Annotated in this window: 95 protein-coding genes and 3 tRNA genes (2 of these 98 cut by a window edge); 60 read left to right on the top strand and 38 right to left on the bottom strand. The window is 61.2% G+C overall.

The genetic code is table 11. The features are described 5' to 3' along the window. The 13 genes from PSAKL28_RS18380 to ccoN (PSAKL28_RS18320) form a co-directional block, all read right to left on the bottom strand. Positions 1-176: the 5' portion of a sulfite exporter TauE/SafE family protein gene (locus tag PSAKL28_RS18380; protein ID WP_038613196.1), read on the bottom strand. It extends 508 nt beyond the left edge of the window; the window shows 176 of its 684 coding nt (coding positions 1-176); it begins with the start codon at positions 174-176; the stop codon falls past the left edge of the window. After that, positions 169-381, bottom strand: a complete 213-nt coding sequence (gene ccoS, locus PSAKL28_RS18375) for a cbb3-type cytochrome oxidase assembly protein CcoS (RefSeq protein WP_038613194.1) — start codon at positions 379-381, stop codon at positions 169-171. The genes PSAKL28_RS18380 and ccoS overlap by 8 nt, the downstream gene beginning before the upstream one ends. A 12-nt stretch (positions 382-393) precedes the next feature. Continuing rightward, positions 394-2,847, bottom strand: a complete 2,454-nt coding sequence (locus PSAKL28_RS18370; protein WP_038613192.1) for a heavy metal translocating P-type ATPase — start codon at positions 2,845-2,847, stop codon at positions 394-396. 101 nt (positions 2,848-2,948) lie between these two features. Continuing rightward, positions 2,949-3,488 carry a FixH family protein gene (locus PSAKL28_RS18365; RefSeq protein ID WP_038613190.1) on the bottom strand — a complete coding sequence of 180 codons (540 nt, stop codon included), beginning with the start codon at positions 3,486-3,488 and terminating at the stop codon, positions 2,949-2,951. Positions 3,489-3,500: 12 nt separating this feature from the next. Beyond that, positions 3,501-4,916, bottom strand: a complete 1,416-nt coding sequence (gene ccoG / locus PSAKL28_RS18360) for a cytochrome c oxidase accessory protein CcoG (RefSeq protein ID WP_038613188.1) — start codon at positions 4,914-4,916, stop codon at positions 3,501-3,503. 332 nt (positions 4,917-5,248) lie between these two features. Beyond that, the gene (gene ccoP, locus PSAKL28_RS18355; RefSeq protein ID WP_038613186.1) at positions 5,249-6,229 is read right to left on the bottom strand and encodes a cytochrome-c oxidase, cbb3-type subunit III; all 981 of its coding nucleotides are present in this window, start codon (positions 6,227-6,229) and stop codon (positions 5,249-5,251) included. Beyond that, positions 6,226-6,423: a CcoQ/FixQ family Cbb3-type cytochrome c oxidase assembly chaperone gene (locus PSAKL28_RS18350; RefSeq protein ID WP_010225992.1), complete on the bottom strand. Its 198-nt coding sequence runs from the start codon at positions 6,421-6,423 to the stop codon at positions 6,226-6,228. Before PSAKL28_RS18350 ends, ccoP (PSAKL28_RS18355) begins: the two co-directional genes overlap by 4 nt. A gap of 5 nt (positions 6,424-6,428) precedes the next feature. Then, positions 6,429-7,037, bottom strand: coding sequence for a cytochrome-c oxidase, cbb3-type subunit II (gene ccoO, locus PSAKL28_RS18345; RefSeq protein WP_038613183.1), 609 nt, complete (start codon positions 7,035-7,037; stop codon positions 6,429-6,431). Beyond that, a complete protein-coding gene (gene ccoN / locus PSAKL28_RS18340; RefSeq protein WP_038613180.1) occupies positions 7,037-8,479 on the bottom strand; it encodes a cytochrome-c oxidase, cbb3-type subunit I in 1,443 nt (480 codons plus the stop codon). Before ccoN (PSAKL28_RS18340) ends, ccoO (PSAKL28_RS18345) begins: the two co-directional genes overlap by 1 nt. Before the next feature lie 486 nt (positions 8,480-8,965). Beyond that, entirely contained in the window at positions 8,966-9,913 is a 948-nt protein-coding gene (ccoP, locus tag PSAKL28_RS18335; RefSeq protein WP_038613178.1) for a cytochrome-c oxidase, cbb3-type subunit III, read from the bottom strand. Continuing rightward, positions 9,910-10,107 (bottom strand): cbb3-type cytochrome oxidase subunit 3, encoded by a 198-nt coding sequence (locus PSAKL28_RS18330; protein WP_038613176.1) that lies wholly within the window; start codon positions 10,105-10,107, stop codon positions 9,910-9,912. The genes ccoP (PSAKL28_RS18335) and PSAKL28_RS18330 overlap by 4 nt, the downstream gene beginning before the upstream one ends. Before the next feature lie 5 nt (positions 10,108-10,112). Further along, entirely contained in the window at positions 10,113-10,721 is a 609-nt protein-coding gene (gene ccoO, locus PSAKL28_RS18325; RefSeq protein WP_038613174.1) for a cytochrome-c oxidase, cbb3-type subunit II, read from the bottom strand. Positions 10,722-10,731: 10 nt separating this feature from the next. After that, a complete protein-coding gene (gene ccoN, locus PSAKL28_RS18320) occupies positions 10,732-12,156 on the bottom strand; it encodes a cytochrome-c oxidase, cbb3-type subunit I (protein ID WP_038613172.1) in 1,425 nt (474 codons plus the stop codon). A gap of 49 nt (positions 12,157-12,205) precedes the next feature. Between ccoN (PSAKL28_RS18320) and PSAKL28_RS18315 the strand changes: the two genes are divergently transcribed. Beyond that, entirely contained in the window at positions 12,206-12,895 is a 690-nt protein-coding gene (locus PSAKL28_RS18315) for an alpha/beta family hydrolase (protein WP_038613170.1), read from the top strand. Between the two features lie 99 nt (positions 12,896-12,994). On the opposite strand, the gene ppnP is transcribed toward PSAKL28_RS18315, so the two are convergent. Next, the gene (gene ppnP, locus PSAKL28_RS18310; RefSeq protein ID WP_010225980.1) at positions 12,995-13,279 is read right to left on the bottom strand and encodes a pyrimidine/purine nucleoside phosphorylase; all 285 of its coding nucleotides are present in this window, start codon (positions 13,277-13,279) and stop codon (positions 12,995-12,997) included. 70 nt (positions 13,280-13,349) lie between these two features. After that, positions 13,350-13,901 (bottom strand): 3'-5' exonuclease, encoded by a 552-nt coding sequence (locus tag PSAKL28_RS18305; RefSeq protein ID WP_038613167.1) that lies wholly within the window; start codon positions 13,899-13,901, stop codon positions 13,350-13,352. Positions 13,902-14,070: 169 nt separating this feature from the next. On the opposite strand from PSAKL28_RS18305, the gene PSAKL28_RS18300 reads away from it, so the two are divergent. Together PSAKL28_RS18300 and PSAKL28_RS18295 are read left to right on the top strand one after the other, a co-directional pair. After that, a complete protein-coding gene (locus tag PSAKL28_RS18300) occupies positions 14,071-14,874 on the top strand; it encodes a substrate-binding periplasmic protein (protein WP_038613165.1) in 804 nt (267 codons plus the stop codon). Between the two features lie 59 nt (positions 14,875-14,933). Further along, complete coding sequence (locus PSAKL28_RS18295; RefSeq protein WP_038613163.1) at positions 14,934-15,947, top strand: GNAT family N-acetyltransferase; 1,014 nt, start codon at positions 14,934-14,936, stop codon at positions 15,945-15,947. Positions 15,948-16,000: 53 nt separating this feature from the next. Here PSAKL28_RS18295 and PSAKL28_RS18290 read toward each other — a convergent pair whose 3' ends face one another. Beyond that, positions 16,001-16,531: an RNA polymerase factor sigma-70 gene (locus tag PSAKL28_RS18290; RefSeq protein WP_038613161.1), complete on the bottom strand. Its 531-nt coding sequence runs from the start codon at positions 16,529-16,531 to the stop codon at positions 16,001-16,003. 338 nt (positions 16,532-16,869) lie between these two features. On the opposite strand from PSAKL28_RS18290, the gene PSAKL28_RS18285 reads away from it, so the two are divergent. Then, positions 16,870-29,814, top strand: coding sequence for a non-ribosomal peptide synthetase (locus tag PSAKL28_RS18285; RefSeq protein WP_038613159.1), 12,945 nt, complete (start codon positions 16,870-16,872; stop codon positions 29,812-29,814). Between the two features lie 3 nt (positions 29,815-29,817). On the opposite strand, the gene PSAKL28_RS18280 is transcribed toward PSAKL28_RS18285, so the two are convergent. The 4 genes from PSAKL28_RS18280 to dsbD all read right to left on the bottom strand — a co-directional run bounded on the left by PSAKL28_RS18280 (position 29,818) and on the right by dsbD (position 33,691). Further along, complete coding sequence (locus PSAKL28_RS18280) at positions 29,818-30,297, bottom strand: YkgB family protein (protein ID WP_038613157.1); 480 nt, start codon at positions 30,295-30,297, stop codon at positions 29,818-29,820. Positions 30,298-30,372: 75 nt separating this feature from the next. Beyond that, entirely contained in the window at positions 30,373-31,137 is a 765-nt protein-coding gene (gene dsbG / locus PSAKL28_RS18275) for a thiol:disulfide interchange protein DsbG (RefSeq protein ID WP_038613155.1), read from the bottom strand. Continuing rightward, the gene (locus PSAKL28_RS18270; RefSeq protein WP_038613154.1) at positions 31,122-31,979 is read right to left on the bottom strand and encodes a TlpA disulfide reductase family protein; all 858 of its coding nucleotides are present in this window, start codon (positions 31,977-31,979) and stop codon (positions 31,122-31,124) included. The genes dsbG and PSAKL28_RS18270 overlap by 16 nt, the downstream gene beginning before the upstream one ends. After that, positions 31,979-33,691: a protein-disulfide reductase DsbD gene (gene dsbD, locus PSAKL28_RS18265; protein ID WP_038613153.1), complete on the bottom strand. Its 1,713-nt coding sequence runs from the start codon at positions 33,689-33,691 to the stop codon at positions 31,979-31,981. The genes PSAKL28_RS18270 and dsbD overlap by 1 nt, the downstream gene beginning before the upstream one ends. A 172-nt stretch (positions 33,692-33,863) precedes the next feature. Here dsbD and PSAKL28_RS18260 point away from each other — a divergent pair, with 172 nt between their 5' ends. From PSAKL28_RS18260 to PSAKL28_RS18250, 3 genes are all read left to right on the top strand, one after another. Beyond that, positions 33,864-34,547 carry a response regulator gene (locus PSAKL28_RS18260; RefSeq protein WP_038613152.1) on the top strand — a complete coding sequence of 228 codons (684 nt, stop codon included), beginning with the start codon at positions 33,864-33,866 and terminating at the stop codon, positions 34,545-34,547. Continuing rightward, positions 34,544-35,866 carry an ATP-binding protein gene (locus PSAKL28_RS18255; RefSeq protein ID WP_038613151.1) on the top strand — a complete coding sequence of 441 codons (1,323 nt, stop codon included), beginning with the start codon at positions 34,544-34,546 and terminating at the stop codon, positions 35,864-35,866. Before PSAKL28_RS18260 ends, PSAKL28_RS18255 begins: the two co-directional genes overlap by 4 nt. A gap of 190 nt (positions 35,867-36,056) precedes the next feature. Next, a complete protein-coding gene (locus PSAKL28_RS18250) occupies positions 36,057-37,469 on the top strand; it encodes an aspartate aminotransferase family protein (protein WP_038613150.1) in 1,413 nt (470 codons plus the stop codon). A gap of 95 nt (positions 37,470-37,564) precedes the next feature. Here PSAKL28_RS18250 and PSAKL28_RS18245 read toward each other — a convergent pair whose 3' ends face one another. Continuing rightward, the gene (locus tag PSAKL28_RS18245; RefSeq protein ID WP_038613149.1) at positions 37,565-38,530 is read right to left on the bottom strand and encodes a siderophore-interacting protein; all 966 of its coding nucleotides are present in this window, start codon (positions 38,528-38,530) and stop codon (positions 37,565-37,567) included. A gap of 145 nt (positions 38,531-38,675) precedes the next feature. On the opposite strand from PSAKL28_RS18245, the gene pvdP reads away from it, so the two are divergent. After that, a complete protein-coding gene (gene pvdP, locus PSAKL28_RS18240) occupies positions 38,676-40,298 on the top strand; it encodes a pyoverdine maturation tyrosinase PvdP (protein WP_038613148.1) in 1,623 nt (540 codons plus the stop codon). A gap of 80 nt (positions 40,299-40,378) precedes the next feature. Here the strand turns inward: pvdP and PSAKL28_RS18235 are convergent, their stop codons facing one another. From PSAKL28_RS18235 to PSAKL28_RS18225, 3 genes are read right to left on the bottom strand one after another with little or no spacing between them, the layout of a single operon-like run. Continuing rightward, entirely contained in the window at positions 40,379-41,785 is a 1,407-nt protein-coding gene (locus PSAKL28_RS18235; protein ID WP_038613146.1) for an efflux transporter outer membrane subunit, read from the bottom strand. Between the two features lie 3 nt (positions 41,786-41,788). Further along, on the bottom strand, positions 41,789-43,756 hold the full coding sequence (locus PSAKL28_RS18230; RefSeq protein ID WP_038613144.1) for a MacB family efflux pump subunit: 1,968 nt from the start codon (positions 43,754-43,756) through the stop codon (positions 41,789-41,791). Continuing rightward, positions 43,757-44,935, bottom strand: a complete 1,179-nt coding sequence (locus PSAKL28_RS18225; protein WP_038613142.1) for an efflux RND transporter periplasmic adaptor subunit — start codon at positions 44,933-44,935, stop codon at positions 43,757-43,759. It lies immediately after the preceding gene. 269 nt (positions 44,936-45,204) lie between these two features. On the opposite strand from PSAKL28_RS18225, the gene PSAKL28_RS18220 reads away from it, so the two are divergent. The 3 genes from PSAKL28_RS18220 to PSAKL28_RS18210 all read left to right on the top strand — a co-directional run bounded on the left by PSAKL28_RS18220 (position 45,205) and on the right by PSAKL28_RS18210 (position 47,772). After that, a complete protein-coding gene (locus tag PSAKL28_RS18220; RefSeq protein WP_038613140.1) occupies positions 45,205-45,681 on the top strand; it encodes a sigma-70 family RNA polymerase sigma factor in 477 nt (158 codons plus the stop codon). Positions 45,682-45,868: 187 nt separating this feature from the next. Continuing rightward, positions 45,869-46,354, top strand: a complete 486-nt coding sequence (locus tag PSAKL28_RS18215; RefSeq protein WP_038613138.1) for a hypothetical protein — start codon at positions 45,869-45,871, stop codon at positions 46,352-46,354. 107 nt (positions 46,355-46,461) lie between these two features. Next, positions 46,462-47,772, top strand: a complete 1,311-nt coding sequence (locus PSAKL28_RS18210; RefSeq protein WP_038613136.1) for an MFS transporter — start codon at positions 46,462-46,464, stop codon at positions 47,770-47,772. A gap of 68 nt (positions 47,773-47,840) precedes the next feature. Here the strand turns inward: PSAKL28_RS18210 and PSAKL28_RS18205 are convergent, their stop codons facing one another. Continuing rightward, entirely contained in the window at positions 47,841-49,505 is a 1,665-nt protein-coding gene (locus PSAKL28_RS18205; protein WP_038613134.1) for an electron transfer flavoprotein-ubiquinone oxidoreductase, read from the bottom strand. Positions 49,506-50,050: 545 nt separating this feature from the next. Between PSAKL28_RS18205 and PSAKL28_RS18200 the strand changes: the two genes are divergently transcribed. From PSAKL28_RS18200 to PSAKL28_RS18160, 9 genes are all read left to right on the top strand, one after another. Beyond that, positions 50,051-50,800 carry an electron transfer flavoprotein subunit beta/FixA family protein gene (locus PSAKL28_RS18200; protein WP_009396278.1) on the top strand — a complete coding sequence of 250 codons (750 nt, stop codon included), beginning with the start codon at positions 50,051-50,053 and terminating at the stop codon, positions 50,798-50,800. Next, positions 50,801-51,730 (top strand): electron transfer flavoprotein subunit alpha/FixB family protein, encoded by a 930-nt coding sequence (locus tag PSAKL28_RS18195; protein ID WP_038613131.1) that lies wholly within the window; start codon positions 50,801-50,803, stop codon positions 51,728-51,730. A 115-nt stretch (positions 51,731-51,845) separates the two neighbouring features. After that, positions 51,846-52,670, top strand: coding sequence for a substrate-binding periplasmic protein (locus tag PSAKL28_RS18190; RefSeq protein ID WP_051939474.1), 825 nt, complete (start codon positions 51,846-51,848; stop codon positions 52,668-52,670). 9 nt (positions 52,671-52,679) lie between these two features. Continuing rightward, positions 52,680-53,033: a DUF4398 domain-containing protein gene (locus tag PSAKL28_RS18185; RefSeq protein WP_038613130.1), complete on the top strand. Its 354-nt coding sequence runs from the start codon at positions 52,680-52,682 to the stop codon at positions 53,031-53,033. 14 nt (positions 53,034-53,047) lie between these two features. Then, on the top strand, positions 53,048-53,839 hold the full coding sequence (locus tag PSAKL28_RS18180) for an OmpA family protein (protein WP_038616863.1): 792 nt from the start codon (positions 53,048-53,050) through the stop codon (positions 53,837-53,839). A gap of 201 nt (positions 53,840-54,040) precedes the next feature. After that, positions 54,041-55,486 carry an aminotransferase-like domain-containing protein gene (locus tag PSAKL28_RS18175; RefSeq protein ID WP_038613128.1) on the top strand — a complete coding sequence of 482 codons (1,446 nt, stop codon included), beginning with the start codon at positions 54,041-54,043 and terminating at the stop codon, positions 55,484-55,486. A gap of 75 nt (positions 55,487-55,561) precedes the next feature. Continuing rightward, positions 55,562-56,050: a hypothetical protein gene (locus PSAKL28_RS18170; RefSeq protein WP_051939472.1), complete on the top strand. Its 489-nt coding sequence runs from the start codon at positions 55,562-55,564 to the stop codon at positions 56,048-56,050. A gap of 128 nt (positions 56,051-56,178) precedes the next feature. Further along, positions 56,179-56,433: a YkgJ family cysteine cluster protein gene (locus tag PSAKL28_RS18165; protein ID WP_038613126.1), complete on the top strand. Its 255-nt coding sequence runs from the start codon at positions 56,179-56,181 to the stop codon at positions 56,431-56,433. 32 nt (positions 56,434-56,465) lie between these two features. Continuing rightward, positions 56,466-57,071: an START domain-containing protein gene (locus tag PSAKL28_RS18160; RefSeq protein ID WP_038613124.1), complete on the top strand. Its 606-nt coding sequence runs from the start codon at positions 56,466-56,468 to the stop codon at positions 57,069-57,071. A 176-nt stretch (positions 57,072-57,247) separates the two neighbouring features. On the opposite strand, the gene gltA is transcribed toward PSAKL28_RS18160, so the two are convergent. Then, a complete protein-coding gene (gene gltA / locus PSAKL28_RS18155; protein WP_038613122.1) occupies positions 57,248-58,537 on the bottom strand; it encodes a citrate synthase in 1,290 nt (429 codons plus the stop codon). A 350-nt stretch (positions 58,538-58,887) separates the two neighbouring features. On the opposite strand from gltA, the gene sdhC reads away from it, so the two are divergent. The 11 genes from sdhC (at position 58,888) to PSAKL28_RS18100 (ending at position 72,924) form a co-directional block, all read left to right on the top strand. Next, entirely contained in the window at positions 58,888-59,274 is a 387-nt protein-coding gene (gene sdhC, locus PSAKL28_RS18150; protein WP_174446946.1) for a succinate dehydrogenase, cytochrome b556 subunit, read from the top strand. Continuing rightward, a complete protein-coding gene (gene sdhD / locus PSAKL28_RS18145) occupies positions 59,268-59,636 on the top strand; it encodes a succinate dehydrogenase, hydrophobic membrane anchor protein (protein WP_028945358.1) in 369 nt (122 codons plus the stop codon). The genes sdhC and sdhD overlap by 7 nt, the downstream gene beginning before the upstream one ends. A gap of 3 nt (positions 59,637-59,639) precedes the next feature. After that, entirely contained in the window at positions 59,640-61,412 is a 1,773-nt protein-coding gene (gene sdhA, locus PSAKL28_RS18140) for a succinate dehydrogenase flavoprotein subunit (protein ID WP_038613120.1), read from the top strand. 12 nt (positions 61,413-61,424) lie between these two features. Beyond that, positions 61,425-62,129 carry a succinate dehydrogenase iron-sulfur subunit gene (locus tag PSAKL28_RS18135; RefSeq protein ID WP_038613118.1) on the top strand — a complete coding sequence of 235 codons (705 nt, stop codon included), beginning with the start codon at positions 61,425-61,427 and terminating at the stop codon, positions 62,127-62,129. Between the two features lie 246 nt (positions 62,130-62,375). Beyond that, positions 62,376-65,207 (top strand): 2-oxoglutarate dehydrogenase E1 component, encoded by a 2,832-nt coding sequence (locus PSAKL28_RS18130; RefSeq protein ID WP_038613116.1) that lies wholly within the window; start codon positions 62,376-62,378, stop codon positions 65,205-65,207. Between the two features lie 42 nt (positions 65,208-65,249). Further along, positions 65,250-66,470, top strand: coding sequence for a 2-oxoglutarate dehydrogenase complex dihydrolipoyllysine-residue succinyltransferase (gene odhB / locus PSAKL28_RS18125; protein WP_038613114.1), 1,221 nt, complete (start codon positions 65,250-65,252; stop codon positions 66,468-66,470). A gap of 94 nt (positions 66,471-66,564) precedes the next feature. After that, on the top strand, positions 66,565-68,001 hold the full coding sequence (lpdA, locus tag PSAKL28_RS18120) for a dihydrolipoyl dehydrogenase (protein ID WP_038613112.1): 1,437 nt from the start codon (positions 66,565-66,567) through the stop codon (positions 67,999-68,001). 174 nt (positions 68,002-68,175) lie between these two features. Next, positions 68,176-69,342: an ADP-forming succinate--CoA ligase subunit beta gene (gene sucC, locus PSAKL28_RS18115; RefSeq protein ID WP_038613110.1), complete on the top strand. Its 1,167-nt coding sequence runs from the start codon at positions 68,176-68,178 to the stop codon at positions 69,340-69,342. After that, entirely contained in the window at positions 69,342-70,226 is an 885-nt protein-coding gene (gene sucD / locus PSAKL28_RS18110; RefSeq protein ID WP_038613108.1) for a succinate--CoA ligase subunit alpha, read from the top strand. The genes sucC and sucD overlap by 1 nt, the downstream gene beginning before the upstream one ends. Before the next feature lie 382 nt (positions 70,227-70,608). After that, positions 70,609-71,922, top strand: a complete 1,314-nt coding sequence (gene brnQ / locus PSAKL28_RS18105; protein WP_038613105.1) for a branched-chain amino acid transport system II carrier protein — start codon at positions 70,609-70,611, stop codon at positions 71,920-71,922. A gap of 258 nt (positions 71,923-72,180) precedes the next feature. Beyond that, positions 72,181-72,924 carry a DUF599 domain-containing protein gene (locus PSAKL28_RS18100; protein WP_038613103.1) on the top strand — a complete coding sequence of 248 codons (744 nt, stop codon included), beginning with the start codon at positions 72,181-72,183 and terminating at the stop codon, positions 72,922-72,924. 74 nt (positions 72,925-72,998) lie between these two features. Here the strand turns inward: PSAKL28_RS18100 and PSAKL28_RS18095 are convergent, their stop codons facing one another. Further along, on the bottom strand, positions 72,999-73,265 hold the full coding sequence (locus PSAKL28_RS18095; protein ID WP_038613101.1) for a hypothetical protein: 267 nt from the start codon (positions 73,263-73,265) through the stop codon (positions 72,999-73,001). A gap of 156 nt (positions 73,266-73,421) precedes the next feature. Between PSAKL28_RS18095 and PSAKL28_RS18090 the strand changes: the two genes are divergently transcribed. The 4 genes from PSAKL28_RS18090 (at position 73,422) to PSAKL28_RS18075 (ending at position 77,148) form a co-directional block, all read left to right on the top strand. Next, positions 73,422-73,898, top strand: coding sequence for a PaaI family thioesterase (locus PSAKL28_RS18090; protein ID WP_038613099.1), 477 nt, complete (start codon positions 73,422-73,424; stop codon positions 73,896-73,898). Continuing rightward, a complete protein-coding gene (locus PSAKL28_RS18085; protein WP_038613097.1) occupies positions 73,895-74,356 on the top strand; it encodes a PaaI family thioesterase in 462 nt (153 codons plus the stop codon). Before PSAKL28_RS18090 ends, PSAKL28_RS18085 begins: the two co-directional genes overlap by 4 nt. A gap of 105 nt (positions 74,357-74,461) precedes the next feature. Next, positions 74,462-76,366 carry a molecular chaperone HtpG gene (gene htpG, locus PSAKL28_RS18080; RefSeq protein ID WP_038616857.1) on the top strand — a complete coding sequence of 635 codons (1,905 nt, stop codon included), beginning with the start codon at positions 74,462-74,464 and terminating at the stop codon, positions 76,364-76,366. Positions 76,367-76,422: 56 nt separating this feature from the next. After that, a complete protein-coding gene (locus PSAKL28_RS18075) occupies positions 76,423-77,148 on the top strand; it encodes a dienelactone hydrolase family protein (protein ID WP_038613095.1) in 726 nt (241 codons plus the stop codon). Between the two features lie 75 nt (positions 77,149-77,223). Here the strand turns inward: PSAKL28_RS18075 and PSAKL28_RS18070 are convergent, their stop codons facing one another. Next, positions 77,224-78,084 carry a pirin family protein gene (locus PSAKL28_RS18070; protein WP_038616854.1) on the bottom strand — a complete coding sequence of 287 codons (861 nt, stop codon included), beginning with the start codon at positions 78,082-78,084 and terminating at the stop codon, positions 77,224-77,226. 115 nt (positions 78,085-78,199) lie between these two features. Here PSAKL28_RS18070 and PSAKL28_RS18065 point away from each other — a divergent pair, with 115 nt between their 5' ends. The 3 genes from PSAKL28_RS18065 (at position 78,200) to PSAKL28_RS18055 (ending at position 81,518) form a co-directional block, all read left to right on the top strand. After that, positions 78,200-79,204, top strand: coding sequence for an amidohydrolase family protein (locus tag PSAKL28_RS18065; protein WP_038613093.1), 1,005 nt, complete (start codon positions 78,200-78,202; stop codon positions 79,202-79,204). 85 nt (positions 79,205-79,289) lie between these two features. After that, positions 79,290-79,754 carry a DUF3859 domain-containing protein gene (locus PSAKL28_RS18060; protein ID WP_038613091.1) on the top strand — a complete coding sequence of 155 codons (465 nt, stop codon included), beginning with the start codon at positions 79,290-79,292 and terminating at the stop codon, positions 79,752-79,754. A gap of 138 nt (positions 79,755-79,892) precedes the next feature. Further along, positions 79,893-81,518 (top strand): methyl-accepting chemotaxis protein, encoded by a 1,626-nt coding sequence (locus PSAKL28_RS18055; protein ID WP_038613089.1) that lies wholly within the window; start codon positions 79,893-79,895, stop codon positions 81,516-81,518. A gap of 117 nt (positions 81,519-81,635) precedes the next feature. On the opposite strand, the gene fabB is transcribed toward PSAKL28_RS18055, so the two are convergent. The 5 genes from fabB to PSAKL28_RS18030 all read right to left on the bottom strand — a co-directional run bounded on the left by fabB (position 81,636) and on the right by PSAKL28_RS18030 (position 88,522). Further along, a complete protein-coding gene (gene fabB / locus PSAKL28_RS18050; protein WP_038613087.1) occupies positions 81,636-82,856 on the bottom strand; it encodes a beta-ketoacyl-ACP synthase I in 1,221 nt (406 codons plus the stop codon). Positions 82,857-82,867: 11 nt separating this feature from the next. Further along, entirely contained in the window at positions 82,868-83,383 is a 516-nt protein-coding gene (gene fabA, locus PSAKL28_RS18045; protein ID WP_028945338.1) for a 3-hydroxyacyl-[acyl-carrier-protein] dehydratase FabA, read from the bottom strand. 212 nt (positions 83,384-83,595) lie between these two features. Beyond that, on the bottom strand, positions 83,596-85,521 hold the full coding sequence (locus PSAKL28_RS18040) for an ATP-binding protein (protein WP_038613084.1): 1,926 nt from the start codon (positions 85,519-85,521) through the stop codon (positions 83,596-83,598). Next, positions 85,518-86,411, bottom strand: coding sequence for an ABC transporter substrate-binding protein (locus PSAKL28_RS18035; protein WP_038613082.1), 894 nt, complete (start codon positions 86,409-86,411; stop codon positions 85,518-85,520). The genes PSAKL28_RS18040 and PSAKL28_RS18035 overlap by 4 nt, the downstream gene beginning before the upstream one ends. Then, positions 86,411-88,522 carry a TonB-dependent receptor plug domain-containing protein gene (locus PSAKL28_RS18030; RefSeq protein ID WP_038613080.1) on the bottom strand — a complete coding sequence of 704 codons (2,112 nt, stop codon included), beginning with the start codon at positions 88,520-88,522 and terminating at the stop codon, positions 86,411-86,413. Before PSAKL28_RS18030 ends, PSAKL28_RS18035 begins: the two co-directional genes overlap by 1 nt. Positions 88,523-88,693: 171 nt before the next feature. On the opposite strand from PSAKL28_RS18030, the gene PSAKL28_RS18025 reads away from it, so the two are divergent. From PSAKL28_RS18025 to sixA, 3 genes are read left to right on the top strand one after another with little or no spacing between them, the layout of a single operon-like run. Continuing rightward, complete coding sequence (locus tag PSAKL28_RS18025) at positions 88,694-89,719, top strand: NAD(P)H-dependent glycerol-3-phosphate dehydrogenase (RefSeq protein ID WP_038613078.1); 1,026 nt, start codon at positions 88,694-88,696, stop codon at positions 89,717-89,719. A gap of 15 nt (positions 89,720-89,734) precedes the next feature. Continuing rightward, the gene (locus PSAKL28_RS18020) at positions 89,735-90,082 is read left to right on the top strand and encodes a DUF4389 domain-containing protein (protein ID WP_038613076.1); all 348 of its coding nucleotides are present in this window, start codon (positions 89,735-89,737) and stop codon (positions 90,080-90,082) included. Continuing rightward, positions 90,079-90,531: a phosphohistidine phosphatase SixA gene (sixA, locus tag PSAKL28_RS18015; protein ID WP_038613074.1), complete on the top strand. Its 453-nt coding sequence runs from the start codon at positions 90,079-90,081 to the stop codon at positions 90,529-90,531. The genes PSAKL28_RS18020 and sixA overlap by 4 nt, the downstream gene beginning before the upstream one ends. Positions 90,532-90,640: 109 nt before the next feature. Here the strand turns inward: sixA and PSAKL28_RS18010 are convergent, their stop codons facing one another. Beyond that, positions 90,641-93,634 carry an RHS repeat-associated core domain-containing protein gene (locus PSAKL28_RS18010; protein ID WP_051939468.1) on the bottom strand — a complete coding sequence of 998 codons (2,994 nt, stop codon included), beginning with the start codon at positions 93,632-93,634 and terminating at the stop codon, positions 90,641-90,643. 235 nt (positions 93,635-93,869) lie between these two features. Here PSAKL28_RS18010 and PSAKL28_RS18005 point away from each other — a divergent pair, with 235 nt between their 5' ends. The 5 genes from PSAKL28_RS18005 to PSAKL28_RS17985 all read left to right on the top strand — a co-directional run bounded on the left by PSAKL28_RS18005 (position 93,870) and on the right by PSAKL28_RS17985 (position 97,932). Then, positions 93,870-94,217 carry a hypothetical protein gene (locus PSAKL28_RS18005; RefSeq protein WP_038613072.1) on the top strand — a complete coding sequence of 116 codons (348 nt, stop codon included), beginning with the start codon at positions 93,870-93,872 and terminating at the stop codon, positions 94,215-94,217. 92 nt (positions 94,218-94,309) lie between these two features. Further along, positions 94,310-95,104 (top strand): alpha/beta fold hydrolase, encoded by a 795-nt coding sequence (locus PSAKL28_RS18000; RefSeq protein ID WP_038613070.1) that lies wholly within the window; start codon positions 94,310-94,312, stop codon positions 95,102-95,104. Then, the gene (locus PSAKL28_RS17995; protein ID WP_038613068.1) at positions 95,101-95,955 is read left to right on the top strand and encodes an alpha/beta hydrolase; all 855 of its coding nucleotides are present in this window, start codon (positions 95,101-95,103) and stop codon (positions 95,953-95,955) included. The genes PSAKL28_RS18000 and PSAKL28_RS17995 overlap by 4 nt, the downstream gene beginning before the upstream one ends. A 115-nt stretch (positions 95,956-96,070) precedes the next feature. Next, positions 96,071-96,868, top strand: a complete 798-nt coding sequence (locus PSAKL28_RS17990) for a DUF4892 domain-containing protein (RefSeq protein ID WP_038613066.1) — start codon at positions 96,071-96,073, stop codon at positions 96,866-96,868. Between the two features lie 11 nt (positions 96,869-96,879). Continuing rightward, on the top strand, positions 96,880-97,932 hold the full coding sequence (locus PSAKL28_RS17985) for an AI-2E family transporter (protein WP_038613064.1): 1,053 nt from the start codon (positions 96,880-96,882) through the stop codon (positions 97,930-97,932). A gap of 12 nt (positions 97,933-97,944) precedes the next feature. Here PSAKL28_RS17985 and PSAKL28_RS17980 read toward each other — a convergent pair whose 3' ends face one another. The 3 genes from PSAKL28_RS17980 to PSAKL28_RS17970 form a co-directional block, all read right to left on the bottom strand. Then, positions 97,945-98,439, bottom strand: coding sequence for an Lrp/AsnC family transcriptional regulator (locus tag PSAKL28_RS17980; RefSeq protein WP_038613062.1), 495 nt, complete (start codon positions 98,437-98,439; stop codon positions 97,945-97,947). Between the two features lie 101 nt (positions 98,440-98,540). Continuing rightward, entirely contained in the window at positions 98,541-99,587 is a 1,047-nt protein-coding gene (gene ocd / locus PSAKL28_RS17975) for an ornithine cyclodeaminase (RefSeq protein WP_038613060.1), read from the bottom strand. Positions 99,588-99,752: 165 nt separating this feature from the next. Continuing rightward, positions 99,753-101,546: a sigma-54-dependent Fis family transcriptional regulator gene (locus tag PSAKL28_RS17970; RefSeq protein WP_038613058.1), complete on the bottom strand. Its 1,794-nt coding sequence runs from the start codon at positions 101,544-101,546 to the stop codon at positions 99,753-99,755. 248 nt (positions 101,547-101,794) lie between these two features. On the opposite strand from PSAKL28_RS17970, the gene PSAKL28_RS17965 reads away from it, so the two are divergent. From PSAKL28_RS17965 to PSAKL28_RS17940, 6 genes are read left to right on the top strand one after another with little or no spacing between them, the layout of a single operon-like run. Then, positions 101,795-102,889: an ABC transporter ATP-binding protein gene (locus tag PSAKL28_RS17965; RefSeq protein ID WP_038613057.1), complete on the top strand. Its 1,095-nt coding sequence runs from the start codon at positions 101,795-101,797 to the stop codon at positions 102,887-102,889. Then, positions 102,889-103,986: an ABC transporter ATP-binding protein gene (locus PSAKL28_RS17960; RefSeq protein ID WP_038613056.1), complete on the top strand. Its 1,098-nt coding sequence runs from the start codon at positions 102,889-102,891 to the stop codon at positions 103,984-103,986. Before PSAKL28_RS17965 ends, PSAKL28_RS17960 begins: the two co-directional genes overlap by 1 nt. Then, positions 103,983-104,846, top strand: a complete 864-nt coding sequence (locus PSAKL28_RS17955) for a carbohydrate ABC transporter permease (protein ID WP_038613055.1) — start codon at positions 103,983-103,985, stop codon at positions 104,844-104,846. The genes PSAKL28_RS17960 and PSAKL28_RS17955 overlap by 4 nt, the downstream gene beginning before the upstream one ends. 10 nt (positions 104,847-104,856) lie before the next feature. Beyond that, positions 104,857-105,657 carry a carbohydrate ABC transporter permease gene (locus PSAKL28_RS17950; protein ID WP_038613054.1) on the top strand — a complete coding sequence of 267 codons (801 nt, stop codon included), beginning with the start codon at positions 104,857-104,859 and terminating at the stop codon, positions 105,655-105,657. A gap of 11 nt (positions 105,658-105,668) precedes the next feature. Further along, positions 105,669-105,941: a DUF2160 domain-containing protein gene (locus tag PSAKL28_RS17945; RefSeq protein ID WP_038613053.1), complete on the top strand. Its 273-nt coding sequence runs from the start codon at positions 105,669-105,671 to the stop codon at positions 105,939-105,941. Positions 105,942-105,991: 50 nt separating this feature from the next. Further along, positions 105,992-107,731: an ABC transporter substrate-binding protein gene (locus PSAKL28_RS17940; RefSeq protein WP_038613052.1), complete on the top strand. Its 1,740-nt coding sequence runs from the start codon at positions 105,992-105,994 to the stop codon at positions 107,729-107,731. A gap of 136 nt (positions 107,732-107,867) precedes the next feature. Here the strand turns inward: PSAKL28_RS17940 and folD are convergent, their stop codons facing one another. Beyond that, positions 107,868-108,722, bottom strand: a complete 855-nt coding sequence (folD, locus tag PSAKL28_RS17935; protein ID WP_038613050.1) for a bifunctional methylenetetrahydrofolate dehydrogenase/methenyltetrahydrofolate cyclohydrolase FolD — start codon at positions 108,720-108,722, stop codon at positions 107,868-107,870. Between the two features lie 285 nt (positions 108,723-109,007). Between folD and PSAKL28_RS17930 the strand changes: the two genes are divergently transcribed. The 8 genes from PSAKL28_RS17930 to lon form a co-directional block, all read left to right on the top strand. Continuing rightward, positions 109,008-109,084, top strand: a tRNA-Arg gene (locus tag PSAKL28_RS17930). Between the two features lie 41 nt (positions 109,085-109,125). Next, a tRNA-His gene (locus tag PSAKL28_RS17925) sits at positions 109,126-109,201 on the top strand. A 53-nt stretch (positions 109,202-109,254) separates the two neighbouring features. Further along, positions 109,255-109,339: transfer RNA gene (locus tag PSAKL28_RS17920), tRNA-Leu, on the top strand. Positions 109,340-109,664: 325 nt separating this feature from the next. Beyond that, entirely contained in the window at positions 109,665-109,967 is a 303-nt protein-coding gene (locus PSAKL28_RS17915) for a DUF6388 family protein (protein WP_038613048.1), read from the top strand. Positions 109,968-110,241: 274 nt separating this feature from the next. Continuing rightward, entirely contained in the window at positions 110,242-111,552 is a 1,311-nt protein-coding gene (gene tig / locus PSAKL28_RS17910) for a trigger factor (RefSeq protein WP_038613046.1), read from the top strand. 91 nt (positions 111,553-111,643) lie between these two features. Continuing rightward, positions 111,644-112,285, top strand: a complete 642-nt coding sequence (clpP, locus tag PSAKL28_RS17905) for an ATP-dependent Clp endopeptidase proteolytic subunit ClpP (RefSeq protein ID WP_038613044.1) — start codon at positions 111,644-111,646, stop codon at positions 112,283-112,285. Positions 112,286-112,392: 107 nt separating this feature from the next. After that, on the top strand, positions 112,393-113,676 hold the full coding sequence (gene clpX / locus PSAKL28_RS17900; protein ID WP_038613042.1) for an ATP-dependent Clp protease ATP-binding subunit ClpX: 1,284 nt from the start codon (positions 112,393-112,395) through the stop codon (positions 113,674-113,676). Positions 113,677-113,826: 150 nt separating this feature from the next. Continuing rightward, positions 113,827-114,493, top strand: the beginning of a protein-coding gene (gene lon / locus PSAKL28_RS17895) for an endopeptidase La (RefSeq protein WP_038613040.1). 1,730 nt of this gene lie beyond the right edge of the window; only the first 667 of its 2,397 coding nucleotides appear in the window; it begins with the start codon at positions 113,827-113,829; its stop codon lies off the right edge, out of view.

Raw genomic sequence — 114,493 nt, 5'->3', positions numbered from 1 at the left:
CTGAAGATGCGGCCCAGGTTGTAGGCCAGCAGCAGGCGAAAGCGCCGGCTGCGCTGTTCCTTGGGGATGGCCAGGGTCAGGGCACCCATCAGCCCGCCGCACATGCCCAGGCAATGGCCGCCGCCCAGCAGGCCGAGGATCAGCGCCGAGCTGAGCAGGGGTAGCAGCTCAAGCACGGGGTGGGGCGCCGTCGTCGGGTTTCTTGCCGTCGGCTTCGTCCATCGCGGCGGTGTGCTGTGGGTCCTGATCGTCGAACAGAATGCTGTGGGCCGGGCTGTCGAGGTCGTCGTACTGACCGCTGTCCACCGCCCAGAAGAAGATGTAGATAGCGATGGCGACGATCAGCAGCGCGGCCGGAATCATGATGTATAGCGCGGGCATGGAAGCTCCTGGTCAGGCCGTGGCCGGGTGTGAGTCGCGGGTCGCTGTGGCGCCGTTGGCCGGACCGCTGATGCGGGTCAGGCGCAGGGCGTTGAGCACCACGATCAGCGAACTGACGGACATGCCAATGGCCGCCCACACCGGTGTGATCCAGCCCAGGGCGGCAAAGGGCAGCATCAGGCCATTATACAGCGCTGCCCAGAGCAGGTTCTCGATAATGATCCGGCGAGTGCGCCGGGCCAGGCTGAAGGCCTGCACCAGCGCGTCGAGGCGATTGGACAGCAGTACTGCGTCGGCGCTGGTCTTGGCCAGGTCAGTGGCCGAGCCCATGGCGATGCTGATGTCGGCGGCGGCCAGCACCGGTACGTCGTTGACTCCGTCGCCGAGCATCAGCACCTTGCGGCCCTGCAGCTGCAGGGCTTTGAGTTTTTCCAGTTTGTCATCCGGGCGCAAGCCGCCGATGGCCTGGTCAATCTGCAGCTCGGCGGCCACGCTCTGCACCATCGGTGAGCTGTCGCCGGACAGCAGCAAGGTCTGCCAGCCGCGGGCGCGACAGGCCGCGAGCAAGTCGGCGGCGTCATTGCGCAGGCGGTCGTCGAGCACCAGCCAGGCAAGGGCGCCCTGGGTGTCGCCGAGCAACAGCCATTGACCCGGCTCTGCGGGCATCTCGGGGGTAGCAGTGTTGCTCAAGGCGCACACGAAACCTGCTTCGCCGATGCGCAGGCGTTGCCCTTGCACCACGCCTTCAAGCCCGAGGCCAGGCTCGGCGTGTACCTCGTCGGCAGCAACGCTGGCGCGCCCGAAGGCACGGGCAATCGGGTGTTCGGAGCGGTTTTCCAGGGCGGCGGCAAGCATCAGGCACTGATCGGCGTCGGCGGCGGCCAGCGGGCGAATGGCGCGCAAGGTCAGGCGGCCTTCGGTGAGGGTGCCGGTCTTGTCGAAGATCACTGTGTCGATCTGGTTCAGGCCTTCGAGCACATGGCCGCGGGTCAGCAGCAGGCCGAGTTTGTGCAGGGTGCCGGTGGCGGCGGTCAGCGCGGTTGGCGTGGCCAGCGACAGGGCGCAAGGGCAGGTGGCGACCAGCATCGCCAGGACAATCCAGAACGCCCGTGACGGGTCCAGCTGCCACCAGAGCAGGCCGATGGCCGCAGCGGCGACCAGGGAGAACAGCAGGAACCACTGCGAGGCGCGGTCGGCGATTTCCGCCAGCCGCGGTTTTTCCGACTGGGCCCGCTCCAGCAGGCGGACGATGGCCGACAGGCGCGTATCCTGGCCCAGGGCCTGGACTTCGACGGTCAGCGCGCTTTCCACGTTCAAGGTCCCGGCGGTTACCGCGTCGCCCGCGCGGCGCGGCTGGGGCAGGTATTCGCCGGTCAGCAGCGACTCGTCGACACTCGACTGGCCGCTGACGATACGCCCGTCGGCAGGCACGACATGGCCGGGTTGAATCAGGACGCAATCACCCAGTTGCAGCTCACTGAGCAGGATCCGCTCGCTTTGGCCCGCAGCGCCCAGGCGCAGGCAGGAAGCCGGCAGCAGGTTGACCAGCTGTGCAGTGGCGGCGGCAGTGCGCTCACGGGCACGGCGTTCCAGGTAGCGGCCTGCGAGCAGGAACAGGGCGAACATGCCCACGGCATCGAAATACAGCTCGCCACTGCCGGTGATCGCGGTCCAGATCCCGGCGCCATAGGCCAGGCCGATGGCCAGCGACACCGAAACGTCCATGGTCAGGTGCCGGGTACGCAGGTCGCGGGCGGCGCCACGGAAGAACGGCGCGCAGCTGTAGAAGACGATCGGGGTGGTCAGGAACAGCGCGACCCAGCGCAGGATGGTGTGCAGCTCCGGGCTCAGGTCGATGTTGAATTCCGGCCAGGTGGCCATGGTCGCCATCATCGCCTGGAACCACAGCAGGCCGGCGACCCCCAGTTGGCGCAGGGCGGTGCGGTTTTCATTGGCCAGCTGTTCAGCGGCGCGGTCGGCTTGGTAGGGGTGCGCCGCGTAACCGATATGGCGCAGTTCGGCCAGCAGCCTGGACAGCGGTAACTGACTGTCGGCCCAGTTGACGTGCAGTCGGTGGTTGGACAGGTTCAGCCGCGCCTCGGCAACGCCAGGCAGGTTACGCAGGTGTTTTTCGATCAGCCAGCCGCACGCGGCGCAACTGATGCCTTCGATCAGCAGGGTGGTTTCGGCCAGCTCACCGCTGTGGCGGACGAAAGGTTTTTGCACATCGGCTCGGTCGTACAGGGCCAGTTCGTCGACCAGTTGCTGGGGCAGGGCATCGGGGTTGGCGCTGGCTTCGCTGCGGTGCTGGTAATAGCTTTCCAGGTTGCCAGCGACAATGGCTTCGGCCACGGCCTGGCAACCCGGGCAGCAAAACAGCCGGTCCTGGCCGAGTACCACGGCGGTGAAGTGGCTGCCGGCCGGAACGGGCAGGGCGCAGTGGTAGCAAGGCGTGGGGCTGGTCATGGCAATCTATCGCAAGGTCCGGGGTGAACCTGATCGCGGGGCAAGCCCGCTCCCACAGTGTGTCTCGGTGGGAGCGGGCTTGCCCCGCGATCAAGGCCGACTCATTTTTCGAGGTGTTCAGCCCCTTGCAGCGCTTCGTCGCCCAGCTGCAGGGTTACATCATGGCCAACCTGTTCTTCTTCAAACAGACGCCAGACATGCTCGTCCTGGCTGCCGAGCAGCTCGACGAAGCGACGGCCTTCGATTTTGTCGCTGAGCTGGCCGACGTAGCGTCCGGCTTCGCTGGCGCTCTGGGTCAGGATGATCTTGCGGTCTTTCTCCGGCTGGGTCGGCGAGATCAGGTTGAGTTCCAGGGTTTTCGGCTGGCTGTTACCGCTCAGGCGCAGTTCGACTTCACCGGTCAGCTCGTCCAGGTGCACACTGGCCTTGAGGTTCAGGGTCTGGCCCAGCAGTTCACGGTCCAGCGAGCGGTTGATGCCTTTGCCGGCCTCGTAGTAGTTGTCGTTGACCAGGTTGTCCGGGTTGTTGACCGCGATGTAGACCATGGTCAGGCTCAGGGTCACCGAGGTGGCCAGCACCCCGATGATGATCCATGGCCAAAGGTGCTTGTACCAGGGGCTGGCGGCTGTTGCAGAAGGCATAGACTCAGTCTCTTATCGAATTTGCGGGCCGATGAAGCGGCTCTTGGCTTCAACCTGGGTGGCGCTGTCGTCAGCGTCCTTGAGGATGAAGGTGACTTCGTTGGTGCTCGATGGCAGTTTCTCCGGGGCCATCGACAATTGTACCGGCAGGCTGACGATGTCACCGGCGGCGACACGAATTTCCCCGGCGCCTTCAAGCTTGAGGTCTGGCAGGCCAGCGGCTTCGAGCACGTAGACGTGGTCGTGCTGGTCTTTGTTCATGACCTTCAGGCTGTAGACGTTTTCGATCCGGCCCTGGGCGTTTTCGCGGTACAGGACGCGGTCCTTGCTGACGTCGAAGCCGACCAGCGGGCGCAGCACGAAGGCGCTGGCGAGCAGGGCGATCATGGCCAGCAAGACCACCGCATAACCGATCAGGCGCGGGCGCAACATGTGGGTTTTCTGCCCGGAGAGGTTGTGCTCGGTGGTGTAGCTGATCAGGCCTTTGGGGTAGTTCATCTTGTCCATGATGGTGTCGCAGGCGTCGATGCAGGCGGCGCAGCCGATGCACTCGATCTGCAGGCCATCGCGAATGTCGATGCCGGTCGGGCAGACCTGGACGCACATGGTGCAGTCGATGCAGTCACCCAGACCTTTGGCTTTGTAATCGAGGTCTTTCTTGCGCGGGCCACGGGTTTCGCCGCGACGTGGATCGTAGGAGACGATCAGTGTGTCCTTGTCGAACATCACGCTCTGGAAACGCGCATAGGGGCACATGTACACGCACACCTGCTCGCGCAGCCAGCCGGCATTACCGTAGGTGGCCAGGGTGAAGAAACCGACCCAGAAATACGCCCAGCCATCGGCCTGGCCGGTGAAGAACTCCACCACCAGCTCGCGGATCGGCGAGAAGTAGCCGACGAAGGTCATGCCGGTGACAAAGCCGATCAGCAGCCACAGGCTGTGCTTGGCCAGTTTGCGCAGGAACTTGTTGCCGCTCATGGGCGCCTTGTCCAGCTTCATGCGCTGGTTGCGGTCACCTTCCGTGACCTTTTCGCACCACATGAAGATCCAGGTCCAGACGCTCTGCGGACAGGTGTAGCCGCACCACACCCGGCCGGCGAATACGGTGATGAAGAACAGGCCGAAGGCGGCAACGATCAACAGGCCGGACAGCAGGATGAAATCCTGCGGCCAGATGGTGGCGCCGAAGATATAGAACTTGCGCTCGGGCAGGTTCCACCAGACCGCCTGGTGCTCGCCCCAGTTCAGCCACACCGTGCCGAAATACAGCAGGAACAGGACGGCGCCGCCGGCCATGCGCAAATTGCGGAACAAGCCGGTGAAGGCCCGGGTGTAGATTTTTTCCCGAGAGGCGTAGAGATCGACGCTGTCTTTGTCTTTATTGGCAGGCGGGGTGACATCATGTACTGGAATCTGCTTGCTCATCATTGAGTCCCACGGCAGTGGAATAACGCCGCGATCAGTGCGTGCCGACCGCAGTCAGAAGTTTATGCTGCTCCAGGTCGGATAATACGCCTGTAGTGGCAGCATGGGGCATGGCTGCGACCTTTAGTCGCGTTGGGTTTGCCTGGTGATTAGTGTAGTGGGCGTGTCAATTGATCTGGGTCATACGAACTGCCTTAACCCGGTGGGAGCGGGCTTGCCCCGCGATGCGATGTGGCTGACAGCTTGCAATCGCGGGGCAAGCCCGCTCCTACCGGGTGCATAAAAAAGCCCCGCCAGTCTGCACTGACGGGGCCTTTTGGTAGCTGTGCGAATTACTTCGCCTCAGCCGCCTTTTCGCCTTGATGCGACAGGCTGTAGACATAGGCGGCCAGCAGGTGGACCTTGTCGTTACCCTGGATCGCTTCCTGGGCAGGCATCTGGCCCTGACGGCCATAACGGATGGTCTGCTGCAGTTGCGCGAAGCTCGAACCGTAGATGAATGCCTGTGGGTGCGTCAGGTTCGGCGCGCCCATGGCCGGGGTGCCTTTGCCTTCAGGACCGTGGCAGGCCACGCAGTTGGCGGCGAAGAGCTTCTGGCCGTTGGCGATGTCGGCTTTCGCCCCTTCTGGCAGCTTGCGGCCATCAAGGTTGGTCAGCACGTACCCGGCAACGTCGGCAACGCCCTGCTCACCAATGACTTCGGCCCAGGCCGGCATCACGCCGTGACGACCGCCCATGATGGTGGCCTTGATGGTTGCCGGATCACCGCCCCAGCGCCAGTCGTTGTCGGTGAGGTTAGGGAAGCCGTAGGAACCCTTGGCGTCGGAACCGTGGCACACCGAGCAGTTGGAGGCGAACAGGCGGCCACCCATTTTCAGCGCTTGCGGATCCTTGGCCACTTCTTCAATGGGCATGGCTGCAAATTTGGCGAAGATCGGCCCAAATTTGGCGTCAGCGCGGGCCATTTCCTTTTCCCACTCGTGTACGCCGGTCCAGCCAGGCTGGCCGTTGGCGAACTCGGTCTTTTTCTCGTTATCCACGTACTGGTAACCCGGCAAAATGCCTTTCCAGTTACCCAGGCCCGGGTACAGCACCAGGTAACCCAGGGCGAAAACGATGGTACCGACGAACAGCATGAACCACCATTTCGGCAACGGGTTGTCATATTCCTCGATGCCGTCGTAGGCGTGGCCCACGGTTTCTTCAGTGGTTTCGCTGCGCTGGCCCTTGCGGGTGGACAGCAGCAGCCAGGTCAGGGCGAAGATCGTGCCCAGACTCAAAACGGTGACGTACAGACTCCAGAAGGTAGTCATTCGTTGTTACTCCTAGACGCTTTCGCTTGCGCTTGCTCGACGTGCTTGCTGGCTTCGGGATCATCTGCGAAGGGCAGCATGGTCGCTTCGTCGAACTCAGACTTGCGCCGAGAACTGAACACCCACAACGCCAGGCCAATAAAGGCCACCATCACCACGACGGTGCCCAGGCCACGAATCATCCCGATATCCATCAATGTCACCGTTTGCTTTTGATGATGGTGCCCAGGCCTTGCAGGTAGGCCACCAGAGCGTCCATTTCAGTCTTGCCCTTGACCGCGTCGCGGGCACCGGCGATGTCTTCATCGGTGTACGGTGTGCCGAGGGTGCGCAGGACTTCCATTTTCTTGACGGTGTCCTTGCCATCGAGCTTGTTCTCTACCAGCCATGGGTAGGCCGGCATTTTCGACTCGGGCACGACGTTGCGCGGGTTGTACAGGTGCGCACGGTGCCAGTCATCGGAGTAACGGCCGCCGACACGGGCCAGGTCCGGACCGGTACGCTTGGAACCCCACAGGAACGGGTGGTCCCAGACGCTTTCACCGGCGACCGAGTAGTGGCCGTAGCGCTCGGTTTCGGCACGGAACGGACGGATCATCTGCGAGTGGCACTGCACGCAGCCTTCGCGGATGTAGATGTCACGGCCTTCCAGTTCCAGCGCGGTGCGTGGCTTCATGCCCTCGACCGGCTTGTTGGTGACGTCCTGGAAGAACAGCGGGACGATCTGGGTCAGGCCACCGACACTCACGGCGATGACCATGAAGAAGGCCAGCAGGCCGATATTCTTCTCGAGTGTTTCGTGCTTCATCAGTGAGCTCCAACTACAGCGATCTGAGCCGCAGCTTCAGCTTCGGCCGGCTTCGAGGCGCGTACGGTACGGTAGACGTTGTACGCCATCAGCAGCATGCCGGAGGCGAAGAACGCACCGCCCAGGGCACGGACGATAAAGCCTGGGTGGCTGGCCTGCAGGGCTTCGACGAAGGAGTAGGTGAGGGTGCCGTCGTCGTTGATTGCACGCCACATCAGGCCCTGGGTGATGCCGTTGACCCACATCGAGGAGATGTACAGCACGGTACCGATGGTCGCCAGCCAGAAGTGCGCGTTGATCAGGCCGATGCTGTGCATCTGCTCGCGGCCGTAGACTTTCGGGATCATGTGGTACAGGGCGCCGATCGAGATCATCGCAACCCAGCCCAGAGCGCCGGCGTGTACGTGGCCGACGGTCCAGTCGGTGTAGTGCGACAGCGAGTTGACGGTCTTGATCGCCATCATCGGACCTTCGAAGGTCGACATGCCGTAGAACGCCAGGGAGACCACGAGGAAACGCAGGATCGGGTCGGTGCGCAGCTTATGCCAGGCGCCCGACAGCGTCATCATGCCGTTGATCATGCCGCCCCAGCTTGGTGCCAGGAGAATGATCGACATGGCCATGCCCAACGACTGCGCCCAGTCCGGCAGGGCGGTGTAGTGCAGGTGGTGCGGGCCGGCCCAGATGTACAGGGTGATCAGTGCCCAGAAGTGCACGATCGACAGGCGATAGGAGTAGATCGGACGCTCGGCCTGTTTCGGCACGAAGTAGTACATCATGCCGAGAAAGCCGGTGGTCAGGAAGAAGCCCACGGCGTTGTGGCCGTACCACCACTGGATCATTGCGTCGGTGGCGCCCGAGTAAGCCGAGTAGGACTTGAACAGGCTGACCGGCAGCGAAGCGTGGTTGACGATGTGCAGCATCGCGGTCACTACGATGAACGCACCGTAGAACCAGTTACCCACATAGATGTGCTTGGTCTTGCGCTTGACGATGGTGCCGAAGAACACCACACCGTAGGTGACCCAGACAATCGCCAGCAAAATGGCGATCGGCCATTCCAGCTCGGCGTATTCCTTGGTCGTGGTGTAACCCAGCGGCAGGGTGATGAGCGCACCGACGATCACCGCTTGCCAACCCCAGAAGGTGAAGGCCGCGAGGCTGTCGGAAATCAGTCGCGTCTGGCAGGTACGCTGCACGACATAATAAGAAGTGGCAAACAGTGCACAGCCACCGAAGGCGAAAATCACCAGGTTGGTGTGCAGTGGGCGAAGCCGTCCAAAGCTCGTCCATGGCAGGTCCAGGTTCAGCTGGGGCCATACCAGTTGCGAGGCGATGAAGACTCCAAGCCCCATGCCAAGGATCCCCCAGACCACCGTCATGATGGCGAACTGGCGGACGACCTTATAGTTATAAGCAGTCGGACTGATTGCTGTGCTCATTCTAAGGTTCCACGGTTTGGGTGTTTTTGTAGGTTAAAAAATCGGCGCAAGTATGTATAAACCGTGTGGTTATTGCAACGCGATGGCTCTCGCGCCGACCTTTGCCAAAGCCCGATCTACCGCTGTTTCGGGCCTTGTTGGCGGACAAAGTGTACACAATTATCTGCTTGATATGTGTACCGTTATTCATCTTTTCTTGTCCAATCGGTCAGGCTTGTTGTAACCGTTTTCTGTTATCCAGAGGCGGGTACAAAGAGGTCGAGCCGATCCCATCTGCCTTTGCACGCATTCTTCAACAGCCACGACCGACCAACGGGATTAGCAGGCCCCGGGTTGCGGTCGCTGTGGCAACAAGCTTAGTTCCGATCAAGGCGGGTGCAAGGCGGGGTGGCGGGGAGGTGCGACGTTTGGTCGACGAGGGGAAATGGAACCGCCGCATCCAGATGGCTGCGGCGGTTTGAGTCAAGGCTCAGTTAAGGGATGATTTTACTTGGCAGAGAGGTTCTCACCTTGAACCGGTTCATCCTGCGACAGGCTGTAGACATAGGCGGCCAGCAGGTGGACCTTGTCGTTACCCTGGATCGCTTCCTGGGCAGGCATCTGGCCCTGACGGCCGTAACGGATGGTCTGCTGCAGTTGCGCGAAACTCGAACCGTAGATGAAGGCTTGCGGGTGCGTCAGGTCCGGTGCGCCCATGGCTGGGGTACCTTTGCCTTGCGGACCGTGGCAGGCCACACAGTTGGTTGCAAAGAGCTTCTCGCCATTGCCGACATCAGCCTTGGTGCCTTCTGGCAGTTTGCGTCCATCCATGCTGGTGAGGACGAAAGCGGCTACGTCGGCCACACCTTGCTCACCGATCACTTCGGCCCAGGCCGGCATGACGCCGTGACGACCGCTCATGATCGACTGCTTGATGGTGTCCGGATCGCCGCCCCAGCGCCAGTCCTTGTCGGTCAGGTTAGGGAAACCGTAGGCACCCTTGGCGTCGGAGCCGTGGCACACCGAGCAGTTGGAGGCGAACAGGCGGCCACCCATCTTCAGCGCTTGCGGATCCTTGGCCACTTCCTCTACCGGCATGGCCGCGAACTTGGCGAAGATCGGGCCGAATTTGGCGTCGGCCTTGTCCATTTCTTTCTGCCATTCATTGACCTGGGTCCAGCCGTCCTGATAGCCCGGCAGGATGCCTTTCCAGTTGCCCAGGCCTGGGTAGAGGATCAGGTAGCCGACCGAGAACACCAGGGTGCCGACGAACAGCCAGAACCACCACTTGGGCAGCGGGTTGTCGTACTCCTCGATGCCGTCGAAGCTGTGGCCCATGGTCTGGTCGCCGCCGTTGGGCTTTTCGCCCTTGCGCGTGGCCAGCAGCAGCCAGGTCAAGCCGATCAGGCTGCCGATGGTCAGTACGCAGATGTACGTACTCCAGAAGGTGGTCATTGCCCGTTACTCCTCGATGCGGGTTCGTTGGCGGCAGGTGCTAGGCGGTCATCGGCGAACGGCAACAGGCTTGCCTCGGCAAACTCGCGGTCACGCCGACCGTTGAACACCCACAACGACAGGCCGATGAAGGCGATGGCCACCAGCAGGGTGCCCAGGCCGCGCAGCTGGCCGATATCCAGTGTGAAGTCCATGGCCCTTACCTCTTGTTCTTGATCGCGGTGCCGAGCACCTGCAGGTAGGCAACCAGTGCATCCATCTCGGTTTTACCCTTGATCGATTCCACCGCACCGCTGATATCCGCGTCGGTGTAGGGCACGCCCAGGGTGCGCATGGTGCGCAGCTTGGTCTCGGTGTGGCTGCTGTCTACCGGGCTGGCGACCAGCCATGGGTAGGCCGGCATCTTCGACTCGGGCACGACGTTGCGCGGGTTGTACAGGTGCGCGCGGTGCCAGTCATCGGAGTAGCGACCGCCGACACGCGCCAGGTCCGGACCGGTACGCTTGGAGCCCCACAGGAACGGGTGGTCCCAGACGCTTTCACCGGCGACCGAGTAGTGGCCGTAGCGCTCGGTTTCGGCACGGAACGGACGGATCATCTGCGAGTGGCACTGCACACAGCCTTCGCGGATGTAAATGTCACGGCCTTCCAGTTGCAGCGCGGTGTAAGGCTTCATGCCTTCGACCGGCTTGTTGGTGACGTCCTGGAAGAACAGCGGGACGATCTGGGTCAGACCGCCGATGCTGACGGCAAAGACCATCAACAGCACCAGCAGGAAGACGTTTTTCTCGATTACTTCGTGTTTCATCTCGATCTCCTCAGGCCAGCTGCGCAGCGGCAGGTGCAGTGGCGGCTACCGGGGCACGCACGGTGCGCCAGGTGTTCCAGGCCATCAGGAACATGCCGGTGAGGAAGATCGCCCCGCCGACGAAGCGCACGATGAAGCCAGGGTGGCTGGCCACCAGGGTTTCGACGAAGGAGTAGGTCAGCGTGCCGTCGGCGTTGACCGCGCGCCACATCAGGCCCTGAGCGATACCGTTGACCCACATCGACGCGATGTAGAGCACGGTGCCGATGGTGGCGAGCCAGAAGTGCGCGTTGATCAGGCCCAGGCTGTACATCTGCTCGCGGCCGAAGACTTTCGGGATCATGTGGTACAGGGCGCCGATCGAGATCATCGCAACCCAGCCCAGAGCGCCGGCGTGTACGTGGCCGATGGTCCAGTCGGTGTAGTGCGACAAGGCGTTGACGGTCTTGATCGCCATCATCGGACCTTCGAAGGTCGACATGCCGTAGAACGCCAGCGAGACCACCAGGAAGCGCAGGATCGGGTCGCTGCGCAGCTTATGCCAGGCGCCCGAGAGGGTCATCATGCCGTTGATCATGCCACCCCAGCTCGGGGCCAGGAGGATCAGCGACATGATCATGCCCAGCGACTGTGCCCAGTCGGGCAAGGCGGTGTAGTGCAGGTGGTGAGGACCGGCCCAGATGTACAGGGTGATCAGTGCCCAGAAGTGCACGATCGACAGGCGATAGGAGTACACCGGACGCTCGGCCTGCTTGGGCACGAAGTAGTACATCATGCCGAGGAAGCCTGCGGTCAGGAAGAAGCCCACGGCGTTGTGGCCGTACCACCACTGGACCATGGCGTCAGTGGCGCCGCTGTACAGCGAGTAGGACTTGGTCAGGCTGACCGGCAGTTCCAGGTTGTTGACGATGTGCAGGATCGCCACGGTGATGATGAATGCACCGAAGAACCAGTTGCCCACGTAGATGTGCTTGGTGGTGCGCTTCATCAGGGTGCCGAAGAACACCACGGCGTAGGCGACCCAGACAATGGTGATCAGGATATCGATCGGCCATTCCAGTTCGGCGTACTCCTTGGAGCTGGTATAACCCAGCGGCAGGCTGACGGCGGCAAGCACGATCACCAGTTGCCAGGCCCAGAAGGTGAAGGCGGCGAGGCGTGGTGAGAACAGGGTGGTCTGACAGGTGCGCTGGACCGAGTAGTACGAGGCGGCGAACAGTGCGCAACCACCGAAGGCGAAGATCACCGCGTTGGTATGCAGCGGGCGCAGGCGCCCGAAGCTGGTCCAGGGGAGGTCGAAGTTGAGCGAAGGCCAGACGAGTTGCGCGGCAAGAAAAACGCCGAGCCCCATCCCGACGATTCCCCACACCACCGTCATAATGGCGAATTGGCGGACCACCTTGTAGTTGTAGGCGGTACTGCTGGTTGTGTTCATGTATGGGTTCCCATCCACGGTTATAGGCAGGCTAAATAGCGAGGCAAGCATGATTAATGGGCAAGTGGCCGGTATTGACGGGGATCAATGGGCGCGGTTGATCGAAAGCCGTGGCTGGCGCTGGAATGCCCCGCAAAATCAGGGGGATGGCGAACATTTGCGCTGTCTGATCCTGGCCCATGGCGCGGGTGCGCCGATGGACAGCGGGTTCATGGAAGAAATCGCGCAAAGGCTGGCGGCACAAGGGCTGGGGGTGGTGCGCTTCGAGTTTCCCTATATGGCGCAACGGCGCCTCGATGGTGGCAAAAGGCCCCCAAATCCGCAGGCAAAGCTGCTCGAATGCTGGCGCGAGGTGTACCAACAGGTGCGACCATTGGTCACTGGGACGCTGGCCATTGGTGGCAAGTCCATGGGCGGGCGAATGGCGAGCCTGCTGGCCGATGAGCTGGGGGCGGATGCACTGGTGTGCCTGGGTTATCCCTTTTATGCCGCCGGCAAGCCGGAAAAACCGCGGGTGGCGCATCTGGCCGGGCTGAAGACGCCGACGCTGATCGTTCAGGGCGAACGCGATGCGTTGGGTAATCGGCAGACGGTGGAAGGCTATGAACTATCGTCAGCGATCGAGCTGCGCTGGCTGGAAGCGGGGGATCATGATCTGAAGCCGTTGAAGGTTTCGGGGTTCAGTCAGGGTGATCATCTGCAGACGGCTGCAGATCGGATTGTGGCGTTTGTGCGCTGAGTTTGTTTTTCCAGTTACATCACATCGCGGGGCAAGCCCGCTCACACAGGGTATAGGTACAAGCAGTGGGAGCGGGCTTGCCCCGCGAAATTTTTTGAATCAGCCGCGGTATTCGCACAGGTAGGCAGTATCCACTGCCACCTTCAGCTGGAACTTGCTGTTGGCCGGCACGTTGAACTGGCTGCCTGCCGAGAAGGTTTCCCAGTTGTCGCTGTCAGGCAGCTTGACGGTCAGGGCGCCGGACACCACATGCATGATTTCACGCTGGGCAGTGCCGAATTCGTACTCGCCGGGGGCCATTACGCCAACCGTGGCCGGACCTTCGGCGGTGCCAAAGGCGATCGACTTGACGGTGCCATCAAAGTACTCGTTGACCTTAAACATGGGCGACTCCTGAAAAGGGGCTGAAAAGGTTGGCCAGTATGCCCAAGGCGCCTGGCGCCGTCATCCGCTTTCAGGTGCCATTGGCCGGGAGGGTCAACGGCAGCAACCGCGCGGTATTGCGGGCATCTTCCAGCGCGCGGTGCTGCTGACCGCTGAACTGCAGGCCAGCCAGTTGCAAGGCGCCGTTGAGGCCGAGTGGCCGTTGCAGTTGACGCGTCTTGGCGAAGCGTTGCTTGAGGTTGATATGCGGCAGGTCGGCGAGCACGCTGTGCAACTGATGCAACTGCCACTCCTGCAGCAATTGCTGACGGTCATAGTCGCCCCAGCTGACCCAGGCCTGCAGATGCCCGCGATGATGGCCGATCCAGCGTTCGAACTGTCCCCACACTTCACCGAAGGAAGCGGCCGCATCGACATTGGCCTGGCTGATATGCGTCAGCTCACGGCAAAAAGGTGTCAGTTGCGGGCGCCGCCGTGGTTTGACGAAGCGCTGGAAATGATCGACCTCTCGGCCCTGCCGATTGACCAGCGTCGCACCGATTTCGATAACTTCCATATCCGTGACCGGCCAGCCCCCATCGTCTGTGGTTGCTTCCAGGTCGATCACCAGCCAATGCCCCATAGTAGGCTCCCTTGCAAGACTCGCTAGAGCGTAGCCAAACTTCAACGCTTGGGGTATCCCCTGGCCTTTTGCCGGTAACTGGAATTTGGCACAATCGATGGTTGTACAGCGCCAGGAAAACGCCTAGTTTAGGCGGATTCCGGTTAAAACCCGCAAAGAGTGTGTTGCTTTGACTCCAACGCCCATGCCACAGGCCGTGTCTTTCCTGTTCATGCTCGCCACCTTGTGGCTGGCGTCGCCGGTGCAGGCATTCGAGGAAATCGAGGTCAAGGTCGGTGCCGCGCATTTCCCTCCTTATACTGTGCGTCCCGAGAAGGGCGCCGAGACCGGGCTGTTGCCGCAATTGGTCGAGGCTTTGAACAACACCCAGCAGCACTACCGTTTCGTCCTGGTACCTACCTCGATTCCGCGTCGATTCGGCGATTTCCGCCAGGGGCGCACCGACATGGCGATTTTCGAGAACCCGCAGTGGGGCTGGAAGGACATCGACCATGTAGCGGTCGATATGGGCCTGGAAGATGCCGAGGTATTCGTCACCCATCTGCAACCAGACCGTGACGAGCGCTATTTTGCCGACCTCAAGGGCAAGCGTCTGGCCCTGTACAGCGGTTATCACTATGCCTTTGCCGATTTCAATCCGGACCCGCAATACCTCGCCGATCACTACAACGCGACCTTGACCTATTCCCACGACAGCAACCTGCTGATGGTTCAGCGTGGTCGGGCCGACGTCGCCCTGGTGACCCGCTCCTACCTCAGCGATTTTCTCGCGCGCAATCCGGGCAGCGTCGGCAAATTGCTGACCTCCCAGCGGGTCGATCAGGTCTATCACCATTACGCTTTGTTGCGCCCCGGCGCACCGATCAGTGGCCCGGCCTTTGCCGGTCTGCTGCAACAGTTGCGCGACAAGGGCGAACTGTTGCGGATCTTCCAGCCTTACCGCATCAGCGTCAGCACCCCTGAGGCAAACTAAATTTCCCCCGGGCGGCCACGTTCACAAAGGTGAGCATTTTTCCTTCGTGAGCCAAGACCATGCCCTTCGACACTGCTTCGCAAACGTCATCCTTGCCCCGCTGGCGTAGCCTGGACGCCGATGAAAGTGACTGCCACCTGAACCTTGTGCTAGAAGGCAGCCCGTTGATCCGGGTGCGCCTGGTGCGGGGTGAAACGCTGCACGTCCACCTTGAAGAGTTTGCCCACGAGCGGCCACAGCAAGCGTTGTGGGCAGCATGCTATTGGCTGTTCGCCCGCGACCCTGGTTGCCAGCGTCTGACCTGGCACCTGAGTCCGGCACCGGCCGACGCGCTGCTCAGCGGTTTGCTGGTCGAGCAAGCCCAGAACGGGGTGTACAGCTGTGAAAGGACGCAGTTCTGGCAATTGCCGCAGCCCTGGTTAGGCCAGGCGTTTGCCGGTGTCTACCCGCAACAGATGCAGATCACCGAAGGCAAGCGCCATCCGCGCCGCGCGCCGAAACCACGGGGTGAGGTGTATCGTCGTTTCGATACCCGCCTGGGGGCCTGGGTGTCGCTGCGTACCCTGGAAATCGATAGCGATCTGGAGCGTTTCAACCGCTGGCAGAACAACCCGCGGGTCCTGAATTTCTGGCAGGAGGGCGGCAGCCTCGAACAGCACCGTGACTACCTGAACAAGCTGCAAGCCGATCCTCACAGCCTGACGTTGATCGGTTGTTTCGACGATCAGCCATTCGCCTACTTCGAAGCCTATTGGGCCAAGGAGGACCGCATCGCTCCTTTCTATGCCGTCGATGACTATGATCGTGGCATTCACATGTTGGTCGGTGAAGAGCATCAGCGTGGGCCGCACAAGGTTGCCAGCTGGTTGTCGGCCCTGGTTCACTACCTGTTCCTCGACGACCCGCGCACCCAGCGGGTGGTGGCCGAGCCGCGTGCCGACAACAGCAAGATGATCGGCTACATGCACGATCAGTGTTTTCATTGCGAGAAGGAATTCGACTTCCCGCATAAGCGCGCGGCGTTGATGATCCTGGGGCGGGAGCGGTTCTTCGAGCGTTGCAAGCTGGGGTGATCTGCACGCTGCAAGTTGCGAGCAGGGAATGCGCAACTTGCAGCCTGAGGCGCTTAAGTCCTCTGATTTGAAACTTTGCGGCAATGCACCATGGCGTCGCGGATCATGAAGTTGACCAGGGTCGGCGAGACGCCCAGTTCTTTGGCGATGTCTTTTTGTGCAACGCCGTGCAGGCGGTACATCTCGAAGGCATAGCGTGTGCGCTGCGGCAGTTCGTTCAACGCATCGGCGATGTGTTCCAGGGTGGCGAAGTTGATGTGCGTGGCTTCGGGCGAGGCGCCTTGGACAACCACGTTCAGGCCTTCTTCTTCGCTGCCGGAGTACTTGAGCTCCATGGACTGCTTGCGATAGTGGTCGATGGCCAGGTTGCGCACGATCTGGAACAGGTAACTCAGCTGGGCCTTGAACGAGGAGGTGATCTGCGGCGCGGAGCTGAGCCGAAAAAAAGCGTCCTGCACCACATCTTCAGCGCGGGAGCGGCAGCCGGTGATGCGCGCGGCGATCTTCACCAGAATGCTGCGATTGTCGACAAACGCCTGGAGTAACGGTGAATCGCACTTACCTGTGGATAGTTGTTCCGCCATGGAAATCACCTTGTCTCTAAGAGGGAGGGGGAGCACTCCAAGCCGGGAGGCTTCCTACGACGTGCGACAAACTATTCTTAATGATAATTGTTGTCAAATGAGAAAAGTAATTAATGCCGGGGTGGTTTGGTTATAAGTCCGAGCCTGTGATCCACTTCAAAAAAGCCATCGCCCCGCGCCCCGCCCAAGCTGCAGCCAACGCTTAATTATTTGCCCTGGCCATCCGTTCCTCTGTGTACATCACCCGGCGCTCGGCAGGCGCAACGTGCAAGCGCATAGCCGCTACGCGCCACTGTCGAGCCCTGATTTCACGTACAGACTCTGGCAGGAACCCTCCCATGACGGACGCCTTCGAACTCCCGGTTACGCTGGTCCAGGCACTGGCACAACGTGCTGCGCAAACCCCGGAGCGGGTTGCCTTGCGCTTTCTGGCCGACGACCCGCAAGAGGCGGCGGTGCTGACCTACCGGGAGCTGGACCTGCGTGCGCGGACCATTGCCGGTGCCTTGCAGGCGCGTACGAGCTTTGGTGATCGCGCCATCCTGCTGTTTCCCAGCGGAGCGGATTACGTAGCCGCCTTCTTTGGCTGCCTGTACGCCGGGGTCATTGCCGTTCCGGCATACCCGCCGGAGTCTGCCCGTCGTCATCACCAGGAACGCCTGCTATCGATCATCGACGACGCCGAACCGCGCCTGCTGCTGACCACCAGTGCCCTGCACGGCAGCCTGCAGGCCCTGGAGGTGCTGGCCGAGGAAGCTGCGCCGCAGCTGCTGGCGGTCGATCATCTGGACGCAGCACTGGCCGATGCCTGGCAGGTACCCGCGCTGCAAGCCGACGACATCGCCTTCTTGCAATACACCTCCGGGTCCACGGCGTTGCCCAAGGGCGTGCAGGTCAGCCACGGCAATCTGGTGGCCAACGAGGTGCTGATCCGCCATGGCTTCGGCATCGACCTCAACCCCGACGATGTCATCGTCAGCTGGCTGCCGCTGTATCACGACATGGGCCTGATCGGCGGTTTGCTGCAACCGATCTTCAGCGGCGTGCCTTGCGTGCTGATGGCCCCGGCCTACTTTCTCGCCCGGCCACAGCGTTGGTTGCAGGCGATCAGCGACCATGGCGGCACCATCAGTGGCGGCCCTGACTTTGCCTATCGGCTGTGCAGCGAGCGGGTCAGCAGTGCGGCGCTAGCCAGGCTCGACCTGAGCCGCTGGCGGGTGGCCTATTCCGGTTCCGAGCCGATCCGTCAGGACAGCCTCCAGGCCTTTGCCGAGAAGTTCGCTGACTGTGGTTTCAGCGCCCAGAGCTTTTTTGCCAGCTATGGCCTGGCGGAGGCAACCCTGTTTGTCAGCGGCAGTAGCCGTGGCCAGGGTATTGCTGCGCTGACCCTGGATGCCGGTGCCCTGGCACGCAACAGCGCCGAACCTGGCCATGACTCGGTGCAGATGAGTTGCGGGCGCAGCCAGCCCGGGCATGGCGTGCAGATCGTCGATCCGCAGCAAATGACGGTGCTGGGCGACAATCAGGTTGGCGAGATCTGGGCCTGCGGTCCGAGCATTGCCAAAGGCTACTGGCGCAACCCGCAAGCGACTGCGCAGACCTTTGTCGAACAAGGCGGACAGACCTGGTTGCGCACCGGCGACCTGGGCTTTGTCCGTGAGGGGGAGTTGTTTGTCACCGGCCGGCTCAAGGACTTGCTGATTGTACGGGGTCACAATCTCTACCCGCAGGATCTGGAGAAGACCCTGGAGCGTGAAGTCGAGGTCTTGCGCAAAGGCCGGGTGGCGGTGTTTGCCGTCGATGACCAGGGCGAGGAGGGCATCGGTGTCGCCGTCGAAATCAGCCGTAATGTGCGGAAGATCGTCAGCCCGCAAAGCCTGATCAAGACCTTGCGTCAGGTCATTGCCGATGCCTGCCAGCAAGCCCCGGCGGTGGTCCTGCTGCTCAACCCGGGGGCATTGCCGAAGACTTCCAGTGGCAAGCTGCAGCGTTCTGCCTGCCGGCTGCGGATCAATGATGGCAGCCTCGACTGCTATGCGCGTTTCCCGGATGCCCAGCAGCCGGTGGCGGTCGCGCAAGCGCTACAAGGCAACCCGTTGCACAGTCTGATCGCGCGCTTGTGGTGCGAGCAACTGGGCGTGGAGCAGGTCGCCGACGATGACCATTTCTTCCTGCTTGGAGGCAACTCGATTGCCGCCACCCAGCTAACCGCCCGCCTGGGTGATGAACTGGACCTGCAGTTGAGCTTGCGCGTGCTGTTCGATGCGCCGCTGCTGGGTGATTTCTGCAGCGCTGTCGCCGCTGCGCAGCAGGCGGGCGTGGCGCAGGGGGCGATCGAGCGCCTCGCCCGTGCCCAGGCGTTGCCGCAGTCACTGGCGCAAAATCGCTTGTGGCTGCTCTGGCAACTGGAGCCGCAGAGCGCCGCCTATAACATTCCGGGGGCGCTGCGTTTGCGCGGCGAGCTGGACCAGGCGGCGTTGCAGTCCAGCTTTCAGGCCCTGGTCGAGCGTCATGAATCTCTGCGTACGGTGTTTGCCGAGATTGATGGTCAGGCGCTGCAGCGTATCCTGCCAGCGCTGGAGCTCACTGTGCAGCAGCTGGACCTGAGCGACCTCGACAGCGAAGCAGTACTGGCGCGACGTGAAGCCGAAGCGCAGCAACCGTTCGATCTGCAAGCCGGTCCATTGCTGCGGGTGACCCTGGCGCGCCTGGACAGCGAAGCGCATCAGCTGTGGGTCACCATGCACCACATCATTGCCGATGGCTGGTCGATGAACATCCTCATCGACGAATTCTCGCGTCTGTACGCCGCCCACTGCCAGGGGCAGCAGGCCGAGTTGCCGGCATTGACCCTGGACTATGCCGACTATGGCAGCTGGCAACGGCAATGGCTGGCCGAAGGTGAAGCCGCGCGGCAACTGAGCTACTGGCAGACACAACTGGGCGATGAACAGCCGGTGCTCGACCTGGCCACCGACCACCCGCGTTCCAGCCAGCAGCACAAGTCGGCCGCACGCCTGAGCCTGCGGGTGCCGGCGGCGTTGACCGAGGCGCTGCGCAGCACCGCCCGCCAGCACGACAGCACCCTGTTCATGATCCTGTTGGCCGGTTTCCAGAGTCTGCTGCACCGCTACAGCGGGCAGGCCGATATCCGTGTCGGGGTGCCTAATGCCAACCGTCCACGCCTGGAAACCCAGGGGCTGGTCGGTTTTTTCATCAACACCCAGGTCCTGCGTGCCCGGTTCACCTCGCGCCTGTCGTTCGCCGACCTGCTGGCCCAGGTCCGCCAGACAACCCTGCAGGCTCAGGAACATCAGGATCTGCCCTTCGAACAATTGCTGGCGGCCTTCCCGGATGCCCGCGAACAGGGCCTGTTCCAGGTCATGTTCAACCACCAGCAGCGCGATCTGAGTGCTTTGCGCCGCCTGCCCGGGCTGCTCGCCGAAGAACTGCCATGGCACAGCCGCGAGGCCAAGTTCGACCTGCAACTGCACAGTGAGGAAGATCACCAGGGGCGCCTGTCGCTGTCCTTCGACTACGCCAGCGAGCTGTTCGACGCCGCCAGCGTGCAGCGTCTGGCCGCACACCTGCTGAGCTTGCTGGAGCAGGTCTGTGCGCTGCCGACGTTAGCGATCGGCGACCTGCAACTGCTCGATGCGCAAGCGCGTGAGCAACTGCTGCAGTGGGGGCAGGCACCGGCGCCTGCAGCGCAACAGTGGGTCGTCGAGCAACTCAATGAGCAGGCACGGCTGACGCCGCAGCGTACTGCGCTGGTGTGGGAGGGCGGCGCGCTCGACTACGCCGGCATGCACCAGCAGGCCAACCGCCTGGCCCATTATCTGCGCGACAAGGGCGTCGGCCCGGATGTCTGCGTGGCGATTGCCGCCGAACGTTCGCCGCAGTTGCTGATCGGTGTGCTGGCGATTCTCAAGGCCGGTGGCGCCTATGTGCCGCTGGACGTCGATTACCCGGGCGAACGCCTGGCTTACATGCTCGCCGACTGTGGTGCGAGCCTGTTGCTCAGCCACAGCGAGGTGCTGGAGCGCCTGCCGCAAGTGGATGGGGTCAGTGCCATTGCCATGGATCAGCTCAATCTCGACAGCTGGCCGTGCCAGCCACCGGGGCTGCACCTGCACGGCGATAACCTCGCCTATGTGATCTATACCTCCGGCTCCACCGGGCAACCCAAGGGCGTCGGCAACACCCATGCGGCACTGGCCGAACGTCTGCAGTGGATGCAGGAACGCTATGCGCTGGATGAGCACGACGTGCTGATGCAGAAAGCGCCGATCAGCTTCGACGTTTCGGTCTGGGAGTGCTTCTGGCCGCTGGTCAGCGGCTGCAAACTGGTACTGGCAGGCCCCGGCGAGCACCGTGATCCGCAGCGTATTGCCGCGCTGGTGCGCGAGCATGCCGTGACCACCTTGCACTTTGTTCCAGCCTTGCTGCAGGTCTTTGTTCAAGAGCCGCTGGCGGCGAGCTGCACCAGTTTGCGCCGTCTGTTCTCCGGCGGTGAGGCGTTGTCTGCGGCACTGCGTGACCGGGTGCTGCAAGTGCTGCCGCAGGTGGCGCTGCATAACCGTTATGGCCCGACCGAAACCGCGATCAACGTCACTCACTGGCAGTGCAGCGAGGCCGATGGCACGCGCTCGCCGATTGGCCGGCCGCTGGCCAACGTCGTTTGCCGGGTTGTCGATGATGAGTTGCAGCTCACTGCCCCGGGCGTTCCGGGCGAGCTGCTGCTCGGTGGGGCCGGGCTGGCACGCGGCTATCTCGGCAGGCCGGGGCTGACCGCCGAACGTTTCGTGCCGCACCCGGAAGGTGAAGGCCAGCGCCTCTACCGCAGTGGTGACCGGGCGCGCTGGGTGGCGTCGCTGGGAGCCCTGGAGTACCTGGGCCGGCTTGACCAGCAGGTGAAACTGCGCGGCTTTCGCGTCGAGCCTGAGGAAGTGGAGGCCTGTCTGCTCAGCCAGCCAGGTGTTGAGCAGGCGCTGGTGCTGATTCGCCAGACCGTCGCCGGGGCGCAACTGGTTGGCTATTACAGCGGCGTGGAAAACAATGCCGGACTGTTGGCGGCATTGGCAGAGCAACTGCCGGCCTATATGGTCCCGGCGTTGTTGATGCACCTGGCGCAGATGCCCCTGGGCCCAAGCGGTAAGGTCGAGCGCAAAGCGCTGCCGGAACCGCTCTGGACCACCCGTGAACACATCGAACCGAGCACCGCGCTGCAACAGCAGATCGCGGCGATCTGGCGCGAAGTGCTGGGGCTGCAACAGGTCGGCCTGCAGGACGACTTCTTTGCCCTCGGCGGCCATTCGCTGCTGGCGACCCAGATCATTTCCCGCACCCGCCAGGCGTGCAACGTCGAGTTGCCGCTGCGGGTATTGTTCGACGCCACCGAGCTGGGCGCATTTGCCCGCGAGGTCGAACGTATCCAGCACAGCGGCGCGCACAACCTGCAGGGCGAGATCGCGCGGATCGATCGTCGCCAAGCCGTGCCGTTGTCTTACTCCCAGCAACGCATGTGGTTCCTCTGGCAGATGGAACCGGACAGCCCGGCCTACAACGTCGGCGGTATGGCCCGACTGCGTGGGGTGCTGGATGTCAGCCGCTTCGAGCAGGCCTTGCAAACCCTGATCGTGCGCCATGAGACCCTGCGCACCACCTTCCCGAGCATCGACGGTGTGCCATACCAGTGCGTGCACAGCGACAGCATGCTGCAAATGCACTGGCAGGACTTTTCCGCCGACAGCCCTGCCCAGCGCGAGCTGCGCCTGCAGGCCTTTGCCGATGAGCAGGCGCATCAATCCTTCGACCTGGAGCGCGGCCCGTTGCTGCGTGCGTGGCTGGTCAAGGCCGGCGAGCACGAGCACTATTTTGTCCTGACCTTGCACCACATCGTCACTGAAGGCTGGGCCATGGACATCTTCGCCCGCGAGCTGGGCGAGCTGTACGAAGCCTTTGTCGATGAGCGTGAATCGCCGCTGCCGGCGTTGCCGGTGCAGTACCTGGATTACAGCGTCTGGCAGCGCCAATGGCTGGAAGCCGGTGAAGGCCAGCGTCAGCTGGATTACTGGAAAACCAAACTCGGTGATGAGCATCCGGTGCTGGAGCTGCCCACCGACCGTCCACGGCCAGCACTGCAAAGTCACCGTGGCGAGCTCTATCGCTTTGACCTCAGCCCGCAACTGGCGACGCGGGTTCGCGCCTTCAATGCCGAGCGCGGCCTGACCCTGTTCATGACCATGACGGCAACCCTGGCGGTGCTGCTCTATCGCTACAGCGCACAGCAGGACCTGCGCATCGGCGCGCCGGTGGCCAACCGTATCCGTCCGGAAAGCGAGGGGCTGATCGGCGCCTTCCTCAACACTCAGGTGCTGCGCTGCCAGCTCAATGGGCAGATGCGCGTCGCTGAGCTGATCGATCAGGTCCGCCAGACCGTGATCGAAGGCCAGTCGCATCAGGACCTGCCGTTCGATCAACTGGTCGAAGCCTTGCAGCCTGCGCGCAGCACCGCCTACAACCCGTTGTTCCAGGTGATGTGCAACGTGCAGCGCTGGGAGTTCCAGCAGAGCCGGCAATTGTCGGGCATGCAGGTGGACTACCTGGTCAACGACGCCCGGGCGACCAAGTTCGACCTCAACCTGGAGGTCACCGACCTTGACCGGCGTCTGGGCTGCTGCCTGACCTACAGTTGCGACCTGTTCGACGAGCCGCGCATCGCGCAGATGGCGGCACACTGGCAGAACCTGCTGACGGCCATGCTCGATAATCCCGAGCAGCGTCTGTGCGAGTTGCCGATGCTGGCTAGCACTGAACAACAGCAACTGCTTAATAGCCTCGAAGGCGACCTTGATGCAGACCTGGAGCAGACCATCGAAGGCCAGTTCAGTGCGCAAGCGGCGCGTCAGCCACAGGCCCTGGCGCTGACCTTTGCCGGTCAGCACCTGAGCTTTGCCGAGCTGGACGCCCGGGCCAACCAGTTGGCCCGGGTCCTGCGCAAACGCGGTGTAGGCCCGCAGGTACGGGTAGGCCTGGCGCTGGAGCGTTCACTGGAGATGGTCGTGGGCTTGCTGGCGATTCTCAAGGCCGGTGGCGCCTATGTGCCGCTGGACCCGGAGTACCCGCTGGAACGCCTGCACTACATGATCGAAGACAGTGGCATCAGCCTGTTGCTGGCGCAGCGCAGCCTGTTCGCGGCGTTGGGTGAACTGCCGGGCCAGGTCGATCGCTGGAGCCTGGAAGACGATGGCCCGGCGCTGGCCAATGTCAGTCGCGAGCCGCTGGCCACACAGAGTCTGCCGGGCCATCAGGCCTACCTGATCTACACCTCAGGCTCCACCGGAAAACCCAAGGGAGTGGTGGTCAGCCGTGGCGAGATCGCCATGCATTGCCAGGCGGTCATCGAACGTTTCGGCATGCGTAGTGACGACTGCGAACTGCACTTCTATTCGATCAACTTTGACGCCGCTACCGAGCGCTTGCTGGTGCCGCTGCTGTGCGGCGCGCGGGTGGTCTTGCGCGCTCAGGGACAGTGGGACGCCGAAGAAATCTGCACCTTGATTCGCGAACAGCAGGTGTCGGTTCTCGGCTTTACCCCGAGCTATGGCAGCCAACTGGCGCAGTGGCTGGCCAGCCGCAACGAGATCCTGCCGGTACGCCTGTGCATCACCGGTGGCGAAGCCCTGACCGCTGAGCACCTGCAGCGGATCCGCCAGGCGTTCACGCCACAGCAGTTCTTCAATGCCTATGGACCGACCGAAACCGTGGTCATGCCGCTGGCGTGCCTGGCACCGGAACAATTGCCAGCCGGTGCCGGTAGTGTGCCGATCGGCAGCGTGGTCGGTGCCCGAGTGGCTTACATTCTCGATGCCGATCTGGCGCTGCTACCCCAGGGTGGCATTGGTGAACTGTATGTCGGCGGCGCCGGCCTGGCCCAGGGTTACCATGAGCGACCGGGGCTCAGTGCCGAACGCTTTGTCGCCGACCCGTTCAGTACTCAAGGCGGGCGCTTGTACCGTACCGGCGACCTGGTGCGTCAGGGCACCGATGGGCTGGTCGAGTACGTTGGCCGTATCGACCATCAGGTGAAGATTCGTGGTTTCCGTATCGAACTGGGGGAAATCGAGACGCGCCTGCTGGAGCATCCGGCGGTTCGCGAGGCAGTCGTGCAGGCCCTGGACATGCCGGGCGGCAAACAGCTGGTCGGCTACCTGGTCTGCGATCAGGCTCATGGCGATAGCGCTGTGCAGGCTGCGCTGCGTGATGCACTGAAGGCTCAGCTTCGACTGCACCTGCCGGACTACATGGTGCCCAGCCATCTGGTGCTGCTTGAGCAGATGCCACTGATGGGCAATGGCAAGCTTGACCGCCGTGCCCTGCCAGCGCCTGATCTGGAACACGGACGTGAGCACTATGAAGCACCGCGCAACGCGCTGGAGCAGCAGCTGGCCAACCTCTGGCGCGATGTGTTGAACGTGCCGCGGGTCGGCTTGCAGGACAACTTCTTCGAACTGGGCGGTGACTCGATCCTGTCGATCCAGGTGGTCAGTCGTGCGCGTCAGGCAGGGCTGCATTTCACCCCGCGCGATCTGTTCCAGCACCAGACCATCCAGACCTTGGCCAGTGTGGTGCGCCGCAGCGACGACAACCCGGTCGATCAAGGGCCACTGAGCGGTCGCGCGGCGCTGACGCCGATCCAACACTGGTTCTTCGACAGCGATGTAGCGCAGCCCCAGCACTGGAACCAGGCGGTATTGCTGGCGCCGGCCGAACCTCTGACGCCCAAGGCGCTGGAGCAGGCCTTGCAGCAACTGGTCGAGCATCACGACGCGCTGCGCCTGCGCTTTAGCACGCAGGATGGCCAATGGCGGGGCGACTATCTCCAGGGTGAAAGCCGCGAGCTGCTCTGGCAGGTATCGGTCAACAGTTTTGCCGACTGCCAGCCGCTGTACAGCGATGTGCAGCGCAGCCTGGACCTGGGCAACGGTCCACTGCTGCGGGCGTTGCTGGTCGAAGACGCCGAAGGTCAGCAGCGCTTGCTGTTGGCGATCCATCACCTGGTGGTCGATGGTGTGTCGTGGCGGGTGCTGCTTGAGGATTTGCAGGCGCTTTACCGTGGCCAGGCATTGGCGGCGAAAACCCGCGCCATGAGCGATTGGGCCACACGCCTGCAGGCCTATGCTGGCAGTGATTCACTGCGCGACGAACAGCACTGGTGGCAGACCCAACTGAGCACGGCTCACCGTGAACTGCCATGCGACCATCCGCAAGGGGCGAACCTGCACAAGCAGGCGCACACCCTGAGCTTGCGCCTGGATGCCACACAGACCCGGCAACTGCTCAAGGAAGCACCAGCGGCCTACCACACCCAGGTCAACGACCTGTTGTTGACCGCCCTGGCCCGGGTGCTGTGCCGCTGGAGCGGTGACACCTCGGTGCTGGTGCAACTGGAAGGCCATGGCCGGGAAAACCTCTTCGAGGACATGGGCCTGACCCGCAGTGTCGGCTGGTTCACCAGTGCCTATCCATTGAGCCTGAGCCCTGCAGCTGATGCCGGAACGTCGATCAAGGCAATCAAGGAACAACTGCGCCAGGTGCCGCATAAGGGGCTGGGTTACGGTGTGCTGCGTTACCTCGCCGATACTGCGGTACGCGAAAGCATGGCGGCGTTGCCGCAAGCGCGGATCACCTTCAACTACCTCGGCCAGTTCGACCAGCAATTCCAGGCCGATGCGCTGTTCCAGCCGGTGGATGAAGCGGCCGGCGAGGCCCATGACCTGGAGGCGCCGCTGCCCAACTGGTTGACTGTCGATGGCCAGGTCTACGCCGGTGAATTGCAGCTGCGCTGGACTTTCAGCCGTGAGCGCTATGAGCAACGCACCATTGAACAACTGGCCGAGGCATATAAAACCGAACTGCTCGGCTTGATCGAACACTGCCTGGCTCCTGGAAATGGCAGCTTCACGCCGTCGGACTTCCCCCTGGCGCAACTGACCCAGGAGCAGATCGACAGCCTGCCCGTGCCTGCGGCGCAGATCGACGATGTGTACCCACTGACGCCCATGCAGGAAGGGCTGTTGCTGCATACCCTGCTTGAGCCCGGCACCGGCATCTACTACATGCAGGACCGCTACCGGATCAACAGCGCCCTCGACCCGCAGCGCTTTGCCCAGGCCTGGCAAGCGGTGGTTGCGCGCCACGAAGCCCTGCGTGCGTCATTCAGCTGGAACGCTGGCGAAGCCATGCTGCAGATCATCCACAAACCGGGCGGTACTGCGCTCGACTATCTGGACTGGACCGACATCAGCGAAGTCGAGCAGGAAACGCGCCTGCAGGCCCTGCACAAGCGGGAGCGCGAAGCAGGCTTCGATCTGCTGCAACAGGCGCCGTTCCACTTGCGCCTGATTCGCATCGGAACAGACCGTTACTGGTTCATGATGAGCAACCACCACATCCTCATCGATGCCTGGTGCCGCTCGTTGCTGATGAACGATTTCTTCGAGCTGTACATGGCCCTGGGCGAAGGCCGCGAGGCGCAGTTACCAGTGCCGCCGCGCTACCGCGACTACATCAGCTGGTTGCAGCACCAGGACCTCGACGCCGCGCGTCAGTGGTGGCGCGACAACCTGCAGGGCTTCGAGCGCAGCACCGCGGTGCCGAGCGACCGGCCGCTGCTGCGTGATCATGGCGCCGAGAACGCCGGGATGATCGTCGGTGACTGTTACACCCGCCTTGATGTGACTGAAGGGGCGCACCTGCGTGAGCTGGCCCAGGCCCATCAGTTGACCGTCAACACCTTTGCCCAGGCGGCCTGGGCGCTGGTATTGAGCCGTTATAGCGGCGAGCGCGACGTGCTGTTCGGGGTCACCGTGGCCGGTCGTCCGGTGAGCATGCCGCAGATGCAGCGCACGGTCGGGCTGTTCATCAACAGTATCGCCCTGCGCGTGCAACTGCCGGTGGCGGGTCAGCGTTGCAGTGTGCGCCAATGGCTCAAGGGCCTGTTCGAACGCAACATGGAGTTGCGCGAATACGAGTATCTGCCGCTGGTGAGCATTCAGGAATGCAGTGAGCTGCCCAAGGGCCAGCCATTGTTCGACAGCCTGTTCGTGTTCGAAAACGCCCCGGTGGAAGTCTCGGTACTGGACCGTGCGCAACACCTGAATGCCAGCTCCGATTCCGGTCGCACCCACACCAACTTCCCGCTGACTGCAGTCTGCTACCCCGGCGATGACCTGGGGCTGCACCTGTCGTTCGATCAGCGCTATTTCGACACCTCGACAGTCGAGCGCTTGCTGGCCGAGTTCAAGCGTCTGTTGCTGGCCCTGGCCGATGGTTTCCACGGCGACATGAGCGAGCTGGCGTTGCTGGGTGAACAGGAGCGCCGTTTGCTGTTGGAAGACTGCAACCGCAGCGAACGGGATTACCCGCTGGAGCAGAGTTACGTAGCGCTGTTCGAGGCGCGGGTCGCTGCCCATCCGCAGCGTACTGCCGCACGGTGTCTGGAGCAGTCGATCAGCTATGCACAGCTCAATCGCCAGGCCAACCGCCTGGGGCATGCGCTGGTGGCTGCCGGGGTGAGTATCGACCAGCCGGTGGCGCTGCTGGCCGAGCGCGATTTGCCGTTGCTGGGGATGATCGTCGGCAGCTTCAAGGCGGGTGCCGGGTACTTGCCGCTTGATCCGGGCTTGCCGACGGCGCGCCTGCAACGCATCGTCGAACTCAGCCGTACGCCAGTGCTGGTCTGCAGTCAGGCCTGCGCCGAGCAGGGCCGCGCGCTGCTGGATGAGCTGGCCTGCGCGGGGCGGCCGAAGTTGCTGGTCTGGGAGCAGGTGCAGAACGCCGAGCTATCCGAGGTCAACCCAGGCATCTACAGCGCCCCGGACAACCTCGCCTACGTGATCTACACCTCCGGCTCCACGGGCTTGCCGAAGGGCGTGATGGTCGAGCAGCGCGGCATGCTCAACAACCAGTTGAGCAAGGTGCCGTACCTGCAACTGGACGAGCACGACGTGATTGCCCAGACCGCCTCGCAGAGTTTCGACATTTCCGTCTGGCAGTTCCTCGCCGCGCCGTTGTTCGGTGCTCAGGTGGCGATTGTGCCCAACAGCATTGCCCACGATCCCCAGGGCCTGCTTGAGCACGTTCAGGCTTGCGGGATCACGGTGCTGGAAAGCGTGCCGTCACTGATCCAGGGCATGCTCGCCAACGAGCATCAGCAACTCGACGGCTTGCGCTGGATGCTGCCAACCGGGGAGGCGATGCCACCCGAGCTGGCGTCGCAGTGGCTGCAGCGCTATCCGCAGATCGGCCTGGTCAATGCCTACGGCCCGGCGGAATGTTCCGATGACGTGGCGTTCTTCCGTGTCGATGTGGCCTCGACTCGCGGCAGCTATCTACCTATCGGGACGCCGACCGACAACAACCGCCTGTACCTGCTCGGTGACGATCAGCAACTGGTGCCACTGGGGGCCGTCGGTGAACTCTGTGTGGCCGGTACCGGCGTCGGGCGCGGCTATGTCAGCGACCCGCTACGCACCGCCCTGGCATTCATTCCGCATCCATTCGGGGCAGCGGGCGAACGCCTGTACCGCACGGGTGACCTGGCGCGGCGCCGTCCGGATGGTGTGCTCGAATACGTCGGGCGTATTGACCATCAGGTGAAGATCCGTGGCTACCGTATCGAGCTGGGTGAGATCGAAGCGCGCCTGCATGAGCAGGCCGAGGTGCGCGACGCAGCGGTGGGGGTTCAGGAAGGGGTCAATGGCAAGCATCTGGTGGGCTATCTGGTGGCCAGCGATGTGGCAGCGGACAGCAGTGTACTGCTCGAGCTGATCAAGCAACGGTTGCGTGCTGAACTGCCCGAGTACATGGTTCCGCTGCACTGGGCCTGGCTCAAGCAACTACCGCTCAATGCCAGCGGCAAGCTCGACCGCAAGGCGCTGCCAAGCGTTGATTTCGCCGCTCAGCAGAGTCAGGACTTCCTCGCTCCGCGCAACGAACTGGAGCAGACCCTGGCGACGATCTGGGCCGAGGTGCTCAAGGCCGGGCAGGTCGGGGTGCGCGACAACTTCTTCGAGTTGGGCGGCCACTCCCTGCTGGCTACGCAGATCGCTTCGAGGGTGCAGAAGGCGCTGCAACTGAACGTGCCGTTGCGGGCGATGTTCGAGTGCAGCACCGTTGAGGCGCTGGCGAGCTACGTGGAAGGCCTCAAGGCCAGTGAGCTGAGCGACGACAAGGTCGACCGGCTCAGTGACCTGATGGCTGAGCTTGAGGCGCTATAGGGGCTAGGCGGTGGTGGGGCAGGTACGTTGCAGGTCGTGTTTGAGCAACACGACCGAGGCGGCCAGCAGCACGGCGTCCTTGATCAGAAAGGACGTCGAGCTACCCATGGCCGGAAAGCCACCGGCACTGCTCTCCCAGCCACCGGGAGTGCTCAGGATCAGGGTCAGGGTGGTCAGGTAGGTAACCGCCGAGCCGAGCGCCCCGGCCACCGCCCAGCGCGGTTGCCAGAAACCGATCAGCAACGCGGCGCCGATTGCCCACTCGGCTACGCCCAGGGCATAGCTGGCGCCCTGGATCCCGAAGGCGGGATGCATCCAGGACAGCAACGGACTGTTGTCGATCAGCGGAATGAGCGCCTGGGCTTCATAGGCGAACCATTTGGTGTAGCCGAAACCGATGAAAATCACGATCAGGCTCAGGCGCAGCAACGTGATGTCGAGGGAGGAGCGCACAAAGGCGTCGAGGTAGGCGGGGCGGGTCATGGAGAGTTCCTTTTCGGTTAGGGGTACTCTCCAGACGCCTTGCTCGTGCTGGTGTTACAACCTGCTGTCAGTGGCTTAACGTTTACCCAGAATCTTCCCGAGCATTTCCGGGCGTGGCGCGCCTTGCTGCGTTTGCAGTTGCTGCTGTTCATCCAGGTAGAAGATCGCCGGGGTCGCCGCCAATCCCAGTTCCTCCATCAATGCCTGGTTGCCGTCGAGCTTGCTTTGCACGGCAGCGGGGATCTTCTCCAGTGCTTTGAGCGTGCTGGCCTTGCCAGCGCTCTCGTGTTTCAGCAGGGCCTTGACCGGATCATTGCTGGCCAGCAGCGCCGCCGATTTGCCTGGGCTGTCTTCACGGATGATGCCGACCATGATATGGCGCAACTGCACCTTGCCCGACTCGACCCAGGGCCGTGCCTGCTGCCAGAACATGTTGCAGTACGGGCAGTTGGGGTCGCTGAACAGATAGACAATGCGTGGCGCATCGGCCTTGCCGTCGGCGATCCAGGCGGTCTTTTCCATCTTCGCCCAGACCTCTTTGGACATCGGCGCATAGACCAGCTTCTCCAGCGGCGCTTCGCTGAGGTCCTGGCCTTGTTCATCGAACAGGCTGCCGACCAGCACATGTTTGCCATCGGGTGTCAGGTACAGGGCCATACCCCGGTTCTGGTACTCGGCCGCGTAACCGCGCAGGCCGTTGGGGGCATCGAAGCTGCCTTTGATCTTCACGCCCTTGGCTTCCATTTGCTGCACGGCCTTGGGCAGGGTTTCGGCCATGGCAACCTGGCTGGCCAGCAGGCCGAAGGTCAGAGTCAGTGGCAGTTTCAGCAAAGGGTGCATGTGTCATTCCTTGAAGGGTGGGTGGCGACGGGCGCAGGAGTGCGCTCAAAGGATTCCAGGGCGTGGCTCAGGCTTGCCCGCGACAGCTCGCCCAGATGGCTGCCGACCAGGCGGCCATCGGCGTCGTAGAACAGGGTCGTGGGCAGGGCCATGGAGCCGACCTGCTGGGCCAGCTGGCCACCGCCGTCAAACAGCACGTGGGACAGGTTCAGCCCGGTGGTGGCGAGAAAGGTGCTGACCGTCTGCGGGGTTTCGCCCTGGTTGACGAACAGGAAGGTGATGTCCGGGTGTTCGTGTTGTGCCTGTTGCAACACCGGCATTTCCCGGCGACACGGCGGGCACCAGGTGGCCCAGAGGTTGATGACCAGTGGCCGGCCTCGGTAGGAAGTCAGTTGCACGGCCTGACCGTCGGCCTTGTGCAGGCTCATCTCCGGTAATTGCGTGCCTTGTTCATAGAGATGGCTGGCCAGGCTGCCGAGTAGCCAGAACAGTACACCGCTGAACAGGCCCCAGCCCAGCGGACGGCGCAAGCTCGAGCGGCGCCAGCCTTGCCACAACGCACCGATGGCCACCACCAGCAAACCCGGCCAGAGCAGAAAACCGCCGTCGCGCAGGTCGACAATCTGCAGTGGATCATCGCGGTACATCGGCCAATAGCTGAGCACGAACCCCAGGCGTGCCCCCAGCAGGCCCAGCAGGAACAGGCCGAACAGCACCGATTCAGGGTTGTCGTCACCGCGTTTGGCCACGCGCCAGCCGACCAGGGTGGCCAAAGCCAGCGCGCAGAGTAGCAACAGATGATCGACGGCCATGGTCAGCGGCCCGAGGTTTACCGTCAGCATCAGCCTTGACTCCGGATCTGGGCCCACTGTTCGAGGAAGTTCTTCGCATCGATTTCACCGGTGATGCGTCGGCTGCGGCGCTCGTTGCCCTCCGGGCCGATCCAGATCAGGCTGGGCGGGCCGGGCACCTGGTAACGCTGCAGCAATTCGCGGCTGGAGGGCGCATCGGCGGTGACATCCAGGCGTAGCAAGCGTACGCCGTTCAGCGCGGCCAGCACATCGGCGCGGGCGAATACCTGTTTCTCCATGACCTTGCACGACACGCACCAGTCAGCGTAGTAGTCGAGCATCACCCACTGCCCCTGGGCCTTGGCGGTGTCCAGCTCGCGTTGCAGGTCAGCCGGCTGGCTGACGGTGATGAAGGCATCGCTGTGGACAGCGCTGGCAACAACCTCGCCGCTACCGGCGCGGAAGGGCTGCAGCGGTTGCCAGGGGTCGTCGCCACCGGCGGCGGCACCGATCACCAGCAGGCTGCCCCAGAAGCCCAGCAGCAGCGGCAACGCGCGGATTGGCCGCAAGCCATGCAACGCAGGCCATGCCGCCCAGGCCAGGGCGATCAGCCAGGCGCCGGCCAGGCCCAGCCACAGCGAAGGCTCCAGCACGGTGCGCAGGGTATACAGGGCCATGGCCAGGAACACGAAGCCGAACAGACCCTTGACCAGGTTCATCCACGGGCCGGGGCGCGGCAGGTAGCGATTGCCCAGGGTCACCAGCAGCAACAGCGGCAAGCCCATGCCGATGCCGAGAGTGAACAGCACCAACCCGCCGTGCACGGCATTGCCGCTCTGGGCGATGTACAGCAGGGCGCCGGCCAGGGGCGCGGTCATGCACGGGCCCATCAACAGCCCCGAGAGTGCACCGAGCAAGGCTGCGCCATACAGGTTGCCGCCGCGGGTACCGTGGCCGGCGCGTTCCAGGCGATCACGCAACCAGGCCGGCAACTGCAGCTCGAAAGCACCGAACATCGGCAAGGCCAGCAACACAAACAGGCCGGCCAGGCTGCCGAGCAACCAGGGTTGTTGCAACCAGGCCTGAAGGCTTCCCCCTAGCAACGCGGCAATCACCCCGAGGGCGGCGTACACCAGCGCCATACTCAATACGTAGACGCTGGCCAGTGCCCAGCCACGGCGGGTACTCACGCCATTACCGAGGACCAGCCCGGCAAGAATCGGCAGCATCGGCAACGAGCAGGGGGTAAAGGCCAGCAACAGGCCCAGGCCCAAAAAGGCCAGCAGGCTCCAGGCCAGGCCCGACTGTTGCAGGCCACCGGCCAGGGCCTGATCGCTGGCTTGTTCTTGCTCATCGACAGCGGCGCTGCTCAGGCTGACCAGATTGGTCTGCGGTGGATAGCACAAGCCGGCATCGGCACAGCCTTGCCAGCCCATGCGCAACTGGCCTGTGGCGGAGGCGGGCAGGATCAGTTCAAGTTCGCCGCGATATACCAGGGTCTCGCCGAAGAACTCGTCCTGATGGGGCAAGGCCTCTGGCAAGGCGGGCTGCTGCTCGACGGGCAGGCCGTCGAACTTCAGGCGCTTCTGGTAAAGATAGTAACCATCGGTGATTTTCCAGTGCAGGCGCATCTGCCCGGAATCCAGGCGCTCGCTGCTGAACACGAACGCCTTGTCCACCGGCAGAAAGTCGCTTTGGGCAAAGGGGTTGGCCTGGGTCAGGCTGCTGAACAGGAGCATCAGGGCAATTAGTAACGTGCGCATCTCAAAGCCTTGGTAGTGCGATAAGTGCCCGATCCTGGCCGAGCGCGATTAACCGAGTGTTAACCCATAAGCGTCGATTGTCGCCCGGACCGCGACGATCCGCTGCTGGCGCGGCATAATCCTGAGTTAATCCGCCTGCGCTTCACTGCCACTTTTAGCATCGAGACCGACCATGCACGTACTGCTCTGCGAGGATGACGACCTGATTGCCAGCGGTATCGCCGCGGGGTTGACTGCCCAGGGCATGACCGTGGACAGGGTCGCCACGGCGGCTGCGGCCCAGGCCATGCTCCAGGCTGCAGCCTTCGATGTCATGGTGCTGGACCTGGGCTTGCCCGACGAAGACGGTCTCAAACTGCTGCAGCGTCTGCGTCAGCAGGGCGAGAGCCTGCCGGTGCTGGTGCTCACTGCCCGCGACGCAGTCACTGACCGGGTCGACGGCCTGCAGGCCGGTGCCGACGATTACCTGCTAAAACCCTTCGACCTGCGCGAGCTGGCTGCGCGTCTGCATACCCTGTTGCGCCGCTCGGCCGGGCGCGCGGTCAATATCATCGAGCACGGCCCGCTCAGCTACGACCCCAGCAGTCGCGAAACCTGCTTGGGAGGTACGCCGGTCGACCTGTCACGACGCGAGCAGGCGCTGTTGCAGGCGCTGTTGCACAACCGTGGCCGGGTGCTGTCCAGCGAGCAGCTCAAGGACAGCGTCTACGGCTTTGGTGACGAGGTCGAGAGCAACGCCTTGAACGTGCACATTCATCACCTGCGCCGCAAATTGGGCAATGGCATCGTCGAAACCGTACGCGGCCTGGGTTATCGCCTGGGGCCGGCGCAGTTGCCGGAGGTCGAGCAGCCATGAGCCTGCGTGTACGCCTGACACTGATCCTCGGCACCGCCTTCGTGCTCATCTGGGCCCTGGCGGCGGCCTGGATGCTGCGCGACCTGCGCTATCAGATGATGTTTTCCCTCGATCAGCGTCTGGTGGCTTCGGCGCGTATGGTTGCCGGCCTGATCGATCAGTTGCCGCAGCCACTGACGGCCAAGGGCGAGGGCACAAAGCTGAGTGCCGACCAGCTCAGCGTGCCGGATGGCATGGCCTGTCAGGTCAGCTCATTACGTGGTGAGATCATTGCCCGCAACCATAGTCAGGGACACACCCTCGACGACGATCGCAGTGGTTTTCGCGACCAGACTATCGAGGGCGCGCGCTGGCGCACGTTTACCTATTACCGCGGTGATGTCCGTATCACCACTGCTGACCGTCACCAGGAGCGTGAGGCGCTGAATCGCTCGATTTTGTTGGCGGCTTCGGCGCCGGTGTTTGTCGCCTTGCTTGGCACCCTTGGGTTGCTCTGGATCGGTATCGGCAAGGGCCTGGCACCGCTCAACCGCATGCGTGATGCCCTGCGTCGGCGTAGCCCTGATGCCCTTGAACCGTTGCAAGTACGCGCCTTGCCCAGCGAATTGCAACCGCTGCTGGATACCCAGAACCAGCTGTTCTTGCGCATTGCCCAGACGATCGAACGCGAACGGCGCCTGACCGATGACGCCGCCCATGAGTTGCGCACGCCGCTGACCGCCATCAAGACTCACCTGCAGGTGGCCCGAATGACCGATGGCGCGGTTCGTGAGCAGGCCCTGGAGCACGCCGAGCAGGGTGCTGACCGCTTGCACCGGACCCTGGAACAGTTGCTGCTGCTGGCGCGGGTTGAAGGCAGCCTGTCGTTTGAGGACGGGGTGCAGTGCAGCGCCGAACAAGTGGCTCGCCAGGCGATCCAGGACACCGGGCTCGGTGATTCGCAGCGCATTGACCTGCAATTGGCGCCGGAGGCCGCCCAGGCCTACCTTGGTATGCCTTCGCCACTGGCCGTGACCGCTTTGCGCAACCTGCTGGACAACGCCTTGCGCCACACCCGTGGCCCGGCGCCGGTGGAACTGGCGGTGCAGATGGATAAGGGCCAGGTGGCCTTCCTGGTGCGTGACCACGGCCCGGGTATCGTCGAGCAGGACCTTGAACACCTTACCGAGCGATTCTGGCGCAATGGCCAGAGCGGCGGTTGCGGGCTGGGGTTGGCGATTGTCCAGGCCATCGTCCAGCGCTGTGCCGGTTCCTTGCGCTTCGACAGCCGCAACGATGGTCTGCGGGTGTTCTTGCATATCCCTTTACGTGCGCAGTAGTTGATCGCGGGGCAAGCCCGCTCCCACCGGCTAAAGGTTGCCTGTGGGAGCGGGCTTGCCCCGCGATTAAAAAATCGCATCGGCTAAATCCGCAAGGCGCTGAAGCGTTTTTCAAGCGATATCAACCCGACACACATCTGGTGACAGGCGCGTGACGGGCACATCCGCTTGCTTGCGAGGGTTTCCCCAGATGTCAGTCGCTATCAGCCTTGCCCAGCCGCTGCCGGAGTCTTCGGACGTGGCCGCTGCCGAAACGCTTTATCGCTTCGAAGAGTCGCCCTTGCTGGCCCGGCAAAAGCAGCAAGAGTCCAATGCCCGCAGTTACCCGCGACGCATTCCCCTGGCGCTGAAAAAGGCCCGTGGCCTGTATGTCGAAGATGTTGAAGGGCGTCAGTTCATTGACTGCCTGGCCGGGGCCGGGACTCTGGCGCTGGGCCATAACCACCCGGTGGTGATCGAGGCGATCCAGCAGGTGCTGGCCGACGAACTGCCCTTGCACACCCTCGACCTCACTACACCAGTCAAGGACCAGTTCGTCCAGGACCTGTTCGGCCTGTTGCCGCAGGCGTTGCGTGACGAAGCGAAGATCCAGTTCTGCGGGCCGACCGGTACCGATGCAGTGGAGGCGGCCCTGAAGCTGGTGCGCACCGCGACCGGACGCACCACCGTGTTGTCGTTCCAGGGGGGCTACCACGGTATGTCCCAGGGAGCTTTGAGCCTGATGGGCAGCCTGGCACCAAAAAAACCGTTGGCCGGGCTGCTGAGCAATGGCGTGCAGTTTCTGCCGTATCCCTACGACTACCGTTGCCCGTTCGGTCTGGGCGGCGAGGCAGGGGTCAAGGTCAACCTGCATTATCTGGAGAACCTGCTGACCGACCCGGAAGGCGGTGTGCAATTGCCGGCCGCGGTCATCGTCGAGGCGGTGCAAGGCGAAGGCGGGGTGATTCCGGCGGATCTGGAATGGCTGCGCGGCGTGCGGCGGATTACCGAGAAGGCCGGTGTGGCCTTGATCGTCGATGAGATCCAGAGTGGGTTTGCGCGTACCGGCAAGATGTTTGCCTTCGAACATGCGGGCATCGTTCCCGATGTGGTGGTGATGTCCAAAGCCATTGGTGGCAGCCTGCCCCTGGCAGTGGTGGTTTATCGCCAGTGGCTGGATACCTGGCAGCCGGGAGCGCATGCCGGGACGTTCCGCGGCAACCAGATGGCCATGGCAGCAGGTTCGGCGGTGATGAAGTACATCAAGGATCACGATCTGTGTGCCCATGTCCAGGCAATGGGCGAGCGCCTGAGCGGGCATCTGCGCCATCTGCAGAAGGACTTTGCGCAACTGGGCGATATTCGTGGCCGTGGCCTGATGCTCGGCGTCGAGCTGGTTGATCCGGCAGGTGCCAAGGATGCCCTGGGCCACCCGGGTGCGTGCCCGCAGTTGGCACCGCTGGTTCAGCGTGAGTGCCTCAAGCGTGGTCTGATTCTTGAGTTGGGAGGGCGTCAGGGCGCTGTTGTGCGCTTCCTGCCGCCTCTGGTGATCACTGCCGAGCAGATCGATGAAGTGGCTGCGCGGTTCGGGCGGGCGCTGGCTGCGGCTGTGGCCAGCTGCTGAAGGCGCGATCGCGGGGCAAGTCGAATCGTCGCACCGCCGCTCCCACAGAGATCACACAACCCCTGTGGGAGCGGGCTTGCCCCGCGATCAGCGCTTCAATCGAACGAACGCCCAGCGCGCCAGTAGCCCATCAAGGTCAATGTCTTGCGGTCCAGCCCCCGTTCCTGGACCAGGAAGCGGCGGATACCCATCACTGCAGCAGACTCACCGGCAATCCAGGCATGGAACTCACCATCGCCGGGTAGTCCACGCTCCCAGAGAATCTGCTGGTCGATGTCGACATCCTCAAGCGCATCGGTTTTGCCGAGCTGTCTACGAGGCAGTCGTGCCAGTTCGCGCACGGCATGAATCATCGCATCGCCATGCTCACCGTTGAGCACGTCGCGCGGTAGCCAGTGCAGCTCAGTCGCCGCGCTGCTGGTCAAATCAAGACAATCCTGTTCGCCGGGCACTTCAATGAATGCCTGCGTCTGTACGTTGGGATAGTCCAGGACCATTTGTTCGAGAATGCCGGCAATGGCGGGCAGGGCGGTTTCGTCTCCGACCAGCAGCAAGGTGCGCAGGTCCTTGGGCGGTCGCCATTCGTAACCACCGGGGTCGCCAGCGAAGGCCAGATTGGGCGCGACCATCTGCAGGCGGTCACCGATGCAGGCCTGGGTCGCCCAAGCCGAGGCGGGGCCGTTGACGCCATGCAGGACAAAGTCGACATCCACCTCCAGCGCCTCACGCCGCAGGGCGCGGATGGTGTAGGTACGCATCGGCGGGCTGCTCTGGGCATCCAGGCCACGCCGGGCTTCTTGCCAGGAGCCTTGCTTGGGCAATTGCGGTGGCTGGCCGTTGGCGCCGGGAAAGAAAATCTTGATGCGCTGGTCGGCGGCCAGGGTGTGCATTTGCGCGACGTCGTCACCGCTGAAAACAAAGCGGGTGAGCGATGGGCTCAGGCGAATGATTGCCTTGAGCTGGACGTCGAACATGCGGTAGCCACTGGGCCTGGCCGGTTTGCCAACCAGCTTGCGCAGGCCGTTGCCCAAAGCGCTGGCCAAGGAGGTGGAGGAGGACATGGGCGATACCCTTTTGCAGAGAATTCACCTGAGAAACGAATCCCCGCACAGCTGAATTAGCCGCCGCTCCAGCCGTTAAATTTTCCGCTCCAGGATACGTCCTAGCTTGGATAAAGCCTGCTTTATGGCGGACACGGGTAGGACAATGACGATATCGCGACGAGGATTCATAGCGGGCCTGGCAGTGGCGGGTGCAGCGGTGCCTGCGGCCTATTACGCGCACAAGGAACTGACCCATGACCCTGAGGACGATATCGTCACGCCAGGTGAGGCCAGTGTCGAATTGGCCGATGTCGCCGGTCAGCAGTTGGCGGATCAACTGCGCGGGGTCTGGGATCTGCGCGTTTACGGCAGCCAGGGCGGGCTTGCCGGCTTGCCTGAGCAAGGGCTGCAGCTGTACCTGGACGTTGCAAGCAAGGGCCGTGGATTGCGCGGCTTCGTCGATGAAAAGAGCCGTCTTGAGGGGGCAGGGCCGGTGGCTTATCGGGTTGTGGGCGATCTGGTGGGCGCCTCCAGCGCGCAAGTGCGCTGGCGCCTGCTAAGCAATCAGGGCGGCACCGACTATGAGTGCATTGCCAGTCTGGATGAAGTCTGGGGCAGTTTTGCCAATGCTGGCAGCGGCACCTTGAGTGGCCGCCTGCAGCCGCTGGACCGCTCCATGGCTTTGCCATTGCTGGACAGCCACTTTGTCGCGGTCAAGCGTCTGTTCCCCGAGGCCCGTGAGCGCTTGCCCTATACCCCGCAAATGCAGGCCTGGGTGATCAGCGCCGAGCACCGTCTGTTTCACCAGCTCTGGCATGCGACCCGGGACAAGTGGCACACCCTGTCCGAAGAAAAGCGTGGCGCCTTGCGTGGGCTGGGCTGGCAACCCGGGCCTCGGGACCAGGAGCGCGATGCCCGTGGCCCACGCAAACATCGCAATGGATCGGGGATCGATTTTCTGTTCATGCACCGGGACATGCTCGCGACTGCCCGCACCCTGCAGGACCTGCCGTCCTGGAGCCATTTCCCCTTGCCAAAACCCAACGTCGAGCAGGACCGTCAGGGCTTCGCCCGCTACTTCGACAACCATGATGGCTACTGCGTACCGCCGACCTGGCAGGCGCCGGGCGATGATGCCTATGGCCAGTGGGTGTCAGCGATCAAGACCGGTGAAACGTTCTGCAGTAACTTCCAGGTCTGGGAGTCGCAGTACCAGGATCCGCTCTACCTGTCGAAACTGACGCTGGGTACGTTCGGCTCAGAGCTGGAGATGAACCTGCATGACTGGTTGCACATGTGCTGGGCCTCGATACCTCGGGATCCGGTCAACGGTGCGCCGGTACCTTTTGCCCGCGATCCGGCTGATTTTGCTTCGCGCTGGTTCGGCGCGCAAAACGACTTCCTTGGCGATCCGTTCTCTTCGCATGTGAACCCGGTATTCTGGGGCTTTCATGGTTGGATCGACGACCGTATCGAAGACTGGTATCGCGCCCATGAGCGGCACAACCCGGGGCAGGTGCGCAGGCTTGAGGTCAATGGCGTGAAATGGTTTGCCCCGGGGCGCTGGGTCGAGGTCGACGATCCCTGGCTGGGGCCGGTGACCCATGGCTGCAGCACCGTGCCCGGGACCTTGCCTGGCAAGTCGGTGGAGATGGATGTGGAAACCATGAAACTGGCGCTGCGTATCACCTATGGCGAAGACGAAAAGATCGGTGACCTGACCCGTCGAGTGCCGCAACGGCCATGGTATGCGCGGCATCTGTCGTTGCGGGGCATCATTTCCTGAGCATTTGATCGCGGGGCAAGCCCGCTCCCACAGGTTCAGTTTCGGGCCGGTGGGAGCGGGCTTGCCCCGCGATAACGCGTTTACTGTGGCACCTGCCAACCCCCACCCAACGCCTTGTACAACGCCACACTGCCTTGCAGTCGCGCCAGACGCAGCTGCGCCTGCTGGTCCTGAGCCTGGTACAAGGTGCGCTGGGTCTCCAGCACGGTCAGCAAGGTTTCGGCACCGGCCCGATAGCGGCTTTCCGACAGGGTAAAGGCCGTACGCGCCTGCTCGACTTCCTGATCCTGCCACTGGCGCTGATTGTCCACACCGCTGATAGCATTGAGGGCTTTCTCGACATCGGCAAAGCCGGCCACGATGCTGCTGCGATAGTTCTGCAACAGCTCTTCCTGCTGGGCCCGGGCCTTGTCCCGCTCGGCCCGCAGACGCCCATTGTTGAAGATCGGCGCGGCCAGGCCGGCACTCAAGGTGTAGTAGGGGCTGCGCAGGATCTGGGCGAAGGTGTCGGCGCCTGACCCCAGGTCAGCGCCCAGGGTAAGGCTTGGCAGCATCGCTGCACGCGCTACCTGGACATTGGCCTGGGCGGCGGCCAGGCGTGCTTCGGCGGCGGCAATATCGGGGCGGCGGCTGAGCAGCTCGCTGGGTATGCCACTGCCAATCTCCGGCCAGTGCACCCCGCCGAGGGACTCCTGGATCGGCGCCAGCCTCTGTACCGGTTCGCCCAGCAGAGTCGCCAGGGTGATACGGGCCTCCTGCAGTTGCTGTTCGAACAACGGCACCTGGCGCGCCTGGCCAGCGACCAGGCTGCGTTGCTGGGCCAACTCCAGGGCCGTGGCCGAACCCGCCTCGTAGCGGGTTTGCACCAGGCGTAGCACGTCCTCGGCGTTGCCCAGGTTGAGCTGGGCAATACGCACCTGCTCGGCCAGCGCCAGGCTTTGCAGGTAGCTGTTGGCAACGCCGCTGAGTAGGGTCAGTTCGACCGTTTGCCGGTCGTAGCGGCTGGCGTCCAGATCAAACAGGGCGCTGTCACGGGCGGCGGCCTTGCCGCCCCAGAAGTCGATTTCGTAGCTGGCGCTCAGGCGGATATTGAACGAGGTACTGGTACGTTCGCGGCTGCTGGCGTCGAGCTGGTTGAAACCATTGCCGTGCAGCAGGCGCTGGCGGCTGCCATCCAGACCGAACTTGACCTCCGGCAGCAGCGGGGCACCGGCGATCACCGCCGAGGCCTGGGCCTGGCGGACCCTGGCGGCGGCAGCGGCGAGGTCGAAGCTGTTTTGCCGTGCCTGTTCGATCAATTGATTGAGCTGTGCGCTGGAGAACTGCTGCCACCAGTCCTGTTGCGGCAGAGGCTGATCGAGTGTGGCGGTATGGCTTTGCCAGGCATCCGGAGCTTGCAGGCCACTTTGTGGTGGCGTGAGCGTGTTGCTGCAAGCGGCGATGAACAGGCTGATGGACAACACACTGAGACGGCTGGGCAGGTTCATTGATTATTCGCTGGTAAGGGCTTTGACCGGGTCGAGACGGGCGGCTTTGCGCGCCGGCATGAAGCCGAACACCACCCCGGTGACCACTGCGCAGGCAAAGGCGCCGAGCACGGCCGCCAGGGAAAAGGCCACGGCGATGTTGCCAAGCAGCAGCACGCCGCCAATCAGCAAGGCCAGGACAATGCCGGTAAGGCCGCCGACCATCGACAGCAATACCGCCTCGCTGAGGAACTGGCGCAGGATGTCGCGTTGACGGGCGCCAGTGGCCATGCGGATACCAATTTCGCGGGTGCGCTCGCGTACGGTCATGAGCATGATGTTCATCACGCCGATGCCGCCGACCAACAGCGAAATTGCGGCGATGGAGCCCAGCATCAGTGACAGGGTGTTCTGTGTGCGCGCTTCGGCCTGGATCAGGGCGGCGTCGTTGCTCAACTCGAAATCGCGTTTGCCGTGGTGCAGCTTGAGCATCAATCTGTCGATCGCAGCTTCGGTTTCGGCCACCCGCCGCGAGTCGGCTGCGGCGATGGTCACGTACTCCGGGTCGCGGCTACCGAACAGACGGATCGCCGCTGCCGAATAGGGCACCACGATGCGCTCGTCACTGTCCTGATCGCCAGAGCTGGCGCCTTTGCCGGCAAGGATGCCGACTACCTGGAAGGGGACGTTTTCTACCAGGATGTACTGGCCGATCGGATCAACCTGGGCGCCGAGCAGCTTTTCCTTGACCTTCTGGCCGATTACCGCGACGGCGGCAGCGGCCTGTTCATCGGCTTCGGTGAAGAAGCTGCCCTGGACCACCGGCCAGTTGAAGATTTCGCAGAAGTAGGTGTTATTGCCGCCGACATAGAATTGCTGGTTGTTGTTGCCGTAGCGCACCATCAATTTGTCGCCGATCACCGGCATGATCATTTTCACCTGGGGCAGACTGCCCACGGCAGCAACGTCGTCCAGGGTGATGACGCCCGCGGGGTCGCGCAGGGTTGGCGCGCTCCCGCCGAGGTAAAGGATGTTCGAGCCGAATGCGGCCATTTGCGCCATGACCTGGCGCTTGCTGCCTTCGCCGACGGCCAGCATGACCACCACCGACGCCACGCCGATAACGATACCGAGCAAGGTCAGGGCGGTGCGAAAACGGTTGATCCACATGATCCGCCAGGCCGCTTGCAGGGCTTCGAGCATCTCGCCTTTCCAGGCGCCGCTGTGGGTGGCGCCCTGGTCCAGGCGCTGGCGCAGGTCTTCAGCCTGCAGGCCGGGGGCGCCTACGGGTACGCTGGACTGTGCGTTGGCCGAGTCGCTGACAATCAGGCCGTCGCGAATCTCGATGACGCGCTTGGCCCGGGCAGCGACTTCGCGATCGTGAGTGATCAGGATCACCACATGGCCCTGGCTGGCCAGTTCATCGAGCAAGGCCATGACTTCGGCGCCGCTCTGGCTGTCGAGAGCACCGGTGGGTTCGTCGGCAAGGATGATATGGCCGCCGTTCATCAACGCACGGGCAATCGACACCCGCTGCTGCTGGCCACCGGAGAGCTGGTGTGGGCGATTGCCGGTGCGGCTGGCGAGCCCCAGGCGATCGAGCAGCGCGCTGGCGCGGGCATGGCGTTCGGCAGCCGGGGTACCGGCATAAATGGCCGGCATCTCGACGTTCTCCTGGGCCGAGCCTGAGGCGATCAAATGGTAGCCCTGGAACACGAAACCGAAGGCTTCACGGCGCACCCAGGCCAGTTCGTCGCTGTCCAGCTCGGCGACGTCCTTGCCGGCGAACAGGTAGTTACCGGAAGTCGGACGATCCAGGCAACCGAGAATATTCATCAGGGTCGACTTGCCGGAGCCGGACGCGCCGACAATGGCGACGAACTCGCCCGGGTGGATCGCCAGGCTGATACCTCGCACCACTTCGACCTTCGGGGTATCGACCCCGCCGTAGGATTTGCGGATCTCGCGCAGTTCGATCAGCGGCGTACTCATTCAACCTCCGCTGGCAGCAGGTGCGCCGATCAACAGCTGCTCGCCTTCGTTCAAACCTTCAAGCACTTGCACCCGCAGGCGGTCGCTCAGCCCGGTGCGTACCCGGCGTTGCTCGATCTTGCCGCTGGCATCAAGCACCTGGGCAATGCGCAGGTTTTCGTCGCTGGCATCTTCATCCAGTGCGGCCACCGGTACGCTCAGCACCTTGCTGGCGCGGCCGGCAACGAAAAACACCTGGGTGGTCATTTCCGCCATCAAGGCGTTATCGGGGTTGTCCACGTCCAGCAGCACGGTATACAGCACCACTTTGCTTGCCGCGCCTGTGCCGCTGGCGCTGGACGGGCTGCCACCCCCCTGGCTGGACTGGTCCAAGGGCTTGGGGGGGACCGGCAGGATCTGGCGTACGGTGCTGGTCCAGCGGCGCTTGCCGCCCGCCAGGGTAGTGAAGTAGGCCGACATGCCCGGTTTGACATGACCGATGTCGGCTTCCGATACCTGCGCCCAGACGGTCATCGGTGACAGTTTGGCGATGCGCAGGATCAAGGGTGTCTGTTGTTGGGCGTTGAGGGTCTGACCCTCGCGCGCATCCACGGCGACTACGGTTCCGGACATCGGCGCATAGATGCGCGTGTAGCCAAGTTCCGCCTCATCGCTGCGCAGGCTGGCCTGGGCCTGGCGGATCTGCGCGCGGTACATGTCGATGCGGGCCTGGGTCACTTTTAACTGAGCCTGGGCGCTTTGCACATCTTCCTCGCGGGTGGCGCCGCCGGCGGCCAGGTTGCGCTGGCGTTTGTATTGTTGTTCGGCGAGTTGGTACTGGGCTTGCTGTTCAGCCAGCTGAGCTTTGAGGTTGTCGATTGAGAAACGCCCGGCATCGAGTCTGGCCTGCTGGGTCGAGGGGTCGATCTCGACCAGCAGTTGCCCCGTCTTGACCTGGTCGCCGACCTCCACATGCAGTTTGCGGATCTGTCCTGAAGCCTGGGCGCCAACGTCCACGTAGCGCCGCGGTTGCAAGGTGCCCAGAGCAGTTACGCTGCTTTCGATATCGTTGCGCGTCACACTGACGGTGCTGAGCGGGTCGCCACGACCGGGTAGGGTTTTCCAGGCGAGCAGGGCACTCAGGCTGAGCAGGCCGAGGCCACAGAGCAGCAGGCGGCGTTTGTTCGAAGGACGTCTCATGCAGGGTTCCAGCCAAAGGGGTTGAGCCGTGGGTCACGCTGGCAGACAAACACGACAGACACGGGCGGCTCCCAGGTAAACGAGAGACTGGCGGCGGAATTTACCGTGGCTATCGAGGTTCAGCAGGTGATCTGGCGGGGGCCGGCAGCAGAGCCGCGCGCTTGATCTTGCTGAGAATAATTATAATTTGTATTATTCCAATCTGCCATCATTCAACTCCGCTCACCCAGAGCCGGGAAAACCCCGCGACGCCGCGGCCAGGTGCTGTGTTGGAAAACTACTATCGTGAACTGGTGAGTTTCCTCTGCGCCCGCCTGGGTAACCGTCAGGCGGCTGAAGACGTCGCCCATGATGCCTACACCCGCGTGCTGGAGCGCACGGCCGACAGCGACGTCGAGCATCCGCGGGCTTTCCTCTATCGTACGGCCCTGAACCTGGTGATCGATGGCCATCGCCGGGGTCTGTTGCGCCGGGCCGAGCCACTGGAAGTGCTCGACAGTGACGAACGCTTCTTTTCCCCGGCACCGTCCCAGGAGATGGAGCTGCGACAGCGCCTGGAGCTGATGCAGCGAGCCCTCGGTGAATTGAGCAAGCCCTGTCGCGACAGTTTTCTGTTGCGCAAGCTCGAAGGTCTGTCACATCAGGAAATCGCCGAACGTCTGGGTATTTCCCGCAGCCTGGTGGAAAAACACATCGTCAATGCGATGAAACACTGTCGTGTGCGCATGCGGCTTTGGGAGTCCTGATAGGCGCGCGTTAGTGGGGGAGTGTGAAAATTTCGTTGTGAGCGCGCTTGCTTTCTGCGGATTTCCCAACAACTATCAAGAAAGACCCTATATCTGGCGAAGTGCTCGCCTCCAGCCTGTAGTTGAGTTGTTGGCGCAGTTATGGTCAAGGAATGCCACTAACGCTCTCCAGCCTTGGTCATAGACGATGCCAAACAAATCACTGCGGATCCTGATCGCCGACGAGCATCCGATGCAATTGCTGCAGCTGGAGAAAATCCTCAATGGCATGGGCTACTATCGCATTGCTCCGGTCGAATCGTTTGAAGACCTGCAGCGCCTGGTATTGAGCGCACTGCAACCATTCAACCTGCTGGTGGGCAACATTGACCTGGCCAGTCATGTCGGGGTCGACCTGGAACGCTTTTGCCGGGGCAGCGCCCAGATCCAGCACGCCCTGCTGTACCAGTCCCAGCACCTGAAAGTGCCGGCCATTCCCAGCGCCCAGCGCGAAGCGGTGAATGTCAGTCTGCCCAAGGTCCCCGACGACGAGACCATGCATACCTTCATGGCGATCATCGATTCGCCGAAAGTCATAGGGCAGCTGCCGGGGGTGTTCGACCGGCCGTCTCCTGCGGGGTATTCACCGCGACGGATGAGTTTTGCGCCGTCGATTTTTTCCCGTCAATCCTGAACCGTGGCAACAGTTGGCGCACCCTTGTGGTGTGTTTTGCTATTCTCTGGCGTTCGCCCAGGCGCGCCGCAGAGCGCGTCGATGCCCATCGATTGACGGATGCCCTTATGACAGCCATCACGCCTGCGCCAGCGCTACGCCTGACGCGCAGCGATCACAAAACCCTGAGCCTGGCGGCATTGGGTGGCGCGCTGGAAATCTACGACTTCATCATCTTCGTGTTCTTCGCCCTGACCCTAAGCCAGTTGTTCTTCCCGCCGCAGATGCCCGAGTGGCTGCGTCTGTTGCAGAGTTTCGGGATCTTTGTCACCGGCTACCTGGCCAGACCCCTGGGCGGGATCCTGATGGCGCACTTTGCCGACCACCTGGGACGCAAGAAGGTCTTCAGCCTGAGTATCCTGATGATGGCCTTGCCTTGCCTGTTGATCGGGGTAATGCCGACCTATGCCGAAATCGGCTATTTCGCCCCGCTGATTCTGCTGGCACTGCGGATTTTCCAGGGGGCGGCGGTAGGCGGCGAAGTGCCCAGCGCCTGGGTGTTCGTTGCCGAGCACGCACCGGCCGGACGGCGCGGCTACGCCCTGGGCTTTCTCCAGGCAGGCCTGACTTTCGGCTACCTGCTTGGCGCCTTGACGGCCACGCTGCTGGCGCAACTGTTTACGCCACAAGAGATTCTCGACTACGCCTGGCGCTTCCCGTTCCTGTTGGGTGGGGTGTTCGGTGTAATTGGTGTATGGCTGCGCCGCTGGTTGAGCGAGACACCAGTGTTCCTGGCCTTGCGCGAGCGCCGCGAGCAGCCGGTAGCATTCCCGCTGCGCACGGTGTTGAGTGAGCACCGGCGGGCGCTGCTTCCTGCTGTGCTGCTGACCTGTGTGCTGACCTCGGCGGTGGTGGTGTTGGTGGTCATCACCCCGACGGTGATGCAGCAGCGCTTTGGCATGAGTGCCGGACACACCTTCGCGTTGAGCAGCATGGGCATCGTCTTTCTCAACATTGGTTGCGTGCTGGCCGGGCTGCTGGTCGACCGGATCGGCGCCTGGCGCGCGCTGATGTTCTACAGTCTGCTGCTGCCGCTGGGCATCGGTGCCCTGTATGCGAGCCTGGTGAGTGGTTGGCAGTGGCCCGGGCTGGCCTATGCCCTGGCAGGATTGGCCTGTGGCGTGGTCGGTGTGGTGCCGTCGGTGATGGTCGGGCTGTTCCCGGCACCGATCCGGGTGTCGGGGATTTCCTTTACCTACAACATCGCCTATGCGCTGTGGGCCAGTACTACACCGCTGATGCTGATTGCGTTGATGCCATGGAGCCCGTGGGTATGCGTAGTTTTCAGTCTGGTCATGGGTGTGGTCGGGCTGTTGACGGCGGTGTATTACGGGGCGCGGGAAACGCTTGGGTTTGAGGATCAGGCCGTACGCTGCTAAAACCAAACGATGTGCAATAAAAAGCCCCCTGGCCGCAAGGCGAGGGGGCTTTTTGTTGGCAGCCTGACTTACATGTTCGGGTAAGTCGGACCACCGGCGCCTTCCGGCGTTACCCAGGTAATGTTCTGCGAAGGGTCCTTGATGTCACAGGTCTTGCAGTGCACGCAGTTCTGGGCGTTGATCTGGAAGCGCTTGCTGCCGTCTTCCTGGGTGACCACTTCGTACACGCCGGCCGGGCAGTAGCGCTGGGCCGGTTCGTCGTACAGCGGCAGGTTGGTGCCGATCGGGATGTTCGCATCGGCCAGTTTCAGGTGGCACGGCTGCTCTTCTTCATGATTGGTGCTGGAGAGGAACACCGAGCTGAGCTTGTCGAAGCTCAGCTTGCCATCCGGTTTTGGATAGTCGATTTTTTTCGAGTCGGCGGCCAGCTTCAGGTAAGCGTAGTCCGGCTTGGTGTCGCGCAGGGTGAACGGCAGCTTGCCGCCGAACCAGTTCTGGTCGACGTAGTTGAACGCTGCACCGAAGATCGGGCCGAACTTGTGCATGGCCGGGCCGAAGTTACGGCTGGCGAACAGTTCTTCATACAGCCAGCTGGCCTTGAATGCTGCGACGTAGCTGTTGAGTTGGTCGCCGCCTTCGCTGCCGGCCAGCAGGGCGTCGGCCACCGCGTCGGCGGCGAGCATCCCGGACTTCATCGCGGTGTGGCTGCCCTTGATCTTGGCGAAGTTCAGGGTGCCCAGATCACAACCGATCAGCGCGCCACCGTTGAAGACCATCTTCGGCAGTGAGTTCAGGCCGCCCTTGCTGATGGCGCGGGCGCCGTAACTGATGCGCTTGCCGCCCTCGAGGTACTGGCTGATCACCGGGTGGTGCTTGAGGCGCTGGAACTCGTCGAATGGCGACAGATAGGCGTTGGAGTAGGACAGATCGACGATCAAGCCCACTACTACCTGGTTGTTTTCCAGGTGATAGAGGAACGAGCCGCCGGTGTTTTCCTTGGCCATGACATCCAGCGGCCAGCCAGCGGTGTGCACAACCAGACCTTGCTCGTGCTTGGCCGGATCGATTTCCCAGATTTCCTTCAGGCCGATGCCGTAGTGCTGGACGTCGGATTCGTTGTCCAGGTTGAAGCGTTTGATCAGTTGCTTGCCGATGTGGCCGCGGCAGCCTTCGGCAAACAGGGTGTACTTGCCGCGCAGCTCCATGCCCGGGGTGTACAAGCCTTCTTTCGGGTTGCCTTCACGGTCGACACCCAGGTCGCCGGTGATGATCCCGCGGACTACGCCGTTCTCGTCGAACAGGGCTTCCTGGGCGGCGAAGCCAGGGTAGATCTCCACGCCCAGGTTCTCGGCCTGCTGGGCCAGCCAGCGGCACAGGTTGCCCAGGGAGATGATGTAGTTGCCTTCGTTGTGCATGGTCTTGGGCACGAACAGGTCAGGGACCTTGATCGAGCTGCCAGCATCCTTGAGCACGTAGATGTCGTCGCGTTTGACTTCGGTGTTGAGCGGGGCGCCGAGCTCTTTCCAGTCCGGGAACAGTTCGTTCAGGGCACGCGGTTCGAAGACCGCGCCGGAGAGGATGTGGGCACCGACTTCCGAGCCTTTCTCGACCACGCAGACGCTGATTTCGTTACCGGCTTCGGCGGCCTTCTGCTTCAGTCGGCAGGCGGCGGACAGGCCAGCCGGGCCAGCGCCGACAATGACCACGTCGAATTCCATGTATTCGCGTTCCACAGGTTCTCTCCTACTCAAGGCTCATCGGTTTTTCTTTGTTGGCGGGTGTCAGGCGGTCATTTTTCGGTACGTGTAAGCTGTAGCTCGAGTGATGACGGACTACACCGCTTTCTCTTGGCCGCGCATTATATCTACACCACTCACGGGGTCCAATACAAACGTTTGTTTGAATTTGCCGCAGGCCAGTAAAATCAAAGACGCACGGCGTGAATCTGACCGGTTTGCCGTATTGACCGGATTGGGCGTTACGGTCAAGATACGAGCGGTTTTGCGCTCGCCGTAGGCTGACCGCCGGATGCAGGTGCACCCCTAAAAACCAGGCGAAAAGCAGGGCAGCTGGGCCGCGGGCCGCTTTGTAGTGGAGTTTACACACCACGACAGAAAATGACTCACGGGTTTTGCTGTTGCAAGGTCGAATTGGGACTGCTGGGTCAGGGTTAAATTCTATCGGCTGCAATCGTTTTTAGAGGTGCCCTTGTACCCACGCGCAATCGCCGGGTTTGCCCCAGGCGACATTCTTTTCACCGGAGAGTAACGAGGAATCCATGAAGGTTCTTGTAGCTGTCAAACGAGTGGTCGACTATAACGTCAAGGTTCGCGTCAAGGCGGACAACTCCGGCGTCGACCTTGCTAACGTCAAGATGTCCATGAACCCCTTCTGCGAAATCGCCGTAGAAGAAGCCGTACGCCTGAAAGAAAAAGGCGTTGCGAGCGAGATCGTCGTCGTTACCGTCGGCCCGGCCACTGCCCAGGAGCAACTGCGTACCGCGCTGGCACTGGGTGCCGACCGTGCCGTGCTGGTCGAGTCCGCAGAAGAGCTGACCTCGCTGGCCGTGGCCAAACTGCTCAAGGCGGTGGTCGACAAAGAACAGCCTCAGCTGGTGATCCTTGGCAAGCAAGCGATCGACAGCGACAACAACCAGACCGGCCAGATGCTGGCGGCGCTGACTGGCTTCGCTCAAGGCACTTTCGCCTCCAAGGTTGAAGTGGCTGGCGACAAGGTCAACGTTACCCGTGAAATCGACGGCGGCCTGCAGACCGTTGCGCTGAACCTGCCAGCGATCGTCACCACCGACCTGCGCCTGAACGAGCCGCGTTACGCGTCGCTGCCGAACATCATGAAGGCCAAGAAAAAGCCGCTGGAAACCGTTACTCCAGACGCGCTGGGCGTTTCCACCGCCTCCACCAACAAGACCCTGAAAGTCGAAGCGCCAGCTGCACGCAGCGCGGGTATCAAGGTCAAGTCGGTTGCTGAACTGGTCGAGAAACTGAAGAACGAGGCGAAGGTAATCTAAATGACTATCCTGGTTATCGCTGAACACGAAAACGGTGCCGTTGCCCCGGCCACCCTGAACACTGTTGCTGCTGCCGCCAAGATCGGTGGCGACATCCACGTGCTGGTCGCTGGCCAGAATGTCGGTGGCGTTGCTGAAGCTGCAGCCAAGATCGCTGGCGTTGCCAAGGTGCTGGTTGCCGATAACGCCGCTTACGCGCACCAACTGCCGGAAAACGTCGCGCCGCTGGTAGCCGAGCTGGGCAAGGGCTACAGCCACGTGCTGGCACCTGCTACCTCCAACGGCAAGAACATCCTGCCACGCGTTGCTGCGCTGCTGGACGTTGACCAGATCTCCGAGATCATCTCGGTGGAATCGGCTGACACCTTCAAGCGTCCGATCTATGCCGGTAACGCCATTGCCACCGTGCAATCGAATGCTGCCGTCAAAGTCATCACCGTACGCTCCACCGGCTTTGACGCCGTTGCAGCTGAAGGTGGTTCGGCTGCAGTTGAAGCTGTTGCTGCTGCTCACGACGCTGGCAAATCGGCGTTCGTTGGCGAAGAACTGGCCAAGTCCGATCGTCCAGAACTGACCGCTGCCAAGATCGTCGTCTCGGGCGGGCGTGGCATGCAGAACGGTGACAACTTCAAACACCTGTACGCCCTGGCTGACAAGCTGGGCGCCGCAGTGGGTGCTTCGCGCGCCGCAGTCGACGCAGGTTTCGTACCGAACGACATGCAGGTCGGCCAGACCGGCAAGATCGTTGCGCCACAGCTGTACATTGCCGTCGGTATCTCCGGCGCGATCCAGCACCTGGCCGGCATGAAAGACTCCAAAGTGATCGTTGCGATCAACAAGGACGAAGAAGCACCGATCTTCCAGGTGGCCGATTACGGACTGGTCGCTGACCTGTTCGAAGCCATCCCTGAGCTGGAGAAGCTGGTTTAATCCAGCCGCTTCACTTATAAAAGAGCCCGATCCGTTCGGGCTGTGCAGGCCTGCCTTGCACAGCCCGGCCGATCGGGCTTTTTCATTCTGGGTACACAGGGTAGGGAGGGGTTGCATGGGATGGCATGGCCGGATCAACACGGCGCTGGTGTTCGCTACGCTGCTGATGCCGTTGCCGGCGTGGGCCGTAGGCAAATGTGAGCGGCTGGTGGCTACCGGCAGCCCTGACGCTCCGCCTTATTCCTGGCGCGATCCGCAAGACCCCAAACACCTGATCGGCGCCAACGTCGACCTGTTCAAGCAGGTCGCCGGCGAGTTGGGGCTGAAGGTTGAAGTGCTCGATAGCGGAACGCGCAACCAGGCGCTGGAAGAGGTGCGTAGCGGTCGTGTGGATCTGCTGATTGATTCGCCCTTCGCCGTGGCTGAGCTCACTGCGGTGGACTATGTACACCCGTCGTTGCTAAGCAATGAGTACGTGGTCTGGACCCGCCACGATTCATCATTGGTCTACGACACCTTGTCCGATCTGCGCGAGCATCAGGGCAGTGTTTCGGAAAAAGCGCGCCTTACCCCCGAATTTTCAGCCTACGCCAAGAGCCAGTTGCGGCTGACGCCAGCGCAGAATCTGACCCAGGCGTTCCAGAAGCTGTTGCTGGGCCAGGTCGACTATGTGCTGGCTGGACGTTATGCCGGTATGGCCATGGCTCAGACCCTGGGCATGAGCAATGCGTTGATCGCCCGCGGCTTGCCTCTGGATCGCCCTGGACTGTATTTGGCGCTTTCGCATAATTCGGCATGCAATGACGCCTGGTTGCGCGGACAACTGGCAAAAAAGCTGACAGAATTGCCGGCCTCCGGCGTGTCCCAGGCGGTACTGCAACGTAATGTCGAGCGCTGGAAGGCGCAGATGCAGGTACCGCTGGATGCCCCTAAACAGTAGGAAGATTGTGTGAGAACTCATTCACTATTCGCCGCCCTGGCGCTGCTGGCCCTGGCTGGATGCGCCAATGACCCGGCCCCCAATGAACAGCTGCGCCTGTCCGAACAGGCGCTGGCGCAGGCCAAGGCCGTCGGTGCGACCGATGAGGTGGCAGAGCTGAAGCTGGCCGAAGACAAAATGGCCCGGGCCCAGGTCAACATGAGCCATGAGGCTTATCGTGATGCACGCATGCGCGCTGAACAGGCCGAGCTCGACGCGCGCCTGGCCGAGGCGCGCGTGTTGACCAGCAAAAGCAAAGAGCAGCTCGACCTGCTGCAATCGCGGGTCAATCGCCTGCGTAAACAGTTGGGAGAACAGCCGTGAGTTCGATCAAACCTATGGCAGCCTTGCTGCTGCTCGGACTCGTCGGTCTGCACGGTTGCGCCAGTCAGCGCAGCGAGACGGCACTGGATGAAGCGACGGCCAAATTCCAGACCGTCAAGGACGATTCCGATGTGCTGCGCAGTGCACCACGCGATGTCATTCGAGCAGGTGAGTCGCTGGCGCGGGCCGACCGGCTATCCAGCTACTTCGGAACCGGCGCCGATGTGCGCCACTACGCCTACCTGAGCCAGCGTTACAGTGATATTGCCCGTGAGCACAGCAATCTGGTGCTTAACCAGGAGCGTCTGGCCAAGCTTGAGCTTGAGCGTCAACGCCTGCAGCTGGCGCTGCGTGAGGCCAAGCTTGCCAGTGTGCAGCAGCAGGGCAAGTGGCTGGAGGCGCAGATTGTCAGCCTGGCCACCACCCAGAGCGATCGCGGCCTGGTCATGACGTTGGGCGATGTTCTGTTCGACACCGGTCGCGCCGAGTTGAAGAATTCGGCCAATCGAACCGTGCTCAAGCTCGTGCAGTTCCTGCAGCTCAACCCCAAGCGTGTCGTGCGTATCGAGGGTTACACCGACAGCACGGGTGCTGCGGAGGACAACCTCAAGTTGTCCCGCGACCGGGCGCAGGCGGTGGCGGACATGCTGGTCGATCTTGGGGTCGACGAAAAGCGCATTCAGGTCGAAGGCTATGGCGACCAGTACCCGGTCGAAGCCAACGCTTCGGAGCGGGGCAGGGCGCAGAACCGTCGCGTCGAGATCGTCTTTTCCGACGAAAAGGGCAAGCTTGGCGCCGCGCGCTAACACCCTCTGAAAAACCCGGTGAGTACCGCTCACCGGGTTTTTTTATGGGCGTCGGAAAGTGCCGGCAGGGGGCTGTCACACAACTGTATTGTCGACTATTCTGCAATCTGTCCCAGTACACTTTGCAACTGTTCCGGTATTCTGACTCAATCATCGAGTCGTACAAAAATAACTACATTGCCTGCGTGTCGAGAACCGATCATGACCAACCTGCTGCTCTATCAGCGTATCGCCCAGCAACTGGCCGAAGACATCCGCCGTGGTGTCTATCAACCGGGTGAGCGGGTGCCGTCGGTGCGCAAGATGAGTTCGCAGCTCAACGTCAGTCATGCCACGGTGTTGCAGGCCTATGCCAACCTGGAAGACCAGGGGTTGATCCGGGCTCGTCCGCAGTCTGGCTATTATGTGCACCAGACCCCGGCATTGACTGCGCAGACCCCGGATATCGCCCGGGTCGAGCGCCCCGGTCTGGTCACTCGCAGCAGCATCATCCAGCAAGTGCTGACCGAAGCGCGGCGCGACGGCGTGTTCCCGTTCGGGGCGGCGGTGCCCCATGTCGACTACTTACCGGTGCGGGCCCTGCATCAACAATTGGCCAAGGTCACCCGTTTCCATAGCCCGCGGGCGTTCAGCTATATGTTCAGCCCGGGCTTTGAACCGTTGCGCCGGCAGATCGCCATCCGCATGCGTGATGCCGGCGTGGTGGTTGACCCCAGCGAGGTGGTGGTCACCCATGGCTGTGTCGATGCGTTGCAGATGTCGCTGCGGGTGTTGACCAAGCCGGGTGACCTGATCGCCGCCGAGTCGCCGACATATTATGGCTTGCTGCAACTGGCAGATCTGTTGGGGCTGAAGGTCATCGAGATTCCCAGCGATCCGTCGACCGGTATCAGCCTGGAAGCGCTGCAGCTTGCGGCCAACCAGTGGTCGATCAAGGCGTTGGTATTGACCGCGCGGCTGAGCAATCCGCTCGGTGGCACTATCCCGGAAGATCGGCAGAAGCAATTGCTGCGTCTGGCTTCGGACTTCGATATCCAGATTGTCGAAGACGATATTTATGGCGAACTGATGTTCGAGCAGGGCAAGACCAAGGCGCTCAAGGCGTTTGATCGCCTGGGGCGGGTGATTTACTGCTCGAGCTTTTCCAAGACCTTGTCGCCCGGGGTGCGTATCGGCTGGATGATTGCCGGTAAATACCAGGCGGAAATCCAGCGCTTGCAGACTTTCACCACGCACTCGGCCTGCAGTGTGACGCAGATGGGAGTGGCCTCATATCTTGAGAACGGCGGCTATGACCGGCACTTGCGTTACATCCGCCAGGAGTACCGGAAGAACCTCAGCGCTTATCAGTTGGCGGTGCAGCAGCATTTCCCTGAAGGCACGCAGATGACCCGGCCGACCGGCGGTTTCATTCTCTGGGTGAGCCTGCCTGGGCGGGTCAATACCCAGGAGCTGCATGTACGGGCGCTGCAGCAGGGGATCAGTATCGCGCCGGGGCTGATTTTCAGTAATACCGAGCAGTTCAACCACTGTATCCGCCTGAACTGCGGAATTCCCTGGAACCGCGAAGCGGAACGCGCCTTGATGACCCTGGGGCTGTTGGCCAGTCAGCTGTGTCAGGAGTCGGGGGCGGCAAACTTTTTCTAGCTGTTATGCCATAAACTTGCCAGCCCTCTCGGGAACGAGGAGCATATAGCTCTTTGCGGATGATTTTCGGTGTCTATGAAAGCCTTGTCTCGGGTTGGCCTGTTCCTGTCATTGCTGGGTCTTCTGGCAGGCACCGGGAATGCTGTGGCCCAGACGCCACCTGCCGCGACACCAGGCAAGCCGGCCAGCACTTCGACAAAAGCCAAGCCGAACGTCCAGCAAAAGCAGGTCAAGCCGGCACCGGTGAGTAAAAAGCCGGCTGCCAAACCGGTCCGGCATAAAGCGGCAAAGTCATCCAGGGCTGCCCCGGCACCCTTGCCGAGAGCCAAAGTGGACCTGCGTTTGCCGGTCGAAATGGTCAAGGACCTCAAGCCGGCGACCCAGGATCCGGTGTCTACGCCCAAGCCTCTGCTGCCTTACCTGTTTGGCGAGAAGCCTCCTGCCGACAGCCCGTTTCAGCTCAACGGTCGCCTGCTGAGCAACGAAATGCAGTTGCAGCTGCGTAATGATGCGCGCCAGCAGGATATCGAGGGTGCGGCGATCGAGTTCGAGTTCAAGCAGTAGTTGTCGCACTGACCCGTCAGTCATGGCGGGTCAGGTCAGTTTTCATGTTTCCAGCAATTTCAAACGACCGTTTAAGCGGTTACTATTCCGATTCATTGATCATTTGCTGTGCCGAGGATTCTGTTGTCATGAACTGCCGTGAAGGATGTGGCGCTTGCTGCATCGCGCCCTCCATCAGCTCACCGATTCCCGGTATGCCCAAGGGCAAGCCGGCGGGTGAGCGCTGCTTGCATCTGTCGCTCGCCAATCTGTGCGGGTTGTTCGGCAAGCCCGAACGCCCCGCGGTGTGTGGCGGCTTCAAGGCTGATGTGGAAGTGTGCGGCAGCGATCGCGATGAGGCGATCAGGATCCTCGGATGGCTGGAGCAAATGACGGCGGCTTGAAACGTGGATCTTCGACAATAAGGAACAACAGAATGGGATCGTTTAAGCAAGTGGCACTGATCATGGGTCTTAGCGCGGCGCTGCTGCCGCTGGCCCAGGCCGAGGACTGGAAGCAGGCCAAGAACGAAGACGGGATCAAGGTCGATCTGACTGAGGTTGCCGGTTCCGACTACAAGGCCTATCGCGGCGTAACGTTGATCAAGGCGCCGCTGGCAAAAGTCAGGGCCCTGCAGGAAGACGTCGTGGGTGCTTGCGCCTGGATTCATGAGTGCAAGTCGCAAAAGCTGCTCAAGGCCGAGGGCAATCAGAGTTGGACCTACACCCAGTTCAATACGCCATGGCCGGTCACCCCGCGCGACTCCATTCTGCACGTCACCACCACTGAGGAAGCGGATGGCAGCTTGACCCGCAAACTTGAAGGTGTGCCGAAGTATCTGCCTGAAGAAAAAGGCTTTGTGCGCGTGGCCAAGGTTCAGGGTTTCTGGAAGCTGCAGCCCAAGGACGGTGGTACCGAGGTGACGTACCAGGTGCACACCGAGCCAGGTGGCAGCGTGCCGTCGATGGTGGCGAACAAGTTTGTCGTGGATGCGCCGTTCAATACCTTGAAAGCGTTGAAGGCGAAGGCTGAGAAGCCTTGATTTGAGGTGTACAGTTGATCGAGGCTTGTGATTTTCGGTGACTGTATCCCTGTGGGAGCGGGCTTGCCCCGCGATTGCGGTGTGTCAGTCCAAATCGCGATCGCGGGGCAAGCCCGCCCCCACCGCAATAAAAAAGGCTGCCCGAGGGCAGCCTTTTTTCGTGTTCAGCGCAGGGCTTACTTGCGGTCTTCCAGCTTGGTAATGTCACGCGACTCGTAGCCGGTGTACAGCTGGCGTGGACGGCCAATCTTGTACGGGCTGGAGAGCATTTCTTTCCAGTGCGAGATCCAGCCGACGGTACGCGCCAGGGCGAAGATCACGGTGAACATGCTGGTCGGAATGCCGATCGCCTTGAGGATGATCCCCGAGTAGAAGTCGACGTTCGGGTACAGCGAGCGCTCGATGAAGTACGGATCGGTCAGGGCGATCTCTTCCAGGCGCATGGCCAGTTCCAGCTGCGGGTCGTTCTTGATGCCCAGCTCGCGCAGGACTTCGTCGCAGGTCTGCTTCATTACGGTGGCACGTGGGTCACGGTTCTTGTAGACGCGGTGACCGAAGCCCATCAACTTGAACGGATCGTTCTTGTCTTTGGCCTTGGCGATGAACTTGTCGATGTTCGAGACATCGCCGATTTCATCGAGCATGGTCAGTACGGCTTCGTTGGCGCCGCCATGTGCCGGGCCCCAGAGTGCAGCGATACCGGCAGCGATACAGGCGAACGGGTTGGCACCCGAGGAGCCTGCCAGACGGACGGTGGAGGTCGATGCGTTCTGTTCGTGGTCGGCGTGGAGGATGAAAATCCGGTCCATTGCCTTGGCCAGTACCGGGCTGATCGGTTTGATCTCGCACGGGGTGTTGAACATCATGTGCAGGAAGTTTTCCGCGTACGACAGGTCGTTGCGCGGGTACATCATGGGTTGACCCATGGAGTACTTGTACACCATCGCCGCCAGGGTCGGCATCTTGGCGACCAGGCGAACCGCAGAGATTTCGCGGTGCTGCGGGTTATTGATGTCCAGCGAGTCGTGGTAGAACGCCGACAGGGCGCCGACCACGCCGCACATGACGGCCATCGGGTGGGCGTCGCGGCGGAAGCCGTTGAAGAAGGATTTCAACTGCTCGTGCACCATGGTGTGATTCTTCACGGTGCTGACGAACTGGGCCTTCTGCTCGGCATTCGGCAGTTCGCCGTTGAGCAGCAGGTAGCAGGTCTCGAGGTAATCGGATTTTTCAGCGAGCTGTTCGATCGGATAGCCGCGGTGCAGCAGGATACCCTTGTCGCCGTCGATATAAGTGATCTTCGACTCGCAGGATGCGGTCGCCATGAAACCAGGGTCGAAAGTGAAGTGACCCGTGGCCCCCAACCCTCTAACGTCGATAACATCGGGACCAACGGTGCCGGTTAAAATGGGCAGCTCGACGGGGGCTGCGCCCTCGATGACCAACTGCGCTTTTTTGTCAGCCATGTGGCCTCCTATTAATGCTTGAAATCATCAGACAGACCCCCCACGCAGGGCCCGCACCACTATAGTGAGATAAATTCGAATGTCAATTTGCCTAAAGCACGGTTGTAAAGGGCTTTGGGCACGGTTTTTCCTCGAAATTGCCGTCCGTTTACGCCTTTTATCCGCTAAAGGCAATGCGCTATTTGGGCTAGGGCCTTGCGTTGTCATTAGTAGCCTAACTGTCTATAATCGGCCCCCGACCGCCAGGGGCTTGCAAGCCCGTGTTGCTGGGGTCGTCACTCCCTGGGTGGTGGGTACCTGACCAGTACACTTACCAACAACTTTGCCCTGCTTGCTAGGGGCTCTTCAGTGTGAAAAAAGCCGTGAAAAGCCAACGACCTGTAAACCTAGACCTAAGGACCATCAAACTCCCCATTACCGGCGTTACGTCATTTCTTCACCGTGTATCCGGCATCATCCTCTTCCTGGGCCTTGGCATCATGCTTTATGCATTGGGCAAATCCCTGGGTTCGGAGGAAGGTTTCGCCGAGGTGAAGGCATGCTTGACCAGTCCGCTGGCCAAGTTCGTGGCATGGGGCCTCCTGTCCGCCTTGCTGTATCACTTGGTAGCCGGTGTGCGCCACTTGATCATGGACATGGGCATCGGTGAAACGCTGGAAGGCGGCCGACTGGGCTCGAAAATTATCATCGCCGTTTCCGTGGTGGTGATTGTGCTGGCAGGAGTTTGGATATGGTAACCAACGTCACGAACCTCTCGCGTTCGGGCCTCTATGACTGGATGGCGCAGCGCGTTTCTGCGGTCGTTCTCGCGGCTTATTTCATTTTCCTGATTGGATACCTGGTCGCGCACCCGGGCATCGAGTTTGCCCAGTGGCACGCTCTGTTCTCCAACAACGCGATGCGTATTTTCAGTCTGCTGGCACTGGTTGCCCTGGGCGCTCACGCCTGGGTCGGCATGTGGACCATTGCTACCGACTACCTGACGCCGATGGCGCTGGGCAAGTCGGCGACTGCCGTACGTTTCCTGTTCCAGGCGGTATGTGGTGTCGCGATGTTCGCGTACTTCGTCTGGGGTGTGCAGATTCTCTGGGGTATCTGATTCATGGCTAACATTCCTACGATTTCATTCGACGCCATCATCGTTGGTGGTGGTGGTGCCGGTATGCGCGCTGCGCTGCAGCTGGCTCAGGGTGGTCACAAGACTGCCGTGATCACCAAGGTCTTCCCGACCCGTTCGCACACTGTATCGGCCCAGGGTGGCATCACCTGCGCCATCGCTTCGGCCGACCCGAACGATGACTGGCGCTGGCACATGTACGATACCGTCAAGGGCTCCGACTACATCGGTGACCAGGACGCTATCGAATACATGTGTCAAGAAGGCCCGGCTGCGGTCTTCGAGCTGGATCACATGGGTCTGCCGTTCTCGCGTACCGAAACCGGCCGTATCTATCAGCGTCCGTTCGGTGGCCAGTCCAAGGACTACGGTAAAGGTGGCCAGGCCGCCCGTACCTGTGCCGCTTCCGACCGTACCGGTCACGCGCTGCTGCACACCCTGTACCAGGGCAACCTGAAAGCAGGCACCACCTTCCTGAACGAGTACTACGCCGTTGATCTGGTGAAGAACAAGGAAGGCGCTTTCGTCGGTGTGATTGCGATCTGCATCGAGACCGGCGAAACCATGTACATCAAAGCCAAGGCCACCGTATTGGCCACTGGCGGTGCAGGCCGTATCTACTCGTCCACCACCAACGCCCTGATCAACACCGGTGACGGTATCGGTATGGCGCTGCGTGCAGGCGTTCCGGTCCAGGACATCGAGATGTGGCAGTTCCACCCGACCGGCATCGCCGGCGCCGGTGTACTGGTTACCGAAGGTTGCCGTGGTGAAGGCGGATACCTGATCAACAAGCACGGCGAGCGTTTCATGGAGCGTTACGCGCCTAACGCCAAAGACCTTGCCGGTCGTGACGTTGTGGCCCGTTCCATGGTTAAAGAGATCATCGCCGGTAACGGCTGTGGCCCTAACGGCGACCACGTGATGCTCAAGCTCGACCATCTGGGTGAAGAAGTTCTGCACAGCCGCCTGCCAGGTATCTGTGAGCTGTCCAAGACCTTCGCTCACGTTGATCCGGTTGTTGCTCCGGTTCCTGTTGTTCCAACCTGCCACTACATGATGGGCGGCGTTGCCACCAACATTCATGGTCAGGCAATGACTCAGGACGCCGATGGCGTTGACCAGATCATCCCGGGTCTGTTCGCAGTAGGTGAAGTGGCGTGCGTATCGGTTCACGGTGCCAACCGTCTGGGCGGCAACTCGCTGCTCGACCTGGTTGTCTTCGGCCGTGCTGCTGGCCTGCACCTGGAAAAAGCGCTGTCCGACGGTATCGAATACCTCGACGCCAGCGACACCGATATCGATGTTGCCCTGAGCCGTCTGAACAAGCTCAACGAGCGCAACACCGGTGAAGACGTGGCTACCCTGCGTCGCGAGCTGCAAAGCTGCATGCAGAACTACTTCGGTGTATTCCGTACTGGCGAATACATGCAGAAGGGTATCGAGCAGCTGGCGCAACTGCGTGAGCGTATCGCCAACGTCAAGATCAACGACAAGTCCCAAGCCTTCAACACCGCGCGTATCGAAGCGCTGGAGCTGCAGAACCTGCTGGAAGTCGCTGAAGCCACTGCAATCGCTGCAGAAGTACGTAAAGAGTCCCGCGGTGCCCACGCCCGTGAAGACTTCGAAGACCGTGACGACGAAAACTGGCTGTGCCACACCCTGTACTTCCCGGGCGAAAAACGGGTTGCCAAGCGCGCCGTCAACTTCGCGCCGAAAACCGTACCGGCGTTCGAGCCAAAAGTCCGGACTTACTAAGGGGTGGTCGCTATGTTGCAAGTCGAAGTCTATCGTTACAACCCCGATACCGACTCTGCGCCGAAGATGCAGACGTTCCAGGTCGATACCGGTGGCAAAGACCTGATGGTGCTGGATGTGTTGGCACTGATCAAAGAACAGGATGAAGGTTTCTCGTATCGTCGTTCTTGCCGCGAAGGTGTTTGCGGCTCCGACGGCATGAACATCAACGGCAAGAACGGCCTGGCCTGCATCACGCCGCTGTCGGCAGTGGTCAAGCGTAACAAGCTGATCATCCGTCCGCTGCCTGGATTGCCGGTCATTCGTGACCTGGTCGTTGATATGAGCATCTTCTACAAGCAGTACGAGAAGGTGAAGCCATTCCTGCAGAACGACACGCCGGCTCCGGCCATCGAGCGTCTGCAGTCGCCGGAAGAGCGTGAGAAGCTGGACGGTCTGTACGAGTGCATCCTGTGCGCTTGCTGCTCGACCTCCTGCCCATCGTTCTGGTGGAACCCTGACAAGTTCCTCGGTCCAGCTGCACTGCTGCAGGCCTATCGTTTCCTGGCCGACAGCCGTGACACCAAGACCCAGGAACGTCTGGCTTCGCTGGACGACCCGTTCAGCGTATTCCGCTGCCGCGGGATCATGAACTGCGTAAACGTTTGCCCTAAAGGTCTGAACCCGACCAAGGCAATCGGCCACGTACGTAACATGTTGCTGCAGAGCGGTGTCTGATTTTTAAAGTGTTGTACCCGTAGCACGCCGAGGTGCGGGCCCTTGCCCGCACCAAGGTGAAACCCGAGCGAGGGCTCAAAAAGCCCGAGCTTTTACCTATGAAGATATGAGACCAGCAGGGGCTTCCGGGCTGGTACCCGGAAAATCTGTGGGATCCTTGGTGGCTTGGTTCGGTCGCTGCATTGGGACTTTTCCAGGCTTGCTATGGCTCTCGCCGATCCGTCCCCTAACCGAGGGTGACCAAGCATGCAAGAAAGCGTGATGCAGCGCATGTGGGAAAGCGCCCACCTTTCAGGTGGTAACGCTGCATATGTGGAAGAGCTCTACGAGCTCTACCTGCACGACCCTAACGCTGTGCCAGAAGAGTGGCGCACTTACTTCCAGAAGTTGCCCGCCGAAGGCAGCACCGCTACCGATGTATCGCACTCTACAATCCGCGACCATTTCGTACTGCTGGCAAAGAACCAGCGCCGCGCCCAACCGGTTTCCGCCGGGAGCGTGAGCAGTGAACACGAGAAGAAGCAGGTTGAAGTTCTGCGACTGATCCAGGCCTACCGTATGCGCGGCCACCAAGCCGCCAAGCTCGACCCCCTGGGGTTGTGGCAGCGCCCTGCGCCAGTAGACCTGTCGATCAATCACTACGGCTTGACCAATGCCGATCTTGATACGACCTTCCGTGCCGGCGACCTGTTCATCGGCAAAGAGGAAGCGAGCCTACGCGAAATTTTCGACGCTTTGCAGCAGACATATTGCCGCACCATTGGCGCCGAATTTACCCACATCGTCGATTCCGAGCAGCGCAGCTGGTTCCAGCAGCGTCTGGAGAGCGTTCGTGGCCGCCCGGCTTTCTCTGCGGATGTCCAGAGCCACCTGCTCGAGCGCGTAACCGCAGCAGAAGGTCTGGAAAAGTACCTGGGTACCAAATACCCGGGCACCAAGCGTTTCGGCCTGGAAGGCGGCGAAAGCCTGATTCCGATGCTGGACGAGCTGATTCAGCGCTCCGGTTCCTACGGTACCAAGGAAGTTGTCATCGGCATGGCCCACCGTGGCCGTCTGAACGTACTGGTCAACACCTTTGGCAAGAACCCGCGCGAGCTGTTCGACGAGTTCGAAGGCAAGAAGAAGGTCGAGCTGGGTTCCGGTGACGTTAAATACCACCAGGGCTTCTCGTCCAACGTGATGACCGCCGGCGGTGAAGTTCACCTGGCCATGGCGTTCAACCCTTCGCACCTGGAGATCGTCTCGCCAGTGGTTGAAGGTTCGGTACGTGCCCGTCAGGACCGTCGCAACGACACCGTTGGCGACAAGGTACTGCCGATTTCCATCCACGGTGACGCTGCATTCGCAGGTCAGGGCGTGGTCATGGAAACCTTCCAGATGTCGCAGACCCGCGGTTTCAAGACCGGCGGTACCGTGCACATCGTGATCAACAACCAGGTTGGTTTCACCATCAGCAACCCGCTGGACTCGCGTTCCACCGAGTACGCTACAGACGTCGCCAAAATGATTCAGGCGCCGATCCTGCACGTCAACGGTGATGACCCAGAGGCGGTGCTGTTCGTGACCCAGCTGGCTGTTGACTACCGCATGCAGTTCAAGCGTGACGTGGTCATCGACCTGGTCTGCTACCGTCGTCGCGGCCACAACGAGGCCGACGAGCCGAACGGCACCCAGCCGCTGATGTACCAGCAGATCGCCAAGCAGCGCACCACCCGCGAGCTGTACGCTGACGCCCTGACCAAGTCGGGCAGCCTTGATGCTGCACGCGTCCAGGCCAAGGTCGACGAGTACCGCAACGCGCTGGACAACGGTCTGCATGTAGTAAAGAGCCTGGTCAAAGAGCCGAACAAAGAGCTGTTCGTCGACTGGCGTCCGTATCTGGGCCACGCCTGGACCGCGCGTCACGACACTCGCTTCGATCTGAAGACCCTGCAGGAGCTGTCGGCCAAGTTGCTGGAGCTGCCGGAAGGCTTCGTGGTTCAGCGTCAGGTTTCGAAGATCTACGAAGATCGCCAGAAGATGCAGGCCGGTGGCTTGCCGATCAACTGGGGCTACGCCGAAACCATGGCTTACGCCACCCTGGCATTCGAAGGTCACCCGATTCGCATGACGGGTCAGGATATCGGTCGCGGCACCTTCTCTCACCGCCATGCGGTGTTGCACAACCAGAAGGACGCCAGCACCTACATTCCGCTGCAGAACCTCTACAAAGGCCAGCCACGTTTCGACCTGTTCGATTCGTTCCTGTCCGAAGAAGCGGTCCTGGCCTTCGAATACGGCTACTCCACCACCACGCCAAACGCGCTGGTGATCTGGGAAGCCCAGTTCGGCGACTTCGCCAACGGCGCCCAGGTGGTTGTCGACCAGTTCATCACCAGCGGCGAGCACAAGTGGGGCCGTCTGTGTGGTCTGACCATGCTGCTGCCTCATGGTTATGAAGGGCAGGGGCCTGAGCACTCTTCGGCACGTCTGGAGCGTTACCTGCAGCTGTGCGCCGAGCACAACGTCCAGGTATGCGTACCGACCACGCCGGCTCAGATCTACCACCTGCTGCGTCGTCAGGTCATCCGTCCGCTGCGCAAGCCGCTGATCGTACTGACTCCAAAGTCGCTGCTGCGCCACAAGCTGGCCATCTCGACCCTGGAAGATCTGGCCGAAGGCTCGTTCCAGACTGTGATCCCGGAAATCGATACCCTCGATCCGAAAAAGGTCACTCGCCTGGTCCTGTGCTCGGGCAAGGTCTACTACGATCTGCTGGAAAAACGCCGTGCCGAAGGCCGCGAAGACATCGCCATCGTGCGTATCGAGCAGCTGTATCCATTCCCTGAGGACGATCTGGTCGAGATCCTCGCGCCGTACACCAATCTCAAGGATGTGGTGTGGTGCCAGGAAGAGCCGATGAACCAGGGCGCCTGGTACAGCAGCCAGCACCACATGCGTCGTATCCTCACCCGCCACAATAAAGAGCTGGTCCTGGAATACGCCGGTCGTGATGCTTCGGCAGCACCTGCTTGTGGTTACGCATCGATGCACGCCGAGCAGCAGGAAAAACTGCTGCAAGATGCCTTCACCGTTTAATGCCATCGCGCACTAGAAACCGAATTTAAGGAACCACTGATAATGGCTATCGAGATCAAAGCCCCTACTTTCCCGGAATCGGTTGCCGATGGCACCGTTGCCACCTGGCACAAGCAACCGGGCGAAGCGGTCAAGCGTGACGAACTGATCGTCGACATCGAGACTGACAAGGTTGTCCTGGAAGTACTGGCTACCGCTGACGGCGTACTGGGCGCTATCGTCAAGGGCGAGGGCGAAACCGTTCTCTCCGACGAAGTCCTGGGCTCGATCGAAGAAGGTGGCGTTGCTGCCGCTGCACCTGCCGCTGCCGCCGCTCCGGCTACCGCTGCTGCACCTGCCGCTGCTGCCGGCGACGAAGACGCCATCGGCGCTCCGGCTGCTCGCAAGCTGGCCGAAGAGAACGGCATCGCGCTGAACAGCATCAAGGGCACCGGCAAAGACGGTCGCATCACCAAGGAAGACGTTGTAGCTGCCATCGAAGCGAAGAAATCCGCTCCGGCTGCCGCTCCAGCTGCCAAGCCTGCCGCTGCCGCTGCTGCGCCGATCGTTGCTACTGGCGATCGCACCGAGAAGCGTGTACCGATGACTCGCGTACGTGCCACCGTTGCCAAGCGTCTGGTCGAAGCGCAGTCGAACATGGCCATGCTGACCACCTTCAACGAAGTCGACATGACCGAAGTCATGGCCCTGCGTTCGAAGTACAAGGATCTGTTCGAGAAGACCCACAACGGCGTTCGCCTGGGCTTCATGTCGTTCTTCGTCAAGGCCGCCACCGAAGCGCTGAAACGCTTCCCGGCTGTCAACGCCTCGATCGACGGTTCCGACATCGTCTACCACGGTTACGCGGACATCGGCGTTGCCGTTTCCAGCGACCGTGGCCTGGTGGTGCCGGTTCTGCGTAACGCCGAGCTGATGAGCCTGGCTGAGATCGAAAACGGCATCGCTACCTTCGGCAAGAAGGCACGTGACGGCAAACTGTCGATCGACGAAATGACCGGCGGTACCTTCACCATCACCAACGGTGGTACCTTCGGCTCGATGATGTCGACCCCGATCGTCAACCCGCCACAGGCTGCTATCCTGGGCATGCACAACATCATCCAGCGTCCAATGGCCGTCAACGGTCAGGTCGTTATCCGTCCGATGATGTACCTGGCACTGTCCTACGATCACCGCCTGATCGACGGTAAAGAAGCCGTGACCTTCCTGGTGACCATCAAGAACCTGCTGGAAGACCCGGCTCGTCTGCTGCTGGACATCTAAAAAAACAGCTGCAAGCCGCAAGCGCCATGCTTTCCCCGGAAGCCGGTCGTCTTGCTGCTTGCAGCTTGTGGCTTGAAGCTAAAAGGAATCTTTTATGACCCAGAAATTCGACGTGGTAGTGATTGGCGCAGGTCCTGGCGGCTACGTAGCTGCAATCAAGGCCGCGCAACTCGGTCTGAGCACTGCCTGTATCGAGAAGTACACTGACGGCGAAGGCAAACTGGCCCTCGGCGGTACCTGCCTGAACGTGGGTTGCATTCCGTCCAAGGCGCTGCTGGACAGCTCCTGGAAGTACAAGGAAGCCAAAGAGAGCTTCAACGTCCACGGTATCTCCACCGGCGAAGTCAAAATGGACGTCGCCGCGATGGTTGGCCGCAAGGCTGGCATCGTCAAGAACCTGACCGGCGGCGTTGCCACCCTGTTCAAGGCCAACGGCGTTACTTCGATCCAGGGCCACGGCAAACTGCTGGCTGGCAAGAAAGTTGAAGTCACCAAGGCTGACGGCACCACCGAAATCATCGAAGCCGAAAACGTGATCCTGGCTTCCGGCTCGCGTCCGATCGACATTCCACCGGCTCCGGTCGACCAGAATGTCATCGTCGACTCCACCGGCGCCCTGGAATTCCAAACTGTACCTAAGCGCCTGGGCGTTATCGGTGCTGGCGTTATCGGTCTGGAACTGGGTTCGGTCTGGGCTCGCCTGGGCGCAGAAGTTACCGTTCTGGAAGCCCTCGACACCTTCCTGATGGCTGCTGACACCGCCGTCTCCAAGGAAGCCCTGAAGACCCTGACCAAGCAAGGTCTGGACATCAAGCTGGGCGCTCGCGTGACCGGCTCCAAGGTCAACGGCGCTGAAGTCGAAGTGACCTACACCGATGCCAACGGCGAACAGAAAATCACCTTCGACAAGCTGATCGTTGCGGTCGGCCGTCGTCCAGTGACCACTGATCTGCTGGCTGCCGACAGCGGCGTGACCATCGACGAGCGTGGTTTTGTATTCGTCGACGATCATTGCGCAACCAGCGTACCGGGCGTTTACGCCATCGGTGACGTGGTTCGTGGCATGATGCTGGCGCACAAAGCCTCGGAAGAGGGCATCATGGTTGTCGAGCGCATCAAGGGCCACAAAGCCCAGATGAACTACGACCTGATCCCGTCGGTTATCTACACTCACCCGGAAATCGCGTGGGTCGGTAAAACCGAACAAACCTTGAAGGCTGAAGGCGTTGAGGTTAACGTGGGCACCTTCCCGTTCGCGGCCAGCGGCCGTGCGATGGCTGCCAACGACACCGGTGGTTTCGTCAAGGTCATCGCCGATGCCAAGACCGACCGCGTTCTGGGTGTACACGTGATTGGCCCATCGGCTGCCGAACTGGTGCAGCAGGGTGCAATCGCAATGGAATTCGGCACCAGCGCCGAAGACCTGGGCATGATGGTTTTCTCCCATCCGACCCTGTCCGAAGCGCTGCATGAAGCCGCGCTGGCTGTGAATGGCGGTGCCATTCACGTAGCCAACCGTAAGAAGCGTTAAACAATAAGAAACCACGGCGGGTGGCCCGTCGTGAGTCTTGCGTGCATGACTCACCGCGGAAAGTCCGCCGGACTCGAACTCCCGGAGCATACCGGGGGCAAGTGGTCACAGGTGGCGCGGCACTCGTAAAGAGGCAGCGCCGAAGCGCAGTACCTAACGAAGACGGTAAAAAGCATGAATCTTCACGAGTATCAGGGTAAGCAGCTGTTCGCTGAATACGGCCTGCCAGTTTCCAAGGGTTTCGCAGTCGACACCCCTGAAGCTGCCGCAGAAGCCTGCGAAAAGATCGGTGGCACCGAGTGGGTTGTCAAAGCCCAGGTTCACGCCGGTGGTCGCGGTAAAGCGGGCGGCGTCAAGCTGGTTCGCAGCAAAGAAGACGCCAAGGCGTTCGCTGCGCAGTGGTTGGGCAAGCGTCTGGTGACTTACCAGACTGATGCCAACGGTCAGCCAGTGACCAAGATCCTGGTCGAATCCTGCACTGACATCGCCAAAGAGCTGTACCTGGGCGCTGTAGTCGACCGTTCGAGCCGTCGTATCGTGTTCATGGCTTCCACCGAAGGTGGCGTGGACATCGAGAAAGTCGCTCACGACACTCCTGAGAAGATCATCAAGGCTACTATCGATCCTCTGGTTGGCGCTCAGCCATTCCAAGGTCGTGAACTGGCGTTCCAGCTGGGTCTGGAAGGCAAGCAAGTTGCACAGTTCGCCAAGATTTTCGTCGGCCTGGCCAAGCTGTTCAAAGAACACGACCTGGCCCTGCTGGAAGTAAACCCGCTGGTCATCAAGGCTGACGGCGACCTGCACTGCCTCGATGCGAAAATCAACATCGACGCTAACGCCATGTACCGTCAGCCTAAGCTGAAAACCTTCCACGACCCGTCGCAAGACGACCCTCGTGAAGCCCACGCTGCCAGCTTCGAGCTGAACTACGTGGCTCTGGAAGGCAACATCGGCTGCATGGTCAACGGTGCTGGCCTGGCCATGGGCACCATGGACATCGTCAACCTGCACGGCGGCAAGCCAGCCAACTTCCTCGACGTAGGTGGTGGTGCTACCAAAGAGCGCGTTACCGAAGCCTTCAAGATCATTCTGTCCGACAGCAATGTTGCGGCCGTTCTGGTCAACATCTTCGGCGGCATCGTTCGTTGCGACATGATTGCCGAAGGCATCATCGGTGCAGTGAAAGAAGTCGGCGTGAAAGTGCCGGTTGTTGTTCGCCTGGAAGGTAACAACGCTGAACTGGGTGCTAAAGTACTGGCAGAAAGCGGTTTGAACATCATTGCGGCAACCAGCCTGACCGACGCTGCTCAACAAGTTGTCAAAGCTGCGGAGGGCAAGTAATGAGCGTCCTGATCAATAAAGACACCAAAGTCATCTGCCAGGGCTTCACCGGCTCGCAAGGTACTTTCCATTCCGAACAAGCCATCGCCTACGGCACCAAGATGGTTGGCGGCGTGACTCCGGGCAAGGGCGGCACCACTCACCTGGGCCTGCCTGTGTTCAACACCGTTAAAGAAGCCGTTGCGGCTACCGGTGCTGACGCTTCGGTCATCTACGTTCCGGCTCCTTTCTGCAAAGACTCGATCCTGGAAGCGGCTTTCGGCGGCATCAAGCTGATCGTCTGCATCACCGAAGGCATTCCTACCCTGGACATGCTGGATGCCAAGGTCAAGTGCGACGAGCTGGGTGTGACCCTGATCGGCCCTAACTGCCCAGGCGTCATCACTCCGGGCGAGTGCAAGATCGGCATCATGCCAGGTCACATCCACTTGCCAGGCAAGGTCGGTATCGTTTCGCGTTCCGGCACCCTGACCTACGAAGCGGTCAAGCAGACCACTGACGCCGGTTTCGGTCAGTCCACCTGCGTTGGTATCGGTGGTGACCCGATCCCAGGCTCGAACTTCATCGACATCCTGAAGCTGTTCCAGGAAGACCCGAAGACCGAAGCGATCGTCATGATCGGTGAGATCGGCGGTTCGGCTGAAGAAGAAGCGGCTGCCTACATCAAGGCCAACGTGACCAAGCCTGTGGTTTCCTACATCGCTGGTGTTACCGCTCCTGCGGGCAAGCGTATGGGCCACGCCGGCGCAATCATCTCCGGCGGCAAAGGCACTGCAGACGAGAAATTCGCTGCGCTGCAAGACGCTGGTGTGAAAACCGTGCGTTCGCTGGCAGACATCGGCAAGGCCCTGGCCGAGCTGACTGGCTGGGAAGTGAAGAAGTAATCACTGCCCGCTAAGCAAAGAGGCCACCTTCGGGTGGCCTTTTTGTTTCTGTTTCCCCGGTGGGAGCGGGCTTGCCCCGCGATGCGATTTGACTGACACACCGCAATCGCGGGGCAAGCCCGCTTCCACCGGGGGTGTTACCAAGTGACACCCGAATTGCTGTCATCCAGGCGACAAACAGATGCGCTCATCGGACACCTTGTCTGGCACCGGTGCGCTGTTGGTGCAACTTGGTTACACTGTGCGCACTTTCGTGTCGGTGCCCCAAAAGGGCACGGGCATGCTTTAAAGGGCTTGTCTCATCCGGACGGGCTACATATTTCCCTCACCCAAGGGGAAATCCCTCTCTAAATCCCGATTTCAGAAGTGTGGTATTTCCTTAATGAAAGTGTTGAAAGGCCAGGACATCCTGGCGCTTGGTTTTATGACGTTCGCGTTGTTCGTCGGTGCGGGCAATATCATCTTCCCTCCGATCGTCGGTCTGCAGTCCGGTCCGCATGTGTGGATGGCGGCCTTGGGCTTTCTGATCACCGCAGTTGGCCTGCCGGTCATCACGGTTATCGCCCTGGCCAAAGTTGGCGGTGGCATGGACGCGCTGAGCAGCCCTATCGGTAAGATTGCCGGTGGTTTGCTTGCGGCTGTCTGCTACCTGTCGGTCGGCCCGCTGTTCGCCACCCCGCGTACCGCTACGGTGTCGTTTGAGGTAGGCCTGGCGCCGCTGACCGGCGAAAGCCCGACGGCGCTGTTCATCTACAGTCTGGTGTACTTCCTGGTAGTGCTGGCCGTGTCCATGTACCCGGGCAAGTTGCTCGATACCGTAGGCCGCTTCCTGGCGCCGCTGAAGATCATCGCCCTGGCCGCTCTGGGCATTGCCGCATTCATGCTGCCGGCCGGCACCAGCGGTGACGCACTGCCAGCCTATGAGGCATCGGCGTTCTCCCAGGGCTTTATCAATGGTTACCTGACCATGGATACCCTCGGCGCGCTGGTGTTCGGTATCGTTATCGTCAATGCCATTCGTTCCCGTGGCGTCGAGTCGCCGAGGCTGATTACCCGTTACGCCATCATCGCCGGCCTGATCGCCGGTGTCGGCCTGGCGCTGGTGTATATCAGCCTGTTCCGTCTGGGCGCGAGCAGCCATGAAATTGCTGCCGGCGCTACCAACGGTGCGGCGGTTCTGCATGCTTATGTGCAGCACACCTTTGGCTCCCTGGGCAGCGGATTCCTTGCTGTGCTGATCGCGCTGGCTTGTCTGGTTACCGCCGTGGGCCTGACGTGCGCCTGTGCCGAGTACTTCAGCCAGGTTTTGCCATTGTCCTACCGCGCCCTGGTGGTGATCCTGTGCGGCTTCTCGCTGCTGATCTCCAACCTGGGCCTGACCAAGCTGATCATGTTCTCGATTCCGGTGCTGACCGCTATCTATCCGCCATGCATCGTGGTGGTGGGTCTGAGCTTCTGCAAAGAGCTTTGGAACTCCCAGGTACGCATCCTGGCCCCGGTGATGCTGGTATCGCTGCTGTTTGGCATGGTTGACGCCATCAAGGGCACCACCCTGGCGCACCTGCTGCCAGATGCCCTGGCCCACCTGCCACTGAGCGATCAGGGCCTGGCCTGGCTGGTGCCTTCGGTGGCGACCCTGGCGGTAGCAGTAGTTTGTGACCGTATGCTGGGCAAGCCGCGCGAAGCGCTGGCCTGAGAATAAGCCGCATGCCTGACGTCGGCCACAAGCCATAGCACGTCGGGCAGGGCAGATTCCGAGCCCCGTATCCACAAGGATGCGGGGCTTTTTGTTTGTACGGCGGTAGGAGCGGGCTTGCCCCGCGACAGCAATCACTCGCTTACATCGTATCGTGGGGCAAGCCCGCTCTTACCGAACGTGTCTTTTTCTGCGGCCAAGCGTCGAAAGCCGGTCAGTGCGCTTTACTGTGCACGAACCTCTTTACCGGGACCTTGCATGAGCTTTATTCAAAGTAATCTCAATCATCTGCTGGCGGCTTGCTGGTTCGTGGTCTGCTGGGGCGGCTATACCCGCTATGCCACCTGGAAGGGCCGTGATACTGCGTGCCTGGCCAGCGTGCTGCACCTGTACCGCGAAGACTGGATGCGCCGCATGCTGATGCGTGACAACCGTATCGCCGATGCCAGCGTGATCGCCAACCTGGAGCGTAACGCCTCGTTCTTTGCCTCCAGCACGTTGATCATCCTTGCCGGTATCCTCACCGTACTCGGTGCTTCGGATCGCGCTGTATCACTACTGGCGGACCTGCCGCTGGTCCAGCAGGCAACCCAGGGCATGTCGGAAATCAAACTGCTGTGCCTGGCCACGGTGTTTGTCTATGCCTTTTTCACCTTCAGCTGGTGCATGCGTCAGTACAACTTTGCCGCAGTGCTGGTGGGCTCGGCACCGATGATCGGTGAACGGCATGTCACTGAGATGGAGCGCAAGGCATTCGCCCAGCGTGCCGCCCGGGTCATCTCCATGGCTGCCAACCAGTTCAACTTCGGCTTGCGTTCTTATTATTTCGGCATGGCCATGCTCAGTTGGTTTATCAGCCCCTGGTTGTTCATGCTGATGAGTGCCGGGGTTGTCCTGGTACTGTACCGGCGTGAGTTTCACTCCGATGTGCTGGATGTGATGGTATATACCCCGACCGAAGCGCCGGTGGTGGATGCGAGTAAAGAAACCGCTGTTAACTGAATCGTTAAAGCGGAATTGGCCAAGTATAAAAAAACCCGACAAATGTCGGGTTTTTTTCGTTCCAGGGTGCTTGCTTACTTGGCAGGCTCGGCTGGAGCAACTGGAGCAGCTTCTTTAGCAGCTTCTTCAGCGGCTTTCTGTTGCGCTTCAGCACTGTCTTTGGCGGCTTCAGCGTTTTCTTTTGCGGCCTCGTTCACTTTATCCTGAGCTTCGTCCATCTTCTGCTGGGCGTTCTCGGTGTGTTGCGCAGCATCTTGAGCCTTGTCTTCGCTGGCTTTATCGCAAGCAGCGAGACCCAGAGCGGCGGCCAGCATTACGGCAAAAGCAAAAGGTTTACGCATGGGGTGTTTCTCCTTGGGGAAATAAGTTACTTGTTCCTTTGAGCTCAAGTAACGGACAGAAGTTCCGCCTACATTACAGATATATAAGTGTCAGATCTATATAGACTTTTTTCTAGGCTTGTGCATTGTCTTGATAACCACAAGGACCTTAATGATATGAGTGAGACTGCATTGATGGCCATGGCCGAGCGATTCCTCGGTGCCTTGCGTCATTGCCAGATATTACAGATGCGAGTACAGCACGCCGATGCACAGGGCATGACCCTGTTGCTGCCGTATTCGACGAAGATCGTCGGTAATCCCCAGACCGGCGCCATTCACGGAGGTGCCTTGACCACCCTGATGGACACCACCTGCGGCATGGCCACACTCTGTGCGCTGTCTGAGTTCGAAGTCTGTCCGACCCTCGATCTGCGCATCGACTACATGCACCCGGCCAAAGCCGGACTGGACATCTACGGCCACGCCCACTGCTACCGGGTGACCCGCGATGTGATCTTTACCCGCGGCATGGCCTATCAGGACGATCCCGAGCAGCCGATTGCCCAGGTGGTCGGCACCTTCATGCGCTTGGGCAAAGGCGTGAAGGGCGGGCTGAACTTTGGCAATGCGCTGAAGGGGAGTGCGCAATGATTCCTCCTCATGTGCATCAGCAATTGCGTGAGGCTCACGCACAAGGAAACTACCAGCCGCTATTGCAGCTGATCCCGTATGCGGGATTGATCGGTATCCAGTGCAGCCGTCAGGGCGACGATTTGCTGTTTTGTTTGCCGGCTAACAAGGACAACATCGGCAATCCGTTGCTGCCCGCCATCCATGGCGGTGTGATTGCCGGTTTCATGGAGCTGTCGGCGGCACTGTACCTGCTGATTTTCACCGAGAGCGCGACGATTCCGAAGATCATCGATTTTTCCATCGATTACCTGCGCGCCGGACATTTTCGCGACACCTACGCCCGCTGCCAGCTCTGGCGCCAGGGGCGGCGGGTGACCAACGTTGCGATCAACGCCTGGCAGGGCAACCAGGATGAGCCGATTGCCACCGCGCGGGCGCATTTCAAGATCGAAGAAATCAATGCGCCCTTGAAATAGTTTCTCGCGCCCCCATCTGCATGACATCCCGCCGTGAAAGCAGGCCCGGGCCGTAGTGCCCGCCTGCCGAGCGACAACTGCCATCAGATTGGAGTGTTGAAGACCATGAGTGTGGAAACTCAAAAAGAAACCCTGGGCTTCCAGACCGAGGTGAAGCAGCTGCTGCACCTCATGATCCATTCCCTGTATTCGAACAAGGAAATCTTCCTTCGCGAACTGATTTCCAACGCCTCCGACGCGGTCGACAAGCTGCGTTTCGAAGCCCTGGCCAAGCCTGAGCTGCTCGAAGGCGGCGCCGAGCTGAAGATTCGCGTCAGCTTCGACAAAGACGCCAAAACTGTCACCCTCGAAGACAACGGCATCGGCATGAGCCGTGAGGACGTGATCACTCACCTGGGCACCATCGCCAAGTCCGGCACTGCCGACTTCATGAAGCACCTTACCGGTGACCAGAAGAAAGACTCGCACCTGATCGGTCAGTTCGGCGTGGGCTTCTACTCGGCCTTCATCGTCGCCGACAAGGTCGATGTGTTCAGTCGTCGTGCCGGCGCACCGGCCGCTGAAGGCGTGCACTGGTCCTCCAAGGGCGAAGGCGAATTCGACGTTGCCACCATCGACAAGGCCGAGCGCGGCACCCGTATCGTCCTGCACCTGAAAAAGGATGAAGAAGAGTTTGCCGACGGCTGGCGTCTGCGCAACATCATCAAGAAATACTCCGACCACATCGCCTTGCCGATCGAGCTGCCAAAACAGGTCGAAGCCGCTGAAGGCGAAGAGAAACCAGCGGTAGAGTGGGAAACCGTCAACCGTGCCAGTGCCCTGTGGACCCGTCCGCGTACCGAGATCAAGGACGAGGAATACCAGGAGTTCTACAAGCACATCGGTCACGACTTCGAGAACCCGCTGGCCTGGAGCCACAACAAGGTCGAAGGCAAGCTTGAGTACAACTCGCTGCTGTACGTGCCTGCGCGTGCACCGTTTGACCTGTACCAGCGTGAAGCACCACGCGGCCTGAAGCTCTATGTTCAGCGCGTGTTCGTCATGGACCAGGCCGAGTCGTTCCTGCCGCTGTACCTGCGCTTCATCAAGGGTGTGGTCGATTCCAACGACCTGTCGCTGAACGTTTCGCGGGAAATCCTGCAGAAAGACCCGATCATCGACTCGATGAAATCGGCGCTGACCAAGCGCGTGCTGGACATGCTCGAGAAGCTGGCCAAGAACGAGCCTGAGCAGTACAAGGGCTTCTGGAAAAACTTCGGTCAGGTGATGAAGGAAGGTCCGGCCGAAGACTTCGCCAACAAAGAGAAGATTGCCGGCCTGCTGCGTTTTGCCTCCACCAGCGACGACAGCGGCGAGCAGAGCGTGTCCCTGGCCGACTACCTGGCCCGTGCCAAGGAAGGTCAGGACAAGATCTACTTCCTCACCGGCGAATCCTACGCGCAGGTCAAGAACAGCCCGCACCTGGAAGTCTTCCGCAAGAAAGGCATCGAAGTGCTGCTGCTGACCGATCGTATCGACGAGTGGCTGATGAGCTACCTGAGCGAATTCGACGGCAAGAACTTCGTCGACGTCGCCCGTGGCGATCTGGACCTGGGCAAGCTGGACTCCGAAGAGGACAAGAAAGCCCAGGAAGAAGTCGCCAAGGAGAAGGAAGGCCTGGTTGAGCGTCTGAAAGCCGCCTTGGGCGAAAACGTCAGCGAAGTGCGGGTATCGCACCGCCTGACCGACTCGCCAGCGATCCTGGCCATTGGTGAACAGGACCTCGGCCTGCAGATGCGCCAGATCCTCGAAGCCAGCGGGCAGAAGGTGCCGGACTCCAAGCCGATCTTCGAATTCAACCCGGGTCACCCGCTGATCGAGAAGCTGGACAACGAGCAGAGCGAAGACCGTTTCGCAGACTTCTCGCACATCCTCTTCGATCAGGCCGCACTGGCGGCAGGTGACAGCTTGAAGGACCCGGCGGCGTACGTTCGTCGCCTGAACAAGCTGCTGGTCGAATTGTCGGCTTAAGTAGACTCAGGAAAGCCCGCTTCGGCGGGCTTTTTTCATGGTGCAAGGAGGAGTGCATGAGCAAGGTTACCGTCGAATCGCTGGTCTATCATGTTGCCGGCAAAGCCTATGAGAGTCGTTTGTTCTATACCCAGGGTGCCAAGGAGCAGCCTGGTTTGCTGATGGCGCCAAACTGGATGGGGGTCGGCGAAGGCGCCGAGCGGATTGCCCGCGAGGTTGCCGCCCAGGGGTATGTGGTGCTGCTCGCCGATATCTACGGGCAGACCCTGCGACCGTCGAACATGGATGAAGCCGGTGCGGCGATGATGCCGCTGAAGAATGACCGGGTTGAGCTGCGTAAACGCATGAAAGCGGCGCTGGATCAGTTGCTGGGGCAATCGAAGGCGGTGCTGGAGCCAGCCAAGCTGGGCACCTTCGGCTTCTGCTTTGGCGGATGCTGTGCGTTGGAGTTGGCCCGTGAAGATGCACGCCTGCTGGCGGCAGTGTCTTTCCATGGCACGCTCGACACCCCGTTGCCGGCGCAGGAGGGCAAGGTCAAGGCATCGATGCTGGTATTGCACGGTGCGGCTGACCCGTTTGTGCCCAAGGAGCAATTGCCGGCCTTCGAGGCCGAGATGGACGCGGCCAAGGTCGATTGGCAATTGATCAGCTACGGTGGCGCGGTGCACTCGTTCACTGATACCGCAGCGAACATGCCGGGCAAGATGAAGTACGACGCCAAAACCTCCAAGCGCGCGTTCCGGGCGATGTATAACTTGCTGGATGATGTGTTCAAAGTCTGACAGCTTCGCGGGACAAGCCCGCTCCCACCGGGATAGCGAAAACTCTGTGGGAGCGGGCTTGCCCCGCGATCAATTTCAAGGCAACTCGATCCGCTCGCTTTCCCCCGGCACCGTCGGCCAATCACCAGCCGCCCAGCGCGCCCGGGCCTGCTCGATCAGCGCCGGATCACTGGCCACGAAGTTCCAGTTCATCCGCCGTGGCCCGTCCAGGGCTGCGCCGCCGAACAGCACCAGGCGGCTCTCACTGTCAGCATACAAACTCATTTCCTCGCCTTCGGGTAATACCACCAGGCTGTGGGGCTCGACGGTTTCGTCGTTGAGGCTCACTTCACCGTCCATTACATACAGTGCGCGCTCGGCATGCTCATTGGGGATGGTCAGGGTAGTCGCAGCCTGCATCTGCACCAGGGCATAGAGGGTCGGCGACAGCACCGGCACCGGAGACATCAGGCAGAAGCCGCTACCGGCAATCATACGGATGTTCACGCCCAGACTATCGCTGACCGGCAGGGTTGCAGCCGGGTGGTGGCTGTAATGTCCGGGCCCCTGTTCCTTGTCTTTGGGAGACGCCAGCCAGACTTGCAGGCCATGCAGGCGTGAACCCTTTTCCAGCAGGTCTGCCGGCGTGCGCTCGACATGGGCAATGGCGCTACCCGCGGTCATCCAGCTGACGTCCCCGGCCTTGACCCGTTGATCCGAGCCAAGGCTGTCCTTGTGCAGGATCTCGCCTTCGAACAGGTAGGTGAGGGTAGAAAGGCCGATATGTGGATGTTGGCGAATGTTCACGCCATTGCCGGCGGTGTAATCGGTTTCGAGCATGTGATCGAAGAACACGAACGGTCCGACACTGCGACATTGTGCCGACGGCAGGGGGCGCAGGATCGGTTGGCCTTCGACGGATTCGGCGCGAGGGCGGATGACCAGGGGATGGCTCACGGTGGGCTCCAGGCCGGGGATGATGAGCTTGAGCATAACCTGTTACAGGCAGCGTCTGAACTGCACTGCGGCTTGACCGGTCTACCCTGTCTGAATCGCCAACAAGGAATACACAATGTTTGCCAGAAGTCTGGGCTGGATCGTGTTGCTGGGGTTGACCCTGCAAAGCGTGCAGGCGCGGGAGTACCGCTACAGCGATGCACACCTGCACTACGTAGACTTCTTTCAGGAAAGCGAAGGCATGGATGCATTGCTCGAGGCCATGGACCAGGCGCGTATCGATCAGTCGATGATCTCCGGTGTGGCGGTGGCGAAAAAATGGCACGAGGATGAACCCAAACGCCCGCGCTATTACGCCGGTGACGATGCCGATGCCTATTGGTACAGCGCCACCGATATCTACGTCGCCGCTGCATTGGAAAAACTCGAACCCAGGCAGCGTCAGCGCTTTCATCCGTTCCTGACCGGCTTCAACCCGGTGGACAAGAATGCAGTGGCGCATATCGAGCGGATGCTCGACCTGTACCCCGGGCTCTGGCAGGGCATTGGTGAAGTCTTTACCCGGCATGACGATCTGACGGCGCTGACCAGCGGCGATACGCCACGGGCCAACAACGAAGCCATGACCCGTATCTATCATCTGGCGGCCGAGCAGGACCTGCCGGTGTTGATCCATTCCAACATCACCTCCAAGCGTGAGCGCAATCCACTGTACCTGGCCGAAATCGAAGAGCCGTTGCGCAATCATCCGCACACCCGCTTCATCTGGGCGCATGCCGGCAGCAGCATGGAAATCCACCGTCACCAGACCCGGCTGGATTTCCTCCTGCCGACCCTGTCGCGTCTGCTCGAGTCCTATCCCAACGTGTACATCGATCTGTCCTGGAGCGTCCTGCAGCCTTATCTGCTGGACGAGCAGGGCAAACCCAGGGCTGAGTGGCTGGCGCTGGTCAAACGCTTCCCGGAGCGCTTCATGCTCGGCTCTGACGTGGTCGGACGGTTCGACAGCCTGGGTGAGCAGTTGCACGGCTTCGACCCTTTCCTCGATGCCTTGCCAGCGGATGTGGCGCAGAAGGTTGCGCGGGACAATTTTCTCGCGGTATTGCCGAAACAACGCTAGGGACGCCGCTGTCGGATGTGCAGTTGTCATCAGTCTGTCATGCCAGCGTCATAGCCTGCCGCCATCAATCCTGATGGAGTGCATCATGTTTTTCAGTCGTTTCAGTGCGGTGTGCGGGCTTTTGCTGGTCAGTGGCCTGGCCGGTGCAGAGGTCCGGGTCGAAGGCCCGATTGAATATGGCCTGTTTGAAACCCGTCACCAGAATTTTCAGCCCGGTGAGCGGGTGCTGACCCAGAGCAACCAGACTATCCAGTCCACCGACCAGATTCCGGCGCGCCTGGGCAGCAAGTTTGGCATGCGTTACCGTCTGGAAGGCAAAGTGGCGGACGACACGCCGCTGACCCTGTTGTACTTCACCCCTGGGGTGCGCACGCCGGATGGCAAACGCCACGACAAATTCGAAGTGGTGCAGAAGCTGGTGCCTGGGGCGGCCCAGGATGTCATGGCTTACGAGTTCACTGAAAACCACGAAGTAGTGCCGGGGCAATGGCATTTCATGGTCTTTCAGGGTGACCGTCTGCTCGCCGAGCAGCGTTTTACCGTGCGCTGAGCAGAGTGCGCCTGCCGTCGCGATGAGCAGGCATTTTGATATCATGTTTTCGTCTAAGGCAAATCTTCCACGGCCCGATATCGTCTAGAGCAAGGGACAGCTGCATCCTTGTGCAGCGCTTTTGGAGGGAGCCGGAAGATGAACTTGAGAAGCATGAATATCGCGCCCAGGGCGGGCCTGGGCTTCGGTTTGGTGGCCTTGCTGGTGCTTGCCTTGGGGGTTTTCGCCCTAATGCAGATGACCAGCATGCGCCAGCAGTCCGAGCAGGTCGACAGCAACTGGTTGCCCAGTGTCGTCGCAGTGGGGCAGATGACCCAGGACACTCTGCGCATTCGCGCCCTGACCCTGCGCTTGCTGATCAATCGCGACCCGCAGTCGCTGCAGCAGAACAAGGCGCGCATCGAGGACATCAAGGCCGGCCTGAGCAAGGCGCAACAGCAGTATCAGGCGCTGATTGTCCTGCCGGAAGAGCAATCGCTGTTCGATCGCTATTTGAAGATCGAGCAGCAGTACATGGGGTTGCAGGCTCAGGTGACCCAGTTGTCGCTGCAGGGCCAGGTCGATGCCGCGACCGCCGTGGTCAACGGCGAAATGAACCAGCTGGCCGACCAGCTCACTGCCACGCTCAACGAACTGATTGCGCTCAATAACCTCCACGCCAACAAGGCTACCGACCTGGCCGCAGCCGTGTACAACAACGCTCGGGTCTGGGTGATCGCGCTTTTGCTCGGCGCGTTGCTGATGACCGTTATCCTGGCGCTGACCCTGACCCGCAGTATCGTTCGCCCTTTGGCCCAGTCACTGCAGGTGGCCGAGATAGTGGCAACCGGCGACCTGACCCCGCAGATTGCCGTGCACGGGGCGGACGAACCGGCGCGGCTGTTGGCGGCGCTCAAGCAGATGCAGCAAAGCTTGCGCGAGACCATCGGGAGAATTTCCGATTCCTCCAGTCAGTTGGCCTCGGCCTCCGAGGAGCTCAGCGCCGTGACCGAAGATGCCACGCGCGGCTTGATGCAGCAGAGCCAGGAGATCGAGCAGGCGGCTACGGCGGTCAATCAGATGACCACGGCGGTGGAGGAGGTGGCGAGCAATGCGGTGGCCACCTCCGAAGCATCGCGCGAATCAGACCGCATTGCCCGCCAGGGTCGGGAGCAGGTGCGTCTGACCGTGGTTTCGATCGAGTCGCTGGCGGCAGGCGTGACCTCCAATGCCGAGGAGGTTGGCCAACTGGCGCAACAGGTGCACGGAATAACCAAAGTGCTGGATGTAATCGGTGCCATTGCCGAGCAGACCAACCTGCTGGCCCTCAATGCCGCGATCGAAGCGGCCCGGGCCGGGGATGCCGGGCGTGGTTTTGCCGTGGTGGCGGATGAGGTGCGGGCCTTGGCGCATCGCACGCAACAGTCGACCCGGGAAATCGAGCAGATGATTCATGGTATCCAGCAAGGCACTGAGCGCGCGGTGGAGGGCATGCAGCAGAGCAACGAGCGTGCCCAAAGTACCCTGGAAGGCGCACATGCCGCGGGGGCGGCGCTGGAAGAGATTGCCGCGGCGATCAGCCTGATCAACGAGCGCAATCTGGTGATCGCCAGCGCATCCGAGCAGCAGGCACAAGTGGCGCGCGAGGTGGATCGCAACCTGACCAATATCCGCGATCTGGCGTTGCAGACCTCGGCGGGGGCCAATCAGACCAATGCGGCGAGTCAGGCGTTGTCGCAGTTGGCGATTGATTTGAATGGCTTGGTAGGGCGTTTTTCGGTGTGAGTTATCGCGGGGCAAGCCCGCTCCCACAGAGTACGCCAGTGGGAGCGGGCTTGCCCCGCGATACATAAACAAAAACGCCCCGACGAGTCGGGGCGTTTCAGCATAAGGGGCTAGCCCTTACTTGCCTTCCCAGCGCTTGAGCACCAGGGTGGCGTTGGTGCCGCCGAAACCGAAGCTGTTGCTCATCACGGTGTCGATCTTGGCATTTTCGCGGGTTTCGCGCAGAACCGGCAGGTCAGCCACTTCTGGATCCAGCTCGTCGATGTTGGCGGAACCGGCAATGAAGTTGCCTTCCATCATCAGCATGCAGTAGATCGCTTCATGAACGCCGGCGGCGCCCAGGGAGTGACCGGACAGGCTCTTGGTCGAGCTGATGGCTGGTGCCTTGTCGCCGAACACTTCGCGTACACCCTTCATTTCGGCAACGTCGCCAACCGGCGTCGAGGTGCCGTGGGTGTTCAGGTAGTCGATCGGGGTGTCGACGGTGGACAGCGCCTGCTGCATGCAGCGGATGGCACCTTCGCCGCTTGGGGCAACCATGTCGTAGCCATCGGAGGTCGCGCCGTAGCCGACGATCTCGGCGTAGATTTTCGCGCCGCGGGCCAGAGCGTGCTCCAGTTCCTCGACTACAACCATACCGCCACCACCGGCGATGACGAAACCGTCACGGTCGGCGTCGTAGGCACGGGAGGCCTTTTCCGGGGTGTCGTTGCGCTTGCTGGACAGCGCGCCCATGGCGTCGAACAGGAACGACTGGCTCCAATGCTCTTCTTCACCACCACCGGCGAAGACGATGTCCTGCTTGCCCATCTGGATCTGCTCCATCGCGGTACCGATGCAGTGTGCACTGGTGGCGCAAGCGGAGGCGATGGAGTAGTTCAGGCCCTTGATCTTGAACGGGGTGGCCAGGCACGCCGAAACGGTGCTGCTCATGGTCCGGGTGACGCGGTACGGGCCAACGCGCTTGACGCCTTTTTCGCGCAGGATGTCCAGCGCTTCCATCTGGTTCAGGGTCGAGGCGCCGCCGGAACCTGCGATCAGGCCGGTACGCGGGTTCGACACTTGCTCTTCGGTCAGGCCCGAATCCTTGATCGCGTCGGCCATGGCCAGATAGGCGTAGGCGGCAGCGTGACCAACGAAACGGAAGATCTTGCGGTCGATCAGTTCTTCGAGGTTGAGGTCAATGGAGCCGGAAACCTGGCTACGCAGACCCATTTCGGCATATTCCGGGTTGAATCGGATGCCAGGGCGGCTTGCACGCAGGTTGGCGGAGACGGTCTCTTTGTCATTGCCCAGGCACGAAACGATGCCCAGACCAGTGATAACGACGCGGCGCATGCGGATAACCCTTAGAAGTTGTCAGTGGAGGTGAATACGCCGACCCGAAGGCCTTCGGCGGTGTAGATCTCACGGCCGTCGACGCTGACCGAGCCATCGGCGATGGCCATGTTCAGCTTGCCCTTGAGGACGCGCTTGATATGAATGTTGTAAGTGACTTTCTGAGCGGTCGGCAGGACCTGGCCGAAGAATTTCACTTCGCCCGAACCCAAGGCGCGGCCACGGCCTGGCAGGCCTTGCCAGCCGAGGAAGAAGCCAACCAGCTGCCACATGGCGTCCAGGCCCAGGCAGCCCGGCATTACCGGATCACCTTCGAAATGGCAGGCGAAGAACCACAGGTCTGGATTGATATCCAGCTCGGCGACCAATTCACCTTTGCCGTACTTGCCGCCTTCCTGGCTGATGTGGGTGATACGATCCACCATCAGCATATTCGGGGCGGGCAGTTGCGCGTTACCTGGGCCGAACAGCTCACCGCGACTGCAGCGCAGCAGGTCTTCCCGAGTAAAGGCGTTTTGTTTGGTCATGCGAGCTCCTCAATAATCCCCGTGCGGCAGGGGGGCAAATCTTCCCGGCCGACCCAAAACGCTTGTGCTTGGGGCGGCAGCCTACACATAGACTATTGCGTTGTAGTGAAAGTCACAGCGCACGGGGCAAAGAAGTACACTTGTGCACTGAAATTTTATTTTCAGGCTTTCAAAGCAGCCTGTCCAGTCTATAAGACTGCCGCAATTTCAGATTAATCGCCAGTCGCAGCTGACTGATCGGGCAGCCAACGCTGCAGAATCTGCTGCAGATCAGTCCGTTTGAACGGCTTGGCGAGGTAATCGTTCATGCCGGCGCTCAGGCAGCGTTCGCGATCACCCTGCAAGGCGTTGGCGGTCAGGGCGATGATCGGCATGGCCGCCGCCTGGGGCAGCTGGCGGATGCGCCGGGTGGCTTCATAGCCGTCGATGATCGGCAATCGGCAATCCATCAGGGTTGCGGCAAAGCGCTGACGGGCAACCTGCGACACCGCCTGGGCGCCGTCCACGGCAATCTGCACCTCGTATCCCAGGCTGCGCAGCATGGCTTCGATCACGGTCTGGTTTACCGGATTGTCCTCCACCAGCAGGATTTTCCGGCCAAGACCTGCTTCTTCCTGCTCGCTGTTCTGGCTGGGTAGGCATGGCATCGGCTGCACCGACAGCGTTAGCGGCATTTCCAGGGTAAAGGTCGAGCCCTGGCCCTGGCGGCTTTCGCCGCGCAAGGTGCCGCCCATGCGTTCCGCCAGCGTGCGCGCAATCGACAGGCCCAGGCCGGTGCCGCCGTAACGCCGGGAAATCGAACTGTCGGCCTGCTGGAAGGCGACGAACATGGTTTCCAGGCGCTCGTTGTCGATGCCGATGCCGGTGTCGTGCACCGCGCAGGCGAACCAGATCAGCTGGCGGTCGAGCACCTGCCAGCGGGGTTCGATGCGAACGCTGCCTTGCTCGGTGAATTTCAGCGCATTGCCCACCAGGTTGAGCAGGATCTGGCGAATCCGTGTCGGGTCGCCGATCACCTGCAACTGCTCCATACCGGGTGGCAACAGCAGTTGCAGATTCAGGCCGCGCTGGGCGGCCAGGTGCTGGAAGGATTGCGCACAGCTGCCGATAAGTTCACCGAGGTTGAAATCGATGTGCTCCAGTTCCAGGTGGGTGCGTTCGATCCGCGAGAAATCGAGAATGTCGTTGATCACCTTGAGCAGGTGACCGGTCGATTCACTGGCCACGGCGGTGTATTCGACCTGCTCCTCGCTCAAGGTCGTGGTTTCCAGTAACTGCAGCATGCCCAGCACACCGTTCATGGGGGTGCGCAGTTCATGGCTCATCATGGCCAGGAAGTCGGATTTGGCTCGGTTCGCCTGTTCGGCTTCTTCACGGGCCTGGATCAGTTGCGACATCGCCTGCTGCTGCTCATGGCTGGCCTGGGCCAGTGCGCGGGCCAGGTTATTGATGTGGCGGGCGAGGTGGCCGAGTTCACTGTCATCGACCACCGGCAAGGGGGCATTGAAGTCGCCTTGCTGAATGGCCTTGACCGCATGGCCCATGTCGCTGATCGGTTTGGCCAGGCTCAGGGCCAGGCGGCGGGCCAGCAGGAAGGTGAAGAGCAGGGCGAACAGCGCCAGGATCCCGGCCTTGATCACGATTTCCTGCTGGCGCTGGCTGAACGCGTCATTGGACATACCGACGATGACCCGGCCCAGGTAATCATCATCGATATGTTTCAAGGGTTGCCTGCCGTTATGCAGGAAGTCGTTGTCCAGGCGGATCTGCTGCAGGCGGATAGGGGCCTGGAACACCTCGACCTGCTGGGCGCGGTTGTCGTGTTCGTCCGGCTGTTCGACGTACACCAGAATATGGTTGCTGCTGTCCTGGACCTCGAGAAAGCGCACATGCGGGATGCTCAAGGTGGCGCGCATCAGGCTTTCCAGCACTTCGTCGTTACCGGCGATCACGCCGTACTCGGACGCTGGCGCCAGCTGGTTGGCGATCAGCTGGCCGGTGTGATTGAGCTCCTGGCGCAGGTCCTGGATTCGCACGAAGGTAAAGAAGCTGATCAACAACAGCGTCAGCAGCAGGGCCGGGCCCAGGCTGATGATTTGCGTGCGGGTATGAATGTCCCAGCTCAGGCGACGCCTCATGGTCTGCGTTCTCCTTCGGCCAGCGCCAGTGCGGCGCCCTCGGGATCAATGGTGCCGATACCCAGAGCGCGGGCGACCTGCTGGTTGCCGACGACTCTGAAATGTTCGGGGTACAGGGCGCGTGGCCACTTGCCTGGCGCTTGATCGAGCAAGCGGTCAAGCACTGCCAGCCAATCGTCCTGATTGCTCAAGGTGCTGGCCAGGGCGCCAGCGCGGACAAAGCCCGCGTTGGGGCCGATCAATGCCATTTGCCGCCCGTAGCTGCTGAGCAGCAGGCCCTTCGCGGTCTTGGAGTTGTACAGCTGCAGATCGTCGATGCCCAGCAACACATCACTGCTTTGCAGCAGGGTTTGCAGCGGACGATTGTCTCGCAGGTCGGGCCAGGGTTCGGCAATGATTTCAAGGCCCATGGGCTTGGCGGCACGGCGCGCTTCTTCGACCAGGAAACGGCTGTGCTCGGCGTAGAGCACGCCAATTCGCCGGGCTTCGGGCAGCAGATAACGGGTCAGGCGTAGCTGACGGTCCAGCGGCGGATCGCTCCACAACAAGCTTAGGTAAGCCGGGCGCAGCTTGCCCAGGCGCTGTTCGGCCTGAACCCGGCTGACCCGCATGGCCAGCGCTGGCGGTCCTGCGGTTTCACTCAGGCGCCATTCCAGCCCGGTGCTGTCGAGCAGGATCAGGCGCACGGACGGATTGAGCCGGGACGGGCGGGCAAGCTCGGTGACCGGAACGAAGTGAATAGTGTCGGCAGGGCGGCGTTCGCGCAGGGCTTGAACGAATTGCTCGACACCGGGGCTGTCCTGGCTGCCGGTGAGGAGGATTTCACTGGCCCAGAGCATTCCCGCCGGCCACAAACAGACCAGCAGCAGCCAGCGCCGCAGCATGCGCATCAGAATTCCAGCTCCGCACTGAAGTACACAACATGGCGGCTGTCGTAGCGGTTATCTGCAAAGGTCGTGGGCTCGTCGTCCAGGCGCTGCTGCACGACACCCGCCAGCTCAAGCTGGGTACGCTGCCAGCGAAGTTGCTTGGCCACGCGCAGGTCGACTCGCTCGAAACGGTACTGGTTCAGTTCATCGTCACCATAGTAGAACAGCGCGCTGGACCAGCCTTGCCCCCAGTCGCGCAGCCAGCCGGCCGAGCCACTGTTGTGCGCGCTCAGGCGGCGATCGGCGGGGTTGCTGGCCCAGGCGTCGACATGGGCGTAGGTCAGGCGCCAACGATCGGCGGGCGTCAGGCGCCAGTCCAGTTGTGCTTCACTGCCGCTGAAACGGGCCTTGTTGCTGTTGCTGGCGATGTATTGGTTGTTGCGCAGCGGCTCGCTGATCATGCCGGTGATTTCGTCGTAGAACAGCTTGAGGTCAACGCTGAGGTCGGCGTCGGCGAAGTAACCGTTATAGCCCAGTTCCCGCGAGCGCATCCGTTCCTGTTCGAGGTCGCCCGGCCCGCGGGTCTTGACGAAGTACTGGGCACTGTTCTGGCCGAAAGCGCCCGGGCGCAGGTTGTTGACCCGATAACTCCAGTTGACGTTGTTTTCGAACATGTCCGGCGAGCGTACCGCTTCGGAGTACACCGCGCGCAAACCGTGGCGCGGGGTGATCAGGTAGTTCACCGCCAGGCGTGGTGTGAGCGAGCTGCCGGACAGCCGGGCGTCTTCGTACATCGCTCCGCCCTGGACAATCCAGTGTTCGTCGGCGCGCCATTCCAGGTGGCCGAACAGGCGCCAGGTGCTGTCGTCCAGGCTGCCATTGAAGAAGGTCTGCGAATCGGCGCGGTCGTAGCGGTAGTTGGCACCGCTGACCAGGCGCAGGTTGTCGGACAGGCTGAGGGTGTCCTGCAGCTCCAGGTCGTAGCGCGTTTCCCGGGTGCTCTGGTCGATATCGCCGCAGACCTGGCTTGAACCGCCATTGCGCCATTGTTGCTGCACCTGGCGGCCCAGCGTCTGTTCTGCGGCGCTGCCCCTGGGAACCGGCGAACGAATGTTGCGGGCCACTTGCTCCGCGTAGTTCGGGTTGACCTGCCACAGGCGGGTCAGTTCCGGGCTGAACGACAATGCCGCATCACACGCACGCCAGACCTGCTGCCGGTCCCAGTGCTGGGCTGAGCCTTGGAGGTAAAGGCTGTGCTCAGGGTTCAAGTCAATGTTCCAGCGCACCGAGCCGGCATAGTCTTTGGCCTTGGCGTCGGAATTGTCGCCACTGGCAGTGACGCCGTAGAACACCGGCTTGTAGGTGTACGGGCGCTGGTTGCTGCCTTCCTTGGCAGCGAACTGCCAATCCAGGCTCTGATTGCTTGCCAGGCTGTGGCTGACGCTCAGGTTCAGGCGGTTGAGGCGACGGCTGTCGCGGTAATCCTGGCCGTTGCGGGTTTGATCGAAACCGTCATCCTGCATACCGGACAGCGACAGGCGCAGGTCGCCGCCGTCCCAGCCGCTACCCTGGCTGGCATACCAGTCATTGATACCGCGTTGGCCACGGGTCACCTTCAGCCGCGTACCCTGGCTGTCGACCGGTTTGCGCGTAAGAATGTTGACCACAGCCATCAGGGCGTTGGCGCCATAGCTGACGGTATTGGGACCGCGAAAGACCTCGATGCGCTCGATATCTTCCATGGCCAGGGGAATGTCGCTCCAGTCCACGGTGGCCAGCCCTGCGCGGTACACCGAGCGGCCATCGATCAGCACCTGCATGCGCCGGGCGTCGTTAGCGTTACTGCCGTGGTAGTTGACTGAGGGCTGGTTGCCGGCGCCGTAGCCGATCATCATCCCCGGCACCAGGCGTAGCAATTCCGGAATGTCGCGGGCGCCGCTGGCGCGGATCAGTGCGCTGTCGAGCACGGTCATGCTGCCCGGCACGGCCGCCGGTGACTGTTTGAGCCGGGTGGCGGTGAGCACTTGGGGCAGGGCCTGGCTGTCGACGAACAGGTCGTCAGCCAGCGCGGCACCGCCGAAAAAGGCAGTCAGCAGCAGGAGGGGGCGTGAAGCCGGAGGGCCAAATGACACGGTGCGGCCTTGGTAGCGAATTCAAACCGGGCATGTTAACCGAGTGGCCAGCATTTTTCAGTGCGGTATGGCGCGATATCGCAGTCAATTCATACAACTGGCGCTGGCTCTGGCACGGGCGCTCCGTATAATGCGGGAGTCGCCACTTTAATTGGTTTTAACGGATCGGATATGACTGAACAGCAGCCTGTTGCAGTGCTTGGAGGCGGGAGTTTCGGCACCGCCGTGGCGAATCTGCTGGCGGAAAACGGCATCGGCGTACGGCAATGGATGCGCGACCCCGAGCAGGCCGAGGCCATGCGCAGCAACCGGGAAAACCCGCGTTACCTCAAAGGGGTGAAAATTCACCCGGGCGTTGATCCGGTCAATGACCTGCTGGCGACCCTGCAGGACTGCGAGCTGATCTTCGTCGCTCTGCCTTCCAGCGCCTTGCGCAGTGTGCTGGCGCCCCATGCGCAGCTGCTGAGCGGCAAAATGCTGGTCAGCCTGACCAAAGGCATCGAGGCGCAAAGCTTCAAGTTGATGAGTCAGATTCTCGAAGAAATCGCTCCCGAGGCGCGCATCGGTGTGCTGTCGGGGCCGAACCTGGCCCGCGAAGTGGCGGAGCACGCACTGACCGCCACCGTGGTTGCCAGTGAAGACGAAGCGCTGTGCCAGAGCGTGCAGCGCGTGCTGCACGGGCGCACTTTCCGCGTGTATGCCAGCAGCGACCGTTTCGGTGTCGAGCTGGGCGGGGCGCTGAAGAACGTCTACGCGATCATTGCCGGCATGGCGGTGGCCCTGGGTATGGGCGAGAACACCAAGAGCATGCTGATCACCCGCGCCCTGGCGGAGATGACCCGCTTTGCGGTGAGCCAGGGCGCCAACCCGATGACCTTTCTCGGCCTGGCCGGGGTCGGCGACCTGATCGTCACCTGCTCTTCGCCCAAGAGCCGCAATTACCAGGTCGGTCACGCCCTGGGCCAGGGCTTGAGCCTGGAAGAGGCGGTCAACCGCCTGGGCGAGGTCGCCGAAGGCGTCAATACGCTCAAGGTGCTCAAGGTCAAGGCTCAGGAAGTGCAGGTATACATGCCATTGGTAGCGGGCTTGCATGCGATTCTTTTCGAAGGCCGGACCTTGACCCAGGTGATCGAGCTGCTGATGCGCGCCGAGCCGAAAACCGATGTCGACTTCATCTCCACCAGCGGTTTCAACTGAGTACAGGAGCAAGACATGAACGAATCCCCGAACCAGTCGCAACGCGAGTCAATCATCCTGCGCGTGTTGTGGATGCTGGTATTCCTGGTGGTCTGGCAATTGGCCGAACTGCTGCTGGGCGGCCTGGTGCTGGTTCAGCTGATCTACCGTCTGATCTACGGCGCGCCGAGTGCCAGCCTGATGAACTTCGGTGACAGCCTCAGCCAGTTTCTGGCGCAGATTGGCCGCTTCGGCAGCTTCCACAGCGACCAGAAGCCCTGGCCGTTCGCCGACTGGCCAGCACCGCGCGCGCCAGAAGGTGAAGCCGCCCATAGCGTACCGCCAGCGCCGCATCCGGTACGTGACGAGGAGCCCAAGCTGTGAAGCTCTGGGTGTTGCGTCATGGTGAAGCCGAGCCCCGGGCCAACAGCGATGCCGAGCGCCGGCTGACCGCGCATGGGCGTGAGCAGGTACTGTGCAGCGCCGCAGAGCTGCTCGGCCAGCCGTTACAGGCGATCATCGCCAGCCCTTACGTACGCGCCCAGCAGACTGCCGGGCTGGTGCACGAGGCGCTAGGGTTTGATAAACCGCTGCAGACAGTCACCTGGCTGACCCCGGACACCGATCCCCAGGAGGTCATTGCCGAGCTGGACAAGCTGGGCCTGGAGCAGGTGTTGCTGGTCAGTCATCAGCCGCTGGTGAGCTGTCTGGTCGGCATGCTGGAGCAAGGGCACCGGCAGGGGCCTTCGATGTCCACGGCGAGCCTGGCGGAGCTCGAAGGTGATTGGCCGCTGGCTGGATTGATGACGTTGCGAAGCTTGTCTCATCCCTGAGCTCCAGGTTCACAGGCGGGTTTCCTGGGTGGATGAACTCCTGCGTCGTGACGTCGGGGCGGGTGCTCTCGGCGCACTCACCTATTTTTCAAACAAGAAAACCAAGGCATTAGAGGGATACTCGTCGTTGATACCTACCCGAAGTGCCGGGCAGATCCGAATAGCTGCTTCTACGACGCGTTGTTACCGGAGCTTTGGTGAGATCTACCGAGTCTCCAGGATGCAAGGTTTCAATCCAGGGTCGGGCGGTGGTGCGCAGGTTCACAACAGTACCGATCATGGCATTGACAACATTGCGTGGCCCTGGGCCAAGCCAGGCGTTTGCGAACTGTTGCAAGCCTCGGATTACCGCAATGGTGGCGAACCGGGCGGGAATTGAACCAGCCGCCTCACGGAGTATGCTGGTGACGTTGCGCCATGAGGTCGGCCAAGTTTGTGCATCGAGGTTACCAGCCCGATACTCGGCGTTTCGATGACTCGACCGGAGCACGGTGGCTGTCACCGATTCGAACCCTTCTATCAGGTTGTCAGGGCCGAAGGAGCGGACAGTGGGCTCCAAGGGCATACCAAGCCAAGCGCTGATGCCTCGCCCTATAGCACTTAAAAAGGCAGTGATCCCGGCGGGACGCCATCTCGGTAGGCCTGTCCAGGCGAATCGTCCTCCTACGTTATCGGTTAGCTGTTGGATCAACTGATAGCCAGCTGCGCTGCCTATCGAGCGGATCATGTTGATGGCCGTGTCATTGACAGGCGAGGGAGTGCCTTCATCGTTGTGTTCTCGATTGAAGTAACCGATTACAGCCGGGGCGGCTCCAAGTATGAATCCGGTCGCTCCCGCCAACGCTCTGCCTGCGCGGCGGACCCAGGTGCCGGGTTCGCTCCGCACATACTCCATGAGTCGCTCTCCAAGCGGAGCCAACAGGAAAGCTACACCTAGGCCAATGGTGCCACCTGCCGCGGCCGTCAAGCCGATGTTGCTCGCTTCACTTGGGGGAAGTGTGGCAAGAGCTGCTCCAATGCCTAAGGAGGCTGCAGTGCCCAGCGAGAGTGACAGCACATCTCGAGTAACTCCTTGCCATACTGCGTTAAAAGTCTCGCTAGCTCTGCCAAGCCCTTGATTATCGACATTCCCCACAGGATTACCATGCACCATCGCATACAGGTTCAAACCATCGGCCACACCCGCCGGATCCGGATTGATCCAACGCTGCAGCCACGGCGCGTAGTAGCGCATACCGTAGTAGTAAAGCCCGGTGGCATCCCGTTCCTGGCCTGAGTAGCGAATCACCTTGTACTGCGCCTGCACCTGGTCATGCCCAGCCCACCAGGCGCTGCCGCCATAGGGGTAGTAGGCTTCCTGGCTGATCAGCCGGGCCTGGGCGTCCACTTCCAGGCCACAAGAACGTTGATAGTCGGCGATACCATAACGGTACTGGTCGTTGCTCATCCCGCTCGGCAGACCGGCCTGCCAATGCAGCAGGCGCACCTCACCAAGCGGCGTCGAGACGATACTGACCTGCAACTCTTCGCTGCGGGCGCTGTTACAGCGCAGCTCTAGGCCCGGCAGGTAGTGCACCTCTTCGACATGCTCGACCCGGGCGGTTTGCCAGGTGCGCAGTTTGCGCTGGCGCATACCGCTGTAGTTATAACGGTACAGCTCGGTATCGTCAGCGGTTTCCCGTGTCACCTGGCTGACCTCTAGCAACTGGTTTTTTACCGACCAGCTCAGCGCCTGACCCGGCTGCAGGGCCTTGAGGTTGCCATTGCCATCGAAGGCGACGCTGATGGCCGCCTCGCTGGGTGGCGGCGCTTCGGCATCGTGGTTCAGGCCGCGGTTGCTGGTCCGGGCATTGACCTGATGGCGAGTGAAATTGCGGGCCCCGACATGGCGCACTGTGGTCAGATTGCCCGCGCCGTCGTAGCGGTAGTGGCGACTGTAGTTGGCCAGTTGTGTGGGGTCGGGCGGCGACTGAAAGCCTGGCAGCTCGGGGCCGGCCAGACTCTCGACGGTCTCGAAGCCCGTGGCCTGTATCAGGCGATACAGGCTGTCGTAGGCAAAGGTGCGGCGCGCGCTGATCGCCTGGTTGCGAAAGAAGCGTATCGGTTGAGCGGCGTCTTCAATGACGACGATGTTACCCAGTGGGTCGCGTTGGTACTGCAGGTCCTGGAGCAGGCTACCGTCGGGGTGTACTGTGCGGTGCCGCAGCAGTTGGCCGTTTGCGGGTTCATACTCCAGATTACTCACCACACCATTGCCCAAGCGCTGCTGGACGATCTGGCCATGGGCGTTGTAGCGCAAATTGCTGGCGACCAGCACTGGCTGGGCATCGGCAGGTGAGAGGCGGATGCCATGCAACTGACCGCCCCGGGTTTGCCCAAAGGTTTGCCGGTTTTGTCGGGCATCGGTCTGGCTGATCGGCTCGGCCAGGGCATTGTGGCGAACCGCAGCCACGGCGGCAGGTGTCTCACGTAGCAGGGCGTCGCGGGCCGGGATCTCGTGAGGCCAGTCCGGGAGTTCGTTGTGCCGGGTCCATTGGCGGCTTGTACGCTTCGCTGCCCCGGCCAGGCTGTAGTCGAGGTAATGCTCAGTGCCGGCATCGTCGTCCAGCCGGGTCAGGCGACCGCAGCGGTTGATGGCGGCTTCAGCTGCATCGTCACCGGCGGCGTAGCTGAAACGGGTGCTGACACGCGCGATGCTGCCTTGGGCCTGCTCGTGCTGAGCCAGTGGCCGCTGCAAGGTGTCGTAGTCCATCCAGGCATGGCTGCCGCGGCTGTCCCAACTGTCGCTGGCCTGTCCTGACTCGGCGTTGAGGGTCAGGTTCCATCCGCTGTCCACGCTCTCGTTCAGCAGCACGGCGCCGGACAGGCTGCTCAGCGTTTCCAGATTGGCAGGCGATTGTGCTTCTGCCTGGCTCAAGGCAAACAGCCGCGGGTCAAACAGACGTGTTATCCGCTTATCGGTACGAGACCAGGTGCGGGTGATTCGTGCCACCGCCGAATCATTGGCGAGCATGCGTTCATAGGCGACGCTACGCAGGGAACTACCATCGGGGCCGCACACAGCGAGTGTCGGGGTGTGGCTGAACACGGTGAGGTTGCTCATCGCTACCGCCCTGTGTGAAAGCAATTCTTTGTCGAAATGACGCTGCCTGCGACAGCTGTGCGACTGTCACAGCCATTGTGCGCAGAATCCCGGCATCCGGTAACTGGTAAAAATGTCAGGTACTTTCTGTGCTGCGGGCCGCCGATCTAACTCATATTTTTATCAGTTGTCGATCCTTGGCCAGCTTGTTAGCGTTTGCCAACGGTGTGGGCAAGGTGGCCCTGGGGATCAAGCAATGAGCAGCAAGTATCCGCAATTAGTGTATTCGGCAGACCTGAAGCCGACATTGGCAAAAGTACAAGGTGACCAGGTTCTGGACTATGCCGAGTACCGCTTGCTACAAGACAGTGCAGACGCCAAGCTGGACTACCTGCTGCGCAAATTCGAAGGTCAATACGAGCTGGGACAACTGCGTCAGGCCAGCCTGCGCATGGCACATCTGTTGCAAAGCAGTTGCCTGGCACTGCGTCAGCTCGATCTCGCCCCTGAAGACAAACGCCGCGCCCGTGAAGCCCTGGAGCAGCAACTGGCGTCCATGCAGGCTTGCCTACGGCGGTCCATGGCCAGTTTTGGCGAGTATTGACCTGATTGCCCTTGGCGATGGCTTTTCCGGACATTGCCGGTTGCGGGCTGCTTGCCGACAATGGACCATCACTCCCCTACGGACAGGCGGCCATGTCGCAGCAAATCTTCTTCGCCCATGCCAACGGCTTTCCTTCGGCGACCTATGGCAAGCTGTTTGCCGCACTTGCACCTGACTACCGGGTATTTCACCTGCCACAACACGGCCATGACCCGCGCTTTCCAGTCGATGCCAACTGGCAGAACCTGGTCGATGAGCTGATTCATCACCTGCAGCAACAGCCCGAACCGGTCTGGGGCGTGGGCCACTCCCTCGGTGGTGTGCTGCACCTGCATGCGGCGCTGCGCTGCCCGCAGTATTACCGGGGCGTGGTCATGCTCGATTCTCCGGTGCTGACCCGGGTCGATCAGTGGGTGTTGCAGGCAGCCAAGCGCATGGGCTTCATCGACCGCATTACCCCGGCTGGACGTACCCTGGGGCGACGCGAGGCGTTCGCTGACCGCGACAGTGCCCGGGCCTATTTCGCCAGCAAATCACTGTTCCGCCATTTCGATCCGGAGTGCCTCGACGCTTATCTGGAACACGGTCTGCAAGCGACCGAAGAAGGTTTGCGCCTGCGCTTTGATCCGGCGACGGAAATCAGCATTTACCGCAACATACCGCACACCCGCCCGGCCCCGGCCAAGTGCCTGGAGCTGCCACTGGCGATGGTGCGTGGCAGCAGCAGCCGGATCGTCAGGCATCATCACGCCCTGGCCGTGCGCGGCCTGCCTCGGGGTGAGTACCACAGCCTGCCGGGAGGTCACATGTTTCCGCTCGAACGTCCCACAGACACCGCGAGTCTGATCAAGGGGCTGTTCGAGCGCTGGCAGCAGGTGTCGGGATGAATACGCAGATGGAAGAAGTCCGCCTGAGCCTGGGTCATATCGAGCTGGCCGGGCATTTGTTCGGCCCTGCCGACGGAGTTCCGGTGATTGCCCTGCATGGCTGGCTGGACAACGCCAACAGTTTTGCCCTGCTGGCGCCTAAACTGCGAGGACTACGGATCCTGGCCCTGGACCTGGCCGGTCATGGTCACTCCGAGCATCGGCCGGCTGGCGCGGGATACGCCCTGTGGGATTACGCCCACGATGTGCTGCGTGCTGCCGAGCAAATGGGCTGGGAGCGTTTTGCCCTGCTTGGTCACTCGCTGGGGGCGATTGTCTCGGTGGTACTGGCCGGTTCGCTGCCCGAACGCATTACCCGCTTGGCGCTGATCGACGGAGTAATTCCGCCCACCAGTGGCCCCCAGGATGCCGCCGAACGCATGGGCATGGCGTTACAGGCACAGCTGCGCCTGGACAGCAAACGCAAGGCCGTGCATCCAACTCTTGAGCAAGCGATCCAGGCGCGTATGAAAGGCCTGGTCGCGGTCAGTCGTGAGGCCGCCGAATTGCTCGCTCAGCGCGGCCTGATGCCGGTGCCGGGTGGTTACACCTGGCGTAGCGATAGCCGCCTGACCCTGCCATCTCCCACGCGCTTGAGCGAAGCGCAGGCCTTGAGCTTCGTTCAGCGCGTCGCCTGCCCAGCCATGTTGGTAGTGGCTGCCGAGGGCATGCTCGCCCGTCACACCGCGCTGCTTGAGCAGCTACCCTTTACTCGCGAGGTCTTGCCCGGTGGTCATCATTTGCATATGAATGACGAGTCCGGCGCAACCCTTGTTGCAGACTGTTTCAATCGCTTCTTTGGCATTCCTTGACTTGCGGCGGGCAACTGTCGAGGCTTGGCGGGTTGAACAGGGAGACAACCATGAACGAGCAAGACAACGCCACATCCATTGAACCCCTTGGCGCCGGCTGCAGCGTGGCGTGCCTATGAATCTCAAACATTACATTCGTACAGCGATTGCCGGACTGGGCGTGTTCGTTGGCGCGCAGTCGCTGGCTGAAGGGCTGCCGGTGCCAGTCGATGGCAAAGTCGTCGATGAGCGTCCGGCGCAGGTGCAGGAGCGCGTCTATCCTTTGGGTGGTTTGCGCAAGATCAGTAACCAGCTGCGCGTCGAAGGCAAGATTGAAAGCCGTGGCGAGGTCAGTTCGGTCACCTATGAACTACCCCGCGAGCGCTCCGCCAATGAAGCGTTCACCGCGGCGCGCGAGGCTCTGCAGAAAGACGGCGGTTACCCGCTGTTCTGGTGCCAGGCGCGTGATTGTGGTGAAAACAGCCTGTGGGCCAACGAGGTGTTCAAGAACCGGCAGTTGTCTGGTTCGGACGAACAGCAGGCGTTCATCCTGTTGCGCCGCTCCGCCGAGCAGAGCAACACCTTGATCGCGCTGTACAGCATTACTCGCGGTAACAAACGTGCTTACCTGCATGTCGAGCAGTTTGTCGCCGAAGCGCCTCTGGGTGAACTGCTGCCAACGCCGGCCACGGTGCTGCGCGAGCTGCGTGACACCGGCAAGCTTGACTACCCTGATCTGGTGGGTGAGCCATTGCCAGCCTGGGTGACTCTGCTTGGGCGCAGCCTGAATCTGGACAGCACCCTGCGCGTGAGCCTGAGCGGCGCTGAAGCCGAAGCCTGGCGCGAACAACTGAGCAAGGCTGGAGTACGCACGGCCCGGCTGGAATTGGGTGATGCCAAGACCGACGGTTTTCACGTCGAACTGATTCGCTAAGTGAGTGCTGCATGCCCAACAATGATCGCCTGCTAGTACAAATCATCTTGCTGGCCCTGCTCGGGGCTGGTCTCTGGGTGATGGCCCCATTCATGTCGGCGCTGCTCTGGGGGGCGATCCTGGCCTACGCCAGCTGGCCGCTGATGCGCCTGTTGACCCGAGTGCTGGGCGGTCGCGAAACCCTCGCCGCCGGCCTGTTGACCACCCTGTGGATACTGCTGGTGGCGCTGCCGCTGGTATGGCTGGGCTTCAACCTGGCTGATCATGTTCGCGATGCCACTGCATTCGTGCGTGACGTCCAGGTGGACGGTCTGCCGGATGCGCCGGACTGGCTGGCAGGCGTACCGCTGGTGGGCGAACGCCTGGTGCGTATGTGGAACACTATTGACCAGCAGGGCGCGGCCTTGTTGACCACAATCAAGCCCTACCTGGGCCAGGTCGGTAACTGGTTTCTGGCGCGTAGCGCGCAGATTGGCAGCGGCATGCTCGAACTGACCTTGAGCCTGGTGTTCGTGTTCTTTTTCTACCGCGATGGTCCACGTCTGTCAGCGTTTGTCCTGCGTTTGCTGGATCGGCTGATCGGCGATCGCGCCGAGTATTACCTGGGTCTGGTCGCCGGCACGGTACAGCGGGTGGTCAACGGCGTGATCGGTACCGCGGCGGCCCAGGCCGTCCTGGCGCTGATCGGTTTCATGATCGCAGGCGTGCCGGGGGCGCTGGTCCTGAGTATCGTCACGTTCATGCTCAGCCTGATCCCCATGGGCCCGCCGCTGGCCTGGGTTCCGGCCACAGCCTGGCTGGCCTGGCAGGGTGAGTACGGTATGGCGGTGTTTCTCGGGATCTGGGGTACGTTCATCATCAGCGGCGTCGATAACGTGCTCAAGCCTTACCTGATCAGCCGGGGTGGCAACCTGCCATTGGTGATCGTGCTGCTGGGGGTGTTTGGCGGCTTGCTGGCTTTCGGTTTCATCGGCCTGTTCATTGGCCCGACGCTGTTGGCCGTCGCCTATGCCCTGTTGCTGGATTGGTCGCGCAGCGAGCCGGTGGCACCGCCGCGTTCCTGATACACGTGCAGCTCAGAGCTGCGGGGCGGTGTTTTTCACCACCGCCAGCTCTGGGTGCGCCACCAGCTTATCGATGTGCAGTTCGTCGTTGTTCATCCAGGTTTCGGTCAGCACCCGGTAATGCTCCATGTCGCGGCAGCGCATGCGCAGGCTATAGTCGAAATGGCCGCTGATCAGCTGACAGTCGAAGACCTGCGGACAGGCGTTCACACAGGCTTCAAACGCTTTTTGTGCCGCGCGCCCACTCTGATTGGACAAAGCCACCAGCACCAGCAGCGACAACCCAGGCGACACCTTCTGCACATCGATGATCGCGCTATAGCCGCGTATCACCCCGCGTCGCTCCAGCTTGCGCACGCGCTCAAGGCAGGGGCGGGGAGTGAGGTGCACCAGCGAGGACAGTTTCTCGTAAGTGATGCGCCCGTCATGGCGCAGCACTTCGATGATTGCTTCGTCGATCCGGTCCAGCGGTGGTGCGGCGTGTGGGCTGTTGACCTTGGTATCCATACAGGTTCGGCTTCACTTCAAACGGTGGGTGACGCTGAATATGGTACGACCTTCCTTGGTCAGCGTCTGTACCCCTATTGAGCAGCCGAACCCGCTCGGTTTCAGGCGCTTTTCTTGCGGGTGTCGGCAAGCGGCTGGCGCAGTACGGCGAACAGGTCCTTGGGATTGGCAAGTTCCGGTACCAGGGCAAGTTCATGGCCGATGTTCAGCGCCTTGGCGACATCGAACACATAACGCAGAGCCGAGTAGTCTTCCAGGGCAAAGCCGACCGAGTCGAACAGGGTCACCTGATCAGCGCTTTCGCGGCCGGGCGCCTGGCCGTTGACCACTTGCCAGAACTCCGTGGTTGGCGAGTTGGCGGGCATTTGCTGGATCTCGCCTTCGACACGGCTTTGCGGTTCGTATTCGACGATCACCCGCGCGCGATCGACGATGTCCCGGTGCAGTTCGGTCTTGCCCGGGCAGTCGCCGCCCACGGCATTCAGGTGCATGCCTGGTTCGATCATGTCCGGGGTCAGGATGGTGGCGAAGGCCTTGTCGGCGGTCACTGTGGTGACGATATCGGCGCCGCGTACCGCTTCGGCCACGGAACCGGCGATGCTCACCCGCAATTCCGGGAATGCCCTGAGGTTGGCGACCAGCTTGGCACTGGCCTTGGGGTCGAGGTCGTACAGGCGGATTTCATCGATACCCAGCAAGGTATGGAAAGCCAGGGCCTGGAACTCGCTTTGTGAGCCGTTGCCGATCAGTGCCATGCGCCGGCTGTCCGGGCGGGCGAGGTAGCGGGCAGCCAGGGCTGAAGTGGCGGCGGTGCGAATGGCGGTGGTCAGGGTCATTTCACTGAGCAGCACCGGCGCGCCGGTATCAACGTCGCCGAGGGCGCCGAAAGCCATCACTGTAAGCATGCCGCGCTGGGTGTTCTTGGGATGACCGTTGACGTATTTGAAGGCGTACAGGTTGCGGTCGGACACCGGCATCAGCTCGATCACGCCATCGGGCGAGTGGTTGGCCAGGCGCGGGCATTTTTCGAAGTCGTGCCAACGCAGGTAGTCCTCACGGATGTACTCGGCCATTTCGCTGATGCAGGTGCTCAGGCCTTTACGCGCAACCAGGCGGCTGAGGTCAGTCACATCGATATAGCGGGTCATGATGAACTCCTTTGTTATTGGCATCGAGGCACGTATTCGGGGGCAGTGTGCCTATTGTCGATCCAGCGCCGGGTACATCTCGGCTGAAGCGTGGCAGGTGCTCAGCGGCTTCAGCTGAAATATGCGATTTGACAGCAGAATCGGCTGTTTGGCTTCAGGCGATACTCAACCCTCGGCCTGACCCTGGGCGTGCAGGCGTTTGTAGAGGGTGGTGCGACTGATGCCCAGATCGCGGGCCAGGGCCGAAACGTTGCCCTTGAGCGCTTGCAGGCGCAGGTTCAGGTCGTGCTCATCGGATACGCAGGGCGGGGAAGACTCGACTGTTTGCGAAGCAGGCAGCTCGCTGAAAAAACTGTCCGGCAGGTGCTCCAGGGCGACGGGCTGCTGTCCGGCCAGGGCCAGGGCGACTTGCAGGGTACTGGCAAGCTGACGCAGGTTGCCCGGCCACGGGTGCTGTAACAGATGCTGCAGTACCTTGTTGTCCAGTTGTGGGGGCGCGTCGGCATCGCGGTAGTGCTGGTGGATCTGCTCGATCAGCGCCAGGCGATCACTGCGTTCGCGAAGCGGTGGCAAGGTCAGGCTTAGACCGGCGATTCGATAGTACAGGTCCTGGCGGAAACGTCCCTGGCGCACCCGTTCGGACAGGTCCTGGTGGGTAGCGGAGATAACCCGGATATCCACCGGTACCGGATCGCCACTGCCCAGCGGCTGGATACAGCGGGTCTGCAGAAAACGCAGCAAGCGCGCCTGAGTTGGCAGTGGCATGTCGCCGATTTCGTCTAGAAAAACGATGCCATGTTCGGCCTTGCGGATCAGGCCAGGGTTACCTTTGTGGTGGGCACCGGTGAACGCGCCTTTTTCATAGCCGAACAGCTCAGACTCCACCAGCTCGGCCGGAATCGCTGCACAGTTCACTGCGATCAACGGCTGGTTGCGGCGGCTGCTGGCTTCGTGCAAGGCCTTGACGAAGACCTCTTTGCCAACCCCGGTTTCGCCCTGGATCAACAGCGCAATGTCCTTCTCCAGCAGCAGCCCCGCCTGCCGCAGCGCTTTGGCTATACGTGGATCGCAGTCGGCGGGTGGCTGACGGTTGCTAGCGGTCGAGGGGCCTGTCAGCGGCTCACGCAACAGGCAGTGAAAGCGATTGCGCCCGGGCACCTGCACGGCAAAAGGTTGCCCTGCAGCATGCTGCAACAGCTCCGGCAGCGGCGTCTGGAACAGTTGTTCAAGGCTGTGCTGCAAGGCTGGTTGACCGAGCAGGCTGTCCGCCCGGCGATTGGCCGCCAGGACACGGCCGCGGTCGTCGAACAGCAGCAGCCCGGCCCATTGGCTGTCGAGGTTGTTCGAGCCGGTATTGAAACTCAATTGTCGGTACTGCCCGGCATAGCGCGCGATGATCAGGCGGTTTTCCAGGCTCTGGCTCATCATCCGTACCATGCCCAGGGTTTGCGAGGCAGGCAGGTAGCTGTCGCTGGACACATCCAGTACGCCGATCAGGCGCCGTTCGGCGTCGAACAGCGGCGCAGCGGCGCTGGCCATGTAGCGATTGCGCTTGAGGAAGTGCTCATCCTGGCCCACATGCACCGCCTCGCTGCAGGCCAGGGCGGTGCCGATGGCATTGGTACCCACCCCCTGTTCAAGCCAGCGGGCGCCGGCGACAAAACCGTGCTGCTGACGCGGGTCGATAAAACGCCGGGTGCCCCAGGTTTCCAGGAGCTGGCCCTGGTCATCGCTGAGCATGATCAGGTAGCTGGAATTACCCAGCAGATGATTGAACTGCGGGATCACTTCGTCACGGGTGGTGCGCAGCAGGATCTGCTGGCGTTCGAGCAACGCGCTCAGGCAGGCAGCGGAGAGCTCGCCGAAGTTGGGTGCTGACTGATGGTCGAGACCATAGTCACGGCAGCGCGCCCAGGAGGCCTGGATCAATTGGTCATGGGATGCAATGGAGACGGCCATGGGCGTTTCCTCTGCCAGCGTTGTCGTTTTTGTGTGAACCAGTGTTGTTCAGTCCTGTTCATTGTCAATGTCAGGGCTGTTCAGGTGTTCAGCGGTTACTGTTCATTTCTGTTCAGGCGTGAATCGTCAGTTGCCATGGCGAAAGAAAAAGTAGCGCTACGACAACGACTTATCGAAGGTCGCCAGCGCTGGCACGAATCTGGCTCTGCAGCGAAGGCCTGTCCGATAACAACAATCAGGGCCGCCCCATGTCGCTTACGCTGGAGCACGTCAGCCGCACCGTCGACAACCAGCGCTGGATTGTCGATGCCAGCCTCAGTTTCGAGCCGGGCTCGTTCAATGTCCTGCTCGGCCGCACCTTGTCCGGCAAGACCAGCCTGATGCGCCTGATGGCCGGGCTGGACCGCCCTGACCAGGGGCGGGTGTTGATGAATGGTGTAGATGTCACGGGCCGGCCGGTGCGCCAGCGCAATGTGTCGATGGTCTATCAGCAGTTCATCAACTACCCGACCCTCAGCGTTTTCGAGAACATCGCTTCACCGCTTCGTCAGGCGCGTATGAACGAAGAGGAGATTCGCCGCAAAGTGCATCAGACGGCGCAGATGCTGCGCATCGAGCCCTTCTTGCAGCGCCTGCCGCTGGAGCTGTCCGGTGGCCAGCAGCAGCGCACGGCCATGGCCCGCGCGCTGGTCAAGGATGCCGAGCTGATTCTGTTCGACGAACCACTGGTCAACCTGGATTACAAACTGCGTGAAGAACTGCGCCAGGAGATGCGCGAGCTGTTCGCTTCCCGCCACTGCATTGCCGTGTATGCCACCACTGAGCCGAACGAGGCATTGGCCCTGGGTGGCACCACCACCATCCTGCATGAAGGTTGCATCGTGCAGAGTGGTGCAACCGCTCAGGTCTATCACCAGCCGCGTACGGTGCTGGCTGCCGAGTTGTTTTCCGAGCCGCCGATCAATCTGATTGCCGGGCGCATCAGCGGCAATGAAGTGAGTTTCGCCGGGGCTGTGCATTTCGCCATGAACGCCGACCTGCGCCGTATCGGTGACGGTGAATACCGCTTTGGCGTGCGTCCCAGCCATATCAGCCTGGTGCCGTCGAATGACGATGACCTTGAGCTGGCGGTGCTGGTGGAGCTGGCGGAGATCAGTGGCTCGGAAACCTTCCTGCATGTGCGCAGTGAGCACTTTCGCATCATCCTGCATCTGTCCGGGGTGCACGAATACCACGTCGATGCGCCGATTCGGGTGTTTATCCCGACCCACAAGCTGTTTGTCTTCGACAGCGCAGGTGTGTTGGTCCAGGCGCCGGGCGCGCGTGAAGCGAGGGTTGCCTGATGGCCGAAATTCGCCTGCAGCAGTTGGCCCATAGCTACAGCCGCACCCCTGCCAGTGCCGATGACTATGCCTTGCGCGAACTGGAACATGTCTGGGCCCAAGGTGGTGCCTATGCCTTGCTTGGGCCTTCGGGCTGCGGCAAGTCGACCTTGCTCAATATCATCTCCGGGCTGCTCAGCCCCTCCCAGGGCCAGGTGTTGTTCGATGGCAAGGTGGTCAATGAGCTGTCGCCGCAGGCACGCAATATCGCTCAGGTTTTTCAGTTTCCGGTGGTGTACGACACCATGACGGTGTTCGACAACCTCGCTTTCCCTTTGCGTAACCAGGGCATGGACGAGGCCCGGGTGCGTAGCAAGGTGGAGGAGATCGCCGAGGTGCTCGAACTCGGTCCGGCGCTGAAAAAGAAGGCCCGTAACCTCAGTGCCGATGAAAAGCAGAAAGTATCCATGGGCCGCGGCCTGGTGCGCGATGACGTTTCCGCGATCCTCTTCGACGAGCCGCTGACGGTGATCGACCCGCACCTGAAATGGAAGCTGCGGCGCAAGCTCAAGCAGATTCATGAGCAGTTCAATATCACCATGATCTACGTGACCCACGATCAGTTGGAGGCCTCGACCTTCGCCGACAAGATCGCGGTGATGTATGGCGGGCAGATCGTCCAGTTCGGTACGCCGCGGGAACTGTTCGAGCGACCGCGGCACACCTTTGTCGGCTATTTCATCGGCAGTCCGGGGATGAACCTGATCGATGTGCAGCCGCAGCCGGGCGGTGTCGGTTTTGCCGGTGTCCATCTGCCGCTGCCAGAAGCATTGCAAGCGCGTCTGGCCAGCACGCCGGTTGCGCGTTTGCAGGTAGGGATCCGCCCGGAATTTGTACAGGTGCGCGAGGCGCCATTTGATGACGCCTTTACCGCCCGGGTGGTGGATGTCGAAGACCTGGGGACCTACCGGATTTTGACCCTCGAACTGGACGGTGCGGCCCTCAAGGTACGCCTTGGGGAAGACCGCGTGGTGCCGCAGGGCCAGGCCTGGATCAGTTTTCCGGCACAGTGGTTGATGTTGTATGCCGACGACGTACTGCTGGAGGCCACACCATGAACAAGGTGCCCAACAACAAGGCCTGGTGGCTGGTGCTGCCGGTGTTCCTGCTGGTGGCTTTCAGTGCGGTGATACCGATGATGACCGTGGTCAACTACTCGGTGCAGGACATTTTCGACCAGTCCAGCCGCTACTTCGTCGGCGCTGACTGGTATCGCCAGGTGCTGCAGGATCCGCGTCTGCACGACTCCTTGCTACGCCAGTTTGTTTATTCGGGCTGCGTGTTACTGATCGAGATTCCGTTAGGGATCGCCATTGCCCTGACCATGCCGACCAAGGGGCGCTGGTCGTCGCTGTGCCTGATTGTCATGGCCATCCCGCTGCTGATTCCGTGGAACGTGGTCGGCACCATCTGGCAGATTTTTGGCCGTGCCGACATCGGCTTGCTCGGGGCGTCGCTGAACCAGTTGGGCATCAGCTACAACTACGCGGCCAACACCATGGATGCCTGGGTTACGGTGCTGGTGATGGATGTCTGGCACTGGACTTCGCTGGTGGCGCTGCTGTGTTACTCGGGGCTGAGGGCGATCCCGGATGTCTATTACCAGGCTGCGCGTATCGATCGCGCGTCGGCCTGGGCAGTGTTCCGGCATATCCAGTTGCCGAAGATGAAGAACGTACTGCTGATCGCAGTGATGCTGCGCTTCATGGACAGTTTCATGATCTACACCGAGCCTTTCGTGCTGACGGGAGGCGGACCGGGCAATGCCACCACCTTCCTCAGTCAGACCCTGACCCAGATGGCGGTAGGGCAATTCGACCTGGGGCCGGCCGCGGCGTTTTCGCTGGTGTATTTCCTCATCATCCTGCTGGTGTCGTGGCTGTTCTACACGGCCATGACCCATGCCGACAAAGACTAGGAGGGTGGTCATGAATCTGCGCAAAACGCTGCCCTTGCTGCTCTACATCCTGTTTTTGCTGGTGCCGATCTACTGGCTGCTGAACATGTCGTTCAAGAGCAACACCGAGATCCTCGGCGGCCTGACCCTGTGGCCACAGGATTTCACCCTGGCCAACTACCGGGTGATTTTCACCGACCCCAGTTGGTACACCGGTTACATCAACTCGCTGTACTACGTGTGCCTGAACACGGTGATTTCCCTGAGCGTGGCCTTGCCGGCAGCCTATGCGTTTTCGCGCTACCGCTTTCTCGGCGACAAGCATCTGTTCTTCTGGCTGCTGACCAACCGCATGGCGCCGCCGGCGGTGTTCCTGCTGCCGTTCTTCCAGCTGTATTCGTCGATCGGCCTGTTTGACACGCACATCGCCGTGGCCCTGGCGCACTGCCTGTTCAACGTGCCGCTGGCGGTGTGGATCCTGGAGGGATTCATGTCCGGGGTGCCCAAGGAAATCGACGAAACCGCCTACATCGATGGCTACAGCTTCCCGCGGTTCTTCGTGAAGATATTCGTGCCGCTGATTGGCTCGGGAATCGGTGTCACGGCGTTTTTCTGCTTCATGTTTTCCTGGGTCGAATTGCTGCTGGCGCGCACCCTGACTTCGGTTAATGCCAAACCGATTGCCGCAGTGATGACCCGCACCGTGTCGGCCTCCGGTATCGACTGGGGCGTGCTGGCCGCTGCCGGGGTGCTGACCATTCTGCCGGGCATGCTGGTGATCTGGTTTGTCCGCAACCATGTGGCCAAGGGCTTTGCCCTGGGCCGGGTCTGAGGAGGCGCACGATGGACTGGATGGCCTGGACCCTGCCGACCGCCTTGTTCTTCTCCGCGATCGGCCTGTTGCTGGTAGTCATGACCCTGGCTGAATTGCGCCGGCCGTGTGTCGAGCGTCGCGGCTTTCTGCCGATTGCCACGACCCGCGGCGATCGGCTGTTCATCGGGCTTCTGGTCAGCGCTTACCTGCACCTGCTGATCATCGGGGTCAGTGACTGGAGTCTCTGGGTGGCCTCACTGCTGTCGGTGGTGTGGCTGTTGGTGGTGATGCGCTGGGGTTAGCCGAACAGATTCGGTCAGGCTCCATGGGAATACTCAATCGGGAGATCACGATGTTCGACAACAACAAGAACCGGCGACAGTTGACCCTGGCTGCCTTGCTCGTGCTCGGCAGTTTCCACGCCAGCGCCTGGGCCGACGCCTATGAAGACGCGGCGAAGAAATGGATCGGCAGCGAGTTCAAGCCGTCGACCCTGACGCCGGAGCAGCAGCTCGAAGAGTTGAAATGGTTCATCAAAGCCTCGGAGCCGTTCCGTGGCATGAAGATCAACGTGGTGTCGGAAACCATCGCCACCCACGAGTATGAGTCCAAGGTGCTGGCCAAGGCCTTCAGTGAAATCACCGGGATCAAGCTGACTCATGACCTGCTGCAGGAAGGCGATGTGGTGGAGAAACTGCAAACCCAGATGCAGTCGGACAAGAACATCTATGACGGCTGGGTTAACGACTCGGACCTGATCGGTACGCACTTTCGCTATGGCAAGACCGAGTCCATCACTGACCTGATGGCCAATGAGGGCAAGGACTACACATCGCCGACCCTGGATCTGAAGGACTTTATCGGCATCTCCTTCACCACCGCGCCCGATGGCAAGGTTTACCAATTGCCTGACCAGCAGTTCGCCAACCTCTACTGGTTCCGCGCCGACTGGTTCGACAGGCCGGACCTGAAAGCCAAGTTCAAGGAAAAGTACGGCTATGAGCTGGGTGTGCCGGTCAACTGGTCGGCCTACGAAGACATCGCCAAATTCTTCAGCGAAGACGTCAAGGAAATCGACGGCAAGCGCGTCTATGGGCACATGGACTACGGCAAGAAAGACCCGTCGCTGGGCTGGCGCTTCACCGATGCCTGGTTCTCCATGGCCGGTGGCGGCGACAAGGGCCTGCCCAATGGCCTGCCGGTGGACGAGTGGGGGATTCGTGTCGAGGACTGTCATCCGGTCGGCTCCAGCGTCACCCGTGGTGGCGACACCAACGGCCCGGCTGCGGTCTACGCGACCCAGAAGTACGTAGACTGGATGCGTGCCTACGCGCCGCCGGAAGCCCAGGGCATGACGTTCTCCGAGTCTGGCCCGGTGCCATCCCAGGGCAACATCGCCCAGCAGATTTTCTGGTACACCGCCTTTACTGCAGACATGACCAAGCCGGGCCTGCCGGTGATGAATGCCGACGGCACGCCGAAATGGCGTATGGCGCCGTCACCCAAAGGCCCGTATTGGGAGGAGGGCATGAAACTGGGGTATCAGGATGCCGGCTCCTGGACCTTCCTCAAATCGACCCCGGAAAAACAGCGCCTGGCGGCCTGGCTGTATGCCCAGTTCGTCACCTCCAAGACCGTTTCGCTGAAAAAGACCATCGTTGGCCTGACGCCTATCCGCGAGTCGGACATCAACTCCCAGGCTATGACCGACCTGGCGCCCAAACTCGGCGGCCTGGTGGAGTTCTACCGCAGCCCGGCGCGGGTGCAATGGACCCCGACCGGCACCAACGTACCGGACTACCCGCGCCTGGCGCAGCTGTGGTGGAGCCATATTGCCGAGGCGGCCAGCGGTGACAAGACGCCGCAAGAGGCGCTGGATGGTCTGGCCCGTGACCAGGACAAGATCCTCGAACGGCTGGAGCGTTCCAAGGCCCAGGCGACCTGCGCGCCCAAGCTCAATCCGGAGCGTGATGCCCAGTACTGGTTCGACCAGCCGGGTGCACCGAAGCCGAAGTTGGCTAATGAGAAACCCAAGGGTGAGACCGTTAGCTACAGCGAACTGCTCAAGTCGTGGGAGGCGGCGCGCAACTGAAAGCATCGCGGGGCAAGCCCGCTCCCACAGGTCCAATGACACCCCGGTGGGAGCGGGCTTGGCCCGCGATCGGTCTTGAACTTGGCACAAAAAAACGGCACCCCATAGGTGCCGTTTCTCATTACTGCATCACCGCTTACTTATGCAGCTCTTCCGCCGCATACAAGGTGTTCTCCAGCAGGCAGGCGCGGGTCATCGGCCCGACGCCACCTGGCACCGGGGTGATCCAGCCGGCGCGGGGCAGGGCAGTCTCGTAGACCACGTCGCCGACCAGCTTGCCATCTTCCTGGCGGTTGATACCGACGTCGATGACAATTGCGCCTTCCTTGATCCACTCACCTTTGACCAGACCCGGCTTGCCAGCGGCAACCACGACCAGATCGGCGCGGCCAACGTGACCGGCCAGGTCCTTGGTGAAGCGGTGGGTGACGGTAACGGTGCAGCCGGCCAGCAGCAGCTCCATGGCCATTGGCCGGCCGACGATGTTCGAAGCACCGACGACCACGGCGTTCATGCCGTACAGATCCTGACCGGTGCTTTCCAGCAGGGTCATGATGCCTTTCGGCGTGCACGGGCGCAGCAGCGGGATACGCTGGGCCAGACGGCCGACGTTATAAGGATGGAAACCATCGACATCCTTGTCCGGGCGAATGCGCTCGAGCAGCAGCGACGCGTCCAGATGGGCCGGCAGTGGCAACTGCAGCAGGATGCCGTCGATGTTCGCATCATCATTGAGGCGATCGATCAGGCCGGTCAGGGTCTGCTGGGTGGTCTCGCTGGGCAGGTCGAATGCCTGGGAGATAAAGCCGACTTCTTCACAGTCCTTGCGCTTGTGCGAAACATAGACCTGAGAAGCGGGGTCGGTGCCGACCAGGATCACCGCCAGGCCTGGAGTACGCAGGCCTTGCTGGCGACGCTCCACAACACGTTGGGCGATCTGCTGGCGCAGGCTGGCGGCGATCGCCTTGCCGTCTATAAGGTGTGCAGTCATGACGCGTGATTAACCATCGAGAGGGAATAAAAAGAGCGCGCATTCTCGCATGAAGGGGGCCGAGGGCAAAGGCGCTTGGTCCGGCTATTCCCCTAAGCCCTTAAATAAAATGAATTTTTTTCAAAAAAGAGTTGACGACCTAACCACTCGTCTATAACATTCGTCGCACTTGTCGGGCAGAGCCTAGCACTGGTTAGCAAGGTCAGGCAGAATGAGCGGATTTGGTAGCTTGTTCGGTACGGCTAAAAGTTAATTTGTAATCGTAACAGAAAGCAGATTAAATATGCGCCCGTAGCTCAGCTGGATAGAGCATCCGCCTTCTAAGCGGATGGTCGCAGGTTCGAGTCCTGCCGGGTGCGCCAATAGGCAGCTTAGGCACAAGTAAAGCGGTAAATGCAATATGGTGGGCGTAGCTCAGTTGGTAGAGCACAGGATTGTGACTCCTGTTGTCGTGGGTTCGATCCCCATCGTCCACCCCATATTCCAAAAGGCGCCCGATGAAAATCTGGCGCCTTTGCTTTAAAAGCTTCACGCGGACGTGGTGAAATTGGTAGACACACTGGATTTAGGTTCCAGCGGCGCAAGCTGTAAGAGTTCGAGTCTCTTCGTCCGCACCATCCAAGCTTTCACCGCCCTTCGCTGAAGCGCGAGAAAGCATCGAAAAAGCCGCCTTGTGCGGCTTTTTTCGTTTCCGGGCTTGAACCAGTGCGTGGTCTTTCTGTTGTGCCTCGGCGTCCATTTGCCGGGACATCCGTCGCCTGCCTGAAACCTGTTTAGCTGTATTACCCTTTTCCAGGCTCGCCCGTGGCTTTTGTCATGATGCTATGCCGTTGCTCCATTTGCTGCGCCGGTGCTGCGGTGCACTGGTGACAAGTACTCAAAAGCTGATAGATTTCAGCCGGTTGAGGCCGTGGCCAACGGCAAGGTAGTGAGGACAGCTCCATGATTTCAAAAGAACGCCAGGCCAGCGCATTGCAGCGTTTCGCCGCAGCCAATCCGCAGCTACTCGAAGAAATTGCCGGGCTCAGCGCCCATGAGCAGCAACAGCAGATCGAGTGGGCCTTCGAAGACGCCGCACAGGAGCAGGGGCTTGAGCCCTGGGAATTGACCCTGCAACTGATCGCCGGCTCCGACGCAGAGCTTCAGGCCATGCGCCTGGAAGTGCATCGGGAGGTCGCTGAGGCGCTGGGCATGGAATGGGAAGAGTATTGCAGTATCAACGAGATCGACGATGCGGCGCCCTGAGCACCGAGCCGTGATCCGGTAGTGTTTTGACAAGTATTTCTGGCTGTTCGAGGTTAGGCGCGCCGCCATGATCAAAGGCGGCGTCCAGGCCTTGAACAGCGGGTCTTGAGCGTCCCTGGGCAAGGTTTTTGCCGGGGGCTGTAAATGAAATGGACCGGCGTACTTTCCCGTCGTCTTGAACGGGGTGACTTCTGGCCTTTGAGCCACTAGAATGCTTGCCCTTGATTCTGGAGTCGGGTATCGCCGGCTAACGTCTGTGCAACGAGGAATATCCATGCAAGTTTCTGTTGAAAATACTTCTGCTCTCGAGCGTCGCATGACCATCGCCGTTCCGGCAGAGCGCGTCGAGAACGAAGTCAACAAGCGTCTGCAACAGACTGCCCGTCGCGCCAAGGTTCCAGGCTTCCGTCCTGGCAAAGTGCCGATGAGCGTGATCCGTCAGCGTTATGAAGATGCTGCCCGTCAAGAAGCCTTCGGCGACCTGGTCCAGGCTTCTTTCTACGAAGCTGTGGTCGAGCAGAAGCTGAACCCGGCTGGCGCCCCTGCCGTCGAGCCAAAATCGTTCGAGAAAGGCGGTGACCTGGAATACGTCGCCACTTTCGAAGTGTTCCCTGAGTTCACCGTTGCCGGTTTCGACTCGATCGCCGTCGAGCGCCTGAGCGCCGAAGTGGCTGACGCCGACCTGGACAACATGCTGGAAGTACTGCGCAAGCAGAACGTTCGTTTCGAAGCCGCTGATCGCGCTGCTCAGAACGAAGACCAGCTGAACATCGATTTCGTCGGCAAGGTCGACGGTGAAGTGTTCGCCGGTGGTTCGGCCAAAGGCACCCAGCTGGTTCTGGGTTCCGGCCGCATGATCCCGGGCTTCGAAGAAGGTCTGGTTGGCGCCAAGGCCGGTGAAGAGCGCGTTCTGAACCTGTCCTTCCCTGAGGACTACCAGAACCTGGACCTGGCTGGCAAAGCCGCCGAGTTCACCGTTACCGTCAACAGCGTTTCCGAGCCTAAGCTGCCAGAGCTGAACGAAGAGTTCTTCGCCCAGTTCGGCATCAAAGAAGCTTCCCTGGAAGGTTTCCGCGCCGAAGTTCGCAAGAACATGGAGCGTGAACTGCGTCAGGCCATCAAGACCAAGGTCAAGAACCAGGTAATGGACGGCCTGCTGGCTGCCAACCCGATCGAAGTGCCAAAAGCCCTGCTGGAAAACGAAGTGAACCGCCTGCGCGTTCAAGCCGTTCAGCAGTTCGGTGGCAACATCAAGCCTGAGCAACTGCCGGCCGAGCTGTTCGAAGAGCAAGCCAAGCGCCGCGTCGTGCTGGGTCTGATCGTTGCTGAAGTGGTCAAGCAGAACGAGCTGAAGCCGGACGAAGCCCGCGTTCGCGAAATGATCCAGGAAATGGCTTCGGCTTACCAAGAGCCTGAGCAGGTCGTAGCTTGGTACTACAAGAACGACCAGCAACTGAACGAAGTTCGTTCGGTTGTGCTGGAAGAACAAGTTGTGGATACTGTTCTGCAGAAAGCGACTGTGACCGACAAATCGGTCTCGTACGAAGAAGCGATCAAGCCAGTGCAGGCTCCTGCCGCTGACTGATTTCCTTCTCTCGTAGGAAAACACCACAAGCCAGCCTTCGAGCTGGCTTGTGCGTATTCAAGACATGACTATTTGGGAGTGAGTGCAGGACATGTCCCGCAATTCTTATTATCAGCAGAGCTCTGACATCCAGGCCGCAGGCGGCCTGGTCCCGATGGTTATCGAGCAATCCGCTCGTGGCGAACGTGCCTATGACATCTACTCGCGCCTTCTGAAGGAGCGGGTGATCTTCCTGGTCGGCCCGGTAGAGGACTACATGGCCAACCTGATCGCGGCGCAATTGCTGTTCCTTGAAGCGGAAAACCCGGACAAGGATATCCATCTCTACATCAACTCGCCGGGTGGATCGGTGACTGCAGGCATGTCGATCTACGACACCATGCAGTTCATCAAGCCGGACGTCTCCACCACCTGCATCGGTCAGGCCTGCTCCATGGGTGCCTTCCTGCTCGCCGCCGGTGCCAAGGGCAAGCGTCACTGCCTGCCGAACTCGCGGGTGATGATTCACCAGCCACTGGGCGGTTTCCAGGGGCAGGCGACGGATATCGAAATCCACGCCAAGGAAATCCTCTCCATCAAGTCGCGGTTGAACGAACTGCTGGCCTATCACACCGGTCAGGAGCTGGAAACCATCAAGCGTGACACCGAGCGCGACAATTTCATGAGCGCGCAACGTGCTGCCGAGTACGGTCTGATCGACTCGGTACACGAGAAGCGGCAAATGGCTGTCTGATTAAGGCGCTAAAGCAGGTGGTTGGGCTTTCCCGCCACCTGTGGACTTGAAAAAGCCCGCAATTGCCTTCATCTTGTGTTGCAAGCCTACCGGATTGGATCGATCGAATGACTGACACCCGTAACGGCGAGGACAACGGCAAATTGCTCTATTGCTCCTTCTGCGGCAAAAGCCAGCATGAAGTGCGCAAGTTGATTGCCGGCCCCTCGGTATTTATCTGCGACGAGTGCGTCGACCTGTGCAACGACATCATCCGCGAGGAGGTGCAGGAAGCCCAGGCCGAAAGCAGCGCGCATAAACTGCCTTCGCCGAAAGAAATCAGCACCATCCTGGACCAGTATGTCATTGGTCAGGAGCGTGCGAAAAAGGTACTGGCGGTAGCGGTGTACAACCACTACAAGCGCCTGAACCAACGCGACAAGAAGAACGACGATGTCGAGCTCGGCAAGAGTAACATCCTGCTGATCGGTCCGACGGGCTCGGGTAAAACCCTGCTCGCCGAAACCCTCGCACGTCTGTTGAATGTACCGTTCACCATCGCCGATGCCACCACCCTGACCGAAGCCGGTTATGTCGGTGAAGACGTCGAGAACATTATTCAAAAGCTGCTGCAAAAGTGCGACTACGACGTTGAGAAGGCCCAGATGGGCATTGTCTACATCGACGAAATCGACAAGATCTCGCGCAAGTCGGACAACCCGTCGATCACCCGTGATGTCTCGGGCGAAGGCGTGCAGCAGGCGCTGCTCAAGTTGATCGAAGGCACGGTTGCCTCGGTACCGCCGCAAGGTGGCCGCAAGCATCCGCAGCAGGAGTTCCTGCAGGTTGACACGCGTAACATCCTGTTTATCTGCGGCGGTGCGTTCTCGGGCCTGGAAAAGGTCATTCAGAACCGTTCCACCCGCGGCGGTATCGGCTTCGGTGCCGAAGTGCGCAGCAAGCAGGAAGGCAAGAAGGTGGGGGAATCGCTGCGTGAAGTCGAGCCTGACGATTTGGTCAAGTTCGGTCTGATCCCGGAATTCGTCGGCCGTCTGCCGGTGCTGGCAACCCTCGACGAGCTCGACGAAGCTGCCTTGATGCAGATTCTCACCGAGCCGAAGAACGCCCTCACCAAGCAGTACGCCAAGCTGTTCGAGATGGAAGGCGTGGACCTGGAATTCCGCAGCGATGCGCTGAAGTCCGTGGCTCGCAAGGCCCTGGAGCGCAAGACCGGTGCTCGCGGCCTGCGTTCGATCCTCGAAGGCATCCTGCTCGACACCATGTATGAGATTCCTTCGCAGAAGGATGTCAGCAAGGTGGTGATCGACGAGAGCGTCATCGAAGGCTCTTCGCAGCCGCTGCTGATCTACGAGAACAGCGAGCCGCAAGCCAAAGCTGCACCCGACGTCTGAGTCGCCAAACGGCTCGAGTCTGCAAGGGGCCTTCGGGCCCCTTTGCTTTTCCTGTCGTAGAGCTTGTTTTTTTGCGGGGCTGCCCCCACATTAAACCCACGCTCAAATTCCACCGGTTTCCGGCCACAAGGCCGCTGTAGAGGCGAAATCATGAAGACCACCCTCGACTTGCCTCTTTTGCCATTGCGCGATGTCGTCGTCTATCCGCACATGGTTATCCCACTGTTCGTGGGGCGCGAGAAGTCCATCGAAGCCCTCGAGGCCGCAATGACGGGCGAAAAGCAGATTCTCCTGCTGGCCCAGAAGAACCCCGCTGATGACGATCCAGGCGAAGACGCCCTGTACCGCGTCGGTACCATTGCCACTGTTCTGCAACTGCTGAAACTGCCCGATGGCACCGTCAAGGTCCTGGTCGAGGGCGAGCAGCGCGGTGCAGTCGAGCGTTTCAACGAAGTCGATGGCCATATCCGCGCCGAAGTTTCGTTGATCGACGAGTCGCAGACCGCCGAGCGCGAGTCTGAAGTCTTCGTTCGTAGCTTGTTGTCACAATTTGAACAATACGTTCAGCTGGGCAAAAAAGTCCCGGCTGAAGTCCTCTCGTCGCTCAACAGCATCGACGAGCCAGGACGCCTGGTCGATACCATGGCTGCGCACATGGCGCTGAAGATCGAGCAAAAGCAGGAAATCCTCGAGATTCTCGACCTGACTACCCGTGTTGAGCATGTCATGGCGCTGCTGGACGCTGAAATCGACCTGCTGCAGGTGGAAAAACGCATCCGCGGCCGGGTCAAGAAACAAATGGAGCGCAGCCAGCGCG

The sequence above is a fragment of the Pseudomonas alkylphenolica genome (assembly GCF_000746525.1).
Taxonomy (GTDB): Bacteria; Pseudomonadota; Gammaproteobacteria; order Pseudomonadales; family Pseudomonadaceae; genus Aquipseudomonas; species Aquipseudomonas alkylphenolica.
This window is presented reverse-complemented; position numbering and strand designations above follow the sequence as displayed.

What these genes read in the sequence shown, in the direction of transcription:
- ccoS (WP_038613194.1), bottom strand. Translation starts at nt 381, where the DNA reads ATGCCCGCGCTATACATCATGATTCCGGCCGCGCTGCTGATCGTCGCC.
- PSAKL28_RS18370 (WP_038613192.1), bottom strand. Translation starts at nt 2,847, where the DNA reads ATGACCAGCCCCACGCCTTGCTACCACTGCGCCCTGCCCGTTCCGGCC.
- PSAKL28_RS18365 (WP_038613190.1), bottom strand. Translation starts at nt 3,488, where the DNA reads ATGCCTTCTGCAACAGCCGCCAGCCCCTGGTACAAGCACCTTTGGCCA.
- ccoG (WP_038613188.1), bottom strand. Translation starts at nt 4,916, where the DNA reads ATGAGCAAGCAGATTCCAGTACATGATGTCACCCCGCCTGCCAATAAA.
- ccoP (WP_038613186.1), bottom strand. Translation starts at nt 6,229, where the DNA reads ATGACTACCTTCTGGAGTCTGTACGTCACCGTTTTGAGTCTGGGCACG.
- PSAKL28_RS18350 (WP_010225992.1), bottom strand. Translation starts at nt 6,423, where the DNA reads ATGGATATCGGGATGATTCGTGGCCTGGGCACCGTCGTGGTGATGGTG.
- ccoO (WP_038613183.1), bottom strand. Translation starts at nt 7,037, where the DNA reads ATGAAGCACGAAACACTCGAGAAGAATATCGGCCTGCTGGCCTTCTTC.
- ccoN (WP_038613180.1), bottom strand. Translation starts at nt 8,479, where the DNA reads ATGAGCACAGCAATCAGTCCGACTGCTTATAACTATAAGGTCGTCCGC.
- ccoP (WP_038613178.1), bottom strand. Translation starts at nt 9,913, where the DNA reads ATGACCACCTTCTGGAGTACGTACATCTGCGTACTGACCATCGGCAGC.
- PSAKL28_RS18330 (WP_038613176.1), bottom strand. Translation starts at nt 10,107, where the DNA reads ATGGACTTCACACTGGATATCGGCCAGCTGCGCGGCCTGGGCACCCTG.
- ccoO (WP_038613174.1), bottom strand. Translation starts at nt 10,721, where the DNA reads ATGAAACACGAAGTAATCGAGAAAAACGTCTTCCTGCTGGTGCTGTTG.
- ccoN (WP_038613172.1), bottom strand. Translation starts at nt 12,156, where the DNA reads ATGAACACAACCAGCAGTACCGCCTACAACTACAAGGTGGTCCGCCAA.
- PSAKL28_RS18315 (WP_038613170.1), top strand. Translation starts at nt 12,206, where the DNA reads ATGATTAATGGGCAAGTGGCCGGTATTGACGGGGATCAATGGGCGCGG.
- ppnP (WP_010225980.1), bottom strand. Translation starts at nt 13,279, where the DNA reads ATGTTTAAGGTCAACGAGTACTTTGATGGCACCGTCAAGTCGATCGCC.
- PSAKL28_RS18305 (WP_038613167.1), bottom strand. Translation starts at nt 13,901, where the DNA reads ATGGGGCATTGGCTGGTGATCGACCTGGAAGCAACCACAGACGATGGG.
- PSAKL28_RS18295 (WP_038613163.1), top strand. Translation starts at nt 14,934, where the DNA reads ATGCCCTTCGACACTGCTTCGCAAACGTCATCCTTGCCCCGCTGGCGT.
- PSAKL28_RS18290 (WP_038613161.1), bottom strand. Translation starts at nt 16,531, where the DNA reads ATGGCGGAACAACTATCCACAGGTAAGTGCGATTCACCGTTACTCCAG.
- PSAKL28_RS18285 (WP_038613159.1), top strand. Translation starts at nt 16,870, where the DNA reads ATGACGGACGCCTTCGAACTCCCGGTTACGCTGGTCCAGGCACTGGCA.
- PSAKL28_RS18280 (WP_038613157.1), bottom strand. Translation starts at nt 30,297, where the DNA reads ATGACCCGCCCCGCCTACCTCGACGCCTTTGTGCGCTCCTCCCTCGAC.
- dsbG (WP_038613155.1), bottom strand. Translation starts at nt 31,137, where the DNA reads ATGCACCCTTTGCTGAAACTGCCACTGACTCTGACCTTCGGCCTGCTG.
- PSAKL28_RS18270 (WP_038613154.1), bottom strand. Translation starts at nt 31,979, where the DNA reads ATGCTGACGGTAAACCTCGGGCCGCTGACCATGGCCGTCGATCATCTG.
- dsbD (WP_038613153.1), bottom strand. Translation starts at nt 33,691, where the DNA reads ATGCGCACGTTACTAATTGCCCTGATGCTCCTGTTCAGCAGCCTGACC.
- PSAKL28_RS18260 (WP_038613152.1), top strand. Translation starts at nt 33,864, where the DNA reads ATGCACGTACTGCTCTGCGAGGATGACGACCTGATTGCCAGCGGTATC.
- PSAKL28_RS18255 (WP_038613151.1), top strand. Translation starts at nt 34,544, where the DNA reads ATGAGCCTGCGTGTACGCCTGACACTGATCCTCGGCACCGCCTTCGTG.
- PSAKL28_RS18250 (WP_038613150.1), top strand. Translation starts at nt 36,057, where the DNA reads ATGTCAGTCGCTATCAGCCTTGCCCAGCCGCTGCCGGAGTCTTCGGAC.
- PSAKL28_RS18245 (WP_038613149.1), bottom strand. Translation starts at nt 38,530, where the DNA reads ATGTCCTCCTCCACCTCCTTGGCCAGCGCTTTGGGCAACGGCCTGCGC.
- pvdP (WP_038613148.1), top strand. Translation starts at nt 38,676, where the DNA reads ATGACGATATCGCGACGAGGATTCATAGCGGGCCTGGCAGTGGCGGGT.
- PSAKL28_RS18235 (WP_038613146.1), bottom strand. Translation starts at nt 41,785, where the DNA reads ATGAACCTGCCCAGCCGTCTCAGTGTGTTGTCCATCAGCCTGTTCATC.
- PSAKL28_RS18230 (WP_038613144.1), bottom strand. Translation starts at nt 43,756, where the DNA reads ATGAGTACGCCGCTGATCGAACTGCGCGAGATCCGCAAATCCTACGGC.
- PSAKL28_RS18225 (WP_038613142.1), bottom strand. Translation starts at nt 44,935, where the DNA reads ATGAGACGTCCTTCGAACAAACGCCGCCTGCTGCTCTGTGGCCTCGGC.
- PSAKL28_RS18215 (WP_038613138.1), top strand. Translation starts at nt 45,869, where the DNA reads ATGCCAAACAAATCACTGCGGATCCTGATCGCCGACGAGCATCCGATG.
- PSAKL28_RS18210 (WP_038613136.1), top strand. Translation starts at nt 46,462, where the DNA reads ATGACAGCCATCACGCCTGCGCCAGCGCTACGCCTGACGCGCAGCGAT.
- PSAKL28_RS18200 (WP_009396278.1), top strand. Translation starts at nt 50,051, where the DNA reads ATGAAGGTTCTTGTAGCTGTCAAACGAGTGGTCGACTATAACGTCAAG.
- PSAKL28_RS18195 (WP_038613131.1), top strand. Translation starts at nt 50,801, where the DNA reads ATGACTATCCTGGTTATCGCTGAACACGAAAACGGTGCCGTTGCCCCG.
- PSAKL28_RS18190 (WP_051939474.1), top strand. Translation starts at nt 51,846, where the DNA reads ATGGGATGGCATGGCCGGATCAACACGGCGCTGGTGTTCGCTACGCTG.
- PSAKL28_RS18180 (WP_038616863.1), top strand. Translation starts at nt 53,048, where the DNA reads ATGGCAGCCTTGCTGCTGCTCGGACTCGTCGGTCTGCACGGTTGCGCC.
- PSAKL28_RS18175 (WP_038613128.1), top strand. Translation starts at nt 54,041, where the DNA reads ATGACCAACCTGCTGCTCTATCAGCGTATCGCCCAGCAACTGGCCGAA.
- PSAKL28_RS18170 (WP_051939472.1), top strand. Translation starts at nt 55,562, where the DNA reads ATGAAAGCCTTGTCTCGGGTTGGCCTGTTCCTGTCATTGCTGGGTCTT.
- PSAKL28_RS18165 (WP_038613126.1), top strand. Translation starts at nt 56,179, where the DNA reads ATGAACTGCCGTGAAGGATGTGGCGCTTGCTGCATCGCGCCCTCCATC.
- PSAKL28_RS18160 (WP_038613124.1), top strand. Translation starts at nt 56,466, where the DNA reads ATGGGATCGTTTAAGCAAGTGGCACTGATCATGGGTCTTAGCGCGGCG.
- gltA (WP_038613122.1), bottom strand. Translation starts at nt 58,537, where the DNA reads ATGGCTGACAAAAAAGCGCAGTTGGTCATCGAGGGCGCAGCCCCCGTC.
- sdhD (WP_028945358.1), top strand. Translation starts at nt 59,268, where the DNA reads ATGGTAACCAACGTCACGAACCTCTCGCGTTCGGGCCTCTATGACTGG.
- sdhA (WP_038613120.1), top strand. Translation starts at nt 59,640, where the DNA reads ATGGCTAACATTCCTACGATTTCATTCGACGCCATCATCGTTGGTGGT.
- PSAKL28_RS18135 (WP_038613118.1), top strand. Translation starts at nt 61,425, where the DNA reads ATGTTGCAAGTCGAAGTCTATCGTTACAACCCCGATACCGACTCTGCG.
- PSAKL28_RS18130 (WP_038613116.1), top strand. Translation starts at nt 62,376, where the DNA reads ATGCAAGAAAGCGTGATGCAGCGCATGTGGGAAAGCGCCCACCTTTCA.
- odhB (WP_038613114.1), top strand. Translation starts at nt 65,250, where the DNA reads ATGGCTATCGAGATCAAAGCCCCTACTTTCCCGGAATCGGTTGCCGAT.
- lpdA (WP_038613112.1), top strand. Translation starts at nt 66,565, where the DNA reads ATGACCCAGAAATTCGACGTGGTAGTGATTGGCGCAGGTCCTGGCGGC.
- sucC (WP_038613110.1), top strand. Translation starts at nt 68,176, where the DNA reads ATGAATCTTCACGAGTATCAGGGTAAGCAGCTGTTCGCTGAATACGGC.
- sucD (WP_038613108.1), top strand. Translation starts at nt 69,342, where the DNA reads ATGAGCGTCCTGATCAATAAAGACACCAAAGTCATCTGCCAGGGCTTC.
- brnQ (WP_038613105.1), top strand. Translation starts at nt 70,609, where the DNA reads ATGAAAGTGTTGAAAGGCCAGGACATCCTGGCGCTTGGTTTTATGACG.
- PSAKL28_RS18100 (WP_038613103.1), top strand. Translation starts at nt 72,181, where the DNA reads ATGAGCTTTATTCAAAGTAATCTCAATCATCTGCTGGCGGCTTGCTGG.
- PSAKL28_RS18095 (WP_038613101.1), bottom strand. Translation starts at nt 73,265, where the DNA reads ATGCGTAAACCTTTTGCTTTTGCCGTAATGCTGGCCGCCGCTCTGGGT.
- PSAKL28_RS18090 (WP_038613099.1), top strand. Translation starts at nt 73,422, where the DNA reads ATGAGTGAGACTGCATTGATGGCCATGGCCGAGCGATTCCTCGGTGCC.
- PSAKL28_RS18085 (WP_038613097.1), top strand. Translation starts at nt 73,895, where the DNA reads ATGATTCCTCCTCATGTGCATCAGCAATTGCGTGAGGCTCACGCACAA.
- htpG (WP_038616857.1), top strand. Translation starts at nt 74,462, where the DNA reads ATGAGTGTGGAAACTCAAAAAGAAACCCTGGGCTTCCAGACCGAGGTG.
- PSAKL28_RS18075 (WP_038613095.1), top strand. Translation starts at nt 76,423, where the DNA reads ATGAGCAAGGTTACCGTCGAATCGCTGGTCTATCATGTTGCCGGCAAA.
- PSAKL28_RS18065 (WP_038613093.1), top strand. Translation starts at nt 78,200, where the DNA reads ATGTTTGCCAGAAGTCTGGGCTGGATCGTGTTGCTGGGGTTGACCCTG.
- PSAKL28_RS18060 (WP_038613091.1), top strand. Translation starts at nt 79,290, where the DNA reads ATGTTTTTCAGTCGTTTCAGTGCGGTGTGCGGGCTTTTGCTGGTCAGT.
- PSAKL28_RS18055 (WP_038613089.1), top strand. Translation starts at nt 79,893, where the DNA reads ATGAACTTGAGAAGCATGAATATCGCGCCCAGGGCGGGCCTGGGCTTC.
- fabB (WP_038613087.1), bottom strand. Translation starts at nt 82,856, where the DNA reads ATGCGCCGCGTCGTTATCACTGGTCTGGGCATCGTTTCGTGCCTGGGC.
- fabA (WP_028945338.1), bottom strand. Translation starts at nt 83,383, where the DNA reads ATGACCAAACAAAACGCCTTTACTCGGGAAGACCTGCTGCGCTGCAGT.
- PSAKL28_RS18040 (WP_038613084.1), bottom strand. Translation starts at nt 85,521, where the DNA reads ATGAGGCGTCGCCTGAGCTGGGACATTCATACCCGCACGCAAATCATC.
- PSAKL28_RS18035 (WP_038613082.1), bottom strand. Translation starts at nt 86,411, where the DNA reads ATGCGCATGCTGCGGCGCTGGCTGCTGCTGGTCTGTTTGTGGCCGGCG.
- PSAKL28_RS18025 (WP_038613078.1), top strand. Translation starts at nt 88,694, where the DNA reads ATGACTGAACAGCAGCCTGTTGCAGTGCTTGGAGGCGGGAGTTTCGGC.
- PSAKL28_RS18020 (WP_038613076.1), top strand. Translation starts at nt 89,735, where the DNA reads ATGAACGAATCCCCGAACCAGTCGCAACGCGAGTCAATCATCCTGCGC.
- PSAKL28_RS18010 (WP_051939468.1), bottom strand. Translation starts at nt 93,634, where the DNA reads ATGAGCAACCTCACCGTGTTCAGCCACACCCCGACACTCGCTGTGTGC.
- PSAKL28_RS18005 (WP_038613072.1), top strand. Translation starts at nt 93,870, where the DNA reads ATGAGCAGCAAGTATCCGCAATTAGTGTATTCGGCAGACCTGAAGCCG.
- PSAKL28_RS18000 (WP_038613070.1), top strand. Translation starts at nt 94,310, where the DNA reads ATGTCGCAGCAAATCTTCTTCGCCCATGCCAACGGCTTTCCTTCGGCG.
- PSAKL28_RS17995 (WP_038613068.1), top strand. Translation starts at nt 95,101, where the DNA reads ATGAATACGCAGATGGAAGAAGTCCGCCTGAGCCTGGGTCATATCGAG.
- PSAKL28_RS17990 (WP_038613066.1), top strand. Translation starts at nt 96,071, where the DNA reads ATGAATCTCAAACATTACATTCGTACAGCGATTGCCGGACTGGGCGTG.
- PSAKL28_RS17985 (WP_038613064.1), top strand. Translation starts at nt 96,880, where the DNA reads ATGCCCAACAATGATCGCCTGCTAGTACAAATCATCTTGCTGGCCCTG.
- PSAKL28_RS17980 (WP_038613062.1), bottom strand. Translation starts at nt 98,439, where the DNA reads ATGGATACCAAGGTCAACAGCCCACACGCCGCACCACCGCTGGACCGG.
- ocd (WP_038613060.1), bottom strand. Translation starts at nt 99,587, where the DNA reads ATGACCCGCTATATCGATGTGACTGACCTCAGCCGCCTGGTTGCGCGT.
- PSAKL28_RS17970 (WP_038613058.1), bottom strand. Translation starts at nt 101,546, where the DNA reads ATGGCCGTCTCCATTGCATCCCATGACCAATTGATCCAGGCCTCCTGG.
- PSAKL28_RS17965 (WP_038613057.1), top strand. Translation starts at nt 101,795, where the DNA reads ATGTCGCTTACGCTGGAGCACGTCAGCCGCACCGTCGACAACCAGCGC.
- PSAKL28_RS17960 (WP_038613056.1), top strand. Translation starts at nt 102,889, where the DNA reads ATGGCCGAAATTCGCCTGCAGCAGTTGGCCCATAGCTACAGCCGCACC.
- PSAKL28_RS17955 (WP_038613055.1), top strand. Translation starts at nt 103,983, where the DNA reads ATGAACAAGGTGCCCAACAACAAGGCCTGGTGGCTGGTGCTGCCGGTG.
- PSAKL28_RS17950 (WP_038613054.1), top strand. Translation starts at nt 104,857, where the DNA reads ATGAATCTGCGCAAAACGCTGCCCTTGCTGCTCTACATCCTGTTTTTG.
- PSAKL28_RS17945 (WP_038613053.1), top strand. Translation starts at nt 105,669, where the DNA reads ATGGACTGGATGGCCTGGACCCTGCCGACCGCCTTGTTCTTCTCCGCG.
- PSAKL28_RS17940 (WP_038613052.1), top strand. Translation starts at nt 105,992, where the DNA reads ATGTTCGACAACAACAAGAACCGGCGACAGTTGACCCTGGCTGCCTTG.
- folD (WP_038613050.1), bottom strand. Translation starts at nt 108,722, where the DNA reads ATGACTGCACACCTTATAGACGGCAAGGCGATCGCCGCCAGCCTGCGC.
- PSAKL28_RS17915 (WP_038613048.1), top strand. Translation starts at nt 109,665, where the DNA reads ATGATTTCAAAAGAACGCCAGGCCAGCGCATTGCAGCGTTTCGCCGCA.
- tig (WP_038613046.1), top strand. Translation starts at nt 110,242, where the DNA reads ATGCAAGTTTCTGTTGAAAATACTTCTGCTCTCGAGCGTCGCATGACC.
- clpP (WP_038613044.1), top strand. Translation starts at nt 111,644, where the DNA reads ATGTCCCGCAATTCTTATTATCAGCAGAGCTCTGACATCCAGGCCGCA.
- clpX (WP_038613042.1), top strand. Translation starts at nt 112,393, where the DNA reads ATGACTGACACCCGTAACGGCGAGGACAACGGCAAATTGCTCTATTGC.